Below are 115,343 nucleotides of genomic sequence, written 5' to 3'. Positions count from 1 at the left end.
ATGTCACCATAATCCGCACCCAGCGTTGGGCATGAATATCGCCGAGTAAGTCTTTGGTGTGACGACGTAAGAGGCGATCGCCTCGAAAAAAAGCTCTAGCTGTCGGGTGTCGAAGTAAGCTACTCGAATCGATTTGACAAATTGCGCCTAAGCTCGCTATAACAGCATCTAAATTCTGCAAAACGCGTGCTTCACAACGTCCTAGTGAAGATAGTCCTAACGGCATTAATGCTGCTTGCTCCTGCCGCAGATCGTGTTGACGTAAAGCTAGATAGTACGCAAGATTTAAACCACTGATCAAAAAGCTGCGCCTCGATATTGTATTGCGCCATTGGTTGAATATCTCTTTCCCTTCTGCATAAACTGATTGCCGCAGTTGTTGAAGTGTCTCTAGTAAAATTTGCGGATTTGAAAAATTTAAATTCCAATTTTCTTTAATTTTGTAGCTACTAATAATCATGATTGCTATTGAGCAAGATAAGTTTGCAACGTCTCTTTCTTTTCTGTTGAATTGGCTACAAATATCGTCTATTATTTTTTCACAGACAATGCTCAGAAAACTATTTTTTTAAATAAAAACAGGTTTTAAGCAAAGATTTTAGTAGAAAGAATACAGAAAATCTTAATAACTTCTTTCTTCCTCATGATAGATATATCAAAGCTATGTGTAAAGTAGATCTCTCTCTTCGGAATGTTATTTGAAAACCTTGTACATTTATTAAACAGATAATAAAGTTTTCTTTAATTGAAATTAACCTAAGCAAGTAAGTTTGAAGTTAGATGCATTGAATCTTGCAGTTAATTTATAAAAAGTCATGCAAAGCCAGACTGCATTTACTCATATTCAAATTTTGCAAGATAAGATACCTTACCCACTTCAAGGGTTAGCAAAGTTAGCTGTTAACTATTGGTGGAATTGGTCTTCAGAGCAGTTATCCATTTTTCGGAATATTGATTTTGAAAAGTGGGAAGAGTGTCAGCAAAACCCTGTGAAACTGTTAGAAAATGTTTCTTCAGAGCGGTTAGCTCAATTAGCTGCTGAGCCAGAATATTGTCAACAAGTTTTAAATTTAGTTACGCAGCTTGAGCAGTATTTGGTTACAAAAAATACTTGGGTAGATAAAAATTTTCCGCAGGATCAACTACAAAAAACCATTGCTTATTTTTCTATTGAATATGGAATTGCTCGTTCTCTACCGACATATTCAGGAGGCTTAGGAATTTTAGCTGCGGATCATTTAAAGTCAGCATCAGATTTGGGCGTACCAATTGTTGGAGTTGGGTTATTGTATCGTCAAGGATATTTTAAACAACAGCTTGACTCGACAGGTTGGCAACAAGAAATTTACCTCGATTATCAATTTGAAGAATTACCAATAGAACTTTGTCGCGATACACAAGGCGAAGTATTAACCGTAACATTACAAATTCGCGATCGCCAAGTTAAAGCACAAATTTGGCAAGTCCAAATTGGACGCATTCATCTTTATTTACTCGATACGTATCGCGAAGACAACGAACAAATTGATCGCTGGATTACGGGACAGCTTTATGGCAGCGGTCAAGATACACGCTTGGCACAAGAATATCTATTAGGTATTGGTGGGGTCAGGGCGTTGCAACGTCTAGGGATTGAACCGCAACTTTATCATCTCAATGAAGGTCATGCAGCATTCGCGACATTAGAAATCGCACGTCAACTGATGGAAAGTACAGCGACGTTTGATGAAGTTCGTCCTATGGTGCGCGATCGCTGTGTATTTACAACGCATACTCCCGTCCCCGCAGGACACGACATCTTTTCCCGCGACCAAATTGCGCCTTATTTTACGCACTATTGGCAACAACTCGGACTTTCAAAAGAAGCTTTTCTCGATTTAGGCAACCGACATCCAGGAAAAGATAGTTGGGAACCATTCAACATGACTGCTTTGGCATTGAAAATGTCCAGATCAGCCAATGGGGTAAGTCAACTCAACGGTAAAGTTTGCCGTCAGATGTGGTCGTGTTTGTACCCTAACATTCCTGTAGAAGATGTACCCATCGGACAGATTACCAACGGCGTTCATCATCGAACTTGGACAGCGCCGTTAATTGCAAATTTGTACAAACATTATCTTCATCCCGATTGGGCAGATCGCGTTACCGATACTCAAATATGGGCAAAGGTTGAGGAAATTCCTGATGACGAACTGTGGGGGCGACATCAACGTTTGCAAGCAGCATTAATCGCGTATACTCGTTTGCAAGTTAAAGAAGCACGAGAACGACGAGGTGAATCTTCAGAAGCGATCGCCGCCGCAGAACAATTACTCGATCCTAATATTTTAACAATTGGCTTTGCACGACGGTTTAGTTCTTACAAACGTGGCGATTTAATTACTTATGATCCTGATCGGGCGCGGGCAATTTTTAGCAATTTTGAACAACCTGTACAAATGATCGTCGCAGGTAAAGCGCACCCTGCTGATGAAGAAAGCAAGCGCATTGTGCAACGGCTAATCGAATGGAGTCATCATGCTGATATCCGCAATCGGTTGGTGTTTATTGAAGACTATGATATGCACATAGCCCAAAAGTTAGTACAAGGTGTTGATGTGTGGCTAAATACGCCACGTCGTCCGCATGAAGCATCAGGAACAAGTGGGCAAAAAGTCGCCTTCAATGGCGGAATTAATTGCAGCATCTTAGATGGTTGGTGGTGCGAAGCTTATCAAGAAGGTGTTAACGGTTGGGCAATTGGCGATGGCGCTGACACTGACGATACAGAAAGCCAAGACCGTGCTGATGCAGAATCCCTGTATGAACTTTTAGAAACCGAAATTATTCCTTGTTATTACGACCGAGATAGCGCCGGAATTCCTCACCGCTGGGTGCAAATGATGAAAGCTTCAATTAGAACAATTGCACCTTATTTTAATACAGATCGCATGGTGGCAGATTACGTAAATCAAATGTATTTGCCCAAACACGAAGTATCAAAACGCGCAAAAGTAGGGATGCATTAATAATGAGCGATCGCAAGATTAAATTTGGAACTGACGGTTGGCGCGGAATTATTGCCGATGATTTTACCTTTGCCAATGTGCGCAAAGTAACGCGGGCGATCGCTGCTTATCTCCAAACACCTCAAGACAAACCAATATTAATTGGCTATGATACGCGCTTTTTAGCCGATAAATTTGCCCATACTGCGGCAGAAGTATTAACTGATTTAGGATGGCAAGTACAAATTGCTAGCGACTATTGCCCAACTCCAGCGATCGCCTATAGTGTACGTCATCACAATGCTGCTGGCGCATTGATGTTTACCGCGAGTCATAATCCCGCAAATTATTGTGGCATCAAATTTATCCCTGATTATGCAGGACCTGCTACCGCAGACATTACCGATGCGATCGTGGCGCAGATTCCTGATGCAGATAGTGCGCCGCCACAGCAACCCCTATCTAACTTTTCTTACCTTGACCCTAAGCCAGATTATCTCAACTTCATCTACTCACAACTTGATATCGAACGGATACGTGCAGCCCAACTCAAAGTTAAGTATGATGCACTCTACTCAACAACGCAAGGCTATCTTGATACAGCATTAAAACATTGTGGCTGTGAAGTTGAAACCTTTCATAATACCCGCGATGTCTTGTTTGGTGGCGGAATGCCGCAACCAGATCAAAAGCAATTACCAGATTTGCCTGCAAAAGTCAAGCATCAAGCTGATGTAGGAATGGCAACCGATGGCGACGGCGATCGCTTTGGTATTATTGACGAACAAGGTAATTTTCTTTCACCTCATGTAATTCTACTAGTGCTAGCGCGTCATTTGCTCTTGAACAAACACAAAACAGGGGCAATTGTTCGTAGTGTAGCAACGACTCACCTACTAGATCATTTTGCGGCTCAACACGGACTAGAAATTTACGAAACACCAGTTGGTTTCAAACACATCGGCGAGAAAATGCGACAAACCGAAGTTCTCATTGGTGGAGAAGAATCAGGCGGTTTAAGCGTCGCAAGTCATATTCCTGAAAAAGACGGAATTATGGCAAATTTACTTCTTGCCGAAGCGATCGCCTATGCAGAAAAGCCGTTATCCGAGTTAGTAGCCATTGCAACTCAAGAAGTAGGAGGACCACTTTACAATCAGCGACAAGACTTAGAATTACCCGAAGCCGATAAAACCGCAGTATTAAAAACACTCAAACAAAACCCACCCCAAGAAATCGCCGGCATCAAAGTCAAAGAAACAAGTTACGAATCTGGTACCAAAATTTACCTAGAAGACAGTAGCTGGGTATTACTACGCCCTTCAGGAACCGAACCTGTCATGCGCGTTTACATAGAAACAGCACCAGCAAAACAACAACAGATGACCACAGCAGTAAATGACTTGATTGCTGCTAGTAAGTAGTTAGTTGCACATTGTCGTTAATTCTAAGCTGATAGTTCTATGAGTAACTCGACCGCAGATCCGACAATAGTTATTCTCGGTGGTGGTTTCACAGGGCTATTCACCGCCCTTCACCTCAGCCATCACAATAACTCGCAGCCTATTATTTTAATTGATCGCAGCGATCGCTTTACCTTTAACCCCTTATTATATGAATTCCTCAGTGGTGAGATGCACGAAACCCAGGTATATCCACGCTACGAGGAGTTACTACAAGGTAAAAATATTACGTTCATTCAAGATACAGTTCAAGCAATCGATTTGCGCGATCGCCGAGTGCAATTAGCTTCAGATACGCACTACTGTTACAGCTATTTAGTACTAGCGTTGGGTTGCGTTGCTTCTTATTTTGGAATTGAAGGTGCTAAGGAGAATTGCCTTTGTTTTCGCAACGGTCAAGATGCGATTCAACTCGCACAACAACTACGCGATCGCTTACAACAAGCAATAGAAACTGAAGACGCATCGCAGCGACAAAAATTACTCACAGTTGCGATCGTGGGTGGTGGTCCTTCGGGAGTCGAACTTGCTGCTACTTTAGCCGATTTACTACCCAATTGGTACGCAGAACTTGGTGGTAATGCCCAAGAGGTAAGCATTGTTCTTATAGACCGCGAACCCAAGCTACTTGCAGGTGGAGCCAAAGGCGGCTTTAAGAGCGAACTTCATGATACCGCACAAGCGGCACTAGGACAACGCAATGTCCCAGTTGAGTTATTGTTAGGGGCAACAGTCACAGCGGTACGTCCAGAACAAGTGGAATTTCAGCGAAACGACCAAACTGAAACCCTAGCCGCTACTACAGTCATTTGGACAGCTGGAACAACAACAAATCCACTCATTCAACAGCTACCAATTTCTGAAGCAAACCGCGATCGCCACGGTCGTTTGCACGTTACTTCAACTCTACAACTCATCGAATATCCAGAAGTTTTTGCTGGCGGCGATTGTGCCGCCAATATCGAACATCCCATGCCTCCTACTGCCCAAGTCGCTTATCAACAAGGTGCGACAATTGCCAAGAATTTGCGGGCGCTGACTCAGGGAGAACAACTCGTTCCTGGAGAAGTCAACCTGCGTGGCATTCTTTTGAAACTAGGACTAGGTGAAAGTGCAGCTAGTATTTTCAATCACCTTGAAGTGACAGGAAAAGCAGGTCATGCCATTCGACAAGCGACATATTTATCCTTGTTACCTACACCAGTACACAATTTCCAAGCAGCGACACAGTGGTTAGTTGATGAAATCTTTGATCGTCACTGCCAGCCTGCCAACCTCGCAGGTACAGCATCTAAAGAGTAATTCCAATCCTCCAATTACGAATTAGTACAAGGTACATCTATGGCACAATTTGGTTTAATTGGTTTAGCGGTAATGGGTGAGAACCTGGCGCTGAATATCGAGCGTCAAGGATTCTCGGTTGCTGTTTATAACCGTACCGCAGAAAAGACAGACAGTTTTATCTCTCAGCGAGCAGATGGTAAAGATATTGTAGCTACCTATAGCCCAAAAGAATTAGTTGCTGCTTTGGAGCGTCCTCGGAAGATATTATTAATGATTAAATCGGGTGCTCCTGTTGATGCGGTTATTGAGCAACTGAAACCCTTGCTAGAAGAGGACGACATTATCATTGATGGTGGTAACTCTTACTACGAAGATACCGCACGTCGTAGCCGAGAATTACAGGCAACAAAAGTCAATTTTATTGGTATGGGCGTTAGTGGTGGTGAAATTGGCGCATTACTTGGTCCAAGTATGATGCCTGGAGGCAACAAGGATGCTTACGAAGTGGTCAAGCCAATTTTGACTAAAGTTGCGGCGCAGGTCGAGGATAGTCCTTGTGTGACTTACCTTGGTCCTGGTTGTGCGGGTCACTATGTCAAGATGGTACACAACGGCATTGAGTACGGTATCATGCAACTTATTGCAGAAGCTTATGATTTGCTCAAAACAGGATTAGGTTTCAACCATCAACAGTTACATGAGGTGTTTTCTGCATGGAATACAACCCAGGAACTCAACTCGTACTTGATGGAAATTACCGCTGATATTTTCCAGTACATTGATCCACAAACAAAGAATCCTCTAGTAGAAATGATTCTTGATGCAGCAGAACAAAAGGGAACGGGAAACTGGACAGTGATCAGTGCGATGGATTTAGGCGTACCTGTACCGACAATTATGACTGCGGTGAATGCGCGGATTATGTCTGCGTACAAAGAAGAACGCGTGAAAGCGTCTCAAGTCTTTGATGGGGTGAGTGGTAGATATCAAGGTGAAGGTTTTGTTGATAAAGTACGCGATGCACTTTATTGCGCGATCGCATGTGCCTATGCTGAAGGAATGGCGTTGTTAAAAGCAGCATCACAAGAACGACAATATCATTTAAATCTCAGCGAAGTAGCGCGGATTTGGAAAGGAGGCTGTATTATTCGTGCTGAAATTTTGAAACCAATGCAGCAGATTTTTCAAGCGCAGCCCGATTTAGTGAATCTGCTGTTAGCACCTTATTTTAAAGAAGCAATTTTGAGCAGAACTGCAGCTTGGCGAGAAGTGATAACAGTTGCAACTCAATTAAATATTCCTGTCCCTGCAATGAGTGCTTCGCTAGCGTACTTCAATAGCTATCGCCGCGATCGCCTGCCCCAAAACTTAACCCAAGCCCAGCGCGATTACTTCGGTTCGCATACTTATCACCGTATCGATCAACCAGGCACTTTCCACACCGAATGGACGCAAGTTGATGCTGAGTCTCTACAAACAGGTACGGCAGATTAAATTGACTAATTTTCGCGCGATCGCCTATCGTCTATCTGGAGATGATGATGAGAATAATTGTTTTTGAAGCCGAACCGTGGGAACAACAAGTATGCAGCGATTTGTTAGCAGAACACAGTATTGAGTTTTCCTCAGAACTCACAATAGAAAATGCTAGCAACTACGCCGATGCTGAGATTATTTCTACCTTTATTTATTCTCGATTGAATCGCTCTATTCTCGAACAATTTCGTCATTTGAAGTTAATTGCCACTCGTTCAACTGGCTACGATCATATCGATACAGAGTATTGCAAAGAGCAAGGAATAGCTGTTTGTAATGTCCCAAGCTATGGCGAATATACGATCGCCGAACACGTTTTTGGCTTGCTGCTAGCGCACAGTCGTAAAATTTATGAAAGCATTGAACGTACTCGTAAAGGAGATTTTTCGTTTAAGGGATTGCAAGGTTTTGACTTACGCGGCAAAACTTTAGGCGTTATTGGTACTGGTAGTATTGGGCAATGTGTGATTGAGATTGCTAAAGGCTTCCGCATGGAAGTTGTCGCATTTGATGTTAACCCAGATCGGGAATTAGCCAATAGGCTGGGCTTTGAATATGCCGACATGGAAACGGTTTTAAAAATATCTGATATTGTGACGCTGCACGTTCCTGCTAATCCAAAAACTTATCACTTAATTGCGCAGGAACAATTAGCCTTGATGAAGGATGGTGCGGTTTTAATTAATGCAGCTAGAGGTAATGTTGTAGATATCCTTGCCTTACTTGATGTTTTGCAAGCGGGTAAAATATCTGCTTGTTTGGATGTCTTACCGCAAGAAGTTATCTTACGTCAAGAAGAAGAACTGTTACACGCTGTTGAACGCCAGCCAGATAATGCCGGAACGCTGCTAGAAACTTTATTTGCTGACCAACTTTTGCTGCGTCTGCCTAATGTAATTGTGACGCCGCACAATGCCTTTAATACTCGCGAAGCAAGAGAGCGTATTTTACAAACGACTGCTGATAATATTACGGGTTTTTTGCAAGGAAAACTCGAAAATGCGATCGTGGGTGTTGGGAAGCAAGAGGTAGGTGTTGGATAAATTTAGGAACGAACCACTAAGGACTCAAAGGAAGAGATTTAGAGGAGATTTGTGGAGGTTTTACAAAGGAGAATAGCGCTCGGATTAAGTCGATTTAAATATCTGTAATAAAAAGTGAATAATGACTAGATAAAACAGTTACCAATTACCTACAAGGGTATGGTTATTTAACTGAAGATGATATTAGGAGATGAGTATGGTTCGGATTGCAATTAATGGTTTAGGAAGAATTGGAAGAGCAGTTTTTAAGCTCGTTCTAGATCAACCAGAGTTAGAATTGGTTGCTGTGAATGATTTGGTTACTGCTGATAATCTTGCTTATTTGCTGAAGTATGATACGGCTTATGGCAAGTATACAAGACAGGTAGAAAGTAGTGAAAATAGTCTGATTGTTGATGGTAAGAAATACAAGGTTTTTAGTGAGAAAGATCCTGAACAACTTCCTTGGAAAAGTTTAGAAATTGATGCTGTGTTTGAATGTACAGGAATTTTTACTCAAAAAGAAGGTTTAGAAAAGCATATTAAAGCAGGAGCAAAGTATAGTATACTTTCTGCCCCTACCAAAAGCGAAGATGTGGAAACTGTGGTTTTTGGTGTTAATCAAGCACCTGAATCAGAACAGATTTTTTCTTGCGCTAGCTGTACAACGAATTGTATTACTCCAGTTGTTGAAATTATCGGCAGAAGAATTGGCGTGAAAAAAGCAATTATGACGACAATTCATGCCTACACGTCTTCGCAAGAAATTGTTGATGGACCTAGTAAAAAATGGCGGCGGGGTAGGGCAGCTGCTGCAAATTTTGTCCCGACTTCAACAGGGGCAGCGATCGCCACAACGAAAGTATTACCACAATACAATGGCAAGTTTGATGGCGTAGCAGTCCGCGCACCAATTCCTGTTGGTTCAATTTCAGACATCAATTTTGTAACCGAACGCCCGACAAGTGTAGAAGAAGTTAACAAGATTTTTCAAGAAGAAGCCGCTAGCGATCGCTACAAGGGCATTTTAGCAGTATCCAATGAAGAAATTGTCTCTTCCGATATTATCAGCGACCCTCACGCCTCAATTATTGATTTAACCATGACGCAAGTTGTCGATGGTGACTTAGTTAAGGTCATGAGTTGGTATGACAACGAATGGGGTTATGCCAATCAAATGGTACGGACAGTTGTGAGTTTATTTAAAGGTTAGTCAAACTGTAATTCATCACCCAAATGGCAACACTAATCTTAGTTCGTCACGGTCAAAGTACCTGGAACGCTGCTAACCGCTTTAGTGGTTGGGTTGATGTTCCCCTCAATCACGTCGGTCGCCAAGAGGCAATGCAAGCAGCAAAAAAAATTAGTTCTTATCGCATTGATGTGTGTTTTACTAGCTTACTCGTACGTGCTATAGAAACAACTGCCATTTGTCTGACCGAAGGTACTGGGGCTTGTCTTGACAAAAGTCCCGTCTTCAAACACGATTCTGATGACCCTGATTGGCATGGTTGGGACAAGTACGAAGGCTACATTGAACAAGAGATTCCGATCTTTATGAATCCAGCTTTGGACGAACGCCACTACGGCGATTTACAGGGATTCAATAAAGCAGACATGGCAGAAAAAGTTGGTAAAAATATTGTGCATCAATGGCGGCGATCGTTCGATACTCGACCTCCAGGTGGTGAAAGTTTAAAAGACACGGCTGCGAGAACAATTCCTTTCTTTCAAAACCGGATTTTAGTGCATCTCAAAAACGGTGATAACGTTCTGGTTTCTGCCCACGGCAACTCTTTACGGTCAATTTTGATGCATTTAGATAATCTTAGCCCAAAAGAAGTGCCACACCTAGAACTTGCAACTGGCATCCCGATTGTTTATGAAATCGATGCAGAGGCAAATATTACTAATAAAGTTATTTTAGATTAATTATGCGAAAAACCAAGATTGTTTGTACGCTTGGTCCTGCTTGTTCTGATTACGATACGATTAAAGCAATGGTCGAAGCGGGTATGGATGTCGCCAGGCTGAATTTCTCGCATGAAGACCATGAAACACACTTTAAAAGAATTCAGCTTGTCCGCCAAGTTGCAGCAGAATTAAATCGCCCAATTGCCTTGTTGCAGGACTTACAAGGTCCCAAAATTCGTGTTAGTGAGATGGTCGATGGCGTTGTCTTACAAACTGGTGAGGAAACTGTTATTACAATGCAGGATGTCCAAGGCACAGCCGCACGATTTACGTCTACTTATAAAAATTTAATCAACGATGTCAAAGCGGAAGACCCGATTCTAATTAATGATGGTCTCATCGAAATTCAAGTTGACAAAGTAGATGATACAAATATTTATGGCACCGTGATTCATGGGGGTGAGTTAAAAAGTCATAAAGGTATTAATCTCAGCCAGTCTTCTGTTTCCACACCAGCAGTAACTGAAAAAGATATCCAAGATTTACAATTAGGTTTAGATCAAGCAGTTGATTATATTGCGCTTTCTTTTGTGCGGGAAGCAGCAGATATTCAGCGCTTAAGAGATGTGATGGTAAGTGAGAACTCGGCGCATATTGTTGCTAAAGTTGAACGCCACGAAGCTTTAGATGATTTAGAAGAAATTGTGGCAGCTTTTGATGTAATTATGGTAGCGCGGGGAGATTTAGGTGTCGAAGTTCCTTTAGAAAAAGTCCCCTTAATTCAAAAGTCTTTAATTCAAAAGTGTCATCATCATCTCAAACCAGTTATTACCGCTACCCAAATGCTGGAGTCGATGATGCAAAATCCACGACCCACCCGTGCCGAAGTTTCTGATATTGCTAATGCAATCTTGGATGGGACAGATGCTTTAATGCTTTCGGGAGAAACTGCAATTGGTCGCTACCCCGTAGAAGCAGTGAAGACGATGGCACAAATTGCGGAAACTGTAGAAGCTGATTTAACGTCCTTTCCCCATTTTATTGATGGTGGCGTTAAAGAACATCACATTCCTAATGCTGTCGGTCATGCAGCTTGTCAGTTAGCAGAAAATCTCAAAGCGAAGGCAATTATTTGCTTTACCCAAAATGGATTTACTGCCAGAATTCTTTCTAAATATCGTCAGTCGATTCCAATTATTGCAGTCACGCCTAGCGAAGCTGTACAACGGCGATTAAGTTTGTATTGGGGTGTGAAATGTCTGCGATTGCAAGAGGTAGATAACACCGACGAGATGATATCTCAAGTAGAGAAGGTCGCTGTTGAGCATGGTTTGGTTAGTATGGGGGACATGGTTGTGATTACTGCTGGCTTACCTTTAGCCATTACAGGTGTGACTAACTTGATTAAGGCGCATAAAGTTGGTGAGAAAACAGCAGTTTGATTTGATCCTTGAATTTACATTATAAAAAACGCTAATTGTCAAGTATTTTTGAGGCAAATTCAAAAGCCTCATCAGCTGTGGTAATTCTGCCTTCGACTTGGGCGATCGCAATCTCTGTTAGTAATCTTCCTACTTGAGGTCCAGGTTTAATTTTCAGGGCTTGGATTAAATCTTTACCTGTTATGAGTGGTGTAGGATGTGCGACAGGATCTTGAGGGTTGAGGTAGTGGTTGATTAATGGCGCGATCGCATCAACTGAAGTCCCCTTAGCTACGGCTAAAAGTGCGATCGCCCCAAAGACTTTCCCAGCTTCTTGAAAGAAAAAATACTGTTCGCGTATAGGCATCGCATGCGCTTGCAACTGTGGTAGTAGTTTGAGTATCGTAATGACACCGCGAATTTCTGCCCGACTGTAGGTAAGTTGGACTAATTCGGCTTCAGCAATTTCTGGTTGTGGGGTCACAAGACACGCGAGTTTGGCAAGACCTAACCAAGTTGTTTTAACTGTGTCGCGCACACTTTGGCACAGTTCGATATTGAGTTGTGACCAATATTTACTCAGTTTTACCACTGTGGTATCCACTGCAGCTACATCTTCAACGTTGGCGTTGGGAAACCAATATTCAATTAAGCCGTCTTCCGCAGCACTTTTTAACCAAGGAGTTCCTTGAGAATGGGCAAGAAGATATCCTAGTTCTACCCGCACTCGTTCAGCGGCGACGTGTTCGATTTGAGATGCTAAATGACAAATTGCCAAGTGAGTGTCTGACTCAATCGTAAAACCAAGCTGTGCAGCTTGACGATAAGCGCGTAGTAATCGTAAAGGGTCATCTTGCAAGTTTTGTCGTGATACCATCCGCAAGCGCTGCTGTTGTAAATCGCTACAGCCGTGGAGAGGATCGATAATTTCTTGCGTGTGAGGGTTGTAAGCGATCGCATTCACAGTAAAATCTCGCCGTCGCAAATCGGTTTCTAGGCTAGAACCTTCTTGTAGGGCAAAATCTACAGTTGCTTGAGGAAAGACAACACGGGCAATTTGACGCTGGGCGTCGAGAATAACAAAACCTGCTTTGTAATGATGTGCCAGCGATCGCGCTGTTTCTATAGCATTTGCTGGTAACACGAAATCTATATCTAAGTACTCAGCACTACGTCCTAATAATGCATCGCGCACCGCACCACCAACCAAGTAGATTGGCTGTGGCAGCAGTTCCAAGCTAAAACACCAGTTTTGGGGAGATAATCTAGACAAGTTAAGGCACATCGCCATACAAACCACTTGAGCCGCTAGTACAGATTTGTGACTAGGTGTAAGATGTTATTATCTACCTCAGTTAAGATAGAGGCAATAACTCATCCTGTTTAGGACTTGAACAAGACATTAGACTGGAGTTCGTTTTATGTGTATTTGCGTGAACTGCCACTATGTCGATCGCTGCATCACATACCACGCGGTTGAAACTCAGCACGAACAACCTCACTTAACTGAAGATCCTGATTTTGAACCGATTGAACCTTCAATCAACGTTAACATTCGTACCCACGAAGATATTATTGAAATGGAGTACGATGTTGTCGGTTGCGTTAGCTTTAAACGCGAAATGGGCAAGTGGGCAAAACTGCGCCCAGGTGAACTTGTACCTACCTAGAAATTGTAGTTAAAGCGCCTGAGTTGACTATAGCTAATAGCGAATTGCTAGTAAAATACGCGTGGCAGCTACTATTTACTTTGGTAGCTGCTTTTGTTTTATTAAATGAAGATGCATGATGTTCGCCTTCAACCGCATAAGTATAGTCTTGCGATTCATACGAGTAGTCCAGAATTAGGATTCGCGTTGAGCAACTTTGCTGATGACTCTCGCACAGCAACATGGAATTTAGGACGCGATTTATCTAACTTATTACACCAGTACTTAAGCGAGTTCATGCAGCCCCAAACTTGGGTAGATTTAGCATTTATTGCTGTAGCCAAGGGTCCAGGTGGCTTTACGGGAACTCGTATTGGTGTAGTAACAGCACGAACTTTGGCGCAACAGTTGGATATTCCTGTGTTTGCAATTTCGAGTTTAGCAGCTGTCGCTTGGTCGCAGCATACCACTGAACCATCATCTGTATCATCTGTATATGCTGTTCAACTTCCTGCACAACGCGGGAAGTTGCATACTGCAATTTATAAACCTAACCCAGAAGGCAATGGTTTAATTCCTGTGCTACCAGACACAGTATTAACTCCTGAAGCATGGCAAACAAAACTAGATGCTTGCGGGGCGCATAAATTGTTTCATGCATCAAACAACTTAGGGACTTGTGTGACTAGCGTACTAGAACTTGCTTATTTTGATTGGCAGCAAGGGAAGCGTCCTCACTGGTCAGAAGCAATGCCATTCTATGGTCAACATCCCGTGTAAGATTAACTACACTACTGTGTGAAATTTACAGTGTCTTTGATATATGTAATGGACAAACTTTTGGCTAGTAATGACTAACCAAAGCTTGAATAAACGTAAAATTAGCTTTAATTTAAAGACAACGAGGCGATCGCTACCTAAGACCACTTTGTAGAGACTTTAATCTCTCCTCGGTAGCGATAAAGTGGAGGAGGCGACAAAAACTCCACACCGCCTTATTTATCTATACTTTATGCATTGTCCAGCTACCTGACGTCGCCCTCCTTTGGTAGATGACTATAGGTCACAGTGGCGCAACCCCTATCCAACGCATTTGTTGTTTATCAGAATACCAAGTTTAAGAAAGCGTTCTGTCGTTCGTAGGGCATAAACACAGTCACTCTGTAGGTGGATTTACTCAAAGGTTATTAGCTAATTACTAAATGCTAATCGCTTCCAGGCTAGCAACTACCGTCGCAAGCTTCGAGGATCGAGGGCATCGCGTAAGCCATCGCCGAGTAAATTGAATGCTAGTACAGTGAGAATAATGAGTAATGCTGGAGGCCAAATTAACCAAGGTTGTAGTACCAAAATAGATGCATTTGTCGCTAGCGATAGCATATTTCCCCACGAGGGATCGGGTTGCTGAATTCCTAGCCCAATCAAACTTAGAACGGACTCAGCAACAATAAAACCTGGTACAGCTAAAGTTGCTGAAATAATGATATATGTTGCTGTTTGTGGCAGAACATGGCGCACGATAATGTAGAACGGATTTGCGCCCATTGATTTTGCTGCTTGTACAAATTCACGTTCTTTAAGTGAGAGAACTTGACCGCGAATGACTCGTGCCAAACCTGCCCAGCCGATAAACGAGGTAATAAACACAATTAAGACAAATCGTTGGGTACTGCTTAATCCTGGTGGTAAAACGGCGGCTAAGGCTACTAATAAATAGATGCTGGGAATCGTCATCAGAACTTCGACGATGCGCATCAATAGACTATCGGCTAAACCGCCAAAGTAACCTGAAATGCCACCAACAAGCATACCTAGAGGAAATGTAATTGCGATACCAACCAAACCAATACTGAGGCTGATTCTACCTCCATGTACCAAGCGACTGAATTGATCGCGCCCTTGCTCATCTGTGCCTAAGAGATTAAATCTTGCCTCGCCAGTTGTACCAAATAAATGAATGTTTGCAGGAATGCCACTGAAAATTTCAACTTCTTCAAAAGTGGGTGGTATTGGTAAATTCAGGTGAAATAAGTTGTAGGTATAGCCGCGAGTAAATAAGCGTAACCAAGCAGGAGTGCTGCGGTCTACGATAAGTTCGCGATCGCCCGTTTCCAGATCGGTTTCTCCTTGTGTTGTTAGGTAAACGTGTGGTCCAATAAACTCCCCTGCGGTATTACGCCAGTAAACTTGCGTTGGTGGTAGTAGCGAACCGTTGAGTTGCGATGTGTATGGGTCGTAAGGTGCAACAAAATCAGCCGCGAAGACTGCAAGGTAAAAAACAAGTAGTAATATAGCACCAAAGCGGGCGAGAGGATTTTTCTTGAGTCTATGCCACCAGTTCATTTACAACCACCATGCCCTAAAGTAACCATCTATGGTTTGAATTTTAGCCTGACGAGACGTTGGGATTTAAAGTTTTGAGTGTTGAGTTTTGTTAGCGTAGCGGTGCCTTAGCACGTTTTGAATTAGAAGAATTTGCTTAACTCATAACTCAACACTCTTAACGAGTAACTCTCTTAAACTCACCCCTCACCCCTCATAACTCCCCTGACCTCTTATTTCTTGCTGTGGTCTGAGTTCAGAAGACAATTAAATGAGTCATATTTAAGATATAGCAATAAATTTCAACGTTTCTTAGTAAAGTGGCTGGCACTGGCATCGCGTGGAGGGAGGTTTGGCTGTGACTCAACAAGTGGAAGCAGAGGATAAGCTTGCGTCTAAAGAAGTTATCGTTGTTGACAAAGCAAATTATAAAAAGGTTCCAACCCGATCGCGTCAGAATTGGCTTATCCCATTGATAGTTGGCACAGGGTTAGGCGTGGCGATCGCCTTTGGCGGAATGCGCTTTTTTTCGCGCCCAACGACAGCACCGAACCAAACTGCACAGCAAACTGAAGCACCGCCCAGTATGAGTGTGACAGTAGAACCAGTACGCAGCATGCAGGTAGCGCGATCACTTAATGTTACTGGTACAGTTGCTGCCCGCGATTTGATTGCCGTGTTACCACAAACCAATGGTTTACAGATTAGGCAGATTTTAGTACGTGAAGGCGAAAATGTCCGTGAAGGACAGGCAATGGCAATTTTAGATGATGCAGTGATTCGCGCTCAAATTGACCAAGCAAGAGCAAATATCGAGTCTGTACAAGCCGTAGTCGGTCAAAGACAAGCAGCTTTAGCACAAGCGCGTGCCAGTTTGGCTGAAGCAGAACGAAACTTACAGCGATACGAACAACTTGCTAATAATGGGGCAATTAGTCGCCAAGAATTAGATACGCGGGCGACAACAACAGCCACTGCCCGCGAAGCCGTCCGCGTTGCCCAAGCAAATATTAGTAGTGCCGAAGCTGATGTGCGCAGTAGTCGTGCTAGTTTACAACAATTAGAAACACAGTTGGGACAAACTGTGGTTCGCGCACCCGCAAGTGGTTTAGTCGCAGAAGCGATCGCCAAAATTGGAGATGTCGTTAGTGGTTCGCAGCCCTTGTTTTCGATTATTCAAAATAATGCTTTGGAACTTGCAGCACAAGTTCCCGCAATTCAGTTACCACAAGTTGAAGTCGGCGCACCTGCTAGAGTAACTTTAGACGCAGATTCGCGCGTTCAGCTACAAGGACGAGTCAGAGAAATCGCACCATTAGTCGATACCCAAAGCCGTCAAGCCACAGTCCGCATCAATTTACCCACAACTTCTTTACTACGTCCAGGAATGTTTGCCCGTGCAGCAATTACCTCTGCAACCGTTCCTGGAATCACAGTTCCTGGAAAAGCTGTCGTCCCACAGCCTGATGGTAGTGGAATTGTTTTTGTGTTGACAGGTGAAGATACAGTACAAGCACGATCTGTCGAACTCGGAGAAGTTCTCAATGATGGCAACATCGAAATTAGCAGCGGCTTAAATTCAGGCGATCGCGTCGTGTCTGTTGGTGCTGGCTATCTCAAAGATGGCGATCGCGTTCGTGTAGTAGAAGGGGCGAGGAGTGAGAGGTGAGGGGTGAGTGATTAGTTTTGAGTTTTGAGTTTTGAATTAAAAGACTCTTCATAACTCATAACTCTTTTAAGCTCAACACTTCACGACTCTCTTAAACTCATAACTCTCTTAAACTCACCCCTCACCCCTGACCCCTCATTATGTCCTTCAACGTCTCTGCTTGGTCAATTCGCCGTCCGGTTCCGACAATTGTTTTATTCTTGATGTTGACGATTCTAGGTTGGTTTTCGTTTACAAGGCTAGGAATTGATACCAATCCCAATATTGATATTCCAGCAGTTTCCATTACAGTTAGCCAGCCAGGGGCGGGACCTGCAGAACTCGAAGCGCAAGTCACAAAGCAAATTGAAGATGCGGTTGCAAGTTTAGGAAACATTGACACCATGATTTCAACCGTCAACGATGGAGTTTCCACAACGGTTGTTAACTTTGTGTTGGGTACTGATAGCGATCGCGCCACGAACGATGTCCGCAATGCGGTTGCCCAAACTCGTCAAGAATTACCGCAAGACATCAGCGAACCGATTGTCCAGCGACTAGAATTCGCGGGTGGTCCTATCATGACTTATGCTGTTGTTTCGCAGCAGTCGGTAGAACAGTTAAGTAACTTGGTCGATCAAACGATTAGCCGTGCTTTACTAGCGGTGCAAGGGGTAGCGCAAATTCGCCGTGTAGGTGGTGTCGATCGCGAGATTCGGATTAATTTAAATCCGTCACAGTTGCAAGCTTTGGGCATTACCGCAACACAGGTAAATGACCAAATTCGCGCTTTCAATGCCAATTTACCAGGAGGACGGGCAGAAGTTGGCGGTAGCGAACAAACTATTAGAACTTTGGGTAGTGCTGCGAGTGTCGAAGTCTTAAGCAATTATCAAATTGTCTTACCCAATGGCAGTTATGTGCCATTGTCAAGTATAGGGGAAGTGAGTGATAGCTTTGCAGAACCGCGACAAGCTGCTTTTTTGAATGGTGAACCTGTTGTTGCTTTTGAAGTATTACGTAGTAGCGGTAGTACACTCGTTACAGTAGAAGAAGGCATCAGAGAAGCGGTAGCGCAATTAGAATCAACATTGCCTGCTGATGTTGACTTGCAATTAATTTTCACGCGGGGTGACTTTATTCGCGAGTCTTATGAAAGCACGATGCATGACTTGGTTCTGGCATCTGTGTTAGCAGTGTTAACAATTCTGCTGTTTTTACGCGATTGGCGGGCGACGTTAATTACAGCGGTAGCTTTACCTTTATCGATTATTCCTACCTTTTTTGTTCAAAGCGCCTTGGGCTACACGCTCAATAATATGACGTTGTTGGGGTTAGCACTTGCTGTCGGAAATTTAGTTGATGATGCTGTTGTAGAAATTGAAAACCTCGACCGACACATGAAGATGGGAAAAACAGCACGTCAGGCGGCTTTTGACTCTTCCTCAGAAGTTGGTTTAGCCGTGATAGCGACATCTGCAACAATTATTGCGGTGTTTCTCCCTGTAGCATTTATGGGAGGTATTCCTGGGCAATTTTTTCAACCTTTTGGTGTCACAGTTGCAGTATCTACGATATTTTCTACGCTGGTAGCACGGACAGTAACGCCGATGATGGGAGCAAATTTACTTCAGCAGGGAAAATCAAATAGAGATCGCCACACTCAAACCAAACCTCAAAAAAAACCATTTCAGCCTTATAAATCTCTACTGACATGGGCATTGCGTCATCGCTTAACTACCTTGGGAATTGCCTTAGCGTTCTTTATTGGTAGCTTGATGTTAGTACCAATGATTCCTAAAGGGTTTATTGATAATGGCGACTTGGGAATTTCTACAGTTTCGGTGGAATTACCTCCAGGTTCGACTTTGGATGACACAACGCAAGTTGTACAACGCGCAACAGCCTTAATTCAACAAAACCCTGCGGTAGAGACAGTCTTGGCGACGCCGCAAGTTAACAGTGCAACGCTAACAGTTAAGTTGAAACCTGAAGAAAATCGCGATATCTCTCAAAGCGAGTTTGAACAACAAATTCGTCCGCAATTTGCCCAAATTCCAGGTGCAAGAATTAGTTTTCAAAGCCAAGGTGCAGCAGGAAATAATAAAGATCTCTCAATTGTTTTAAGAAGTGAAAACCCTGAAGCGTTAAATCAGGCTGCGGCTGAATTAGAAAGGCAAATGCGCACAGTACCAGGTTTAGTTGAAGTTGCATCATCTGCTAGTTTGGCACAACCAGAAATCTTGGTGATTCCAGATCCGGCGAGGGCAGCTGACTTAGGGGTAACGGTACAAGCGATCGCCCGCACTGCATCTCTAGCAACCTTAGGGGATAATGAAGCGAATTTAGCTAAATTTAACTTAAGCGAACGTCAAATTCCGATTCGCGTCCAAATTAACCCTGAAGCACGTAACGATATCAATACCTTTAGAAATTTACAAGTTCCCAGTAATAATGGTTCGTTGGTTCCTTTAGAAGCTGTTGCTGATATTCGTTTTGGCAGTGGTCCAGCTGAGATTAACCGTTACGATCGCTCCCGTCAAGTCTCGGTAGAAGCAAACTTGCAAGGTATTGCCTTGGGAGACGCGGTGGATGCTGTCAATCAACTTCCCGCGTTGAATCCACTACCCCCAGGAGTCGTCCAGCAACAAGCAGGTGATGCCGAAATTATGCAAGAAATTTTCGGTCGTTTTGGTACAGCTTTAGCACTGGCAATTTTGTGTATCTATGGCATTCTTGTACTGCTGTACAATAACTTTTTCCATCCATTCACAATCATGGTAGCTTTACCATTGTCTTTGGGTGGTACGCTACTGGCACTGATGTTTGCCCAAAAAGCTTTAGGTTTATATGCCTTAATTGGTATTGTGCTACTGCTGGGCATCGTCACAAAAAACTCGATTCTTTTAGTTGACTACACGATCATCAATCAGGCAGAAGGAAATTCACAAAGACAAGCATTAATTAATGCTGGTGTATCGCGTCTGCGTCCTATTTTAATGACTTCATTATCTACGATCGCAGGAACCCTACCCCTCGCCCTCGGATTTGGTCCTGGTGCTGAAGTACGCAGTCCAATGGGAATTGCTGTGTTAGGTGGTTTTACCACTTCGACCTTGTTAACGTTAGTGGTAGTACCTGTTCTTTTTACCTATGTCGATAACTTCCAACATTGGCTGATGAAATTGGTACATGGACTTAGTAGACATGACAGACAAAACTTTATTGATAATGAATTGCCTTCGGCTGATACTTCCAAGCAGCCAAAAAGCTCGTTGCAAATTCGTAAATAACTTTATAATAAATATTACTCTACTCAACATCACTGCGGGTGTAATTCAGTGGTAGAATGTTACCTTCCCAAGGTAAACGTCGTGGGTTCGAGTCCCATCACCCGCTTTACGCTCCTACTAGATGATGTAATTTCAACTGACTCTGAATATAGATAGTGACTCACTACCTCACATAAATTTTGTGGTTCGCAAGGTTTGGTAATATAAGCATTTGCTCCCGCCAGCTTACATTTAACTCGATCAACAAATTTATTTCTTGCTGTCAGCATAATGATTGGCAAGCTGTAAAATTGTGACATATTTCGTACTGTACGACACATTTCAATACCATCAAGCTGTGGTACTACTATGTCAAGTAACAGTAAAGAAACCTTTTCATAGTAAATTAAATTCAAGGCATCTACTGCATTACTCGATACTATGACGCGGCAGTAGTCAGACAGTATAGCTTTAATTTCTTCTTGCATCGTTTGGCTACTATTTACAGCCAGGATGGTAGGTAAAATATCTGTATTAAGGGCAATATCCTGCATTGCAATTCATCCTGATACTAATGCAGACCACAATTTACATAAGTTGAGTTGACCTTACCACAATCACCTGTGTTTGTGGTTAGCGATCGCGAGTGTTTATTTGTGCTTATTCTTTATTATTCCAAGCTAGCTTAACTCTTCTTGGAGTAAAAATATTTTTCCTTAAATACATTGTTATTGCACTTTGGGAAAAACTCAGTTTACTAACTACTATATCAATAGTACACAAATAATGGAAAATAGCTTTATTTAATACTAAAAAAATATTTTTTAATAACGCTACTTCTATGTTGAAGTTAGCTCATTTACACCCCTACTATTAGAAAAATTTAGAATTTAATTATTATGTTTTTACCAAATAGCGCTAAGCAATGCCCTCTGTAAAATTACGGATAATCATATAATTTTTTTTTGCTATAGCAGTGCTACTACAAACAGAAAAACTGCAATATTTCTGATCTTTTTATGTAAGAAGTTTAACTTAGTGCTTAGCTTAAGTAATCCTCTTGACTTTAGAGTTAGTATATACTGAAAATTAAAGAAAGTATAAAATAAATTTAAATTCCAGATTTATGTTTTAGATTATTATATAAAAATAAATATTTCTTTAAAATAAAGATTAAGCAGCGGTAGAATATTTATTTTGTAATTATGTTTTTTTATTAATCTAAGGGGTTATTGTGTAAAACTTGCCAAGCTTGCCAAAACACGTAGATTGATAATAATCCCAGCGTTAGACGAAAAATAAGACTAACAGTATTATCTGGTAACTTTGGCAAAATACGAGTACTGACTTGAACACCTAATGATCCACCAATACCTAAAAGAGTACCTTCAATAAAAAGTACATTATTACTGAGAGTATGCCCTAGACAAGCAGAAATAGCTGTGAGGATAATCACACCTAAGCTTGTTTGAATTGCAACTTTAATCGGTTCTCCTAATAAGAAAACTTGCATTGTTACCATAATGACACCACCACCAACACTAAATAAACCTGCCAAGATTCCAGCAGCACCTCCAGTACAAACTCTAGCGATCACTGGATTAATCCATTGAATTGGCTCTCTATTTGTTAGATGAATGAGGTGTTTTTTCAAATCTACAAGATAAATGTTAGTTAGTAGTAACAAACCAAAAGCGGTTAATAGTTGATATGAAGCAAATTTACTTGTTAAATAGACTCCAATCTGGGCTGTGAATAAAGCTGGAAGTCCTAGATAAATCACTCGCTGACTATCAAAATACCCCATACGCCAGTTTTGGATACTGCCAGAAATCGACGCGATCGCGATGGCTAAGCTGCTTGTTGCGACGGCTTGTAATGGGGTATATCCTAATGCCACCATTAGTGGAACTAGAACCGTTCCCCCACCAATTCCCAAAAAGCCTGCAAGGATACCAGCAACTAGTCCGCCAAGAGTTAAAATAAGCGAATTCGGGAAAACCACAGAAAAATTCTTACTGATTGAGTAGTTGGCTTAGCTATACAAGTAATTACTCTTGGTTTTAATTAATATTCTTGTTAGAAGATACTATATACTCACTACTCTACAATAGATATTTAACGATTTCTAGCTAAATTGCTATACGGAAGTATTGAGCAACAGACTTAAGTCCTACTTTTTCCATAACCAGAATTGATGATGTATTATTTGCTCATGCCAGTGTTACAACTTTAAGTGAAATAAAATAATTTTTCTGGCATAGGTCAAAAATGAAACCAATAAACTCTTGACTGAACTTTTCCATGACTGCCCAAATTCTATAAAACTTATATTTTTTATAGAGCAATCGAGCTATTTAGGTAAAGTTATGTTTTGAATAGTTTGATAAGCTGTCTAGATTAAAAAGTCTCCTTTAATAACTCCTAAATTGACAAAATTAATAACATCAGAAACCTGTCAAGTTAGTACAAATTGTCAGTCAAGTTTCATAAAAGTAAGCGCGGCGTTTCAAAAAAAACTTGCATATTAGTAAAGATAAACTTGTCAACAAATGCAGAATGATATAACTAGATTGTAGATTTATAGGATACTTACGTGACAAATCCTCAATTTAAGCGTCTTACTCAAGACTTGTTAGACGATATTACTGAAAAGGCTCGTAGTAGTTCGAGGTTACGGCAAAATTATAACTTTCATGAATTAGGTGAAAAAGTTCAACGATTTTTAAACGTTCTGCAACCTGGTACTTACGTCCGCCCGCATCGACATCGACGAAATTCAGAAGTTAATGGGTTTGAGTTTTTCCTAGTACTACAAGGAGAACTAGGAATGATTATTATGGATGAGAAAGGTCAAATTATCCATCAAGAGCGAGTTAGTGCGCAGGGTGACACGCGGGGTGTGGAACTTGCAGAGGGAACTTATCACACACTGGTGGCGTTGGCTCCAGATACTATAGTATTAGAACTCAAAGAAGGACCGTATGACCCTAGCACAGATAAAGAATTTTTAGATTTTCCGCAAGAAGGTACGGTAGCAGCTAGACAATTAGTCGCAACTTGGCAAAGCTACTTTACAGAAGCTGACGGCGATCGCAGCATAATATAGGTTACATTTGCCATAATTCCTAGGCGTTGCTGGATAAGATGATAGCGCCATGAATACTGAAATAAAAATAAAGCTTAATCCACCATCTACCTTAAAAGAAAGTAAAACGACATCAACCTTGCCTGTCATCCAAACGTATGAACTTAAGAAAGTTTATCGTACGGGCTTTTGGTTAAATCAGAAGATAGAATCCCTCAAAGGATGTTCAGTAAGTGTTTGTCAAGGAGAAACGTTTGGTTTATTAGGACCAAATGGTGCTGGCAAGACGACTTTACTTAAGCTTTTATTGGGCATTATCCGCCCTTCTGGGGGAAGAGGTGTTCTCTTAGGGCAGCCGTTAGGCGATCGCATCTGTAAACAAAAAATTGGCTATCTACCAGAGAATGCCTATTATTACGATTATTTAACAGGTTGGGAATTCTTAGAAATGGCTGCAGGGTTATTTCAACTTCCTCATGCAGTAAAGAGGCAGCGGATTCCTGAGTTACTCGAATTAGTGGGTTTAGCGCAGTCAGTCGCCAAGAAAAAACAACTGCGGCAGTATTCTAAGGGAATGTTACAGCGCATTGGTTTGGCTCAAGCACTGATTAACGATCCTGAAGTGGTCTTTTTAGATGAACCGATGTCAGGTCTCGATCCGATTGGACGCTACCAGATGAGGAAGATTATCTTATCGCTCAAAGATCTTGGTAAGACGATTTTTTTCAATAGTCATATCTTGTCAGAAGTCGAACAAATCTGCGATCGCATTGCAATCTTGGCACAAGGTGAATTAATTTGCACGGGTTCCCTAGAGGAACTTTTAGGTAAACCAAATACTTATAGCATTAAAGGACAAGGTGGCGATCAAAATATACTACACCAATGGCTGCATCATCTTATTGTTGAGCCTGATGGCTCTTGGCATGGACAATTACAAGGCGAACCGCACGAGTTTTTGGTAAGTCTCCGCCAGAGTGAGGCTCAACTTGTGGCAATGAACTTATCTCGTCTTTCTTTAGAAGAGTTCTTTTTACAACAGCTACAGCAAAAAGGACTAGGAAATTTTATTGATGTTGGTTCTCCAGTATGAATTGCAGATGCCTACCAACTGAAGTCGGGGCTATTCAAACGAAGTGTGCGCAAGCACACTAAGGCAAGAGATTTGTGAGTAAGTCCACGGAGGTGGACTTTGTTTATAGTGTGCGAATTCATTCGCACTCGTATTCATACAAAAAAAGGGATGTACAGATTTGGTATGACATCCCTTAATCTCTAGCTTCACTAGAAGCCGATAAAGCGCAGTATGTTGATTACACCACCCAAAGGTCCAAGAGCAGTTCCTAGAGTATCGCCGATTCGAGCGATACCAGAGCGGTTGACGACAACAATATCATTAGCACGGAGTCGAGGATTTGTTTGCTCATTGATACCTTGTTCAAAATTTGTTTCGATGTTCCGTCTTGTCACAGTACCGTCAGGATTCAGGCGAACCAACTCTACAGTATTTCTTCTAGCACGAGCATTATTAAATCCTCCCGCACTCAAAATAGCCTGATTCATTGGAGTATTAGGGGGCAAATTAAGCACTCCAGGAGTTTTTACTTCTCCAACAACACTGACTGGAATTGTCGCTGGCGAGAAGTTAGCATCAGCTAATTCAGTTGCTTCAGCTGGGTTAACATCTGTTGCAGTACCAATAACAATAGTGTCTCCTTCTTGCACGAGGGTGTCTTGGTTAACATCACCTGTTTTCAACAAATCCCAGAGATTAACATTAATCGAATGTTCAGTTCCTGATTTGGTAGGACGGCGAATCAAGATACTGCGGATGTCAGCGTCTGATGTAATTCCACCTGCAAGTTGAATTGCTCGTGTCACCGTGGGTAGTCCATTATTATTAGCACCACCTTGGTTGCCACCCTGATCTGTTGCTGCTGCTGTACTAACTCCGCCTCCCGTTACAACATAAGAACCAGGACGGTTGACTTCACCAACGACTGTGACAGTGCGGGGTCTATTCGCAGGTACAGCAAAACTAGCAGAGGCGAATTGACGTAATTCGGCTAAGTTGATGCTTGTTGCGGTGGGAATAAAAATTGCATCACCATCACGCAAAGTCAAGTCATGATCTACAGTGCCAGTACGAACTAATTGGGTGAGATCGACGCTGTAAACTTTTACGGGTAGATTACCACCCTGAGGACGGCGCAGTTGTACTTGACGTAAATCTGCTGCTAGCGTGACTCCTTCGGCAAGATTTAAGGCACTGATGATGGTGGGGTACTGTACGCCAGGATTATCACCAGCCCCGCCTTGTAGTCCTACTGTATAAGAGCCAGGACTGACAACTTCGCCAGAAACAATGACGTTAATCGGGCGAGGAGCGATGAGACTAACTGTGACAATGGGACGTCTAAGGAAGCGAGCGTAACGTGTTGTAATTAACTCTGCTGCTTGATTTTGAGTTAGCCCTCTAATAACGACACGACCAATTAGGGGTAAATAAAGGTCGCCACCAGGAGGAATTTGATAGTCACCGCTATATTCAGGAACTTCAAAGACGTTGATGCGGATGCGATCGCCACCACCCAGTGTGTACTCAACGTTCTCTTGTACTGTAGTTGCTGGGGCTGGGACTTGTGCCCAACTCGGAGATGGATAAGTAGTTGCAACCATAGCTAAGAGAGCTAAACCGGCAACTGGTTGGGTTAAGGCTTTAGATACTTTAGTTTTCATACATCCCGCTGTAGATGATTCTCCGAGAATTTTATTTCTCACTATTTTATGTGGTGTTTTGAACTATTGGAGAAAGTTAATGCTAGGGTAAACACATATTTTAAATAAAGATTACTTAAGTGATTTCAACATTTAAAATAGAGAAATAGTCAGTTAAATTCAGGTTTATTATGTACCAAACATTGTTTAACATAGACATGATAAAAACCTGCAATTGTAATTAAGTATCGCATGTTAAACGAGTACCTGGAATACAATCAATTGCAGGTCAGGCGTATGCACTTATGATTCGAGGGACGAACTGAAAATCAAGTTTGTTCCAACAAAGTACATCGGTAGTTGCCGCAATCAGGGAATATGAAGTTTGAGCTTAGAGGGCATCTGTTGGGAAGGTTTCGCCAATCTTGGCAATTGACAGTTCAAGGATTGGTTTGCAGTATTACACTTGCTTATGGTTGGGGAGGAATGACATCTACTGCTTTCGCGGCAGAACGAGTCACGCTACGGTTAGGACCATTGGAGCAACAAGTTGCTGTTTCAGATTTGGAACATTTTGCCAAAACAGGGGAAGTACCGCGCAGTCTACGTTTTTATACGCCAATTTTGAATTCACAAGTACGTGAATTTTTGAATCGTCAACTTCAAGTAGACCCCAACATTGCTGACAAAGTTGTGGCACAGGTGTTGCGATCGCCTACGGGAAAAACGGTGATTGATTCTGTAAGTGCAGCGCTTCCCAATACAACGGTCGATCAACTTCAAGCAACAGTATCACTTGCAGCACGGCAATTTAACGGACTGAGTGCAATCAGTTTGCTACGGGCATATCCTGAGGAAAATATTACAGTTGATGCGAGTGCGGTGGTGACTTTGGCACTGCAGTTCAATCCGACTTATTGGCAAAGTCAAGCGATTGGTCCATTGTTGGAACGCGAGTTAGCACCTGTAACCAGTAATGTTCAATTACCAAGATTCAATCCAGCCACTCGTGGTTCGCAAACGGTACAGCAACAGACGCTATTTCTCACCGATCGGCAGCGATTTCGCACAATTCCTGTAGATTTATATGCGAGTGGAAATTCTCAGGGACCGATGGTTGTGATCTCGCATGGCTTTGGTTCGGATCGCCGATTTTTTGCCTCGACTGCGCAGCATTTAGCTTCGTACGGTTTTACAGTTGCGGCACTGGAACATCCTGGAAGTAGTGTCAAACGCTTAGGAAGTGTATCTGCTGCCAACGATCCTAATGAAATCATTCCAGCGCAAGAGTTTGTTCATCGTCCACAGGATGTCACTTTTGTCCTGAATACACTGGCAAGATACAATCAGCAACCTGGATGGTTCCAAGGCAAGTTTAATACGCAGCAAGTTACGGTGATTGGTCACTCACTGGGTGGTTATACGGCTTTAGCATTGGCTGGAGGCGAGGTAGATTTAGACGCTGTTCGGCAGTCGTGTCGGGGGATTTCGGCGTTAGGACAAGCACCCGCTGATTGGCTACAATGCGCTGCTGCTGATCTGCCAGAACGACGATTGAATTTACGCGATCGCCGCGTGGCACAAATTGTTGCTTTGAACCCACTGGTTGGTAATTTGTTTGGTAAAACGGGCTTAACACAAGTAACAGTTCCTGTATTAATGCTAGCGGGTACAGAAGATGCCGTTACTCCGGTGCTGAATCATCAGTTACGTCCGTTTAATCAGTTGCAGGGTCAGAAATATCTGATTACGGCGATCGGTGGTACGCATTTGAGTATTGGCGATCTTGGTAATTTGGGACGTGCAGCAAGTGTGCGAACGTTGGTTAAAGAACGTTGGGGAGACGAAACAATACCTCTGCGCCAACTCGCCTCTGGGACAATGGTCGCTTTTATTAAGCAACTAACACCTGAAGCACAGGCTTACGCACCTTTTCTCACACCAGCTTATGCACAGTCTCTCTCTACCGCACAACTTCCTTTACGATTGAATACCGAACTTCCAACAACACTCGATCCCTGGGTGGGGGCAAAAACAAAAACGAATCGCTGGTTGATGGCAGTCAGGAGAGTTTTAAGAGGTGAAAATATTGTCGCTACTGGCTGGTGGCTTTTGGCTAGGAGTTAGTGGTTAGTGGCTAGTGCGTGAGTTTTAAATTAGAAGAATTTTCTTAACTTAACACTTCAAGACTCTCTTAATTCAACACTCCACACTCAATACTTATAACTCCCTGTCTCCCTGTCTCCTCTGCACCCCTACCCCTTGCTTAATCGTGTAGCAACTTTCAATCACGGTATAACTAACCACTAGCCAAAGCGCCACTCATTTACTGCAAAGAACCGATAGTCACTGTACGGCGGATTTCGTCTGATTTAAAGCCTAATGCCATAGGTTGGCGGACTTGGGGAATAACAGCAACGTCGTACAGTTCTTCTACCATGCCTTCGATGCGTAACCAGTGAACAATATCACCACTACGCAGGTCAATGATTTGTAAACCACAGCGCGGTTCGACATCTTTGGCTGCAAGGTTTTCGTCTAGGGGTAGTCCTGAAAAGGTTTTGTTGCCTCGCATTTTAGATAAACCAACAACGGCGTAATCTCCCCATAATGCGAGTCCGCGCAAGTAACCAGGACAAAAAGTAATGGCATTAAACTTACTAGAATTGACGTCAACTGTGCCGAAATAGCCAGTACCAGAATTGAGTAACCATAGTTGATCGCGATAAACTCTCGGCGAGTGAGGCATGGAAAGACCGGAAAGGACAATTTCGTTACTTGCAACATCAATGACACAACCGCCATTATGACGGCGATCGCGCCAACCATCGCTCACATCGCTTTGACTCACGGCAGTAACATAGCGGGGTTGACCATTTTCCATTGCTAACCCATTGAGGTGGCATCGATCTTCAGCAGCGAGTCGAGAAATAAAGGGTGGTTGCCATAGGGGAATGAAACTGTAGCGATCGCTAATTGTTGCTAAGCAGCTAAATAAGGTGTTAACAAAAATTACTCGACCTTGACTATCAACGTTGATGTCATGAATATCAATGTCGCCTGTAGTGTATCCAACTTGGGGAACGTAAAGGCGATCGTAGCCACCGTTGTGCAATTGACCTGATTCTAGGGCATTTTCAAAGCGCCAAATTTGATACAAAGAACTCGTGTACAGGCGATCGGGACTTGCCCACAATCCCATGCAGCGCTCAAAGGTTCGTTCAAATACTGATAAACGGCGATCGCTTGCTATGCCAATTAAAAATAACTTTCCTGTTTGATAAGTTGTAAAAGCAAGGCTGATATTTTGTTCAGATAACCAAGATATGAATTGCCGCGATGTACTGATTTCTAGGGCAGGAGGCTGATGCTGATTTTCAATATTAGATTTCATAAAGATACCATTTTGAAGCTAAACTAGAAATTACATCTAGGTTGGATACTGGTTTAGGGTGGTGGTACCATGACCCCACTATCTTTAGCCATTGGCTAGTAAAATCGTTAAGTTTTGCGAAATTTGGTTGATAAAGAAATAGTGTCAGTGCTGCTGCAAAATTTTGTAAATGGTCAAGCACCTTTACTTAATTAACATCATTGAGTGTAGTTTTAAAAAGAATTTGTAAAGATAAACTTTCAGTCAAGATTAATAGATTTTTCAGAGCTATTGAAACAAGTAAAACTGAGTATGTGAAGCAGTAATAAGCAAATGTAAACAAATAATAAAAAATGTAATTTTACTTATGAGCTTTAGAGTACTCAACTAAGAAGGTGTATGGGAAGAGAGGCAAGCGTTAGTTACGTTCGTCTGCTAACAGCCGTTAGGGTGGGCTTGAGGGCGATCGCAGCGTCATAGGAAAGAAAATAAGTATTTAGCTTTGGATTTGCTTTAAATACAACAGATAAGAGTTAATTTAAGCACTACATATACTTGTCTAAGCTAAAGTTTCCTTCAAATTTCATTTAAGTAGATGTTTTTTTTGCTTAAAGAAATAGCGCGCTTGTTTATTAAAAAACGTAAGTATCTTAGTAATTTAAACGAAGAAAAAAATAGTTTTTCATGAGCTAATAAGTGAACAAAGAAAACTTTAATTTCAATATTTTTGTTTATTTAGTCTAAATATTTAGAAAATATTTGTAGTTTTCTTGAGCAGGCAAAATCAATATTAAATAGTGCTATTAGTGATGGGGATCGCGGTAATAGATGCTACACAAAGAATAATTCTTAGGATAGATGGGAACATTCCATAATCAGCCTTATTGTGGAATCATACCGCAAAGAGACTTATACTAATGCTGTTACTGCTTAAACTTTGGAATTTACAAATCAAAGAGATAAAGATATTAACAGATTAGTCAGTTACTTAAGGTGAATTTATCAATCTTAGTTACAAAAACCGTTTGCTCTGCTACCTTTGCAGAGGAGAGGTATGAAAAAACAGCAAGCAGCACATTGGATTTTAACTCCTCAATTAAAAGAAAGAAATTTTTTTGATACGTTCGCTAGAGAGACTAGCTAGCTTGAAAATAAAAGCCAAGTTTTATGGCTTAATTGCAAAATCAATCAGCAGCTTTAAATATAGGGATAATAGTGCTATGAATACCAATAATAACTGTCCTTGCTGCGGTAATCCTTTACTGCGCCACGCTCGTCAGGGAGGAATGTACTGGTTTTGTACGTCATGCTGGCAAGAAGTGCCAATACTGGCTGTGAGTAAGTTACCAGTGTCAGAAGTTGCCGTACAGCGATCGCAGCCTAAACAAGTTGTCAAATCTGGCATTGAGGCGTAGTGTGCCTGGTAGAATTGGGTAGAAAGATAGATACAAATAGTTAATGCTAGCAGCATTACTCTATGGTCAAGAAGATTTACGTCTAGAACAAGTTGCTGAACCCACGCCAGCAGCAGGTGAAGTAGTTATTCAGGTAGCCGTAGCAACAACTTGCGGAACGGATTTAAAAGTTTGGCGTCGCGGAAATCACGCTAAAATGCTCCAGCTACCAACATTGTTTGGGCATGAAGCATCTGGGCGGATTGTGGCTGTGGGGGATGGTGTAGAAAATTGGCAAGTAGGCGATCGCGTCGTTGCAAATAACTCAGCTCCCTGCATGAAATGCTTTTTTTGTCAACGTGAAGAGTATTCGCTTTGTCCAGATCTAACGTGGAACAACGGGACATTTGCAGAGTATCTCAAAATTCCAGCGGCGATTGTACAACGAAATATGTTGCCTGTTCCAGCTGAATTAAGCTACGAATTAGCCGCAATGACTGAACCTCTAGCTTGCGTATTGCATGGGATTGAGCGTTCTGATGTGTCACAGCACAATACTGTGGTTGTCTTAGGAGATGGGGCAATAGGGCTAATGTTTGTTGGGGTATTAGCCCAACGAGGAAATCGTGTCTTGTTGTTTGGGGGAAATCAGCAGCGGTTGCAAATTGGGCAAAAGTTGGGTGCAGCGAAAACTTTTGATTATCGCCAAATTGAAGATACGCCATCTGTCGTTAAAGAACACACCGCAGGATGGGGTGCAGATGTAGTGATTGAAGCAACGGGAATACCTAGAGTTTGGGAAAGTGCGATCGCGTGTGCGCGCCCTGGTGGTACTGTAAATTTGTTTGGTGGTTGTCCCAGAGATACCACAATTACAGTCAATACTGAACAACTGCATTACAGCGAACTTACTTTAAAAGGTGTTTTTCATAATACTCCGAAATACGTGCGTGCTGCTTTATCATTACTAGCAAGTCGCATGATTCCGTTTGAGTTGCTGATTAGCGAACAGCGCCCATTACAAGATTTAGAGCAAGTCTTTCAGGATATGAAAGCACGTCAAGTGATTAAGGTTGCAATAATGCCTACAAACTAGTTCAAATACCAAGAAGCTTTAGCTTGAGAACCTTGAAGAATATTAGGCTTAGTGACAACGAGTAAGACGCCTTCTAACTTTGGTCGGTAATACTTAGCACATTAGCTGATGGACTACCTCCCAGCCGGACTAAATGAATGCCGTACATTTGTAGCAGTTGTGGCATCAGCGCAAATAGTAGGCGATCGCCCCAAGAAAATCGTCTCAAGTATGGGAGAAAGTCTGATAAGTAGAGAGATGCTTCGATTTTGTATCGTAAATCCCAAGCTTCTATCTCTTTAATATTCTCAATTCCCCACTGAAACTTAGCACAGGTGTGCTTTATAGCATCAAATCTCCGGCGATATCGGACTGCTAACCACGATGTAGCATCGAAAGCGAGGAATCCACCAGGAAAGTTATCGGCTAGCATCGTCAGTAGCATCTTTACCTGTTCTTCAGAAAAGTAAACTAGTACGCCCTCGGCAATGAATAATGGTGGATTGGAAGTTGTGGCTTTGACTGCATCTATCCAGTCGGGTTCCAAAGCTGACTTACTCAGGAAGTGGCGGCGATCGCTTTCCTCCAAATATAATCTTCGCACTGCTATTGCATCAGGTAGATCGAGATCGAACCAGTTAAGCGTACCGTTATCAAGCCGTTCAAATCTCGTATTTAAACCTGCACCAATTTCAACCACTGTTCCTGCAGGATTGTTGTTGAGAAAGGCTTTGACCCATTGATCGATCGTTTGACTCCGAAGGCAGACTATCATCTGAGAGCTTTTCGCCTTAGAAAACTGCTCGAAATCGTAGTCTATTTGAGCAAGTATATCGGCAGCTTTAGGGTCGAACAAAATCGGTTCAGGCTGACTTGCTTCAACAGCGCGTGCCCATAAAGTAATCAAGAGGGTTTCTTGAGTAGCTCCCAAACTAATTTTTTCTTTATTTATCACTTTTTTCTCAGAAGTAAATTAAGTGCGATCGCTTTTTTGGGAGTTCGCTCTCTGCTCAAACTAATAGCAGTATTATTTAAGGATAAACTCAGGTTTTTTTGCGGCTTCAACCAGTTGGTAAAGTTTAGCTTCAAACTGCTTCATACGTGTTGACCAGTCAAATTTAAGGATTGAAGGGCGAGCCTGTTCAGTTATTTTTGCTTTCAAAGTGGGATCTTGAATCAGTGTTACCACCTTTTCGGCAAGATCTATGGGATCGTTGGGATTGCTCAAGAAACCGTTGACTTCTGGCACTACCTGCTCTACGTTTCCGCCAGCACAGGCTGTCACTACTGGGGTTCCAGAGGCAAGAGCTTCCATGTTTGTTCTACAGAAGTTCTCAGTTACAGAGGGATTCACTAATACATCTGCGCGGGCAAACCAGCCAAGAATTTCAGTTCCGGTCGATTCACCCCATATCGTAACACTGGAGCCAATATCAGCGGCACGACGACGAATTTCCTGTTCTTGGGGACCGCTACCAACTATAACTAAGTGAACATTAGGGATTTTGGTTGCGATGAGCGGCAATGCATCCAAAAGCTGAGTCACATTTTTTTCTGGGGCAATGCGACCAACAAAGAGCAGAGTTGGTCGGTTATCTGCGGGAATTGGGTCATAACAGATGTTTTGAGGATGGAATTTTTGACAATCAATGCCTAGATAAGGTAGATAATCACAGAATTGTGCCTTCATCGTCTTGTACTTAGCAAGCTGTTCCCACGAAGAAAAATAATTGACATCGTAGGCTTGAGTAAACTGCTTGATCAAGCGAGAAATAATGGGGCTAAGAAGTTTAAGGCTCCAGTCGCTAATTCCCATGTAATACTGGCTATAAGCAAGCCAGTCAGTATGGAAGAGTGATATGGTTGGAGTACCTGTTCGCTTGCCATATTCAGTACCAATAGGACGGCCATAACCTCCTAAGAAAAGCGAGCAAAATCCTCTCATTTGTGCCGGTTCTGAAACTAGCACGATATCAGGTTGAAAGTTTTCTAATAACTTGGTATCGCTCCAGTGTCGGTAGTGTAGTGGTTCAGGAGCAGATTTGTAAAATATTAACGGCTTGGTTGGGTAAGCATAAGAAGAAAAGTTAGGAAAAGACTGGAGTTCGCCGATCCCTGGTATAGGACAACTACGAACTGCTTTAGGGTACTGGTGGTTGAATTCAGGGTGCAATAGAAAGACTTCGTGCCCTTGCTGCAACAACCACCGAACTCGATCGTGTACTCCAATGGAGATTCCACCTAAGAATGGTGCATAGGATGCCGTAAACATTGCAATTCGGAGCGATCTTTTAGCTGATTTTTCAGCTTCTATTAAGTTATTAATCATGATTGTGTCCAGAGAACTGTTAGCGAACAGCAATTGTTACAAGATTTAGAGCAAGTCTTTCAGGATATGAAAGTGCTTTAAACGTTTTGAGTTTTGAGTTAACCTCATAGATAAATCAAGAGAATTGAAATAAAGTTTTGAATTTTTCGCGAACAAAGGTGCCGGAGGCATTTATTTTAAGTTTTGAATTTTGAATTTTGAGTTTTGAATTTTCTTAACTCAACACTTCATGACTCAGCACTCATAACTCATAACTCTCTTAAACTCAACACTTCACGACTCATAACTCTCGTAAGCTGAGAACTCGTAACTCCGCGAAGCGGTAAAGTGATTAAAGTTGCAATCGCACTGTAGTTTATAAAGAAGCATTGGCATCAACTGGCTGATCGAGGTATTGATAGGGAGAGTATTTGACTAACTTAATATTCCAAGGACCTTTGACTTGGTAAGTAATACCACGCCACTCAACCTGTTGCATGAGGATTGCTGACACTACTGCTGCTGCATAAACTAATTGCGTTAAGGGAATTCCGACGATCAGTCGGGCGATCGCGATCGGGGAAAACGGCGCAATCGCTTCTCCACGCGTTTGAACTACTTGACGTACACCTTGTTCTAAAATTCCCATGAGTAAAACTAGTGCAAGCGTGTAAGTTATTAATCCACTTCCTACCCCAGTCGCCAAATGCCATTGTCTTGTAAATAGCGCCATGCAAAACAAAATCGCAGCGCCAGCAGGAACCAGAGTTGTGACAAGACTATAACCAACCATCGCCTGCCATGATGGATGATACAGTCGAGAACAGAGTAATTGGCGTTTTACCCAACGGTAAAAGCTAGGTAAGTCACACTCTTCTGGATTAACCATCATTAACGAAGGAACAAACTGAACGCGCATTCCTTTCTCTTGCAGAACTTGACGTAACATGGTGTCTTCACACAACGCATTTCCCCACTTTTCGAGTAACTGCGTTTGCTCAAAAAGCTTTGTTTTCAAGGCTAAAGTTCCACCCCAGGGAATGTGGTAGAAATACATTTGTGTAACAGCAGCTACATTCCACAAATACCGACATACTGTACCCCAACGTCCTGAGGGGACATACCAACGGTTTCCGGTGACGGCTCCAACACGACGATCTGTTAGAGGACTAACTAGTTGACGCAACCAATTAGGATGTGGCAGTGTATCAGCATCAACTAAGGCGATAACTTCGTATTCGTCTTTAAGTTCTAAAACAGCTTGCACCAAGGCACTGCACTTGAGGCTACAAGTTTCCCGCACAGTTTGCAGTAAGCTTACTTTGATATTTTGGGCTGGTTGCTGCTCAAGTGTTTTGCTCAAAATTTCCCAAGCTGGATCTGCGTGACTATCAATGATTATGTTGATGTCATAGTTAGGATAATTTTGCTGTAAAAGCGATCGCAAGCAGTTGGATAAGGATGGATCGGCACCACGCAAACACAGAACTACTGCTGCTTTGGGTAATTGAGTGTCTGAGAGTAATTTGGGACTTGGCGATCGCAGCGATGAAATCGTCACAACTGTAAAAAAGACTTGAATTATCACCAAAACTGCAAAAGTTAAAAAAAATATTAAGACTAAATTGCTCATACATTAATCTCCCATCAATCATTATTTAATGCATTGAAGTGTTACGTTAAAAATCTAAATTTTTATTGATTCTTACTTCTTTTGAATACTTACAGCATCGCTCATACTACTTGATTTAACTCTAAAAGAGCTATGGCTTATTGTGATACATATTTTGAGGTGTTTCATATCTCCATTTACGAATTGTAAATCCCCAACAAGACGTTATTTTATCTACTGTTTGTTTATCTAATTCATATTCGTTTTTTTTATAGCTTTTCTGTGACTCTATATAAGCTTTAAAACAGCATTTTGCTGAATCAAAACCAGAAAGGGAAAGCTGTTTATAAATTCTTTCTATCTCTTGAATAGGATTATGCTCTAAATCCTCAAATTTTATTTCAACCAAATTGCCTGGAGAAATCAAGCACTTATCATCAAAAAACTTATGCATGACTTGTTGATATATTTCTACAGATTTCTTTTCTAATTCTTTTTCTTCTATAGTCTGAAAGCCAAATAGTTTAGTAGAAGCTTTATATTCTTTTATTCTTGAGTTATAAACTATATAGGGATTTCTATATATATGAATAAATTTAGCGTCAGGAAACATTTCTAATAGAACTTTGATTCTTGCTGTGTTTGGAGGATTTTTTAAAATTAAACGCTTTCCTTGCATCGAGAAAGTTGCTTTTTTTAAAACTTGTATGTATGCCAGTTTCCATTTCTTTTTCTCTTTATGCTTGTCGTTGTCAAATAATACATATTTTTTAAAATAAGACTCAATGTTTCTAGGAAAAACAAAAGCTCCATGATATAAGCTACAGCAAGAAATATTTCCTAGCGCAAACTCTTCTTCAGCTGGATAGTCAAGGGAAAACTTCACATTATCCATTACTCTTTTTTCTGAAATTATTCTGGTCAATATTTGAGGAAAATATTTAGAGAGAAAAGGAAGAATTGTTTGATTACCAGTAATAAAAAAATGAGGTGCAAAAGCTTGAAATGATGATATATATCCTAAGTTAGGATCTTGACTCATTAAATAGTGGAGATATGTTGTCCCACTCCGCCAGTGTCCTAAAATAAATATAGGTGGTTCTATAATTTCTTGCTTATTAATTTGAGATTGAAACTTTAAACTTTCCCAAGCTCTAATTGGTAGCGTACAGAAACTTAGTAGTAAGATACGTAGAACTTTAAATAAATATTTTCTGTCAGCACCATGACGAATAAGTAACTTAATTAATACTGTGAATGAGCCAAATCCATACATAATTAACTTACTCGCTACACTGCAAAAGAGTTAGATGAAGTATGAATGATAAAGTTATCCTCTAGAAATACCAATTTGGGAGAGATTCTGATAGAATTTTAAAGTGCCGTGCTCTAGCTTGACGATGCGATCGGCAATATCAAAATATTGATCGTCATGACTAATGACTAATACAGTTTTACCTTTGCTTTTGAGTTCAGGTAAAAGCTGAGTATAAAAAATTTTCTTAAATAAAGGATCTTGATCCGAAGCCCATTCGTCAAAGACATAAATTGGACGATCTTCTAAGTAAGCAGTGAGTAAAGCTAGGCGCTTGCGTTGTCCTTGCGAAAGTGCAGTGGTAGAAAGGGTATCATTATCGATATGGACTTTATGATCTAATTGCAGTTGCACAAGGTAATTTTGTATTTGAGTGTTGAGGTGAAGATTACCAATACCAAGAAAGCGCTCAAAGAGATAAAAGTCAGAAAATACTGCTGAAAATTGTTGGCGATACCACTCGCGATCGCGATCGCCAATTAGCTTGTCATCCAAATAAATCTCACCTGTATCAGGGGGATAAAGTCCTGTAATTAGCTTGCTCAGCGTGGACTTGCCGCTACCATTACCACCTATGATAAATAATAGTTCTCCTGCATAAATTTTGAGGTCAACTGGACCAAGAATAAAACTAGTGTCTTCACGTTCTTGGTAATAAGTGTGAGTGACGCCCACAAGTCTTAAACAATTCCAAGCATGAAGATTAGTTGATCTCGTTGGGTGGTCGGAATAATGAGATACTAACGATAATCCTAAAGTTTCGATTTTTTGTAACGCTACAGTTGCTTTATTAAGTGGCAACAGCATACTCATAATGTACTCTAAAGGTGTCATCAAGTAGATGATTGTCAGTGCATAGCCAATGACAACCGAAGCGTTTAAGGTTGTCAGAGTTGGTAAGACAAACAAAATTAGACCGATTGCTAGAAAAAACAAAATCTGTCCCCAACTTGCAGCAGCAGCAAAAATACTCATACCGAGAACGTTGTAGTATCGATATGATCGAGCCGTCGTATAAAGTGCTTCACTAAAAAATTCTTGTCGTCGCTGCTGATGAAGCTTGAGTTCCTTGGTTCCTTCAGTAATTGCGCGGAAATGATTGTACAGCTGATCTTCTTGGTCGCGAGCTAACTTTAAAAAACTACGTGATTTGAGTATTGGTAGTTGATAAGTGCATATTCCCAAAAGCATAAAGCAAGTAGCAATCAGAAACACTGACCAAGATAGCCAGTACAAATACACCAAACAGCCAATGACAATGGCAAAATTAATACAGAAAAAAGGGATAACAAAAGCAGTATTCGAGATTGCTTGAATGTCTTCCGTGAGAACAGCTAAAAGACGCGGCGCACCTATATTTTCTAGTTGTCGCAAAGGAGAGGCAAGGATACGGCGACTCATTCGCATTCGTAAGTCAAGGATAGCAGTTTGAGAAAGTCGAATTAATAGAACTTGAGAGGTTAAATTTGTCGCAAGTCGTAGCAAACACAAAGATACAAATGTCCAAACTAATGCAACTGATGTATTATTCTGGGTTAAGGTTGTGTTTATTAAAGCAATTAAACCAGCCGCACTAGCCCCACTAAAAATTCCTGCAATCACAGCTAAAGCAAGATGAATACCAGAAGTTTGCAGTAGTAGGCGGATAAGATTCATCTTTTATCAAGTATCAACTCAGTAACTATATAAGATGATTGCAGTGCGATCGTTGCTTTTAGGTGAAGATTTTTACTTCAAATTAGTTTGAAGTGAAGTAAAATATTTTCCCCCTAGTTCAATTTGTTTTTTACTACATCCTGCTTGTAATCTTGCTACTAAATAATCCATGTTAGCAGCAATTACATTTGTGCCATGATCGGGTTCTATCAAACTAACTAAAGCTATATCTTCACGTTGAGTTGCTAAGCTTGATATACCTAAAAAATTGAAGACTCCTGATTCATAAGTACCACATGGAACAGAAGGATTATTAACTCCAACACAATACTCATTTGAAAGTAGCCATTTTTGGGCTGGATAACCGTGAAAATGGACAATTGGAGCGCCCAATGCAATTAAATTTGGTACGTATAAAGCAGTGGCTAAAGCAATAGCAAGCATGACATAGATATCATAAGAAGGTTTAATATCGGTTTCTGAAGTAATTCCTTGAGGTAACTGTAAATATAGCTTTTCTTTTAAACCTACTCGAATCACATCAGTTTCTAGCTTCAAGTCAGTTTTGTTTGCGCCAGATCGCGAACTAACAAGCCAAACATCTGGTATTTGTTTATATAAATATTCGGTTCCTATTTTAACACGAATGTATCTTCTTCCTATTTCATTCTGCCGAACTTCATCACTATTAAATCCTTCAATAGCATATAGTTTTGTCCATTGATCTGCGCTAATTTCTCTGTCACCAACGTAATAAGGAGCTTCTACATAGGCAACAAAGCCGTAAGAAACACCAGTTCTTCCATTGACAATGACATTAACAATATCGCGATGAGACTTTCTTTTAAGAATTTGACTGAGTTGAGCACCAGGAGGAAATAATCCAGTGGATGCTAACTGATTACCAAGTTTCACCAATTGAGTAGCATAAAGAGATGACTCCGGAGTGTATTCTCCTATCTCAAATTGACTTAATGGTAGTGGTAAAATTGGAACAAACACTTTAGGAATTAATGAGTTTAATACAAATTTATCTATATTTTCTCTAGAGTATATAGAGTCTGAAAGATTCATATTTAAAATAGAAATTTTTTGTTCAGAAACTCCTAAGACTATCTCGCTAAAGGTTCGTACTAATGTATTTAAACCTGTTTTTATTTTACTTGTGTAAGGTATGTCAGGATTTATCAGTTCTTCATCTATGTGTGTGATTACAATAACTTGAGTATTAGTTGGATCTTCAATATATTTAGCTGCGTGTTCTTCTGCCCAACTACTCAGTTTGACGATTCTAGAAACTGAAAGCCTTTTTACAAAACGAGAATAGATTTCATACCCTTTCTCTGCTATAAAAATTCCTATTTTTCCTAAATGAGAGTATTGTCTTTCTACATCAATAACAGCATCAACACCAATTTTGACAACTCTACTACTAATATATTTTTTCCATCCTACTACAGGGATAGAGAGTTCGTAGCGAAGTAGTCTTGTTGCTTGTTGCCAAGGTAAAACTTTTACTCCATACTCTACTAGCTTACTTTCCAACTCTTCTCTAAATTGAATAACTTGTAGATTGTTATATCCTTTTGGTAAAGGTTTAAATGTAATTGCCAGCCTTGTTGCCATAAACTTAGGATCGACAACTGGTGGTTTAAAATCTGTTGCATTTTGAACAGAACCACTAATTAAACGTCCAATAGTTGATAAACTTAATTCATGCTCTAAACCACAAGAGGAAGTCGCGACTTCTTGTTGGCGGAGTAATGCCATAATTTCTGCTTTTTGTGCAACTAAGGCTGCACGAATTTCGGATGACAATACTCCTTTACCAGAACGAATACTAAGTTTATCGTTGTTCAGTTGAAGTTGTACGCCTTGTTGAGTAAGATTGTCCAGAAGCTCAGATGGTTTCATAATAAGAAAGGCTCCTAACAGTTTACTAAGTAGGTAACTAAATCTCCAAAAATTCCGAGTCTGAGTCTTCTGATTCTTCTGCCAAGCGTTGAGATAACTCCTCAATCGTTGGGTAATGCCATATTAAAACTGGTGAAATTTGACATCCTAGTAGTTTCTCTGCTTTACCAGCTATCAGTATTGCTTGTGCGGAATCTAAACCGTAGCTATCTAACGGTTCTCGAATATCTATTTCATCAGATTCAACTCCTAATTGTTCAGAAATTTGTATAATTAACCAGTTCTGAATTTCTGCCGCAGTATACGTGTGTTTTAGGGAATTTGGTTGCGATTGATTCATTGGAGTATCCCTGCAAACGAAACTGAATTTTATTAACTGACAGGAAGTCGTCAAGGATAAATCTAGAGTAATCCTGCACTCGAATGCAGCAGGTTGTGTTGATATTAAAAAATCAACTAAGCAACTTGTAGAAATCCACTATTAATTAAGTGTGATAAATACGTACTTAGTAGCTGTGAGTCAATTGAAGGACAAGTAATATCAGAATCAACAAGTGCTGCTAGAGTATCTTCACAACTTACATGTGGTCTTCTTGGTTGCATATATAATTCTGGAATAGTTAGCTGCTCATTAGACCACTTTTCTAGTAAGAAAGGTCGTAATGTGTACAAAGGATTGTCTACAGAACAGACGCGATTTAATACATCTGCTTGCCATTGTTCATATGGCATTAGTTGAACAGGATGGTTTAAAGATTTAACCCATTCAAAAAATTTACTAATGTGAATCGGTTGCGGATGCTGTAAATGAAACGCTTTCCCTATAGATTCTTTTTGCTGCGATAAATAAACAATTGCTTGGCTGACATAGTCTACAGGCGACATATCCAACATATAATCTATGTCAGGAAAACTACCTAATTGTACGCAGCCTTTGAGCATCAAACAGATAAAATCATCAACGTTGGAGAAGCCTGTTTTGCTGTGTCCAGCAATCAGCGGTGGTCGATAAATTGTTACTGGAAGACCGCGATCGCCTGCAATTTTGACCAACCTCTCTGCAACCCATTTAGTTTGCGAGTAACCAAGGTAGATTCCCTCACAGTGCTCAAAATCATCTTGTTCTTTAACTACTTTACCTGCGTAAGCTGCAGATTCAAAAACCGCGACACTAGAAACATAATGAACTGGCTTGACTTTAAACTGACACGCCAATCGTAAAATTTCTTGCGTTCCTAAAACATTTGCGGCTTTGAGTGCGGAGTAGGGATAAACGTAATTCAGTAGTGCAGCACTATGATAAACAGCGTCAATTTTTCCAGCAAGCATTTGGAATTGCGCAGGAGACAACCCAAGTAAAGGTTGTGATAAATCTCCTAAAACTGGAATGACGCGATCGCTAAAATTATCTTGCCATAAAGCATATCTTGCTAAATTTTGTTGAATTCTTTTTTTTCCTTCATCTGTATTAGCAGCACGAACTAAACAGTAGACATCCACTCTTGTTTTTTGCAACAATTCTTGAATCAAAAAAGCACCTAAAAATCCGGTTCCTCCGGTTAGAAAAACACTTTCAGGTTCATCTACTGCATCTAAAAAAGCACCGTGTGGAGAAATTGTTGAATCTAAAACAGCTTCTGTTCTTAAATCTAATGCGGGTGTTTTATTAATCGCTAATTCTTGGTCAGCACTATCTAACGTAAATTCTTCTGCTAACCGTTGTGATAAGGCTGCAATTGTGGGATAGTGCCATAACCAAACTGGTGATAACTGAAAGCCTAAAAAGTGTTCAGCTTTGCTGACGATTGCCATTGCTTGGGCTGAATCCAAATTATAGCTTTCTAAAGATTCCTGAACATCTACTTCGTCAGGTTCAATTCCTACTTGTTCGCAAACTTGTGTAATTAACCAAGTTTGAATATCTGTTGCTGTATAAGTTTTCTGTAGAGTAATATTAGCATCTGACATCATAACACCTAAACATTCCGTAACATTGGACGATATTGGCTAAAAGATATCGGTAGTTGTAACCCTGATAATTTCAAATTTTGAACGCGATACAAGTAGGCTGCTCCAAGCATAATGTGGTCAGCAATATCAACAACTTTACGATTACTTGGTTCACTTAAATAAGAACCTTTAACCCAATCGTTAAAACTTCCCATTGCAGGTCCACACCAGATTTGATAATCAATTTCTCGACCTTTTTCGCCAGAATTAGACCAACGCGAAGATAATCCTAAATACCAGCGGAAAATCAGCGACATTTTTAACTTAGGATTGTTCGCTGCCTTACGAACTTTGTCCGGATTTCTTGTCGATACATAGGCAACAGTATCTTCCCAAACTGCGTCTAAACTTCTGCGAAAGATTTGCTTTTCTAGTTTGTCTCTTTCTACTGCAGGGATATCATCAATTGAATCGTAATTTTTATACAGTTCATATAATTTTTGGGCACGTACAGGAAATAGTGTTCCTCTTTTTAAAACTTGCAATTTTACACCCATTTCAAACATATCTGCTGCGGGTGCCATCATGACATCGGGCATTTCTGCTTGTGCTAGTAACTCTTTCGTATGTTGTGAAGTTCCAGCTTCTACGCACGATTGATTTATAGAACCCGTGACAACATAAGCAGCACCCATCATAAAAGCAGCAAGGGCAGATTGAGGTGTAGAAATTCCACCAGCAACACCTACTCGAACAGGTTGTTGATAATGATATTTTTCTTGAATTTCATCGCGTAATTCTAGAATTGATGGTAGTAGACAAACCAGAGGTCGATTATCAGTATGACCGCCAGAATCAGCCTCTACAGTGATATCATCAGCAACAGGAATTTTTTCTGCTAAAGTAGCTTGTAATTCAGTAATGAGATTTTGGGCAACTAATTCTTTAAGAATTTTTGTAGGAGCAGGTTGAAGAAATTTTATCGCTATTTCTTTGCGCGAAAGTTTGACAATTAATTTATTTTTAATTGTAATTTGATTGTGAGAGTCAAGACCTAATCCAGCAGCGCGATAGTAAACAACGTTAGGCGTTAAGTCAAGAAAAGCTGAAGCTTCTACTGTTGTGACACCGTATTTAAGATACAAATCAACGGCACGTCGTTCAATTGCAGGTTCACTAGGGCTGTGCAGTAAATTAAAAGCGTAAGGTCCGTGAGGTAGTGCTTGCTGAATGCGATTGATGGCAGATTCTACACGCGCTGGAGATAAACCTCCTGCACCAAAGGAACTTAATATTTTTGCTTTTCCCAAGGCGATCGCTAGTTCTTCCGAAGCGATTCCATGTGCCATCGCACCTGTGGCGTAGGCATATTTTACCTGATGAAAGTCTAAGAAACTCGCATCACCTAGTTGTTTTGTTGATAAAGGAGGAGTCGCAGCTAATAGTTCTGCTTGTCTATTACCATTATCGGCTGTGTAAGTGTAACCTTCATTAGTAACGCCAATTTGATTATTTGAGCGCACAACATAGCAAGGTTGAGCTAAATTCAAAAGTTTAGCTTTGATTCCTGCTTCATCAAACGCAACTGAACTCAATGAACCGTACCAGGCTTGAGTTGATGTACCTAAGAATTTGATGCGATCGCTCTTATTTACGACTGGATTTACACTAACCACGTCTGTTAACCCTCTCAAGATAATCAATACCTGTTAGTCACTCATCCGCAAACTAACAATTAAGAAACAGATAGACTAACTGGTTTATTAGCTGGAGTACTTGAATTTGCATTTTGAGTTGCTAATTGCGAGTAGGTTATTTGTAACTGAATTAGTCTACTCATCTGTAGCAAAGCCTTTTGGCGCGACTGTAAAAATTGCGTATGAACTTGAGTCGCATGGTGATTATTTTCTCTTAATTTTAAATAGCTATCGTTTTGATAAAGTGGAGAAGTGAGTTCATGTGTAACTGTTTGTTTTGCCGATGGTATTGGCGTATCTTTATGATTATTAATTAGTTGTTCAATAGCCTTGTTGTCTGCAATCTGATTAGGAGCTTTTTCTACTGAAATAGTACTTGGGTATTGCTGTAATACTTGCATATTCGGCGGCTCTGATTTGATATTTTGATTAACTGAAGTATCTAAGGTATGTAACTCAACTTGACTTTGATCGTCTTCATTCAGAGGTAAAAAAGGAACACTTGTAGATGAGTTTAATGAATTTTGTTGTGTTGCCGAAGTAGCTAATTTCAACAATTGATTGCTACTTAAATCATTTGGCGATCGCGCGTATAGTGGCGACAAATCTAACGAGACTCGATGGCTAAGAAGCTTAGCAAGTGCTTTAAGAATCGCAGCATGATCGTCTACGCCTCTGCGGTTAACTGATACTGTGAGGTGTTCTTGATCTTTGAGTATTTCGCCAATCCAGCGCGAACAATTACTTCCTGCACCTACTTCAATAAATATTTTGACGTTATCTGCATAAACGCGATTAACTAATCGTGGAAAATCAACTTGTTGGCACAAACATTTGGCAATATGGTGGGCAATAGATTCGCTGTCAAGAGGAATTGGTGCATATTTAGCAGACGAGTAGAAGAGAGTTTCTGGAATATTTTGAACTGGCAAAGTTTTAATTCTTACAAGTTCTGGATATTCCGATCGCATTGCCTCACAGTGAATGACGTGATTAAATGGAGCGCGAAAGGCGTCGCACTTCAATTTTTCAATTACTTGCAAACAAGCTTTTGTTTCTCCAGCAATAATACATTCTTTGGGAGTACTAATTTGAGTTAAATAAACTCGCTCTTCTTTTTTAATAACTTCTTGAACATCAGCAACAGGAGTCATTAAAACATATGTACTCCAGAAATCAGCGTCTTGTTTTTTTACCGTTGGTAATCCCCAAAATTCACGAACCGCATTTTTAGATCCAGCAAGACGACTACTAAACAAAGAGGAAGAATTCAAAGCATTACTACATTTTTGAAAATCAGTCCAGACGCCTTGAGAAAACATCATGCTAGTTTCGCCTAGACTGTAGCCAAAGCTGTATTGCGGCTTGATTTGAAAGTAATTCTTAAAGATTGTCGTCATCAGCCCTGCATATCCCATTTCTGATTCCAGCATTGCAATGGGGTTATTAAGCAATTGCTGTTCAATATCTTCTATTTGTCTTTTGGATAACTTACATAAACTGCGGGGATATAATAGTTTTTCAATATTGGCAACACGGCTGTAAGCATTTTTAATAACAGCATCGTCGTAAATTTGAGGAAATAAGCGAAACAGGTTTCTGCTAATACCAACATAGGAGTTATATGCAGCAGGATAAACATAGGCGATCGCGCCTTTTTTTCCTAAAGGATTGGCTGTAAAATAACTACCTACAGGAGATTGCCAATTCACTCCTTGCTCAAAAGCACGTTCTATTCCTGTTAATGCACGTTGAATTTCTCGTAATAAGTCATTTTTGTTACGTCCCAGAATTGCTAGAGCATAAGTCGCATTCGATTGCTTTTGAAAAGTGCTAAAAGTTTGACTTGCAGCAGCCGTTAAAGAGGTACAACTCTCAATATTTTGCTCTAGACTATGTAACTGAGCCATTAAATCGCTACGATTGTCAGCGGCGATCGCAAATAGATAAAATGGCATTTGAGTTAAATATCTATTCCCGTCTGCGTAGAAGCGAGTCAGATTAGTTTTGCTTGTTTCTTCTGATAAAATGATATGAGCGTAGCTACCATCTAGGGAAATACTATTAATTGCAGCACGTCTTGGCTTTTCTGAGGCGCTAAACCAAGGTCGAGATTCTGTTGCAACATAAAATATATCTTGCCATTCGGGGTTTTTAGGACTACTCCACTGCGGTGTGGCAGGAATATAACGGTAGTAGAGACAAAGTGCAGTTTTAATTAAACTAATAATTTCAGATGCTGCATAGGTGTGTCCAACATTAGATTTCACACTACCGATTGCGCAATTTAGTTTAGGTATGGTTTGATACGCTGTTAGCAAACCTGCAATTTCTGCGGTATCTTCTACCTCTACTCCACTGCCATGAACTTCAAGATAGCCAATGTCTTTGGGTTCAATATCTGCAATTTGAAAAGCGCGTTGACAAACTTGTGTAACTGCGGCAGAGTCGCACGATGAAGTTTGTGGTAGTAAGCTGATGGTATCAATGATGGCGTAGATGCGATCGCCTTGTTCAATTGCATCATGTAATTTTAAAACAACTGCCCCTGAACCTTCGCCAACGATCCAACCATTGGCATTCTTGTCATAACTTAAAGTTTTCGCACCTGTATTAATCTTGACTAACTGATTGCGTAATAACACACTTTCACTACTACCAGCTAAGTCTACTGCACCAACAACAACCGCATCAACTTCCCCAAGTAACAGTAAATTTTGAGCAACTTCTAGTGCTTTAAATGCGGAATTTTCTTCAGCTGTCAGTGTAAATGCTGGTGCTTCAAATTGCCACAAAGCAGAAATTCGGCTGGCGATCGTGTTTTCTATTGGGCTACGATATTCACTTTGTAAGTTATAGCTACTATGACGCTCAAATGATTCAAGATCGCTAGTTGTACTTTTTCCAGTAAAAATTGTTTGTAGTTGTCGAGAAAACTGCTGTTTACTATAGAGTTTTTGTAGTGAAATTTGAGTTGCTGTAGCAATAATTACTGCTACTTTTGCCCCCTCCTTAATTGCAGCATCTTTCAATGCACTATCTGCTACTTTGAGCATCAATAGTTCTTGTGGACTCAATTCTTCTATCTCATCCGATAGCTGCTGATTTTGCTGAAAATCTATGACAGATTCTGGAAGATAACCTCCTACAGATGCTTGCTTGTTATGATTTTGATACTCTTGGAGAAAGTCTACTTTACCTTGCCAACGATTTTGAGGTAACTCAATAAAATTTTGGTTCCCTTCATAAATAGTTCGTTCAAAACTATCTAAATCTAGGCAAGAACCTGCAATCAAACTCATCCCAGTAATAGCTATCTTGGGAGCTTGTTTTTGCGTCAACTTCATATACCTCTACTCCTCAGAGTATTTCTCTGTTTTCTCTATACCTAATCAGGTTCGTTTAGTTATTTTTATTTGTAGGTAATAAAGTTCCCTTTGCTTCAGTCATTCGTGAATATACCTTTCCTTTACTATTGTGAGTAATAACTTCAGCTATTACTGCACTATCAGTTTTAGATTTGACTTCACAAGAAACATAAAACGTTTCATCAAAAGAAACTGGTATAAATTGCTCGTAAAGATTAATTGCTGAAGGTAAACAACCTTGCTGATGAAAATATTGTGACCAAATCCATAATGAATGAATTTGTACATCTACAATATATGGATTAAATGTTTGTACTGGAAATTGTCCTTGTTGTTGTTCATTAAGGCTGGGAAGTAAACATTCAATTGTGACTTTTTCTGGAGTAATGTTGAGGACTTGCTTAACTCCTTGAAAACTCATTCCATGAAATAAGCTTGCCGTACCATCTTGATAGAAAGACAGTTGATTAGAATAACTTTGATCTAGATTTAGTTTAATAGAAGCGTAATCAGGACTTGAAGGTATTTGGCGTTTTAGAGTTAACTGTGTGCTGAAATGATAGCGAGTTTTCCCTTCTAAATTCTTACTCCAAATTTTAGCATCAAACTCAACTCCTATGTTGTTTTTATTAGTTTCTTGTAATTCTAAAGTGTATTCAATAGGAGTAGTAGGTTCAAAAATAATTCCTTTCAAAACTTTATAATTTCGGCAGTTAGAAAACTGATAACCAGGATAGAGTTGTTCGCAAGTATTTGCAATCCAAGCTATTGCACAAGTTGCCGGAAGAACTGGGCGATTTGCAATAACATGATCTTGCAAAAATGGATTAGCATCTACAGTTAGATGGCGCTGAATGCGAAAAGTTTGAAGTTGCGAACTGAAGCTTTCAGAAAAGACAAGAGGACTACCAACAATAACTTGAGTTTCTTGATGAGTTGATTCAAGTTCTTCTACAAGCATTTTGGCACCAACTTGAATCGGAATCGTCTCGATATTTCGTTCGGCAAATGCTTTTTTCAATTCAGGACTCACCATCCCACTATCCCAAGGTCCCCAATTGATGGCAACAACATGACAATCAGGGTGATGATATTTCACGAGATGGGCTAATTTATTGAGAATTTCGTTGGCGATCGCATAATCAGCTTGTCCAACATTACCGTAAAATCCAGCAACAGAAGAAAACAAAACCAGTTGTTGTAACTGACTTGCAGGAATATAACGCAACAAATTTGCTAAGCCTGTCACTTTGGCAGCGTAAACAGTGTCAAAATCTTCAGAAGTCTTTTTCTCAATGCGCTTATCAGCTAAATTACCTGCACCATGAATAATTCCGGTGACTGCTGTTAAGCGATCGGCAATGGCTTGTAAAGCCTCTGTATCAGTGACATCAACACTGAAATACTCTGCTTTGCTACCAGCTTGTTCAATTGCATTGAGAGTTGCTTGAATTTCGCGGGAAGATGCGATCGCCTTGTATTGTTTCTGCACCATGACTGGAGTTGGTTTTTCTCCACTAGCAACCAAATACTCCATAATTCGCTTTTTAAGCACAGCTTCATCATTGCATCCCATCGCCCAAACAGGTTCTGGTGAAGGAGAAGAACGCCCTAAAAGAATAAATTTGCATTGCTTCTCTTTAGCTAATTCAATCACGCACTGTGCAGTTATTCCCTTAGCACCACCGCTGACAAGAAATACAGAATTTGAGTCAACCTGGCTTTTCATAGTTGTTTATTCCCAGTTTGATAAGTGATTAGTTTTGAGTTTTGAGTTTTGAATTAAAAGAATTTTCTTAACTCAACACTTCACTACTCTCTTAAACTCAACACTCAACACTCATAACTCTCTAGTGTGACTCTCCCTTTAGCGCCGTAGCCTACTTCACTGATTAAACGATTAGGATCTTGAATTTCTGCGAGGATATGTTTGACAGCTTGTTGGGCATCAATGTCAGTACTAATGTCAATTGCGCGACAGAATACCGATTCCCATTCTTGATTGAGTGTTTTTGTAAGTCCAAACAAGCCACCAGCGATCGCACTGTAGTTTGTTTTTTGTCCAATCCCCAATTCGCCGTCAAGATGAGTTACGGTGACAAAACAACTGCGTCCTTGACTTGCAGCTTGATTGAGTGGTTCTTTGAGATGTTTGGCAATTAGGAAAATGTGTTTGAGTAAGGCTTCCGAGTTAAGATAAGCAATCTCCTCGCTGTTATCAATAGCAGGGTGGAGGTGAATAAAAGTGCCAATCGAACCGTATTGTAATTCTTTGAGTTGTTGCAGACGAGTTTCTGTCAAGTCCTCTAAGACAATGCGCCCAATAGTATCATCTACATTTGCTCTTTGGGCAATTACGGATTCAGGAAAACTTAAAACGACAACTTTTTCCCCTTTTGCAGTCAAAGCTTGGGCTAATTGTGTCGTTAGCGCTGAACCATCATCAGTAATTAAGCATACGTGCTGCTGGGGTAAATTGCATTCCAAGCGATCGGGAGGCGGTAGAACTTTTAATTTCACCACACTGCGGATAATACTGTGGTTTGTCTCTGGTTCCCCGCTATCCTGCTTTTTTGGCAGTATCTCCTCTTCTGTTAAATTCCCTGCAATACTACTCATATACTCGGCAATTTGACCGAGGGTACGCAGTTCGGCTAGTTCTTCAGGATTTGGTTGGGGTAAGCCTGGATTGAGTTCCAGCAGTGCGCCTAATATTTCCACGCGCTTAATCGAATCAATGCCTAAATCTGCTTCCATATCCATTTCTAACTCCAGCATTTCGACTGGATACCCCGTCTTATCACTCACCACATTCAGCAGTGTTTGACTTAAATCAGCAGCATCAATTGACGTTTCGGGTACTGAAGCTTTTTCTGTTGGAGGGCTTTCAGGAATCGGTGTTACTGGTGTAGCAGAGGCATTATGACTTACTTCCTCTACTGTTGCAGCTTTCACTGGAAGTGTTGTGGCAATACTACTCATATACTCGGCAATTTGACCGAGGGTACGCAGTTCGGCTAGTTCTTCAGGATTCGGTTGAGGTAAGCCTGGATTGAGTTCCAGCAGTGCGCCTAATATTTCTACGCGCTTAATCGAATCAATGCCTAAATCTGCTTCCATATCCATTTCTAACTCCAGCATTTCGACGGGATACCCCGTCTTGTCACTCACCACATTCAACAGTGTTTGACTTAACTCAGTAACATCAATTGACGTTTCAGGTGCAGGTTCAACAGGCGGTACGATGACAGATGCGGTTTCAGGAATTTGTGGTTCTTCCTGGGTTTGAGGTACAGACGCGATTTCAACTAATGTAGTACCATTACCATTAGCTTGATGTCCGTTACCGTTGCTGACAGGCGTTGGACTCAATGCTTCTTTTGTTACGCCTCCTTCAATAACGGATTCATATTTTTGTTCGATCAGTTCAAAGAAGTTGTGTGTATGTTCCATCTGCTGTTGCAGATATTGTTCGTGAATGCGTAGAGTTTCCGCTTGATGATCGTGAAACCGCATCATGCTGCGTTCCAAGCTATCTCTAGTTGCCGCATTTTGGTTGGTAAGTAATGATTGCTGCTGGGTGAGTTGATAGAAGGTTTGGGCGTATTCAGTTTGATGTTTCAGCGATTGTTCGTGGACTTGTAAGATGTCACCGTGATGATCGTTAAACTGTGTCAGAGTGGACTCAATACTGTCCAACATTTTTTGGTAATCCACTGCTACTGGTTGTGGTAGCGATGGCTGTGTTGCAACAACAGTCTTTGGTTCAGGACTAGCAGCGGATATTGGTTGGGAATGATGTCCGTTTGTTGCTGATGTTGGCGCAGGTGTAGTTGTGGTGGAGATTGCACTTGAAATAACGTGTGTCTCTGCTAAAGCTTGCGCGAATGCGGTTTGTGTTTTTTCCGAGATGTAGTTGGCGCTATTCAAGCGGACATTGAGTGCTTTATTTCCTTGAACTTGGGGTATTTTCGATTCTAGTTGATAAGGATCGATGTCTCCCAGAGACAATCCTGCAACACGCAATTGTACAACTGCCGATCGCAGAGTGCGATCGCTATTTTGTTGTTTGTGCGCATTGACGGCAACAGCTAAGTGGGGGCGATCGCCAAGTGTATCTTTGACTAAATTAGCCAGAATATTTCTTGGTCCAAATTCAACAAAGAAATAACCACCACTTGCATAGATATTCTCGATCTGATCCTTAAACAACACCGAATTGAGTAAGTGTTCTTTGAGAATTTTTTGAATTGCCTGGGGTTCTTTGGGATACGCTTTGCCAGTCACATTCGAGTAAACCGAAGTTTTTGGTTCTTGAAAGCGCGTTGCTTCAATTGCGTGGGCAAAAGGTTTTTGGGCGTAACCGACTAATGGAGTATGAAAGGCTGCGGCAACGGGTAGGATAACTGTCGAGAAGCCTTGTCCATTTAAAGCCTGTTGTACTTGGGTAATTTCTGGCTTAGTTCCTGCTAAAACGATTTGCTTGGTTGAGTTGAAGTTAGCGATCGTAACTAAGGGAAACTGTTTAATTAATGTCGTTGCTTGAGTGACATCTCCCTTGACTGCAAGCATCGCCCCAGCATCAACGTTTGGTTCTTTGGGAGTCGCCATCGCCTGCCCTCTTGCTTTGACAAGCGCCAAGTAATCTTCATCACTTAATACTTCTGCTGCCCACAGTGCAGTTAATTCACCAAAACTATGTCCAGCAACGAAATCAGGTTTAAATCCAGCTTGTTGTAATATTTTATATAATCCTGCACTAAAGACTCCAATTGCCGGCTGAGCATATTCTGTGCGCTGCAATGCCTCCTGCTGCTTTTGGCGTTGGGCATTATCAAATACTGGCGGCGGAAAGACAACATCAGAAATCGGTTGCAACCCATCTTTGCTTAACAGATTATCCATCTGCTGATATACCTGGCGCAAGCAAGGAAAATTTAGTGCTAATTCCTTACCCATCTCAAGGTATTGCGAACCTTGTCCAGAAAATAAGGCGACGACTTTACCTGTAGAATCAATTCCGCTACGTCTGTAATAAATGCCTTGGGGGTGTTCCCAATCAGTTGAATGTTTTTTGAGTTGCTCAACACTAACTTGCAATAAGGCGATCGCTTCTGTAACCGAATTAGCAACAAAACCAAGACGCGCATCTGTGACTGGAATTTCTAGTGTTCGTGATGCTGCAACAACTTGGGTAAAATGTTTTTCTGAAGCTTCACCTTGCAATTTTGCCAGTAAATCTGCACACTTGTGCTGTAATTGTTCTGGCATTGCTGCTGATAGCAACACAATCTGGGGCGTTTGATGGATGCGGTAAGGATAACTATTGTGTTCTTTGGTATATTCTTCTAAAACAACGTGATAATTTGTGCCACCAAATCCAAATGAACTCACTCCAGCCCGTCGCGGTGTATCTCCTTGGAACCAAGGGCGAGTTTCGGTATTGAGATAAAAGGGTGAATCTTCAATTTTTAATTTTGGATTCGGTTTAGTCACGTTGATTGTCGGAGGTAAAACTTTATGATGCAGTGCTAAAGCAGTTTTAATTAAACTTGCTGCGCCTGCTGCGGCTTTGGTGTGTCCAATTTGTGATTTGACGCTACCAAGAGCAATTTTTTGCTTACCAATGTCCGTTTCCTCAAAAAAGGCTTTTAAGGCACTAAACTCAGTCGGATCTCCTGCCATAGTTCCTGTACCGTGGGCTTCGATCAAGCCAACACTTGCAGGAGAACAGCCAGCATCTTCGTACGCGCGGCGCAAGGCGCGGACTTGTCCTTCAGGGCGTGGCGCATAGATACTTTTATATTTGCCATCGCTGGAAGTGCCAATGCCTTTAATCACAGCATAAATTTTGTCGCCGTCACGTTCAGCATCAGCAAGGCGCTTAAGGACGATCATCCCAACACCTTCGCCTAACATCATGCCATCCGATTCTGCATCGAAAGGTTTGACGTTTTCGCTAGGAGATACTGCGGGAGTTTTACTAAAGCACATATACGCGACAATTGAGTTATCGGTATCTACGCCGCCCGTCAGCATCATGTCGCAGCGATGTTCGAGTAACTCACTCATTGCCATGCGCAACGCACCTAGGGAACTTGCACAAGCTGCATCGACAACACAGTTGGTTCCACCAAAATCAAGGCGATTGGCAATTCGTCCGCTGACAACGTTCGCCAGCATTCCTGGAAAGGCGTTTTCTTCCCAATTAACGTAAGCGCTTTTAATTTTGTCAATCACTTTTTGGGTATCTGCATCAGATAACCCGCTGCTTTTCAGGGCTTTTTCCCAGACAGGGTATTGCAACCTCGCACCTAATGGCATCGCCAACTGTCTTGCTAAGGCAACACCTAAAACAACTCCAGTGCGATCGCGATTAAACTGCCGCTTTTCATCATAGCCCGCATCTTCCATTGCTTCTTTAGCAACCACTAAGCCAAGCAACTGAGAAACGTCTGTGACTTCTAAGATATTAGGTGGTAGCCCAAATTCCATTGGATTAAAATCAATATCTGGAATAAATCCACCACGTTTGCAATAGGTTTTATCCGGTGCTCTTGGATTTGGATCGTAGTACGTATCAACATCCCACCGCGAAGGTGGAACGTCGGTAATACAATCTACTTTTTCAATAATTTTTTGCCAGTATTGTTGAGTATTTCTTGACTGAGGAAATAAGGATGCCATCCCGATGATGGCAATCGGATTCTTTTGAAGTTGAGTATTGATGGTGTCCGGTTCTAATACTTTTTCAGCCATGCTTTTTTTCTTTTGTATTAGCTTCATCAATGCTGTTTCACAGTTTCTAATTTCGTTTTGTAACTGTGTTAAAGCGACAGTAATATTGCAGGCAAACATAGGCTCTTAATAACTTGTTTGCAGCACAGATTGAGATAAATTGTTGAGCTTAAAATGGATTAAGCGGTCAAAGACTTTTACATCTCGTTAACTTTACAGTGCTGTGGTAGTAAGTCGATCACATTATTGAAGCTCGTAAAGTAATCTTGAAGTGCCTTGGCTTCCCTACCTACAAAATCAATCCATTCATAGTGATAATGATTGGGAAAAGCACCTTCAATTTGAAATAAGGGAAGCTTCGGAGTAGCCATTAATATAGAAACACTGCTTTCTCCAGAAATAGTTTGGTTATCGAGTTTAATCGCAGCAATGTAATTGGTATTAATGACAATATTTTCAATTCTAATAAATGCCATAAATAACCCTTTCAAAAATAGTAGGTTTGCAGCAAACGCAACAACTGGCATCTCTATGCAACTCATCATAAGTCTCAAGGAAAGTAAATACTGTATTCTAGTAAACGTTTGGGATAAATTCAGGAGATTTTTTTAAATCATCTGCTGTAGTTTATAGTTTGACTTTGAAAAAAGATTAATTGGCTCCCAAACTATCTGAAAATTACTGAGCTGTCAGCTGTATTTGTTCAGTATTTATTTGTATTTGTTCAGTGTTTATCTATGGCAGAGGTCAGGGTTTACATTGACCATTAGTATGCCTACTTGATGTCTATGAGGGAATACATGGTGAATACTGCGATCGCATTCAACTTCTCCAATTGTTATGTAATTGTCTAAGCTTTAGCCAGCATCTTATTAAGCTGATTTGCTAATTTCTGTATTAAGCACGACAGAGATTTGATTAACTTATCTAACTATTTGTCAAAACTTACTACAGTTGAAATCAGTTCCTCTCTATCCTGCTATAGATTTAGTTAGCAAAAGGTGACGGCAAGTTATGTTAATTATGCTGGTTGATAGATTGGTACTCAAATTAGCACGATTGCCTTGAAGACAGACACTAACTTTACATTATCTTCATAAAAAGCCGCTCTATCCAGCTTTTTTGTAAATTTTTGATGAAGTTGCCCAGTTTTTCCGAAATGCTCAAATTTTAGTTTCCTCTATTTACCTGCTTTCCCGTCCACTGTTGCCAACGTGCGATCGCCTGACTCACGCGCTGTGACTCAAGATCGCCAGTAAAACAAATTCGTCCCATTCTTTCACAGCAGATCAAAGCTTCACCGTGTCCAATAAATGGCGCAATCACGAAGTTTCCTGCATTGGAGTACAAACTAATCAGAAAAGCGACAATTCCTTCCACGCCTTCAATTGCAATCGGCTGTTGTGGTTCAGTCAGCGCAGAGTAAGAAAAAAGAGCAACATAGATGCTACCAATCAATAATTCATATTGAAAAGGCATCCGTTGCTGGGTACAAAATTGATGAATGTGTCCAGCGCTACGTAGTACCGCAACAATTCGCGCTTCATCAACTAAGTAATCGTGTTGCCAAATGGTTGAAGGAGTGGCGATCGCCAGGGCAGCATGAGATGGTAAACAACGAATAAACTCATCGCTTGCGGTATCGCCGCAATAAACTAAGTGTCGTGCTAACAGCCACTGATCGCCAGGTTGAGTGTTCAAAACGTCTTGAGCGGTTATTTCTCTTGTTAGTGGTGACAACTCTTTGCGCGGTTTCTTTTTCAACTTCGCCTCTTTCTGCGCCGCTACATTGCGCAGTGTGAGTAGTTGCAACTCTCGCTGTTTGGTTCTTGCTGCCTCTGCTAATCGAGCTTTGTGTTGCAGTTCTTCTTGCTGAAGTTGAGCTTCTTTGATTGCTTTTTCTGCCTTTTCTGCTTCTTCGCGTTCTTTACTTCCCGCACGGGCGACTTTAAGGAGTGCCGTTGTGCTTTTAGCGAGCGCAGTTCCTTTAATGGCTTCTTTGACTTCGGGCAAAATGCTTTTGGCAATTTGCTTCCCTTGTTGAAATGTTCGCTCTGTGTATCCTACTGCTTGGGCTAACTCGAAAGTTGTTTTCGGAGGTGGTGAAATCGTTTCACTGCCTTTACTGCTTTTGTAGGTATATTGATTATCGCCTGGTTTTGCCCTTAATTGCAAGCTATCCAAAATGCGATCGCGTTCTAACCATAACTCTGCACGCTCTAATGCATCCAACTCGCTACGAATCAGGTTCTCATCAATTTCTGCTAAACGTGCGTGCGCCGAATCTGCACAATTGATAATGTTACACTCAATCTTCTCCAACCCTAACATCTTGCAGGCTGTCAGCCGATGCAGCCCAGCAATTAAAGTTAGATTTTGATCGACAGTAATCGGGTTTAATAATCCATTTGCTTGAATCGATTCTATCAGCTCTATAACTTTTTGTTGCTTAATCGGACGTCTATTGATACCAACTTTGATTTGAGCGATGGCGACAATAGGCATTTGTGTTCTTTATCCCCAAAATAATTTATCCATTTATCACAATAATTAATGACTTGAGCTACATCCTCAAATATCATTATGTTCAGTAACTAAACTTCAACAAGCATTTCAGTCTTTGTTCAAGCTATCTATCAACAGCACCCTTGCTCAGAGCGATCTGCATCAATCTTGACCACTCTGTACGAATTAAGCTCTAATATATACGAATCAGCCTAGTTCCGTAAAGCCTTACGAATAGCTATATTTACATTATTTTTGTATATCAAAAAAAAGGTGATTCTTGAGTATCAATCACTACAGCAAGCCTAGTACAGTCTCAACAGAGTTTATACTTCTTTGTTGTGCTGGCTATCTAAAGTAGCTAACTATATTACAATTAAAATATATAAATATTTTTAATGATTTATAAATATCAGATTAAGTACGAACCCTTAATTTTCATGTTTATAGTTGTGATGCTTTTAAATAGAATCCGTACATAAATGCAAGACAGCAGACGTTAAGTTAGCTTTTAGAGATGTATGTCGTTTAACTGCCTCTAAGACAACTTGCCAAAAGTTGATTCAATTGTAAGCTGCAAGCTTATTGCCCAGGATAGCTTTACTTTTATCTTCTCAGACGCGTATTCTTTGAATTGTTTCATGCAAGCTCTAGAAAATTGATCGACTAGACTCATTTACAAATATAGAAAATTAGTTATAATTCCCTTACGCGGCAATATTACTCAATTCCGGCTCTTAAGCAATTTTATTTTACAAAATAGTAAGTAGAGTCAAGCACGATATCTCCCAATGCTAGTTTCTCTGGGGTAATAAAATTTTCTTGTATTCAAGAATACCTGTATTTGTCGAAAAAGGTGACAGCAATAAAAGTACTCTACTTCTTTACTAATTTCTCATTACAGTAGCTACTTCGGCAACCTTGTTCGCAATCCTAAGTTTAATCAAGAAAAAGCAATGGTAATAAAATTAACAAATGTTCTGAGTGTAACCTGCAAAGCTATTGTTAGGTTCTAGGCATTAACATTGATTGAGATTTCTGTACCCAAATCAAAACGAGTTTTATTAATTAGGTGTATGGCGATATTTACGCTGTGATCTGAACTACCGTATCAGGAAAATAAAGTTATGGTTCAGAAGAAACGTGAGCGAGACAAAGATCAGTGGTTGATCGGTGCTGTAATATTATTGAGCCTGCTCAACGGAGCTTTTTCAGTTTATAACATAGTTACATTGCGGTCTAACTCCAGAAGTGTAGTGCCAACGACAAGTGAAAATCCTACTCCTGTCAGAAAAGCTGTTACAGGTTTGGGACGTTTAGAACCACAAGGAGAAGTGATTCGATTATCGCCCCCCACTTCGGCACAAGGTGCACGAGTCTCACAAGTTTTAGTTCAAGAAGGCGATCGCGTTGCACAAGGACAAATTATTGCGGTACTTGATACTTATGAACCGAGACTAGCCGCTTTAAATGCAGCAAACCAGCAAGTCAAAATTGCCAAAGCACAGTTAGCTAGAGTCCAAGCTGGCGCCCAAACTGGACAAATTGAAGCACAACAAGCAACGATCGCTCGTTTACAAGCTGAATTACAAGGTGAAATTCCGGCACAACAAGCAACGATCGCTCGTTTACAAGCTGAATTTAATAACGCACAAGCCGAATATCAACGCTATCAAGACTTGTACCAAGAAGGAGCTATTTCGGCTTCTTTATTTGATAGCAAACGCTTGCCAGTTGCTACAGTACAACAGCAACTCAATGAAGCACGCGCCACTTTAAATCGGACAATATCGAGTTACCGCGAACAAATCAGCCAAGCCAAAGCAACTTTAGCAGCAACTGCTGAAGTCCGTCCTGTAGATGTTCAAGTTGCCCAATCAGAAGTCGATGGTGCGATCGCTGCTGTCACTCAAGCTCAAGCTGATTTAAATTTATCTTACGTGCGTGCACCCAAAGACACCCAAGTACTGAAAGTACATACTCGTCCTGGAGAACTTGTTAGTAATCGAGGAATTGCTGAACTAGGTCAAACAAATCAAATGTACGCCATAGCAGAAATTTATGAAACTGATATTAACAAAGTTAATCTAGGACAAAAAGCAACAATTACTAGCAGTGCTTTGTCTGAAGATCTCAGCGGAAAAGTAACACAAATTGGGCTACAAGTCAATTCGCAAGAAGTCTTAAGTACTAACCCGACAGCTAACACAGATAACAGAGTTGTTGAAGTCAGAATTCGTATTGATAACCCAGAAGATAATCAAAGAGTCGCCGGTTTAACAAACTTGCAAGTGCAAGTAGCAATCAATATCTAACAAATAGATATTAGGAAAACTACTGCAGTTCTAACCTATTATCAATTACCTGTTACCCAAACCTACTGCTCACAACCAATTTAAGGCTACCGAATCTAATGCTACTCAAAATTCCTTTAGCATGGCTGCAACTAGCAAGGCAAAAAATACGTTTCATTGTAGCTTTGGCAGGTATTGCTTTTGTAGTCATCTTGATGTTTATGCAACTTGGTTTTCAAGATGCGCTATACGAGAGTGCAACACAAGTTCATCAAAAACTCAAAGGCGATTTATTTATCATTAGTTCGCAATATAAGTCTTTAACGTCACAACAAAGTTTTCCGCGATCGCGTCTTTACCAAGTCCTTGGTTTTGAAGGTGTTGAATCAGTTAGTCCCTTATATGTCCAATTTTCTAAATTTAAGAATCCTCAAAATGGTGAAAAAAATCCTATTTATGTTTTAGGTATCGACCCAGCATTTCCAGCTTTCGACATTCCAGAAGTTACGCAAAATCTTGACGTTCTCAAGTTCCCTAATAGAGTTTTGTTTGACCAAGCTTCCAGACCTGAATTTGGTCCAGTTGTGGAAAACTTTCATCACAACGAACCCGTCTCAGTTGAAATATTTCCTTATAACGGAACAGTTGGTTATCAAGTCAATGTTGGCGGACTATTTACATTAGGTCCTTCCTTTGGAGTTGATGGAAACTTAATCGTTAACTATGCAACAATCCTCAGAATATTCCAAGACCGTACTCCAGAAAAAATTGATATAGGTTTAGTCACGCTTCAACCAGGTACTGATGTTAAAAGAATGCAAGCAGCATTAACCGAGATTTTACCCAACGACGTCAAAGTTTTTACTCGTCGAGATTACATAAATTTTGAAAAAGATTATTGGTCAGTTAGAACTCCCATCGGTTTTGTTTTTAGCTTGATGGTGTTTATGGGCTTTGTTGTTGGTGTCGTTGTTGTTTATCAAATTTTGTACAGCAACATTTCTAATCACTTGATGGAATATGCAACCTTAAAAGCAATGGGGTTTAAAAACAAATATCTACTTGATGTTGTATTTCAGCAAGCCTTGTTATTAGCAGTTTTAGGTTATATCCCAGGGCTAATTATTTCCTATGGATTATATGATGTTGCTAGCAATGCAACTCAGTTACCAGTAATTATGAGTCCTAATAAATTATTAGCAGTCTTGATTTCAGCTACGCTCATGTGTTTTACATCGGGTTTCTTTTCAATTGGAAAACTTCGCTCAGCCGATCCTGCGGATATCTTTTAAAGTGTCTCCAATCAAATTAATCTTATTTAATTGCTTGTATTAATTTAAATTTATTTTAAAAAATACATCAATTCACATGAATGAAAAAACAATTGTTCATATCAAAAATCTCAATCATTATTTTGGTGGAAAATCATTACGTAGCCAAGTATTATCAGACATAAACTTAGAAATAAAAGCCGGAGAAGTAATTATTATGACGGGACCATCCGGCTCAGGTAAAAGTACGTTACTAACCTTAATTGGTGGTTTACGTTCTGTTCAAGAAGGAAGCTTAAAAGTTTTAGGATGGGAACTTTATGGCGCTAGTGATGAAAAGTTAGTCCAAGTGCGGCGTCATATTGGCTTTATTTTTCAATCGCATAACTTATTAGAGTTTTTAACAGCAAGACAAAACGTCCAAATGGCGTTGGAATTGCATAACGAACCAGATCGCATCGCAAAAGTAAAAGCCGAAGAAATGCTTCATGCTGTGAAGTTAGGAAATCGCATAAATTACTACCCTTCTGACTTATCAGGAGGACAAAAACAACGGGTTGCGATCGCGCGGGCTTTAGTTAGTCAACCCAAATTAGTTTTAGCCGACGAACCCACTGCTGCTTTAGATAGTAAATCAGGAAGAGATGTTGTTGACTTAATGCAGCAATTAGCTAAAGAACAAGGCTGCGCGATTCTGATGGTGACACACGACAACCGCATTTTAGATGTCGCCGATCGCACGATCTATATGGAAGACGGCAGATTGTTTAAAGAAGTCGTGTTGTAAAGTAGTATCGATTCTCTCAGTTCTACTGCAAGCTATCTGTCTATAGTTTTTCACGTATCCTTTGAAAATAACGGTGTTGCCGAATCATCTTCATTATCTATAAATGTGTTATCCAGCAAAAATTCTGGGGAACTCTAGAAATAGACGTGTTAGGAGAGATGGATTCATTCGGCTATGGGACCTTTTGAAAATGCGAGTGATTTTGAAAGAGTTGTTGCATTACTCTTACAACAAGACGGATGGCAAGTACAAATGCCTCCAGCCAACACAAGGGGTTATGATATTGTAGCAGTTAAGAATGGTATACCTATTGCAGTTCAAGTTAAAAACTATAGGGTTCCAGTCAGAGTTACACAACTAGAAAATTTTTTTGATTTCTTAGATTTACCAATTGCTGCAAAATTTGCAGGAGGATTATTTGTCTCTGCTAGTGGATACTCGCGCCAAACACTAGCTTATTTTGAGCAAACCCAAAGTAACAGAGTCAGACTAGGAGAAATTCACAATGGTAGATTAAAAATTATAGGTGGTGAACTAGTACCACCGTCGCCTGCATCTCAAGAACCTACTTATCTTGGCGTGTTTACTAGTAAAGGCGGAGTGGGTAAAACGACAGTTAGCGCACATCTTGCTGGCGCAATGGCACTTTCTGGTTACGATGTTGCAGTGATCGATCTCGATCCACAAAAGAATTTAACAACTTTACTCGGCAACGGATTAATGCTACCTGGTACTAATCGAAGACCAGGTAATACTATTAGTGTCTATGATATTAATAAATTAGAGAATGGTAGACCACCTAATGATGTAAAGATGGTTGTTTGTGACTGTTCACCAGTCTTTGAAGAGAACGATGAGGAACTCATCAAGAAACTTACTTATTGTATTATTCCTACGACACTTAATCCTCTTGGATTGAATAAAAATGGTCATGTAATTAAAAGTACTGTAGAGGCAATTCGGAGAGTCAATAAAGATACATACATTTTTGTTCTAATTAATAATTATCAAGCAGATGACACAAGAAGAAGTCAAGTATTGAAAGATGTATATCAGCGATATTTTGCTGAAATGTCTGAGGATGATAAGAAGTTTGAATTTATTGATCCAGACGAAGTTGTTATTCGCAATAGCAAGCAATTATTCTACTGGGGATATCATATATACGATGGTGGCAGACCTGAATTAGCCTTTAACTCTGTAGGAGGTAGATGCCTACCAAAAGCAGATTTTCTAAACTTACTCAATTATTTAGAAGATCATTCGGATATTGAGGAATGTAGAAACTAAAAATTAAGTGACTTAATATATTATTTGTACCAAGCTCAAATAATTTATGAAAATCCCTCTCTAGCTCTTTCTCTGTGTTCTCTGCGTCTCTGTGGTTCGTCTCACAAATATATCTTACAACCCTATAGAATTGCTATACAGTGCGTTAACACATAGATTAACGCACTTTGTTATCTAAACTGTCACTCCTTCTAACTCCTCATCAGCGAGTTCATATAACTCCCGTAACTTCTCTAATTTCTCCATATCAGCTTGCCAAAAACCTCGCCCGTGTGCCTCTAACATCCTGCCCACAATATTACGAAAAGCTTCAGGATTTGCCTTGCGTAATTTCTCCGCCATTTCTGAATCTAAGGCATAAGTATCCGCAGCTTGGTCATAAACCCAAGCATCGCTAAAATCAGCAGTACCACCCCAACCGATTAAAGCTGTCATCCGTTGAGAAATCTCAAATGCACCACCTGAACCTTGACTTGCCATACTTTCCGCCCATTTAGGATTGAGTAATTTAGTGCGATACTCCATCCGTAATAAATCATCTAAATTTCGGGGCGTTGTATCTTTCGAGAAACTTTCGACAAAACTTGCATTTACTGTCTTCCCGCGTTGCTTCTCTGCTGCTTTTTTCAAACCACCTGTGTTAGCGTAATATTCTTGAATGTCAGTAAGACCATATTCTACTGAGTCGATTTCTTGCACAATACGATCGCTCGTCTGCAATAATTGTGTCAAGACTTCCGGTCGTGCTTGACCTTTATCTTGTCTGCCATAACTAAACACATTGCGATCGCGCCAAGTATTACCTAACTCATCACCCGATTCCCAATTACCATCAACAACTCTTTCATTCACCATCGAACCAAAATCGCCAGCCGGATTAGAAAATAACCGCGCCGATGGATTTGCAACTCCTTGCGATCGCAGTGCTAAATAATGCTTGCGAATAAAGTTTTGGTTTTCCGGTTCTTCTACAGTTGCGGCGCGTTGAAATAAATCATCGAGTAACTCAATAATATTCACAAAGCTATCGCGGAAAATCCCCGAAAGATTTCCTAACACGTCGATTCGAGGATGTCCCACTTCAGCTAAAGGTTTCAACTCGTAGCGAACAATTCTTCCTGTTCCTTCTTTAACAGGTTCTGCGCCCACAAGTTCTAAGAGAATACCTAAAGATTCACCACGAGTTTTAATTGCATCTAATCCCCACAACATCACGGCGACAGTTTCAGGATATGTTTTGTGTTCTTGCAAGTGTTGGGCAATAATCTTTTGTGCGATTTCTTTTCCGCGTTCGTAAGCCGCAGGTGACGGCATTCGGTAAGGATCTAGCGCATGAATATTTCTTCCTGTTGGCAAAACACCAACACCATCGCGTAATAAGTCACCACCAGGCGCAGGCGGAATGTACTCGCCATTAAGACCGCGTAGGAGATTGGTAATTTCATCGCTATTTTGGGCTAAAAGATCGCGAATTTGTAAAGCTTCTTGAGATAAGGTGCTTGTTTGCTTATATTCTCCTGTCGCGATCGCTTCGATCGTCTCCTCAGATAAATCGTCACCAAAATAAGCTTGAAGATAGCTTGCTAATTCTTCTGCAGTTGGTGCTTCTCCTAATATATGTAACCCTGAAGAGAATAGGCGATTTTCTAATACTTGTAGATATTCATACAATTGCACCAAGTAATGGTTAAATGCTGCATTACTAAACAGCCGCACATTTTCTGGTGTAAAAGCAATGCCTAAGCGTTTAGCATCTTCAAACGGACAATCAGCATCAATTCCCGTATCAACAATTTTCTTACAAATTGCTTCTTTCAAAGCATAATTCTTTTCAGGATCTTCGCGATATTCTGCGATCAAATCGCGTAGTGCTACTAATTCTTTATACAACCCTGCCCGACCGTAAGGCGGGACATTGTGCGAAATTAAAACACCATACCCGCGCCGTTTTGCCAAAATTGATTCGGAAGGATTATTTGCTGCATATATATATAGATGTGGTAAGTTCCCTAACAAAATATCTGACCACGAATAACCTGTGTTTCCTAACGGCGAACCAGGCAACCATTCAACAGTGCCATGCATGCCAAAATGGACAACCGCATCAGCTTGAAATTCGTGTTGCAACCATTGATAAAATGCAGCATATTGTGGATGCGGTGTCAAGTCGCGCTCAAACATTAACCGCATCGGATCGCCAGGAATTCCAAGTGGTGGCTGTACGCCAATCCAAACGTTACCAAGTTGTAAGCCACCGAGATGAAACTCGTCGCTATAGGTTTTAATGCCACTGTTTGTTAAAGTCCAGTGTTTCTCAATCCAAGATGTTTTGAGATAACCTAACCACGTTTCTAGAGTCCGCGCCTTTACAACAGTACCAAAAGAAAGATTTTCATCAGCAGCTTTCACCTGAGAAATTAACTCTTCGCCATCTGCAGGTAAATCGCCGACAGTGTAGCCACAGTCTTTTAATACTTGGAGAAATTTCAAGAGCGATCGCGGTACATTCAATAATGCCGCAGTGCCCGTCGCGCCGTAACCTGGAGGAAAACCATACAAAATAATCGCAATTTTTCTTTCATTGACTGGCTTTTGGCGTAAAGCAATCCAACCTTTAACTTTACCAATTAACCGCTGTACTCGTTCAGGAACTAAATAAATCTTCTCACCCACCAATCCACCCAAGGGAACTGGATCAATTGCACCATCAAGTTCTGGCAACGCATATAATACGACACTTTGCAACCCTCCCACACCTTGGCGCGTCCAGGAATGAATATCTTGAATTAGTAATGGTGCAGCAACAATATAAGGTACATTTTTCGCACTCAAAATCCGTTTTGCGACTTCTACCTGTCGCCCTGCTTCCATTGAACCTGCGGGACCACCTACTAAGGGAAAGCCAATTGTGGAGACGATCGCATCAACTTCTACGGCTTCAGGTGATAACGAAAGAGTTTCAATATTACCCGACTGTCGCTGCGCAGTTTCATACGCAGTCGTCATCCAATCGCGTACTGCTACATGACCTTCAACACCATTGATGAAAATTGGCAACGGAATTAATCCTGCATCTTCAAAGCGACGAATTAACTGAGGAATATAAGGCTGTTGCGTAACAACATGCTTGCGATACAATAGAATTCCTACAATACTCTGACCTCCGACCTTTGATCCTTGACCTCTACTTTGATACCATTTCAGATACTCGCGGGGAGATTCAAAGTAGCCTTGATATTCAGGATGTAGCAATCCTATGTTAGGAGTTTCGACAGGTGGGGGAATTTCACCGACTTTGAGATTTAAATATTTTTCTGCGAGTGTCCAAACTAAAGCAGCTACGTTTTCTATGCCGCCTGCATTCCAGTAACCGTATATAATGAGCCAGTTGCGTAGATCTTGGACTTTTTGCCCTGGAACGAATTTGAGCAGTTTTGGTCCAATTTTTAAAAAGCTAATATATCCAGCCAGGCGATCTTCTTCGCGTCCTTGACTGAATTTATCCAAGATGAACTTGACTGGTTTAGGCATTCCTTTAGGCTTGTCACCGATCGCAAACGCACCAAGACGAGTCAAACTCATCAACTCTAGTGCTGACTCAAAAACGAGGCGAATCGGAATATGTTGAACGCGATCGCGCAACCACAAAACTTGGTCGTAATCAAATAGCAGACTGCCAAAAAATACTTGAGCATCTGCTAGCGCGGCGGCGACTGTCTTAGGTTTAGTATTGATATCGCGATCGCTAAATACCTCTATTTCCAACTCTGGACAACGTTCTTCTGCTAATAGTGCTGCTTTGCGGTACAAGTCAGCATTGAAAGATTCAAACCCCGCAATCAAAACAATGCGTTGCATACCTGAAGCCCCAACATGTTACTTTTGATCTTACGCGGGAAAATCTTTACTAGAAAGGGGTGAGGGGCGAGGAGTGAGGGATACATTACTCTAACCCCTAAATATAATCTCAAGCTAGTCTACAAATTTATTCACAAAATGAGTTGTTTCTTGAGGAGTATAAACATCTCGCTTAAAAGAATGTAAAATTATGTAAAAGCTACTTTCAACCGCCCATGTCTACTCGGTTTAGTGCTTCCCAAGCAGTCGAAATCGTTGTTCCAGAGCAACCGATTCCTATTCAACATTATTTGCGACAGCCACAACGTCTTGTTAATGCTTTGGTCGATCCGAGTCGAGTTGAGCATTTGAGTAACGAGTGCTTCCGTCTGACCATGCGTCCGCTGACCTTTATGACACTGAGTATTCAACCAACAGTAGATATTAAAGTGTGGGCACATAATGGTACAATTTATCTGCAATCCCGAGGCTGTGAGATTCGGGGAGTTGATTATATCAATCAACGTTTTGCGCTCAAACTCAAAGGCTACTTGTCTCCATCCCAGGTCGGAAGTCACACGGGTTTACAAGGAAAAGCAGATTTAGAAGTACAAGTAGAGTTACCGCCTCCATTATGGCTAACACCTAAGCCAATCTTAGAAGCTGCGGGTAATGGTTTACTCAAGAGTGTTTTATTGACGATCAAACAAAGACTGCAGCATCAACTGCTAGCAGATTACTATGCTTGGGCAAGTGACACTGAGGATACTGAAGCTGGTTTAATTATTCCCCAACCCCAATTTCCATTACCCTAACTTGACAGGGGCGAAACGACAACCGATGTAGTCGTGAGGGACCATAGTGCTGTAGTGCTTGTAGATGACGTGCAGTACCATAACCTTTGTTTGATACCAAGTCGTACATCGGATACTTAGCAGCAAGGCGTAGGATAAGATCGTCACGCCATACTTTCGCGACAATGCTAGCAGCAGCAATGACAAGCGATCGCTCGTCTCCCTTGACAAGTGTTTGTTGAGGTAGTGCTAAATTTTTGATGGGCTGATTGCCATCCACTAAACATAACTCTGGCGTTACCTTGAGTTTAGTCACAGCGCGCTTCATTGCCAACAGCGATGCTTGTAAAATATTGATGCTGTCAATCTCTGCTGTAGAAGCAAAACCTACTCTCCAATCCACAGCCAACAGACAAATTTTTTCTGCCAACTGCTGCCGACGATAACTTGATAGTTGTTTACTATCACGTACTTGACACGTTACCAATTCAGGTAAAGCAGCCGGAGGTAAAATGACTGCCGCCGCTACCACAGGACCAAATAAGGCTCCGCGTCCAGCTTCGTCTACTCCAGCTAGCAAAACTGAATGTTGGTTGCTAAGTGCTGAGTCAAGGTCTAAGTTAATATACTCCTTTTTCATACTCAACCTTGCTCTGTACTTTGATAGGAACGTAGCATTTTACATTCCTATTCTTCACCTCGATTTTCTACTGCTGAAGAGCGACGGCGACGTCTGCGCGTAACAACAGTTCCACCATTATCACTTTCACTCTCACTTTCATCGGTTACAGTCGCAACAGAGGATTCCTCAGGATGATCTGAGAATTCTACAGGCGCTTGGGCGCTGATTGTAACTGGTTGTGATGGTGTCACAAAATCGTCCTCAGCAGATTCAGATGCAGCTTGCCCAGGTAACACGACATTGATGATCAAAGAGCGTGAATTTTTGACTGTTCGATTCGCATGTACCAATGGCGAAACACCCATCATGGCATAGATTTCTTGTTCTTCTGGTGTCATCTCCACAGAAACTATTTCTGGAGGTTCAGCAACAGTAGGCTTCACCGGTTCTGGTTTAGCTGGTCTACTGCGCTCAGTGCGCTCAATCCAATTATTTTTACCAGTGACTGGTAGTGATATCTCGGATGTTGATGATTCAGACTCTTGTTCAAGGTCTTGATCGCGTTCGTTTACCAAATTCATTGGTGTAGATGGCATCCGAGGTTCATCCTTGACAGAACCTTCGCCTCTGCCAATCAAGCGGCGACGAGTCCGGCGATTTTTGTTACTCTCTCCGAGTTCTTGATAGCTAGGATGATTCAGAATATTGAGATTAGCAAACTCATTGTCACCAGGTTCTAAATTATAATCTGCGGTGGGTTCAGTATAGTCTCGCGATTCTGCTAGTCGCAGTGTTTCACCCACGGCTCGTTCTGCTCCATTTCTGGGTGCTGCGACTGCATCGCGGTCTGGTTCCCCTGGCAAATGAACTAAATGTCCTAATCCACCACAGGTAGCACATGGACGACCAAATAGTTCATAAATGTTTTGTCCTTGGCGCTTACGGGTTAATTCAACTAACCCCAACTCAGACAATTGGGCAATTTGCGGTCGTGCTTTATCGGCTTTGAGAGCTTTGTTAAAGTGTTCCAGCACTTGTAGTTGATCTTTACGAGATTCCATATCAATGAAATCAACAATGATCACGCCAGCCAGATTTCGTAAGCGCAGTTGCCGAGCAATTTCAGTTGCGGCTTCGCAGTTTGTCCACAACACAGTTTCGCGGGCAGTTGCCGATCGCGTGAACGAGCCAGAGTTGACATCCACCACGGTTAATGCTTCGGTCGGCTCAATAATAACGTAACCACCAGAAGGAAGATCGACTCTTGGTTTGAGGGCTTCACGAATTGCCGCATTAATACGGAAGTACTCTAAAATCGCTATGCGATCGCGATGATGGTCAATTAACAAGCCTTGGGGCGCTTGACCTCCACTCCAGTTGATCAAGTATTGTTTGACACGCTTTAGCCCTGTATTAGAATCGACAACAATTCGGTTCACATCTGCGCCATACATATCCCGCAGTACGCGTTGGATGAAATCATCGTCTCGGTTCAGCAGAGAAGGTGCGCGTGTCGATTGTGCTTCTTGCAGAATTGCCTCCCACTGTCTTTGAAGCAACTCTAGGTCTTCCATGATCGCTTCTTCGGGCTTTCCTTCCGCTTCAGTACGAACGAGTAAGCCCATACCCGCTGGTTTAATCAGGATTGCTAAAGCGCGTAAGCGATTCCGCTCATTCTCGTTTTTGATGCGTCGTGACAAGTTGACGCCTCGCCCGAACGGCATTAGTACTACATAGCGACCTGGTAAAGTGATATTTCCTGTTAACCTGGGTCCTTTATTTCCCGTTGGCTCCTTCATCACTTGCACCAAGACTTTTTGCTGTGGTGCTAAAAGTTCAGTAATGGCTCCTGCAGTACGCTTCAGTTTTAGGGGACCGAGGTCAGTTACATGAATAAAACCATTACGCTCTGTGTCACCTATATTGACAAATGCTGCATCAATGCCAGGCAAAACATTTTCTACAACGCCTAAGTAGATATCGCCAATTTGATGCCGACCTGTAGCAACGACAAGTTCTTGAATTTGGTCTTCTGAAAATACTGCAGCGATATGATGTTGCTCTGCTATAATAATTTGTTTTGGCATTCAATTCCCTCAAAAATTGCCCTTAGTATTGGCATTAATAAAGTTCTAGTGACCCAAGGAAACGAAATTAAGTTTTGACAAGGTGGCAGGGAAAAGGCTTATTCCCTGATCGTTATGCTTATTATGCTTAACTGCGATCATCTCGTCACCTTTGTTGCTCAATGCATAATTCCTGATTTTGAAGATTTTTAGCTTTAACACCAGTTATTAACTTCTCTACTGGTACATAAGAGTCGTTTTGATGACGCTGGACAAGAAGTTATTTATCTAACCTCGATTCGGTAAATTCTTGCCGAATAGGTGCATATCTAGCGTTTCACTTGAGTAGTCATCTTTGGTTGAGCTTCATGCATTTTCCCTAACTAAAGATTTAGGGTAACAGTCTGCAACAACTCATAATGAATCGATGACTGCGCCTAGAATTGTTTACTCTACCACTTATAGGGACAAACAGAGAAAATACTCAATCCGCCTTAGCTTTTATGCAAAAGAATCGTCAAATTCTTCACTCATCTTTGCTTCAGCCCTGATAACAGGAGAGTGGTCAGGTCACTCAATGTGCGGCGCTAGCAAAACTTCTATTGGTTCAATTTTAACTCAAGGTTGAGAAAAAGCAATTAGCTATGAGCGCTTAGCAACTGAGATTACTCACTTAAGTCACACTCTAAAATTAACTGATTACGATGGATATGAAGTAGTTGAAATTCCCGTTGTGGTGCTACTTGCTCCAACATAAAGATTACCTGTTCTGGTCTAAGTTGCGTACCATCATTACGACAACTACCAACATATCGTAAAGTGACAGCGTTTGCTGCTTGTATTTCACTGACTGACAACTCAAACAAGCGATCGCGTAAATTCACTTGTTGGCGTTTACCAGATTTACTGATGTGTTCAAACCACATTGTCTTGGAATTGGCGATCGCTGCTAACCATTCTTGCCATTGTGCGATCGCAGTTTCTTCTGTCACAGCAACAGTCATCAAATACTCCGCCTTGTTCAAAACTTGAGTTGCCGCAGGTGCTTTCAAGTCTACAGCTACTACGCTGTAAATGGGCAGATCGCCTGGCAATTCTTGACTTAAGCGGTGTTGAAACTCGTCTGCAGGCACTGCTTGGGTCAATTCAAAATCAATAATCTCACCACTACTTGTTGCGCCTAAGGGTAACGCTTGGGCAATACTCATTCTGGGGCTAGGATGAAAACCACCTGTAAAAGAAATTGGTAGTGCAGCGCGGCGAATTGCTCGATCAAATAATCGTACCAAATCAAGATGACCCACTAAAGCCATATCTCCGAGCTTACCGAAATATCCGCGTAAGCGTTGTACTTTGGTTGTTTCGGGGACAAAATCTCCCTGAAACTCAGGAATTGGTGGTGGTTCAATGACCACATTATGACCAAAGTCGGTGCTACATACTCCGCAGTGCGAACAACCCTCAAATGAACAGTCGGGAACTGTAGCCGCAGCTAAAGCCTTTTGCAGATCTTCTTGCAACCATTGTTTACTAATGCCTGTATCAATATGATCCCAAGGTAAGGGTGCATCAAGTAAGTGGCTAGCGGTTAGTTGCTGGTTGCTAGTTGTTTCTTGTTCTGGAATCAGGTTCCATTCTCCGTTTTCTACTTGACGGTATTTCCAACTTAATCCGGCTTGGGCGATCGCTTTACCCCAAGCATCAAAGGCTCTTTCCACACTGTCGTACCAGGAATCCATTCCTGCGCCTAATTCCCACGCGCGGCGAATCACATGACTTATTCGGCGATCGCCTCTGCCAACAAAATCTTCCATTGCAGAAATGCGGATATCGGTGAAGTTAACTTTGACTCCCTTCATCCGGCGAAATTCCTGCCGTAATAGTTCCTGCTTACGTGCAAATTCTGAAGTAGAAACAGAATGCCATTGAAATGGTGTATGTGGCTTGGGTGTAAAGTTAGAAATTGTTAAGTTAAATGCCAGTGGTCTTCTACCTTTAGCACGACACTCGCGCTGTAACCAAGCTACTGTTTCAGCAATTCCTAAGACATCAACATCGGTTTCCCCTGGCAAGCCAATCATAAAATACAGCTTGATTTTGTCCCAGCCTTGTTCCCAAGCTGTTTTCACTCCCCGCAAGAGTTCTTCGTTTGTCAATCCTTTATTGACAATATCCCGCATTCGCTGCGTCCCTGCTTCGGGTGCAAACGTTAGTCCTGAGTGTCGCGCACCACCCAAGATATTGGCAATGTTCTTATCAAACCGATCGACACGCTGGCTGGGTAAAGATAAGGAAATATTTTCTGCTTGCAAGCGATTTTTAATTTCTACGCCTACTGCACTGAGCGATAGATAATCAGAACATGATAAAGATAACAGCGAAAACTCGTTGTATCCTGTAGCCCGCATTCCTTGTTCAATTGCAGTAACTACCTGTTCGGGTTCAACATCTCGTGCTGGGCGTGTCAACATTCCTGGTTGACAAAAACGGCAACCGCGCGTACAGCCACGCCGAATTTCAATTGTTAGGCGATCGTGCACAGTTTCTACGTAAGGAACTAACCCAATCGAGTATGCAGGCATCGGTACAGCAACTCGCCGCAAAATTCGCGATGGAACTTCTGCACAATTCGGATGCACTGAACCATCAGCTGCCATATCATAAAATTGCGGCACATAAACTCCTGGAATTTGTGCCAAATCAAGTAATAATTCTTGACGACTTAACCCGTGGCTCTTTCCCTCTTCTATCACTAACCCAATCTCTGGGAGTAGTTCTTCTCCGTCTCCGAGGGCAAAAAAGTCTAAAAACTCTGCGTAGGGTTCAGGGTTTGATGTTGCTGTCTGCCCTCCCGCAAAAATCAACGGATAATTAGAGGATGACGCCTGCCTAGCTTGCCATGTTAATGGAATCCCTGCTAGATCCAACATTTCTAAAATGTTGGTTGCACCAAGCTCATAGCTTAAACTAAAGCCAAGTACATCAAATTCTTGTAAAGAGCGTTTGGACTCTACTGCAAATAATGGCGTTTGGGTTGTGCGTAACTTTGTTGCTAAATCTGGCGCAGGTAAGTAGGCGCGATCGCACAATTGTCGTGGTTGGGCGTTTAATATATTGTATAAAATGATATGCCCTAAGTTAGATGCACCCACCTCATAAACTTCTGGGTATGTCAGTACCCAGCGCACTTTTGCTGTGTCCCACGGCTTGTGGATTGCTCCTAACTCATTTCCTAAGTAACGAGCGGGTCGCGAGACTTCAGATGTAATTAACTTTTCTACAGCAACTGTCACCGTACTCAAATATTAATATCAGCTAATATCCGTAATCAATATCAACCTTAGCACTATTAGCATCAACAGTTGCTTGTCAAATTTGCTATTCAGTTATTTTAAACTTGACTATGCGCACATACTTTGCTCTGAGTAGTAGCTGGGTGTTACTACTTCTGAGTGAGCAAGGGCTGCTTCAAAAGCTTCAGCGTTCTCAAAAATTTCAAACACTGAATCAAGTTGAGTTAACTCAAAAATTATACGCAATGCGGGCGAAAACGAACAAAGACTAAATCTCTTTCCCCATCCTTCCACTAGCCTTAAGCTTTGAACCAATACCATCAGACCAGCGCTATCGATGGATTCCACATGCTCCATATTTAATAAAATTACTGTACACTCATCCGCAGCAACAGTAGTTTTCAGTTGCTGTTGAAATTCAGCAGCACTTGAAGCATTGAAAGAGCCGTAAGCTCTGAGTACAGTAACTTTTGGATAGGCAATCATTGTTTGCATCATACTTTTTTTGCTGAAGCTACTAACCAATTACCTGATATTTAACAACATGATAGTAGACATACTACAAGTTTTGAAAAATGTATCTTCAGTAATATTACTGAATCTTTATTTTTCAATGAGTTGCTTAAACCTATCATTAGTTTATAAAAATATAAAGTATACACTTATACGAAAAAAATATTTCCTAATTTTACAGAGTTAAAGTTCCTATTTCTTAGATCATCTGTCTTAACTTCTCCTACCTTTATGGCTAGAATACGGCAAAGATATCATTGTTGCTTCCACTACAAAGATGATGACTTTTGACATTTACTAAGGTAGTATCTAATACGCGGAATGTAATCTTTACAAACTTGCTAAAGTTAAGAAAAAACTCATATTAAATTCTTAAAGATTAGGTAAAATCATATTGGTTTATGTTGCATTAACATCTATCTTGAGGCATAAATACATTGTGAATTTCTGTGATACGAATCACGCCAAAAGCATGATTTAGTGCACGTTTGCTACCATATAGGTATCGGACAATATATTACAAATAAAATACTAACTCTTAGTATGAAAAGTAAATATGGCATCCGCCAATTAGTAGAAAAAGCGTTATATATAAAGCGATTGACACCTGATATTGAAAATGCGATTAATTCAGAATTAACCGCACAAGGACATATATCTGATATTGATTATGAAGCACTAGAGTTACTAATGGCTGAGATGGATGCTGGGAGAATTAAGTTAGTACCAAGTTTTTGAAATCACTGAGTACAACGAAGTCAAGAAAAAATGGTTAGTTGTACTTGCTCATGCTAATTTTTAGAACTTTGTCTGCTGTGCATCTTGATAAGCCTGCCAAACGCGACGGATAAACTGATTAAGTTGTGCCACATCAATCGGGTTAGTTTCAGATGAAGGGTCTGTAGCCATTTGTTCAACTAAGAAGGGAATTACCTCAGTGTCCAAAGCTGGACGAAACAAGGTACTATACCAAAACAAATCTGCTGTTGAGCGTAAGTCAGTAACTGATGGTAACTGGTCAAATGTGACTGATGGTTCTGAGCGAAATGTCACCAACACTAAAGGACGTACCCAGCACATCTGACGTGAGTCTACGACTTGAATAACTTCTGCGTACAAGCGTTGATTATTATTTTCTAAATAAACAATTTGTCGCGGTTGAAAGTCATAGGGAAAATCCATTGATACTGGCTCCACAGCAGATGGCGTACACTTGGTGCTTAGTTTAATTTTACAAAGCTAACAAGACTTATCCGATTGGCTCGTGTCGGCGATCAAACTTAAAATAGGGACACTCCTGTACTTTTGCCAGCATGATTACTATCCTAGTTAAGGAAGGGCGATCGCCCTTTCCCAAGACATCATGGACTCCTGAGCACAGTCGCTTGCAGATAAGTTGAGATGATATAAAATAAATGAATATCTGTTAAGCAAAGGTTTAACAGAGCGTTGTAGTGAATTAAGAAAGTGGATAGCAGTGTCTGTCGAAACCCTTGAGAAGCCTTCAACAATTAGAAAGCTCGCACCTCGATATCGCGTGCTACTTCATAATGATGACTACAACAGTATGGAGTACGTAGTGCAAGTGTTAATGCAGACGGTGCCGAGTATTACTCAGCCGCAAGCCGTGAGTATTATGATGGAAGCACATACTAACGGCATGGCGCTTGTCATTACTTGTGCGCAAGAGCATGCTGAGTTTTACTGTGAAACTTTAAAAAACCATGGTTTAACTAGCACAATTGAACCAGAGGAATAATTAAAACTCGTTGCTGCATAAGATTAGTACTATTGCGCGATACCCAGTTCCGATTAGAATCGGAGTTTTTATCTTGGTATTGTTATTGATATGGTTGCCGTTTGCAATACCAATTTATTTAACAAGACTTGATCCCAACACAATTAGCATTCTGACAATGCTGCTATTGTATGGAGAATTTATATTTCTTCTGCAATGGTGGGGAAAGCACGTTTACCATCAGCCTCAGATACTACAACACTATGGTTTAGTGAGAACGCAGCACAATTGGTTAGATTTACTGCGCGGACTGATTATTGGTGTAGTGTTAGTCTTTAGCTTATTTTTAGTTGAAGGTTGGTTAGGTTGGTTGGTTTGGCTTCCGAGTACGGGTTTTTTACCACAAATAGTTTTAGAAGGCTCAATCGTTGCGACTGCCGTTGGCTTTGCTGAAGAGTTACTATTTCGCGGTTGGTTACTCGATGAGTTGCTGCGAGATTACTGTCTTCAACGTGCATTGTGGATTAATGCGACTTTATTTGCACTGTTGCATTTTATTAAACCATTGCCAGATATCTTACGGACATTGCCGCAATTTCCAGCGCTAGTTGTATTAGGGTTAACATTAGTCTGGGCGCGAATGCGAAAAAATCGCCTTGGCTTACCGATTGGTTTACACGCAGGTTTAATTTGGGGATACTACATCATTAATGTCGGGCAATTGACTCAATATTCTGGTCAAGTACCTGATTGGATTACTGGCGTTGATCGTAATCCACTTGCTGGCGTGATGGGGTTATTATTTTTAGGTGTACTAGCTTTGTGGATGAGGAGTGAGGGGCGAGGAGTGAGGGGCGAGGAGTGAGGGTAAGAAGGGTTAGTCAATGGAATTGATTATGCAGCTTTATTCTAATTGCTCTTTGTCGCTTGCTGGCAATTGAATTGCTAATGTTACAACTCTGGCTGCCATAAAACAAGATAGCGCTAGCCATAACAGGTGATTACTGGGAAATAAATAGGCGACAACTACCATGAAAACAATTCCAGCGATCGCAGCAAGAACAGATGCATTGCGGAGAATGCGTCCTTCGGTTAAACCTAAAAAGTAACCATCAAGCATATAAGCTTGGGAACCAATGCTGAGAATCGGCAATAACCAGAAAACATAGTTATCTATTTGCTCAATGACAGCGAGATGATGCGTTAATAGTCCAAAGAGAAGACGCGGAAAGCCGACAAAGAGAATTGCAAAAAGTAGCCCGACCACTAAACTTGTTCCTCCAGAAACCCACAATAGAGGTAACAAAAGTTTACTCCTACCTTGACCCCGAAAAATACCCGCGAGACTTTCAGTAGCAAAAGCTAAGCCATCAATAAAGTAAGCAGCTAAAGTTACTACTTGCATTAAGAGTGTGTTTGTTGCGAGTACTGCAGTTCCTAAAACAGAACTCAGATTAGTAAAAAACGCAAATGTAGAAACTAGCGCCAGAGTACGGATTAAGATATCTCCATTCAGGGCAAAAGCTGCTTTTAAAGCATGGACATTAAATATCTGCTGCCATTGGATTGGGATTGTTCGCAACTGATGTTCTAGGTAAACTAGCACTCCTCCTGTGAGCAACATGAGATACTGACTAGTGGCTGTAGCAATTCCAGCGCCTGCACTTTCTAATCCCCAACGATTAATTAAAATGTAATCTAGAAGAATATTTGCCCCGTTCGCAACTGCGGATAAGAGCAAAACTTTACTACTTTGTTCGCGTCCGAGAAACCAACCCACAACGACGAAGTTGATTAAAGTTGCTGGCGCACCCCAAATTAGAGTGTTGTAGTAATCTCTCCCTGCAGCTTTGACTTCTGGTGTCGCACTGAGTAGGGTAAATCCTAGTTCGCGTAAAGGCTGCTGTAAAAGTAAGATAAATAACCCTAATGCTAAAGCGAGTATAGTATTGCGCAAGCCTATTAGTATAGTTGTTTCGCGATCGCGGCGTCCTACTGCTTGGGCTGTAGTTCCAGTCGTTGCCATGCGTAAGAAACCAAATGTCCAGTAAATGTAGTTGAATAGCACTGTGGCTAAAGCAACTCCAGCTAAGTGACGAATTTCAGCAAGGTGTCCGAGAAAGGCAACATCAATTAATCCAGCAAGCGGTACCATCAGGTTGGAGATAATGTTGATGCTTGCTAGTCTTAAGAAGCGATAGAGAAAGTTATACTGCTGGGACATGGAACGAACCACATTAGCGTAGCCTTCCGGTAGGGTAGGCACATTCCCCGAAGGGGTTGCCGTTAGGCTAGAACACAAAGGGAAGAATTGAGAGAGAGTAGCGCGATGTGTGTCTATAATTGGGAGATGTTTATATCAATGCAACAAATCATAATCTCCTCTGACCTCTACTCCCCTGCTTTCCTAAACGCAACAACTTTAAGACAAAACGATATTAGTCCCAATCAAACACGCACCACTCAGATTAACTCCGGTAAGATGGGTTCCCTCAAGTTCTGCACACAAAAGGTTTGTTCCGGTTAAGTTTGCTCCGGTGAGATTTGCACCTCTTAAATCTGCTTCTTCGAGGTTTGCTTGCTGTAGTAATGCGCCTTGTAAATCAGCTTGACTTAAATTCGCTCCGTGCAAATTAGCACCGCTAAGATTGACACCGCGTAAATCTGCACCACGTAAGTCTACTCCCTGCAAGTTGCTACTCATAAGATTGGCTCCACTCAAGAAAGCTCCTGCACAAGAGGCTTGCGACAGCTTTGCACCCATTAAATTAGCACCTCGCAGATTGCTACCACGCAAGTCTGCGCCTGTCAAGTCAGCTTGCATTAAGTTAGCACCAAGGAGATTTGCTCGTAGATCTGCACCTGTTAGCTGGGTTCCTAAAAGATTTGCGCCATCTAATTGCGCGCGTTCTAACCTGCAGCCAGAAAGATTTGCCCCAATAAGTGTTGCTCCTGCTAAATTGACACCTTCTAAGACAACACCTGCAAGATCGGCATCTTCTAGATTAGCTCCTGGTAAATGTTTGCTACCAGAATGCAGCGCTGCAATGTTGAGGTTTATGCTTTTTTCCTGCTCGAATGTGGGGAGATCGCTACTCACACCTGACTCCTTGCTGTTTGATTCTGACGTTTGCTATCATCACTCGTTTGCGGATCGACTAACCACATTCCTGTACTAATTTTTGGTGTTGTTACTGGCAATTCTAAGCCTTGCTGTAAACCCATCACTAATAGTTCTAGGGTATCAACGAGTTTTGGTTCCCAGGCTTGTCCCTGTTGTTGTTTAAACTCGGTTAAGGCTTGTGTTAAAGGTGAATGCTGAGGTTGTGATGCTTGCAGTTGAGTAACGCGCTTTTGAAATGCAGCAACTAAGCCTAAAATGCGTGATTCTAGCGGAATTTCTTGACCTGATAAACCCGCAGGTTGACCGCTACCGTTCCACCACTCGTTTTGGTGTGTAATAATATGGGCGATCGCCTGCATTCTGGGCATTGTACGTAGTACTTGGGCTGCGGGTACTAATGGACAACTTGGTGCTTCATCACCGTATTGAACTCCAACGGTTGCAGGTGCGATGCGATGAAGTAATCCTGCCAGGCGTAAGCGTTTTAATTGCCATGCAGGTAAGTCTAATAATTGTCCCAAAGTCTCAGCTAAAGCAGCAATTTCTGCTGCTGCCATAGGGTTTTCAGTATCTGCTATATCAATAAGTTGTGCTAGGCGTAAAAATGCTTGTAGTTCGTTGGAAACTAAGTTTTGATCGAGGATTTGTTGCGAACTTGGTTCTAATTGGCTGACACCACTTTGACTGATTTGCAGATAATCAACAACGCGAGAAACTGCATGACCTAAGTCATCTAATTCAGTAGGGGCATCAGTGGCGATCGCGTCAACCAAAGCGATCAGTTGTTGCTGAAGTTCTGAATTGTATCTGCCAATGTGGGCGATCGCTAAATCTACCGTTTCTCTTACCAACGCTGGCTCAAATGTCCAAAAACCATAAAATTTCCGCTCTAGATCTACTGTGGGTTTTCCAGCAGTGCCATAATCAGCTGCAGATAATTCCTGACACAGCACCATCGCGGTGTAGCTAGGAGAATATATAATTAAATGCCACTCTTGCGCTACAGGATCTTGAGGATCTAAGGCGACTAAATCAACATTCGTCATTTGACTTGTCGGATGCTCTGCAAAGCCTGTATCAGGGGCTGCCATGATTGCGATTTGTTTTGCCTTTTGGGCGATTTGACTATACCGCTCTGCCTCTTGTAAATACCATTTTCCTTGTTGGAAAGCTGTAATAACTAATGGCGGACTATTTGAAGTCAGAATACAGTCCTCTAAGGCGTGACAAAGTGCAACAAGGGTGTTTTTATAGTACACCCCCAAATTAAGAGGCTGATTGGTGTTAGCCTGGGCAGTGGCTAGCTGTTGGAGAATAGAACCTTCTAACATGAGGGATCGGGGATCAGAGGTCAGGGACTGGGAGTAAGAAGAGTTATGAGTGTTGAGTTATGAGTTAAGAAAACTCTTTTAATTCAAAATTCAAAATTCAAAACTTTTTAAGCTGGGACAAGCTGTTTTTTGTCGCTTTCAATCGGTGCAGATAAAGCTTCTTCTAAATCAGCACAACCAAGACGTGCTTCGAGAATGTTCATCACTTCTCTACCAAAGTCATTGGGGTTTTTCTGCCATGCTTCTAAGCAAACTTCACCAAAGAATGAACCAAGAGGTTCGGGGTTCCATAGCAGTTTCTTGGCTGTCCAAGGCATTAAGCTCATAGGATCGTAGTCTGGTTTAAGAATTTGGTTTTTCAGGGCATATTCTTCTAAGTGGGTATGTGGTTGTAACCCGATAAAGAAGATTGCTGGTTCGACTTTATCTGCACCAAAAATCCGTTCAAGTTCGCGGTGATAGGCGATTGTTTGCCGAATTGTTTCTGGGCGTTCGTCAATTACATTAAAAGAGTAGTTGACAGAAACGAGATCGTTGAAACCAGCAGCTTTGAGATCGCGGCAGTTTTCTAAGACTGTGCGCAGGTTATAACCCATACGCATTTTGCGGACAAGTTCTTGAGAACCACTTGTAATCCCGATTTCAAAGTAGTTCATCCCCGTTTTGACCATCAAGTCGCATAACTGGGGAGTTAAATTATCAGCACGGATATAAGCCGCCCAGTGGATGTCTTGCATCCCTGCATTGAGGATTTTTTGCAGTAATTCTATTGCATCATCAATAAATCGCCGCGCCGGAATGAATTGTGCATCAGTAAACCAAAAGTTGCGAATGCCGCGATCGTAGAGTTGTTGCATCTCGGCGACAACTTCGTCAGCAGGGTTAATGCGGACTTGTTTTCCTTCAACAACTGTGTAAACGCAGTAGCAGCAATTGTGCGGACAACCACGCTTAGTTTGGACGCCGACGTAGAAATCTTGATCTTGAAGATAGTATTGAAATTCAGACCAAATACTTTCGATATAGTCGTAGTTACAGGCACTCTTTTCTATAGGAGTGGGTTGTTCGTGAATCAGGCGATCGCGTGACTTTTCTCCAGCGACATAACAGCGCTCATCTCGAAATTCTTGACCTCGAATCAGTTTTTCTATTAATAGTTCTCCTTCACCCACAGATATGATTGTTCCTGTAGGTAACTTGACTCCTAATTGCTCATAAAAGACACTCACTGCACCACCACCGACGACTGCACGAGCTGCTGGCTGGTGTTTTCTAGCACGGCTGAGTCCGCGTTTAATTAATCCTAAGTTGCGCCACAGTTCCGTGTAATACGACGCTGCGAGTCTGAGTCCGCCAATTGCTCCCCGCAGTTTAATCAAAGGATTACGTGCATAGTAAAATTCAAAGGCATTTTGTAGAGGATTACCACCTCTTCCCCCTACAGGTGCGTAGATCTGGATATCTCGCCAGGAAAATACTAGCAATGTTGGCTGAAATTCATCGACACAAGTATCAAGAGCAGAGGCAAAATCGAGCGGTGGGACTGTTCCTAAGTCGAAAATGCGTTGCTCAACATCAGGAAACTGCTTGTGGATATGATCTGCTAGGTAAACAACTCCAATGGGAAAAATTGGGTTGCAGGGAAGGCGAACGTAGAGAATTCGGTTTTCCATAGCGCTTATCTAGAGAATTTTGAGTTTTGAGGTTTGAGTTTTGAATTTCGTCTTTTACTCATAAGTCACAATTCAGGAGCTTTAAACCAGGTGTAGAGCTATTCATCTTTCATTCATAATTCAAAATTCATCATTCATAACTCCGCGAAGCGGTAAGGAATCCTCTTCTGTTTTTAAGTGCAGCTAGCTGTGGAGTTATTTAAAACTGATCCCCAGATAGATGCCTGGTGATTTGGAGACTTTATGAAAGCGTTTTTCATATAACTTTACGATAACACTCAGTTTACTTCGCCGCGTGGAAATTTTTAATCAGGGACGCGAAGTGATTGCTAATTGCGCAAAAATTGAGTTTAATTAACTACAGAATTAAACTTGTTGTTCTGGATTTAGACAGAATTTTTATTGTAGCCATCAGTTGGTAGTCGGGGTTACAGCAACTGGGGATCGCTCAGTGTTAGCTTGGCTATTGTAATCTCATAGGTGTGGCTTGACGCTACTTGGCGGCTATGGCTCAAATTTTAGATCCTTTACCACCCAATCAATCTGGTCAACTTGTCTGCTGCTATGTTAATGCGACAAGTAAAATTCAAATCGCTCGCATTTCTAATATTCCTAATTGGTATTTTGAACGAGTGGTCTTTCCAGGTCAGCGCTTGGTGTTTGAAGCGCCACCGAAATCAATGCTAGAAATTCATACTGGCATGATGGCAAGTGCAATTCTTTCAGATACAATCCCTTGCGATCGCCTCTGCGTTAGTGAAGAGGGCACGATTGAAGCAGCAGAAGTTCCAGAAATCAATGATAAAAGAAAAAGTTTAACGGCTGCTGTTTTGACTTCGGTAGATTAGATCATTCAATCATAGAAGATTGCAGAGTAACTAGCTGTTAACTAAACCTTACAGACAAATTCAAGGGTTTAAAATTTTAAGGTTGCGCATTTGTGGTTCCTTTAATTTATTAAAGGGCGGACGAGCATAAAGTCTATTTAGCTGATTGCTAGTAGCTTTCTTTGTTGAGATAATAAGCGATTAAATTGATAAAAACTTGGTTAACACATTTCCCTCGCAGGAAAGACAACTACCAACTCCCCTAAGGCGTTAAGGTAAATTGTAGTACTTGCTAGGGATTTGGTTTAAGTTGAATCTGCCTTCTTTTTTATGGTTGTGGAAAATAGCAGCATGGTCAATGGGTTTATCGCTGCTAGCGTACTTGCTGTTAGCCATTACTGGCGTTTGGATGTTTCGCGCCCGAACAACACGCACATCACGTCCAAGTTGGCTGCGATCGCTGCATTATATGTTTGGTGGTAGCTTAGTTCTACTAGTCCTGCTACTGTTAGCAATTGGTATTGTGGGAACGTTAGGTCACTTTGGTAGCCTGGGTCATTCTTCTCATCTTCCTGCCGGATTATTTGTCGTCGGCTTGGTTTTACTCTCCGCAACCAGTGCGATCTTCATCAATAGTCAACCTTGGATGCGATCGCTTCATATAGGAACAAATATCATCTTGTTTTTGGGGTTAGTCTGGGTGTCGCTGACAGGTTGGGATGTTGTCCAGAAGTACTTACCGTGATTTCTCAGCTGCATTAGAGAGGGTGCAATATGAGCGCGATTACTGCCAAATAGACACTAAAAAACTATATATTAAGGTTTTAGTGCAACGGTTAAGTTGAGCGGCTGGCAGTCACTTTTGACACATCGTTAACCTATTCTATCAGTCCGATCCAATCGGATTGTTCTACTACTGGCGTGCAAACTATCAGCCTTTGATGAGTATGGATGTGATTAACCTGTGCCTAAATCTGAGCGACAATTTTATAAATAGCACTAGTAATTGCTTCGAGTTCTGATGGTTGAATAATATACGGCGGCATTGTATAGATCAGTCGCCCAAACGGACGTAACCACACTCCCTCTTCCACAAAACGCGGCTGAATCGCTTGCATATTTACCGGATCATGCAATTCTACTACCCCAATTGCGCCTAATACCCGCACGTCCTTAACTGCCACCAAACTCCGGCAATGTTCCAATTCCGTTTTCAGCTGAGATTCAATCGCTCGGATCGTGGATTGCCAATCATAACTTTCTAGCAAGGTTAAGTTTTCTAAAGACACCGCACAAGCCAAGGGATTCGCCATAAACGTTGGACCATGCATAAATACTCCAGCCTCACCTGCGGCAAAATTACTAATCTCCCGCGTTGTCAGAGTTGCTGCAAGCGAGATAAATCCCCCAGATAGTGCCTTGCCTACGCACAGAATATCTGGACATATTGCCGCATAGTCGGATGCAAACATTTTGCCTGTTCGACCAAATCCAGTAGCAATCTCATCTAAAATCAGCAAGACATTATATTTTTCACATAACACCTTGGCTTGTCGCACATACTCTGGATGATAAAAGCGCATTCCCCCAGCATTTTGCACCACTGGCTCAAAAATAGCCGCTGCAATTCGATCGTGATGCTCTGCTAGCAACGCCGCAAAACTTTCAATATCCTGCTCTTGCCAATCTTGATCGAACGGAATCTGTGGTGCCTCAGCGAAATATTGCTGAGTCAAAATATTGCGAAAAAGATGGTGCATCCCATTTACCGGATCGCAAACCGACATTGCCGTAAAGGTGTCCCCATGATAGCCATTACGAATGGTGAGAAAACGTTGTTTCTGTGGCAAACCACGATTGAACCAATATTGCACTGCCATTTTCATAGCGACCTCTACAGCAACTGAGCCAGAGTCACAAAAAAAGACCTGTTGGAGTTCCGCTGGCGTAATGGCAATCAATTTCATAGTCAAATCCACTGCTGGCTGGTGGGTCAGACCACCAAACATGATATGCGACATCCGATCAATTTGTGCATGAGCAGCTTGGTTTAAGCGGGGATGATTATAGCCATGAATACAAGTCCACCAAGAAGAGATACCATCAATCAACGCTCGACCATCCATCAACTGAATATATACGCCCTGCGCGGATTCTACTGGAAACACTGGTAACAGGTTAGGCATAGCCGCATAGGGATGCCAAACGTGCAGGCGATCAAAATCAAGGAGTTGCTGTAAAGATTGCATGGAGGAGTGTACAAATTGGTCTTGCTACTGCGTTCTCAGTAGATTTATTTTATTGAGAATATAATGTTTTGAAAACAACCTCTCCTAGTTATCTTCCCACCAAGCACCTCCTACCCATCTAATGCCGGAGCCTTGACAAATCACTTTAAATCTACCATCACTACTCCTGACTCAAAGCAGTAGAACTTCACTGTTGTGCGGCGGTGGATAGCCTTGTACTCCCACTGATATCTTCTGTACAGTCCGCACTGACGTAGTGTTAGCTAGGCTTACCTCACAGAGCACCTTCAATTAAAATGAGAAGTGATTTGAGACGCCACAGACAACCTCTAAGGATGACAACGAAACCTCAAATAGTTTGTCGGGGAGCTGCTGTACTTTTATCTCCGGTATTAGGTGTTCCTGTCGGTTCAATCAGTAAAAGATGTACTTCTTCGTCTGCTACAGGTCGATGTTCTATACCACGAGGCACTACAAAAAGCTTACCTGCTTCAAGATGGATATCTTGATGATCGCGCAATTGAATCGTTAAACGCCCTTTAAGAACAAGGAAGAAGTCATCTGTCTCATCATGTTTATGCCAATGAACTCATCTTTGACTTTAACAACCATGATGTCGTACTGGTTAAGCTGTGCAATGGTCTTTGGCGACCAATATTCTGAGAACTGAGATTTTTCGCTTAAGTTAATTTTGTCCATATTGTCCTAGTCCAAACTGCCTTAGCCTTAACTTTTGCGTACTCGCTCTACAAACCAACTTCTGAAAAGTATGGCAACACTATAAAATATTTCAAGCCAAGCAACGAGTGCAACACCTGTATACAGCTAGCTAATTCCAATCACCCGCCCCGAATAACTTCGTTCTTTAACCCACGTCATGGATACAGCCGGTGTGGATTGGGGTTTTTATGTGGCTTTACGACCAGAAGGCTTACTTTAGCTTCTGACAGATCTCATTTAATACTTCGTACTCTTTTAGAGTCTGAAGCTGCGTTTAGTTGTAGGCATTGTAACTCTCAATCAGCTTACACTATTTGCCAAAATCACGTGAACTGAACTCCCATAATTTCCTTGATTTCAAGATGGCTATTTATATTGTGGTCAGCCCCCTCTAGAAACTTCGATTCTTGGTTGAAATATATAGTTTTAATCCCTGAGTTTTTTTATAAAGTTCTATCAAAGTCCCAAATTATCGCTTTCATTTCAGCATATTTCTCTTTTTATTTATGGAATAATTAGCATAACTATAATATTGATATTTAATACTAATTCGTAACTCAAACTGAGTTAGAATCTTTCAATGCAGTTAAATGTGCTGTGACTTGAACTTTACTCAACTCCCAGACTAAATGTTGTGCTTGGTGATGATATAAAGGCTGGGGTAATGTTGCTGGTAAGTTATTCATTAATTTGCGGGCGATCGCTAAACTACAACCTGAAATAAGCGCGATCGCATTTGCACCATCAAAAACAGCATCTTGATTGAGGGCTTTTTCAATTTGTACTTGCCAACATCGGGGTGCCATTTCACCGCGTTCGATGCGTTGTAAACTCAGACTTGTTGCTAGCACAATCAGGCGATCGCCGACATACAGCCGCGTTTCCTGCGCCGGCATAAATTTTACTGATTCATGTTTATCATGCTGATATAAAATTGGGACGACAGCGTAACCATAAGCAACCTCAGACAACATCAAGCCGTTTAAGGTATCTCCAGTTTCAATAAAATATTCTGTCACGAGTACTGTGGTGTTGTTGAAGTGAAATAAACTCAGTACGTTTTCCCCAAACGCCGCTGCTGCAAAGACTTCTGCAGATAAAGCTGAAGCACATAGCACTTGTGCATATGGAAATAGTCTTGCGACTTGATCGCGAAAGTGCTGATCGTACGAATGAATAATGACGCCAACATCAGAATTAGCAGCATGAACCATCAAACCGATTTCTAGATTTTCTAAATCATCTTCGGTAATAACAATTGCACTCTTGGCATTTTCTAAATGTATCTTACTCAAAGCACTTACAATGTTATCGACAACTAACGGCATCTGAGGGAGAATGCCAGGATCTAACTCGGTGTTACTAATTCCTGCAATTGATTGCTTGAATTCTTGCAACAAGGTGGCAACACGTTGACCTAATCTACCTAAGCCAATGAGAACGATATGATCTTGCTGGGGTATGGGAGGACGACTGCTAAAATGAAACCGAGAAGTCAATAGCAGATCAATCAGCAATGCGTATAATACGCCAATGAATGCTGTACCTGCTAAGGCTAGTGCCAGGCTAAAAACTTGCAACCCGAAAGACAAAGGAGTTTCTGGTTTAATATCACCAAATAAATCTCCATATCCGCCTAACAATAACGTTGCTGTCGCGTTGAAAGCATCTTGCAAGTTAATCTCTGGATATTCCCATCTAAAGAGAATTGTCCCGCAAACCACTAAAATTAATACTGTAAAGCAACAAAGCACAGCAACACGGCGTGTTTGATATTGATACGTCCATTGCCAAAATTGGCTAATGTATTGCTTGAGATGATGCCATATGCCCTGACGAACAGCTTGGTGTAGCTGCTGCTTGACAGAACTTGCTTTTGCTTGCTGTGAGTAACTACTTGATGCGACTTCAATATAAACTATTGTATCTCCTGCTCTTACTCTTGCTTCTGGTTCCCACTCGTAGAATTGTTTTGGCAGGGGTGAAAAGTTTGCAGTATGACTCAAGATGCGACGATTGCGAGTATTTAACCCATGTACCCACCAGCGATCGCACCAGCGATCGCCTGGTTTAATTTGATACTTAACTACCCGCAACAATTGTCCTTCTAAGTTAAAATAACCTAAGGTTTGATCGCCTAAAGCTGCTAAAGCAAATGCTGCTGCTGATAGTTGACTCGGCTCAAATGCAACGAAATTGCCGAGATTCTGACTTAAAAGTTGATTGAGATTTTGCTTATCAGAACGTAGAATCAAGCGAATATCTGGATTTAATAATCGTGCTGCAAATGCTGCTTCTGTGTTTCCTCGCTCATCGCTAGTTACTAAAAGAATAGAACGACACTCACGAATTTTAACTTGTTCTAAAATGGCCGCTTGACGACAATCTCCGATTGCTAAATCATCTAATAAGTTTGGTAACTCAGGAACTTCCCAATTTTGTGGCAGGATTAAATCAATTGCACTCACGGCAACACCATAGTCTTTCAAAACTGCAACGCAGTGTTGTCCTAAACTACCTAGTCCACAAACTAAGAACTTCGTCAATTGAGATGGCGGCTTGCTAGACTTGGAACTTCCTGATGATGGCAGCATAGAGTGCAAGGAGTGAGTGGCTAGCAAAATTTCAACTATTGAGTTGTCTTTTTGTGTTAATCTTCCCTCAATTTAATAGTATGTTCATCATTGACAGCTTGTGGCAGAAATTTAAAATATAATTCATAAACTGTAAAACACACTACAATTTAATAATATTTTTTCACCCTTTAGGATGTGAAATCATTAGTTTAAAATTAAAAATATGGAATAAAAAAATGAAATCAGCCGATAAAAATGGAGTTGCTTCCAAAGAAACGACAGAAAAAGAGAAAGCTACAAAAAAGAAATTAAAAAAGAAAGTTTATAAGCAAGAATTATCTCAGTTGAAAGTCGAATTGGTAAAACTCCAGTATTGGGTAAAGCACCAAGGCTTACGAGTAGGAATAATTTTTGAGGGGCGTGATGCGGCTGGTAAAGGTGGCACAATCAAGCGAATTGTTGATTCTTTAAATCCTCGTGGTTGTCGAGTAGTTGCTTTAGGAACACCATCGGATCATGAAAAGTCGCAATGGTATTTTCAACGTTATGTACCTCATTTACCAGGTGCAGGGGAGATTGTACTCTTCGATCGCAGTTGGTACAATCGCGCTGGTGTAGAACGGGTAATGGGTTTCTGTACAGAAGAACAATACGAGGAATTCTTATTTTCCTGTCCTCAATTTGAGCGGATGTTAGTTCGTTCTGGCATGATTTTACTGAAATACTGGTTTTCGATTAGCGATGAAGAACAGGAACGTCGCTTTCAATCGCGCGCTAGCGATCCAGCAAGACGATGGAAACTTAGCCCTATGGATATTGAATCACGCGATCGCTGGGTAGAATATTCCAAAGCTAAAGATGTGATGTTTGCACATACAAATATTCCTGAAGCGCCTTGGTTTACTGTAGAAGCTGACCATAAAAAAAGCGCCCGTCTTAATTGCATCAGTCATATTTTGAGCAAAATTCACTATCAAGACATTGTTCCTCAACCAATGGAACTACCACCAAGACAGCCTGGTAGCGATTATATCCGCCCTCCCAAAAATGAGCAGTTTTTCGTACCAGAAGTGTATTAAAAGGGATGAGGCGCGAGGGGGAGCCAGTGCATTGCGGAGGTGTCCTCCGTTGTAGCAACTGGCGTCGAGGGGTTAGGGTGCTAGTGGAGTGGCGTGTGCAGCAGGCATCTTGCCTGCCTAGTTAAGAAGTGATGCGTACTATGATTTCGTTTGACTGATTCTGTTGAAAGTTGTCTGTTAATTTACTGGCATTTGTTTTCAGTGCGGCAGGAATCAGTTGTACGGCACAGGCTTTCAGTTCAGGTTGATGCGAATCGGGATCGCGTTCAGGGTGCGTGAGGGCATTAGCTTCAGTTTCATCTCCCCAAAGTGCGCCCCAGTGCATAGGAATAAAAAGTGTCCCAGGTGCGATCGCTTTAGTAACTTTCGCCGGAAAGTGTGCTTTTCCGCGCCGCGATCGCACTTCTACCAAATCATTTTCTTGAATCTTTAGCTTTGCTGCATCACGAGGATGAATTTCCAGAAAGGGTTGCGGATGCATTTGTTTAATTTTTTCAATTCTTCCTGTACGTGTTTGGGTATGCCAGTGACCGTATAGTCTTCCATTTGTGAGTACAAACGGATACTCTGCATCAGGAGGTTCAGCCAGTCCTCGCGAGTGATAAGCACTAAATCGCGCCCGTCCATCAGGTGTTGCAAACCGCAAATTTGTATACAATCGTTTAACACTCACTGTAACTGTGTGCAAACTTTCTGCTAGTTTTTCCTGTTTTGCTTCATCAGGGTATGGCCATTGTATCGGACCTTGGGCTAACCTCGCGTGACTAAGTCCCGTCATATCGCAAGGGCGATCGCGTGTTAATTGAACATACTCAGCATAAACTTCTGCCGAATTTGCAAAAGGAAATTTATCGGTAAATCCTAGGCGTCGCCCAACTTCTGCAATAATTTCCCAATCAGGCTTGGCTTCCCCTACAGGTGGACGAAATGCCTGACATAACGTCACAACCCGCTCAGAATTGGTCATTGTGCCCGTTTTTTCACCCCATTGCGCTGCAGGTAGTAATACGTGTGCATACGCTGCGGTTTCAGTGGGATAGTATGCGTCTTGATACACCGTAAAAGGCGATCGCAGTAATGCAGCTTGGGCACGCTTGACATCAGGTAAACTCACAGCCGGATTCGTTGCGACAATCCAGAGTAACCCAACATCTCCTGTTTCTAAACCTGTAATCATGTCCCACGCGGTACGCCCCCAATTGGATGAAATTCTGCCTGCGGGAATGCCCCAAAATTTCTCAACTTCTGCTCTTTCTTGAGCATTTTGAACGTGACGGTATCCTGGTAATAAATTACACAATCCTCCTGATTCTCGTCCACCCATTGCGTTTGGTTGACCTGTGAGGGAAAAAGGACCACACCCAGGCTTACCAATTTGCCCAGTCATGAGGTGCAAGTTAATAATGCCACGTACCTTGGCTGTGCCTTCAGTAGATTGATTCACTCCCATTGACCACAGCGAAAGAACGCGCTTACTTGTTCCCCAGTAGCGGGCAGATGTTTCCAAGTCCTCAACTGATATGCCACATCTTCTAGCAACAACGTCAGGTGGATAATGGGAAATCACCTCAGCAAACGCCGGAAAGTTTGCTGTACACTCACTAACAAACTCAGACTCAAAATAGCCCCAATGTAATAGTAGATGGGCAATGCCATTGAGTAGATCAATATCTGTCCCTGGATGGATTGCTAAATGTAAGTCAGCAACTTCAGCAGTAGGAGTGCGACGTGGATCGACCACAATCATTTTGACGTTGTGGTTTTTCTTGTGGTGTTTCTGCAGGCGATTAAAAACAATTGGGTGACATTCAGCAGCGTTCGAGCCAATAATAAAGGCGCAGTCGGTTAAATCTAAATCCTCATAGCAGCATGGAGGACCATCCGCACCCAAGCTTTGCACATAGCCGGCAACAGCTGATGACATACACAAGCGGGAATTCGAGTCAAAGTTATTCGTTCCTAGGCAACCTTTAAGCAGTTTTTGCGCAACGTAGTAATCCTCGGTTTGCATTTGCCCTGAACCATACATACATATAGCATCGGCTCCTTGAGTTGCACACAGCGATCGCATCCGACTCACAATGTGTGTTAAAGCCTCATCCCAACTCACGCGGCGAAACGGTTGATCTAAGGAGTCGCGCAGCATAGGGTAACGCAAGCGGTTTTTATCAATTGATTCAGCGATTGTTGCGCCTTTGACACAAACCATGCCTTGACTCGAAGGATGATTGCGATCGCCTTTCACCTTCCAAATCGGATTACCTTGGCTATCTCGATGAATTGCCTTCCCTGGCTGTGCTGGCGGCGACACATCCAAACCGCAGCCTACACCACAATAGGGACAGAGGGTTCTAGTTGTATCGGTCATTGTTGATATCCCTCGATAGGCAAGAAAACTAAAGGAGTTGGGATAGAGGAGATAGAGAGTTATGAGTCGTGAAGTGTTGGGTTATGAGTTATGAGTTTAAAAAGTTATGAGAATTCTTTGTAATTCAAAACGTGCTAAGGCACCGCTACGCTAACAAAACTCAAAATTCAAAACTAATGACTATTCACTAGTAACTAGCCACTCCCCCTCACTCCTTATCCCTCTCTACTCATCTGCGTGTGCAAAACGGCGATAGAGAAAATCAAGCGCTTGGTTGCGTAGATTATAGTATTCGGGATCTTCCATGATGCGGGCACGGTTGCGGGGGCGTGGGAAGGGAATATTCATAATTTCCCCAATATTTGCCGCTGGACCATTCGTCATCATAACCAAGCGATCTGCTAAGAACAATGCTTCGTCAATATCGTGCGTAATCATTAGTACTGTTACTTGATGATCGCTCCAAATTTTCAGCAGTTCTTCTTGCAGTTCCTCTCTAGTGATTGGGTCAAGCGCACCAAAAGGTTCATCTAACACTAAAACTTTAGGACGCAACGCTAAAGCCCGCGCAATTGATACGCGCTGTTTCATGCCGCCAGAAAGTTCTCTAGGTCTTTTATTGGCTGCATCTGCAAGTCCAACCATTGCGAGATGTTCGTTGGCGATCGCTACTTTTTCAGCTTTGGGTTTGTTTGGATAAACCGAATCAATTCCTAAATATACATTTTCAAAGGCGCTCAACCAAGGTAAGAGTGAGTAATTTTGAAACACCACCATGCGATCGGGACCAGGTTCAGTGATGCGTTTGGTTTGCAGTCTGACTTCACCTTCACTCGGCTTGCGAAATCCTGACACCATATCTAAAAGCGTCGATTTACCACAACCAGAGTGACCAATCAAACAGATAAATTCACCTTCATAAACCGTGAGATTAATGCCATCTAACACCGTGTAGGGACCCGTAGGTGTCGGATAAATTTTAGAGACGTTATCGATGACAAGAAAAGGATCGCCGTTGAGAACTTCAGGTCTTTTAAGAGCGGTGGTGTTCAGAGTTTGCATATATGTATTAGTAAGGATGACAGTTCAAAGCTTTTCAAATTTAGAGGCAACTGGAGTTAGGGAACTAGCTACTCATCCCTCACTCCTCTCTAAACGGCTGCTGGCATTGCATCAATGACAACTTCTTCAATCCGCACATTGCGCTTGAATTTGAGACTATTGAGATAGCGAATTGGGTCATCAGGATTGAACACAGTGCCATCAAAGAAGTGAATTGAACCACGGTCAGGTTCTACATCTAGCAAATCAAGATCTCTTGCTGCTGCACCGAATAAATCAACACGCTGCACTCGCTCCAAGATTTCAATCCAGTTTTTCGGGAAAGGTGTAATGCCCCACCGTGCCAGCTGCGTCATCATCCAAAGCCCCTCAACGCGGTACGGACAATTAGTACGGTCAATATAAAACTGGTTGTACCGCAACAGCATTTCGGGTTCTGTATCGTTACCGCGTGCGTATTCGTCAATAAATCCAGGGCGAATGTACTCTGGTGCGGCACCGATGTACTCAGGTCGCGCTAACAGCGTGACAATTTCTTCGCGATTGCGGCGATCGTCACAGTATTCGCACGCCTCAAGCAAGGCTTTGATTAAAGCAAAATGTGTTTCTGGGTGTTGATTTGCCCAGTCTTCGCGTACGCCTAAAACTTTCTCGACGTGTCCGTTCCAGATATCTAAGTCAGTGGCAATAACAAAACCTAAATCTTCCTTAACTGCACGGGAATTCCAAGGTTCACCAACACAGTAGCCATCAATATTCCCAGCTTTGAGGTTAGCAACCATCTGCGGTGGCGGAATCACCGTTAGGCTTACATCCAAATCAGGATCAATATCTACTGAAGAAAGCCAGTATCGTAGCATCAAGTTATGCATTGATGCCGGATGCACCATACCTAAAGTATGTACTTTATCGGGTGTTCTGGCGATCGCCGCTTTAAAATCAGCAAGCGTCCTGACTCCTTCATCATAAAACCGCTTGCTCAAAGTAATTGAATTACCATTGCGTGCTAGAACTAACCCTGTAACGACTGGTTGCGGGGCTTTACCACCTATTCCTAGCGTCATTGCTAAGGGCATTCCTGCAGTCATTTGCGCAGCATCCAAGCGGCGTGTTGCAACACCTTCGGCAAGCACTTTCCAACTTGGTTCGCGTGACAAAATAACTTGATCTAAACCGTATTTTTCAAAAAATCCTTTCTCTTTTGCCACAACCAAGGGAGCACAATCGGTTAGTGGAACAAAACCAATTTCCAAATTGACTTTTTCTAAACCATTGCGGGCGATTGCCACGGTTTGCTGTGCCTTACGCTGCTTCGCACGTTTTTGCTGATTTAGGAAATAAACAATTTCATTACGCAAGCTGTAGTAGTTGGGATGATTCACAACTTCCAAGCGATGACGCGGACGCGGGAAGGGAACTTCGAGAATTTGTCCGATATGCGATTCGGGTCCATTCGTCAGCATGACAATGCGATCTGATAGCAGCAAAGCTTCATCGACATCGTGCGTTACCATCACACACGTCATGTGGTTTTCTTCGCAGATCTTCATCAACTGATCTTGCAAACCGCTACGAGTCAAAGCATCTAATGCACCAAACGGTTCATCTAGCAATAGCAATTTTGGACGAATAGAAAGGGCACGGGCGATCGCTACCCGCTGTTTCATCCCCCCAGAAATTTCTCCTGGTCGTTTATTTGCCGCATGACGCAGCCCGACTAAATCAATATGATGCTCAACAATACCTCGGCGTTCGCCTTTTGGGACATTGCTCATTACTTCATCAACTGCTAAAGCAATATTTTCCCGTACTGTTAACCAAGGTAATAATGAGTAATTCTGAAACACCACCATCCGGTCAGGACCAGGCTTTGTAACTTGTCGCCCTTCGAGCAGTACCCCGCCTCTTGCTGGACGATTTAGCCCTGCAATGATATTCAGTAGTGTTGATTTACCGCAGCCAGAGTGTCCAATTAAAGAAATGAATTCACCTTGTTGAATTTTTAGTTCAATATTGCGTAGCGCTACGTAAGTACCGCCATTCGGTAGTGAGAATTCCTGATCGATGTGATCGACTTCTACAAATACTTTCATAACTTAATCAATGAGGGATCAGGGGTTAGGGGTCGAGGGTCAGGGAGTTAAAATAGCAGAGGAAGCTTCAGGTGCAGATGAGAAATACTACATACGAACTTCTCTGTCACTAGCAACTTAATCACTCCACTAACCCTTTTGCTCTTCTGGGACAACTTTAGATGCAACGAAAGCAACAAGCCTATCGAGGATTAAACCAACGATCCCGACATAAACCAGTGCCAGAATAATTTCACTCAACCGAGAACTGTTATAAGCATCCCAGATAAAGAAGCCGATTCCTACACCGCCGGTTAACATTTCTGCTGCAACGATCGCTAACCAAGATAAGCCAATCCCGATTCTCAAACCAGTAAAAATATAGGGAACTGCTGAAGGAAGCAAAATTTTCCAAAAAAACTTTGGTCCCGATAGACGCAGCACTTTAGCAACGTTTCTGTAGTCTTGGGGAATCTGCTGCACTCCTACAGTTGTATTAATGATAATCGGCCAAATTGCTGTAATAAAAATAACAAAAATTGCTGAGGGATCAGATTGTTGCAATGCTGCTAGCGAAAGTGGTAGCCATGCCAAAGGTGGTACAGTACGTAATACCTGAAATAGAGGGTCTAGTGCGCGATAAACAAAGGGACTAATTCCGACAAGAATACCTAATGCAATCCCAACGATCGCCGCTAAGGAAAAGCCGATAGCAACTCTACCTAAACTTGCGAGGATTTGCAGACCCAATCCTTTATTCGTCCCACCATAGTCAAAAAACGGATCGATAATTAAAGGATCCCAAGTTTCTTGCAGTACAGTAATTGGACCAGGTAAGTTAGCATCTGGACCTGAGAAAATCAGCTGCCAGATGACTAAAATAACAGCGATCGCCACTAGTGGGGGCACTACGTATTTCGTTACAGCGGGCATTGCTTTTCCCAATTTGCTGCTCTTCTTTGAGCGGCTACCAAGTACTGTCATTCTTTTTTATTCTCCTGTCCCGTGTTCTTATAACTTGCAAGTTTTAGCGCTCAATTAGGCTTTTTTGATTTTTAAACTATTCAAATATGCTGTTGGATTTTCTGGATCAAACTGCACGCCATCAAAGAAGGTTTCCACACCACGGGAAGTACTTTGAGGAATTTCATCTGCAGGAACACCAATTGCTTGGGCGGCTTCGCGCCACAGATCTTCGCGGTTAACTTGATCGACGAGCGCTTTCGTGTCAGTCTCTCCTGGAATATAACCCCAACGAATGTTTTCGGTTAAAAACCACAGATCGTGACTCTTGTAAGGATAGGAGGCATTATCACGCCAGAACTTCATCAACAATGTGTTGCTATAGTCTTCTACGCGACCTGTACCATAGTCGTACTGACCTTGGAAACGACCTAAAATATCTTTTGCTGGTACTCCCAACCACTGACGATTAGCAACGATATTCGCCATTTCTTCTTTGTTCTCTGGTAGCGCACACCACTGCTGAGCTTCTTGCACTGCCATAAGAATTGCTCTAGTTGCTTTAGGATGTTTATCTACCCAATCTGCCCGCATTGCAAGAGCTTTTTCTGGATGATCTTTCCACAGTTCGCCAGTTGTGAGGGCAGTATAACCAATGCCTTGTGTAACCGTTTGTGCAGGCCAAGGTTCACCTACACAGAAAGTTTCCATGTTGCCCACGCGCACGTTCTGTACCATTTGTGGAGGTGGAACAACAATTAGGGAGATATCACTGTTAGGATTAATACCACCCGCAGCTAGCCAATAACGCATCCAAAGATCGTGGGTTCCTCCAGGAAATGTTACCGCTGATTTAAGTTCCCTGCCAGCAGATTTTTGTTGTGCAAAAGCTTGTTGCAGTGGAGAACTATCTAAACCAACGTTCAATTCCTTATAAGTATTAGATAGGCAAATTCCCTGACCATTCGTATTTAGTCGTGCCAAGATGTACATTGGCACGCGATTGCCTTGCGTAATCGTTCCCAAAGACATCATGTAAGGCATGGGAGTCAAAATATGCGCGCCGTCAATTCCGCCGCCACCAGAACCAAGAACTAAATTGTCACGGGTAACTGCCCAAGATGCCTGTTTCGCTACTTCGACATCCGTCATTCCATATCTGTCAAAGTAGCCTTTTTCTTTGGCAATAATTAACGGTGCAGCATCTGTAAGCGCAATAAATCCTAATTTTGCAGTCGTTACTTCAGGTGCATCGGCTGGGTCAATATTAGCCGCCGGAACTGTACTTCCACTATTTGTCGCTGTAGAATTACTGCTAGCACAGCCATGCATCAAGGCAGAAGCAGCAGCAGCCGTACCAGCCGTGAAAATAAATTGCCTTCTCGTAAACTTGGTCATCTTCTTGGTTTCAGTTGAATTGTTGCTAAATCAGTTTCAAAGATCGCTACTTACCTAGCGCTGATTGCTTCTTGCTTAGGCTGCGCTGCAAAATGCTCAATGAGCAAATCCCGTAACACTGGCTGTAAGTCTTCACAAGGAATCCCTTTAGTAACGCAAGTCCCCAAGTGCGCATCTTTGCCCACTTTGCCACCCATGTAGATATCAACTCCTTCCACTGCCTTGCCATTTTTCCGAACTTTAGTACCCATTAATCCAATATCTGCAACTTGTGGTTGACCGCAAGAATTCGGACATCCTGTCCAATGAATGCGCACTGGGCGTGTAAAATGTAGTTCACTTTCGAGTGCCTTAATCATTCCCAAAGCTCGGTTTTTGGTTTCAATCAAGGCAAAGTTGCAAAACTGAGCACCAGTACAAGAAACTAAGCCTCTAGTTAGTGTTTCAGGGCTAATCGAAAAGCGCTGTAACAATGGTTCAGCTAAAAATGCATCTAAGCGCGAATCGGGAATATTGGGAATAATCAAGTTTTGCTCTACCGTAAGCCGAATTTCGCTATCTCCGTAAACTTCAGCGAGTCGGGCAATTTCAAACATATCTTGAGCATAAAGCCGTCCCACTGGAATATGTAAACCTACATAATTTAACCCTGCTTGCTTTTGGCGAAAAACTCCAACATGGTCGCGTTTTTCCCAATCAATTTCATCTTTTTCGGCGGCGGGTTGTAGTTCCTTACCTAGTTTTTTTTCAACTTCAGTGCGGAATTTCTCAATTCCCCACTCATCAATTAGCCACATTAAGCGTGACTTTTGGCGATTTGCTCGCAGTCCACTATCCCGAAAGATTTCTAAAACCACTCTACATACTGCAACAACATCTTCTGGTGGTATCCAAGCATTGAGAGGAACTGCCGCATCGCAGCGCTTGGCAGAGAAAAAACCACCAACAATGACGTTGAAGCCGAAAGTATCATTTTTAAATCCAGGAATAAATGCCAAATCGTTAATTTCAGCATGAACCGAGTTGTCGCGCCCGCCTGTAATCGCAATATTAAATTTGCGTGGCAAGTTCGTAAACTCTGGATTACCCTCACCATTATTGGTAATCATATCTTGCACTTGGCAGACTAACTCGCGCGTATCAAATAACTCATCTGCATCAAGTCCAGCTACTGGATCGCCAGTAATATTACGCACATTGTCCATTCCCGACTGAACACTGGTTAATCCTGCGGCACGAAACCGACTAAAAATATCGGGAAAGTCTTCAATTCGTATTCCACGTAACTGAATATTTTGCCGAGTAGTGATGTCTGCATTGCCGTCATCACCATAGCGTTGCACCACCTCACCTAATACTCGCATCTGATGACTTGTGACGACACCGTTGGGTATGCGCATCCGCATCATGAACTTACCAGGAGTCACAGGGCGAAAGAATAGTCCTACCCATTTGAGTCGATGGTCGCGATCAGTTTCGTCTATTGCTTCCCAGCTGATCGCTGCAAAATGTTCTAGTTCGTCTTTGACAGCAAGACCATCTTTCTCGGCTTTGAATTTCTCGAATTTATTTAGGGTTTCCTTCTTGGCTGCTTCTGTCATAGTGTCCCCTCATTGCCTTTGTGCGCGCTGGATCTGAAAAAAAGTAGTCTGCTGATGCTAAAGCTGCTTAGTTTGTTAGGTTATTCTGTTTGAAAACGAAAAGTCGTATAGATAGTTACGCAGACTGCTGATTAGAACAAAATGAATATTTCCTTTTTTGTATTGCGGGATTGCGAAGCTTACGGCTACATCAGAAACATCTGTTTGCTGAATGCGCCTGACAACATCCAAGTTAGAATTACATTGCAAGTAATTTCGTATCTTATGTAACTAAATATTTCAGAATATGAAGAAAATGCATCAAATCGATGCTCTTTTTGCAATAAGCTCAGTCGTAAGGTAGATGCAAAACACGCATAATTGAGAAGCCTGTATTGCTAAAAGCTTTAACTATAGATTGACAAAGCTATTTGCTTAAGTTTTGTGAAGATAATGACTACTGCGATTAACCAGCTATCAACGTTTTGGGCAAACTGTATCTTTAATGCAATAGTGACTAGATTGCAGCAGATAAAATATTTTCAGTTCCAGCAACAACTAACTCATCGAAAAGCCAAAATAATTGGTTGTGGTCAAGTTAAGCTAATTTTAATCTGCATACAAAGCGATCGTGAACACAAGTATTCAACTCAAGTTGGAGCAAGCACACTCAGCGTTGAGTGCAAGTAACTGGTCATTACTCGTACAATGTTTGCAGCAGCTAATTCCTGGGAAAAAGCGCGAGCAAGGTAATATAAACACTGCACCCGAAGCAACGCAACTCCTTGATTTTGCAATTGCTGTGTTACTTGCAGGAGATTTCCAACAACGCTGGGACGTTGCAAAACTAATTCCCCGTCTAGGGACAAGCGCGATCGCTCCTCTGGTAGAAATCTTAGAAGATGACGATGAGGAACTGTGTTGGTTTGCTGCGCGGACTCTAGGCGAATTTGACCACCCACAGGCGATCGCTGCTTTAGTAGAACTGATCAAAACAACTCATCATGAAGAACTCCAGGCAATTGCCGCAACAGCACTCGGACAAATTGGCAGTAATGCCGTTACAGTCCTAACAGAGTTATTAGATGATGAAAATACGCGGTTACTTGCAGTGCGATCGCTTGCTTATATCCGGCGTTCAGAAACAATAGCACCACTACTGAGTATTATCAGCGATCCCCAAGCGAATATTCGTGCTGTGGCAATTGAAGCTTTGAGTAGTTTTCACGATCCGCGAATTGCACCAGTATTACTCAATGCTTTGGATGATATTGCTGCTCCTGTAAGGCGCGAAGCTGTGTTAGGTTTAGGCTTTCGGACTGACTTGTGCGCAGAATTAGACCTTACTGCACGTATCTTACCAAAACTGTACGATTTCAATCTTGATGTGTGTCATGCTGCGGCGATCGCGTTAGGGCGTTTAGGGACAGATCCTGCTGTGATTGGCTTAAATCAAGTACTGCAATCACCACACACACCAGAGTCTCTCCAAATAGAAATTCTTCGGGCTTTAGGTAGAATTGAATCAAACCTCGCTTTAGATCATCTTTCCTCTTTTTTGGAGCAGTCGCCATCAGTCGCTGTATGTCAAGAAATTATTACAGTTCTAGGGCAAGTTGAACAACCAAATAATCAAGTGAAAGCTGCCAATATATTAATCAATATGCTGCATTTGCAACATCCGGCAACTGAAACTGGGCGTATCAGGGGAGTCATTGCTTTATCACTGGGATACCTGGGACAATTACAAGCAATAGAACCCTTAATCCAATTATTAGCTGATTCAGAGCGTGTAGTAAAACTGCATGCGATCGCGGCACTCAAACAACTTGCACCAGAAATTGCCTACAAACAACTCCAACAAATCGCCACAAGCGATGTAGCCCCAGAACTCAAACAAGGAGTTGCAATCGCGCTTTCTGAATGGTTGAATTGAGAGCTTTGCAGGAAAACAGAAGAATACTTGTATGCTAACCACTAATCGCTCTTTTTCTCTACATTCAAAACTCAAAACTAATCACTAGTCACTTTATTCACTCATTCCTCACCCCTCACTCCTCCTTCTTGCTGTATCAATCTCTACGAAATTACTATCCTAAATCCGCTAAGTTAGTGTAAGCCTTAAATGTGATTCAGGCTACACAAAATGCGGCTAGAGCAGTTGCAAGCCTTTTTGGCGATCGCGGAGACAGGTAGTTTTCAACAAGCAGCACGCAAATGCGGTGTAACTCAATCGACCATCAGTCGCCAAATTCAAGCGCTGGAAGCCGATTTGGGCTTATCGTTGTTTCATCGCACTACAGGTGTAACGCTGACTTTAGGAGGTGAACGTGTATTACCCAGAGTGCGGAAGATTTGTCAAGAGTGGCGGACAATTAAAGAAGAATTGGCGGATTTAGTTGCTGGAAAGCAGCCTGAATTGTGTATTGCGGCGATTCATTCGATTTGTTCTAACTGCTTACCCCCTGTTTTGCAGCAGTTTTGCCATGACTATCCTGAGATTCAATTGCGCGTGACTTCTTTAGGAAGCGATCGCGCACTCAAAGTCCTTAAAGATGGACTTGTAGATTTGGCAATTGTGATGAACAATCGCTTGCTCACAACAGGTTCTGAAATGGCAGTCGAAGTGTTATATGACGAACCGATTGAGGTGTTAACCGCAGCAGATCATCCCCTTGCACAGTTTGATAAAGTTCCTTGGTTTGAGTTGGTTCGCTATCCACAAGTTGTTTTTAAAGATGGTTACGGAATGCAGCGTCTCGTGCAAGAACGATTTGAACGGTTTGGCGCAACACTCCAAGCTGTTTTAGAAGTGAATACCCTTGATGCTTTTCGCGGAGTTGTACGCCAAGGTGAATTAATTGCATTGCTACCACGTTCTGCATTAGTCGAAGCAAGCCAAGATCCGACCTTAGCAGTGCGTTCTCTTGCAAGTAGCGATTCAATGACAGGTGTAGATTCTGGCTTAACGCGCCAAGTTGTCATGGTAACAACGCAAGATCGCTTACAAATTCCGCCAATTCAGCATTTTTGGCAATTAGTGAAGAAACTAGTTATTCCGCAGTTTGAACAGCACCAAGGAAGAAATCAAGCTATCGAAGATTTGCAGGTGCGATAGTGCTAGGCTTGAACTCTTGACCCATGATCTATTTGATTGAGCGATCGCAATGAGCAATGCATTTCGGGATTTGCTAAAAAAAGTGGGTAGCGGTAATCATACCGGTGAAAGTCTCACGCGAGATGAAGCCGCAACTGCAACTCGGATGATCTTACTGCAAGAAGTAACTCCAGCCCAAATTGGGGCGTTTCTGATTGCGCACCGGATCAAGCGCCCTACAGGAGAAGAGTTGGCGGGAATGCTTGATGCTTACGATCAACTTGGTCCTAAACTGCAACCAATGACTACAGCCCAACGTGTTTTTGTTTTGGGCTTACCTTATGACGGGCGATCGCGTACCGCACCGATTAGCCCGATTACGGCTTTACTACTATCAGCAGCAGGACAACCTGTTATTATGCATGGTGGCGATCGCTTACCGACTAAATATGGATTACCATTGGTTGATATTTGGCAAGGATTAGGCGTTGATTGGACGAAGCTATCACTTGTACAAACGCAACAGGTGTTCGAGGCTACTGGCGTAGGATTTATTTATCTGCCTCAGCATTTTCCCTTAGCTCAAGGTCTATTTGAATACCGCGACCAAGTTGGTAAACGTCCGCCGTTTGCCACAATGGAACTGATTTGGTGTCCGTACGCTGGAGATGCACATATCGTTGCTGGCTACGTTCATCCACCAACAGAAGGTATGTTTCAAACTGCCTTTGCTATACGAGGAACTCAGCACTTTACAACAGTCAAAGGATTAGAAGGAAGTTGCGACCTGCCCCGCGATCGCACCGCAATTATTGGCTTATCGACACCGAATCCTGACGAACCAATTGAGCGCTTGCACCTCGTTCCCCGCGACTACGGCTTTACGACTAAGAATGTCCCGTTAGAATCGACGACGCAGCTATTAGAGGCGATGCAATCTATGTTGCAAGGGCAACCATCTGAATTAATGCAAACAGCTTTGTGGAACGGTGGTTTTTATCTCTGGCGGTGTGGCGTTTGTCCAGATATGCCATCGGGAATCGCGAAAGCTGAAGCTTTACTTAGAAGTGGTGCACTCACACAGCAACTCCAAAAGATGACCCAAGTTATTGCTTTAGTGACGCGATCGCTTATAAAGTTTTGAGTTGTGAATTAAGAGTGACTAGTAGTTAGTGGCTAGTGGCTAATAAGGTGTGATAGTTAATTAATGTACTGCACTTAATAAATGAAGATTATTTGCAATAAATATAAAGTTGATATCCTTCACATCAATAAGTGATTACTCACTTGACAAAGTATATTAAATGCTTCTAATCGAGGAAATAAAGGCGTTTGCGGTATATTCTTGATTTTTGCTGCTTCAGTTTATTCTTGGCAATAAGAATCAAGATTTGTAAATTTAAATATAAAATTTCTCTTAAAAACTGATTTTTTTTTAACTTTATTTGAGAATATTTTTAAATAAAATGAGAATGATTGTAAGTAATTCGGGAGAGCGATCGCATGAAAGACCCGAACAATGTACAACACCCCCAAAGTCGTAAAGGATGGGAGTTTACATTTTTTGGTGGAACACCTAAATCCTACGAAGAACAGAGCAACGCGCATACAGCCCAAACATCGTTTCCCTTAGCAATGGCAAATGTTGGCGATCGCGTGTGGATTGTCAAACTTAATGGCGAAGATGGATTAGCACGTCGTTTGATTGATATGGGTTTAACTTTAGGATGCGAGCTTCAGATCGTTAGCCGTACTAGCAGTGGTTCTGTAGTGGTGGGTATTCAAGACACCCGCATTGGTCTTGGTGCAGGCATGGCGCACAAAGTTTTAGTAACAGCGGTATATCAAATTGCTCAGCACAGGGAAGACAAGATGAATGCCAAACTACGGAATTTGGCAGTAGGTTGCCGAGGGCGTGTCGTTGGTTATGAACAAACAGCCCGCGCCTACCGAGAAAAATTGCTACCGATGGGACTCACTCCAGGAACCGAGTTTACTGTCACCCGTCATGCGCCTCTTGGCGATCCAATCGAAATTGAAGTGCGAGGCTTCCACCTCAGTTTGCGCAAAGACGAAGCCGATGCCCTGCGTATTGAGGAGGTGCAATCGTGACGAAGCGGACAATTGCGCTGGCGGGTAATCCCAACTGTGGTAAGACAACATTATTTAATGCACTGACTGGTGCTAATCAACGTGTCGGAAATTGGTCTGGAGTGACAGTCGAACGCAAAGAGGGTAGCTATCGCGATCGCGGTTGGCATGTTGCGATCGTTGATTTACCAGGAGTGTACTCGCTTGATGCTACAGATACAGAAACCGGACTCGATGAAACCATTGCCCGCAATTATCTTCTTTCTGGTGAGGCTGAGCTAATTGTCAACATTGTTGATGCTTCAAATTTAGAGCGAAATCTCTATCTCACCACGCAAATTTTAGAAATGCGCCTACCGATGGTAGTCGCGTTGAATATGATGGATATCGCCCAACAAAACTTACGCATCGAGCTTGGCATTCTCGCACAACGCCTTGGTTGTCCAGTTGTACCCATTGTAGCAAAGCGGGCGGAGGGCTTAGAGGAACTACGGGAGAAAATTTATCAGCAACTGCAAAAACTGACCAAACCACATACCTACGTTGCCTATCCACCAGTCGTTGAAGACGCGATCGCGCAGCTTGTTCCTTTAGTGATGCAACACAGTCACGATCGTGTCGTCGATCCACGCTGGAACGCCATCAAGTTACTCGAATACGAATCGATTGCGCCTGAATTGCGCGGACAAGAGTTATACAAACTTATCGTGGAAAATCGCCGCAAAATTCATCAGGTGTTAAGCGAAGATATCGACATTTTAGTTGCGGATAGTCGTTACGAATTTGTGCGCCGTTTAATTCAAGGAGCCGCAGAACGGACTCGACAAGTCAGTAGCAGCGTTTCTGATAAAATCGACCGCGTCGTCCTCAATCGCTGGCTTGGTATTCCGATTTTTCTGGCGTTGATGTACGTGATGTTTATGCTCACGATCAATGTTGGCAGTGCCTTCATTGATTTCTTTGACATTTTCACAGGGACAATCCTTGTCGATGGCTTTGGGGAGTGGCTAGCGCAAATTGGTAGCCCTGAGTGGTTGAAAATTCTGCTGGCGCATGGTGTAGGGGGAGGAATACAAACGGTCGCCACGTTTATTCCGATCATTGGATTGCTATTTTTGTTTTTGTCAATTTTGGAAGATTCGGGCTATATGGCGCGGGCGGCGTTTGTGATGGATCGCTTTATGCGCTTTGTCGGACTTCCTGGTAAATCGTTTGTACCGATGTTAGTCGGATTCGGCTGTAACGTACCTGCAATTATGGCGACGCGCACGTTAGAAAACCGACGCGATCGCCTCCTGACGGTAATGATGAATCCTTTCATGTCTTGCGGCGCACGTTTACCCGTTTATGCACTATTTGCAGCAGCATTCTTCCCGATTGGCGGTCAAAATGTGGTGTTTGGGTTATACCTCATTGGTATTGCTATGGCGGTGTTTACAGGTTTAGTTCTCAAGAACACGCTGCTGCGCGGAGAAGCATCCCCATTCATCATGGAGTTACCTCCCTACCATGTACCGCAGCTTAAGGGCGTACTATTGCGTACTTGGGATCGCTTGAAAGCGTTTATGTTGCGTGCTGGTAAGGTTATTGTGTTGATGGTCATGGTGTTGAGCTTATTAAACTCAGTGGGTACAAATGGCTCGTTTAGTAATGAAGATAGCGAACAATCGGTTCTCAGTTCTATGAGTCGCTCAATCACTCCCGTTTTTGCTCCTATGGGTATTCGTCAAGATAATTGGGCAGCGACAGTCGGCATTTTTACAGGTGTCTTTGCAAAAGAGGCAGTAGTTGGTACGCTAGATTCGCTTTACGGTCAACTGGCACAAGCAACGGATGTTGCAGAGGAAGCATTTGACTTCTGGGGTGGTATTCGCGAGGCATTTGCTAGCATTCCTGCCAACTTAGCAGAACTCCCTAATACCTTACTCGACCCGCTGGGGATATCAATTGGTGACGTTAGTTCACTCAGCGCTGCTGCACAGGAGCAAGAAGTTACTACAGGTACGTTTGGGGAAATGGCAAGACGCTTCGATGGTAAGGTTGGCGCGTTTGCTTACTTACTATTTGTACTGTTGTACTTTCCCTGTGTCGCGGCAACAGGTGCGATCTTTCGGGAAACGAATTTAGGATGGACAACCTTTGCTGCAGTGTGGACGACTGGGCTTGCTTACTGGGCGGCAGTGCTGTTTTATCAAGTAGCTACCTTTACGCGCAATCCTGGCACTTCAATCGCATGGATTATTGGGCTTGCGATTGCTATGGCGATCGCACTTGTTAGTTTGAAGCTGGTACGCCCTGCGAGAATTAAACAGTTTCGCTTTAAGGCTGATGCAAATAGGTAGCTTCTTGTGCTGAGGTGCTGGGGAGAATAAACAATTACGAATTGGGATAAAAACCATTTTTAGCGATGATTTTACGGGAAGTTCAAGACTATCTAGCACAGCAAGGAAAAGTATCGCTTGCCCAAATGGAGCTTCACTTTAGTATTGATGCTGATGCGCTGCGGGGAATGCTACAGCAACTCGTCCGCAAAGGTAGAGTGCGAAAGTTACCGATTCCACCTTGTTGTCATGGTTGCGTTAGCTGTTGTCCAGAACATCTTGAATTTTACGAATGGTTAACTACAGAACTACCAGGTGCTATGACAACTGATTGTGGTGTTCGTTCAATGAATCAAACCTGCGCTAATAAATCATCGTAGCGTCGGACTTCAAGGAGACGATTGTTTTCAGTTACTAGTAAAACTGTCGGGCAGTAAGTTTTGAGTTCTTCGGGTGTGAATTGTGCATAAGTCATAATAATTAAGCGATCGCCTGGCATACCGAGTCTTGCGGCAGCGCCATTTAACTCAATTGCTCCTGAATTTGCTGGAGCGGCGATCGCATATGTAATCAATCTTTCTCCATTGGCAACGTTAACAACTTGCACTTGCTCGTAAGGTAGTATTCCTGCAGCGTCGAGTAAGATTTGATCGATACTGACACTACCTACATAGTTCAGATTAGCCGCAGTGAGCGTGCAACTGTGAATTTTAGCTAATAGTAGCGTTCGTTGCATGAAAGAGGCGCTAGAGTTGAGTGCTAGAATCGTTCTTCAATAAACTGAAGAAAACGACTCTAACGTTATGATAATGGCTTTCTCTTGAGGTTGTGTGTATTATGCTTCAGCTTCAGAATTGCGCCCTTGTTTGCTACCTGCCTCAATGCACTTTTCTACCAAAGGCATAACTTGGTCAATATCTTGCCAACCACGAATTTCTGTAACTTTCTTCTCTAAGTTCTTATAGCTACGGAAAAATTCAGCGATTTCATCTAATCTATGTGGTGCAAGATCTGCAAGCGATTTGACGTGTTGGTAGCGTGGATCTTTGTCGGGAACACACAAAATTTTCTCGTCATGATCGCCACCATCAATCATAATCAACATTCCAATGGGACGTGCTGCAATCACACACCCTGGAAATGTTGGCTCGTCCATCAATACCATACCATCAAGAGGATCGCCATCATCAGCGAGAGTATTAGGGACAAAGCCATAATCGTAAGGATATTGCACCGAAGAATACAGAACTCGATCCAAAGCGAAAGCCTGTAAATCTTTATCGTATTCGTATTTATTTTTACTTCCAGCGGTGATTTCAATTAAAACATTGATGACGCCTGGTTTTGGTTGCGCCGGAATACGGGTTAAGTCCACAACATCACTCCAATTTAACAGCTAATTTAGGGTGCAGTTCCGTTAGCTCCCCGTGTAGCATTTTAGGGTATGACGGACAACTGCAAACTCTTAGCTATTAAAAAAGCGATTAGCTGTTAGCTGTTAGCTAAGTGCATAACTAACAAGTCCAGGGCTGACAACCCTTCACCATTAGCTAACCGTAGTACTAAAGTCAGTTTCAAACCAACATAAATTACATCACCATTCGCCGGTTTTCATTCCTGCTCTTTGCAAAGGATATGATATGGGTTGCACGTTTGTCAGAAGATTTTTGTCAGAGTACTGAGCGATCGCCACAAGTGGGACTGTCAGAGTCAACAAAGCGATTGCTGTTCCTACAATGTCTGCCAACTTATGAGAAGGGTTCTCTACTGAGCTGGCAGACTGACTACTACTTGATTCCATAAAGAAGTTCTACTGAACCTGTTGTAATGAACCTAAACAATGTTTGACACATTAGAAGGTAGAAAACTACCTTCTTACTGCCATTTTAGCAACTCTTTTCTAACACACTGTTCGCTAACCAACAAATCTTATCTCTTGTATCCGTAATTATGTGAGGAGTGATGAGTGACTAGTGACTAGTAAGATGGGAGTGTGGGAAAGATTTGATCATTACTACCCTACTACCCAACTACCTTCTGATTCTCTGCTTTATCAACATAAAAAACCGCCATTAGCTAGCTTTATGGCGGTTGCTTGAGCAATCGGAGGGTGATTACAGCTTAATCCAAACTTATAGCTGCTCATCGTAGCAAAGTTTACACTTGAGTAAATACGCTTATTGGTTTTGACCAGCAGCGTAAGCTTTGATTGGCTCTTTGATCCAGCGGATGTAGAGATGTTTAAATGTGGACTTAATCACGCGGGGCATTCCAAAGTCAATCGGTGTCAGCGCGTCTGGCAATTTCCAGTCATCGATCTGTAGCGCAGTAGGATGTAAGTGGGGAAATTGAATTTGGGTAATATCTGCACACAGTCCCAGACGAGCTTGCGCGGTGATGGTTGGTACGCATTCTGGCTGCACTTGCAGCAGGTCTATCATTGCCCGATCCAGAGCAAATACGTCAGCAGCAGCACCCAATACACCTAATTGTCGCGGTTCGCCGCCACTGGGACCATTACCTTCATGTCCAATAATACCATCAATAATTGTTAAGTTTGGGTTAATTGTCCGTGCAGTTTCGACGAGCATTTGCCCAAAGCGATTGAGATCTTTTCCTGCTTCCATATGCCACCAGGCTTTCATTTTTCCTGGAACGCAGCCAAAAAGATTTTTCACACCTAGAGTTAATGTCAGTTGACTGTGTGACTTTACTTTGGGTAGATTAATGACAACATCAGCTTCGATCGCTTCTTTACACAGCAGCAAGTGATTAAATTCTTCACTGACAGTTTGATAACGTCGTCCGTGAAAGTCTACAACAGGGATATGCAAGTCAGATATCAATGACTGATATCCATTGGCGATCGCTACACCCTTAGCACTGCCAAATGCTGGACTATCTCCTAAAAATGGCTTACCACCAACATCCATAACCATCTGTGCTATGGTGTAGACTAATTCAGCACGAGTGGTACACTCTTTTCCAGGACGCGAGCCAGTCAGTAAATTAGGCTTGAGCAAAACGCGATCGCCTGGCTTGACAAAACCAGTCAGTCCTCCCAAAGGCTGTAGTAAAGTTTCTAAAGCATCTCGCAATAAGTCTTGTTCGTAGGATTGAGCTTGAATTAGGCTAACGAGTGGTTGCGAATTCATGTAAAATCACTTTGACTAATGGCAAAACCGACTTGAGTTGCTAAGCGCAAAAACAAGCTAATCTCATTATCTTGCCAAACACGCGGGCGATCGCACTGATGCGCAATCAGTAATCTCAAAAATAATTTAAATTTTCAGCGCTAGCTTTCGTATCTAATACTGGCAATATTGAAATCGCTATGACTGCTGCAATTTTGATTTGTTGTTTGGTCTGAAGTATTTGCTGATAAAGCCATCACTATTGACATTTTTGCAGTTTTTTGATTATTTACACCGTAACTAATGCTGAGAAATTTGGTAATAGAAGAAAATATAAATTTTTTATGAATTGAAAGTTATTGTAATTAACAGACTTAGGAAATTTCTTGCTGATTCTGTACATACCTACTAATATTTGTGGGGGAGTTGCTTGAAAATTCTCCTCAAGATAGTATTGTTTTAATTTTTTTTTGCAAGTAAGCTGATGGATTTACTCCTAAGACAACTCCATTGCACGAGTTTTGCAGGTAGAGGATTGAAACAGCTTGTAAGTCAACAAGTGCCGCTTGAAGTTCGCAAAGCATTTAGCGATCGTATCATTTCATACTACTGGGAACCTTCTAATCCTCCTACTTTAGGATATCGTGCTATTTACTTATATCAAATCACTTCTGAACAAACATTATTTGGATGGTTGTACGCTGATGGAATCGATCAAAACGGCAGTGTCATCCCTTACTTTGCCTGTTATTACTTAGACGAAACACTGCTTAGCTTTCATCTAGAAATGATTTTAACTTACTTACAAAAAGGACCATTAACAGTTATTGACCGCAATAATCCATCAACTTTAGTAGAAACAAAGGTTATATCTAACCTATGGAATTACGAACCAGCCCGCCCTGGAGTAGTCCTTTCTTCTGAAATTCGTCAACAATGTCATACTGCTTTAAGTCAAGAAAAATTGATCACTTTATTTATTCCGCTTTCAGCACAAGAAACGGTGATCTTCCCTAGCGAACAAACCTATGAGCAGCAAATTGCAAACTTATCAGTTTATCAACATTACATCATTGAAGGAATTGTAAGTCATGACGATTTGATCTCACCAAAAACATTAAATGAGCAAGGAAAACCAAAATTTCAACAAAGTGAAAATGATATAAAAAATATTCGAGAACTTCAGCAATCGAGTTTAGTTAAAGTAAAAGAAAACAGTTTAGCGATTACTCAGAATAATAGTTCTCATCAAAAAAGTTCAAGGGAAAAAGTTCTTTCACAAGATGAACAACTGAACTTAAACACTATGCCATATAACCACACTAATATTCAATTCTTACTACGAATTGGTATTATTGCCACTGCTTTAGCAGTAACAATTTCACTCTACAGATTGATTCAAATTATTATTCTTAGCCCAATCGCTTCAGAAGTTCGCACTAATAATCTTGTTTTTTACAAAACCTTAGCTGAGGTTCCAAACGTTCCTCAAGGAGTATTTAATTACGGTGGTTCTCCTACCCTAGCACCATTGCGTTCTCCAGGAATTCTTTCTACAATTAGCCAGTCACAAAAGCAGTTTCAGTTGCGTTTTGTTGAACCCGTTGGTACTCCTCAAGGTTCTGCTGCTGGTATTAAAATGCTACTGGACGGTGAATTGAGTTTTACCCTATCGTCGCGTCCTTTAAAAGAAGACGAGATCGCCCTAGCAAAAGCGCGTGGATTTGCTTTAGAACAAATTCCTATTGCTATTGATGGCATTACTTTTTTTATTCACCCGCGTAATCCTATTGTGGGTCTAAACTTGGCACAACTACAAGATATTTTTTCAGGAAGAATCACTAACTGGAAAAGTGTAGGAGGTTCAGATCTGCCAATTACAGCATATAGTTTTACTCCTCAAGTCAGTGGAACTGCAGATGTTGTTCAACAAAGAGTTTTAGCCGGAAGGGAGTTTGGTAAAAATGTACAAGTTGTTGGTACAGCAACAGAAGCAATTCTCAAAGTTGCTGCTAATCCTGGCGCTATTGGCTATAGTTCAGCCTCGGTTGTTGTAGGACAAAAAACGATTTATCCTCTTCCCATATCCATAGCGTCAGGAGAAATGTTTGTTACCCCCTTTGTTGGTATAAACGAAACGGTATTGAACAAAACAGCTTTTACTAACGGTTCCTATCCGCTAACACGTCGGCTGTTTGCGATCGTCAAACGCGATGGTAAACTCGACGAGCAAGTAGGAGTCAGCTATGTTAATTTATTAACAACTGATGAAGGACAAAAATTAGTAGAACAAGCAGGTTTTGTTCCGATTCGTTGAATAGCTATATAATTAATAACTAACTACATAAGTAGGTATGCATAATTACACATCACACTTTTTTATGTTAGTTAATAGCAATACACCATAAATCATTGACTATTAGACAGACAAAAACGTAAGTAAGAGCAATTAATGGAAATAGATCTAACACAAATTCTTTAAAATCTAGAACCACACATCGACTGTAACACAGCTTCAGGTTGATTGCGGTTCTTTTCGCGGCAAATCAAAACCTCGGCTAGACGACGTTCGGCAAAAAATTGGTGTGTAAACCAGCCTAAAGGTGCGCCAATAAATATACCAATAATCAAACCTGTTAGCAAACTATAAATAAGGTTTTTTCTCGTAATCGCAGTAGTAGTCAACTGATTATTTCTCCTCGTTAAGGACTTTTAGATTTAAGTAGGTGGGCACAATTAAATATCACACTTTGTTATGTTGGTTAATAGTGAATAATTAATAGCAGTTTGCCATGAACCATTGACCATTAACTAATTACCAGTTCTTAAGGTGCGCTTATTTTCGCCTACCTACCTATGTATTCTAAAAAAAAGAGCCTATCCTTGTGTAGAGCGCATTGCACTCATTTGTTCTAGATTTAATATTTTGGCTAGATCTTCTGCTGTCATTAATCCGCGTTCGAGAACAATCTGTCGGAGTGATTTACCTGTTTCTAGCGACTCTTTGGCAACTGCGGCTGCATTCAAGTAGCCAATATAAGGATTGAGGGCTGTCACCAGCGCTAAGCTACCTTCGGCATAAGCAAAACAGCGATCGCGATTTGCGGATATACCTTTAATACATCGTTGGGTTAACGCGGCTAGCGTGTTACCTAATATTTCAATGCTGTGAATCAGATTGTAGGCAATGAGTGGCATCATGACATTAAGTTCAAGTTGTCCAGCTTGTGCGGCGAGGGCGATCGCACTGTCATAACCCATCACCTGAAAGCATACCATTGAAGTCATTTCTGCCATCACAGGGTTGTATTTTCCTGGCATAATTGAAGATCCAGGTTGTACGGGTGGTAGTTGAATTTCTTTAAAACCTGTTTTTGGTCCTGAATCCATCAATCGTAAATCGTGGGAAATTTTGACGCAATCCTGCGCTAAGTTGCGTAAAGCCCCCGAAACACTGACAAATGATCCCATACTCTGCATTGCTGCCATAAGATGAGGTGCAGAACGTAATGGTTGATCCATTAATTCCGATAAAATTTGCGCAACGCGATCGCAATACTGGGGATGTGTATTTAACCCTGTTCCCGCTGCACTACCTCCTAAGCCGAGAATAGTCAGGTCTTGTGCAGCAGTTTTGATTCTAGTTTCGTGATCTTGGATGATTTGTGCCCAAGCACGAAAGTTTTCACCTAGTCTTACTGGAACCGCATCTTGTAGGTGTGTTCTACCCGATCGGACAATATCTTGAAATTCTATAGCTTTGTTCTCTAAAGCAGCGATCGCACTTGTTAAAGCTGGATAAAGCGTTCTTTTTAGTGCTAATAAGCCTCCAATACGAATTGCTGTCGGAATGACATCATTTGTCGATTGACCGTAATTTACATGATCGTTTGGGCTGACGCGCTGATAGTTTCCTTTTTCATCACCTAAAATTTCTAAAGCCCGATTAGCTAAGACTTCGTTAACATTCATATGGTGCGAAGTTCCTGCACCTGCTTGGTAAACATCGACAACAAACTGATCGCGCAACTTACCCGACAACACCTCATCTGCTGCTGCAACAATTGCTTGACTAAGTTCAGGTGATATACACTCAAGTTCGCCATTTGCGATCGCTGTAGCTTTCTTAATCAACACACAAGCATCAATATATGTTGGTAGAGGCTTAAGTCCACTTATCGGAAAATTCTCTGTTGCTCGCAAGGTTTGGATACCATAATAAACATGATGGGGAATTTGTCGTTCTCCCATTGAGTCGCATTCAATTCGTACTTGTGAATCTTGTTGAGTCATGTTGGCAGGTGCAAAAATAAATCACTCTCAGGTATGATGCCAGATTTATTGATTTGACAAAACCTAGCAGTGGATAATTACTCATCCTTTGAATTTCCCAATCATGAGTAGCATCTTGTACAATCTTGGATCAAGTCTCACTCCTCGCCCCTCGACGCCAGTTGCTACAACGGAGGACACCTCCGCAATGCACTGGTTCCCCCTCGCTCCTATTTAAGGATTGTCATTGTGGATATATCTGTCCTAGTTAGAACCTTTGTTGCGGTATTTGTCCTTGCAGATGCTTTGGGTAATGCACCGATATTTTTAGTTCTGACCAAGGGTATGGAACCACAGCAACGTAACCGAGTCGTTGATAAAGCTAGTATTGTGGCGATCGCAGTACTCTTAGGCTTTGCCTTCGGCGGTCAATTTATTCTTGATTACTTGCACATCAGTATTGCATCGTTACGAGTAGCTGGAGGGCTATTACTGTTATTAATTGCTTTAAAAATGCTCGAAGGCGAATTAGATACGCCAATCGTAGAACAAGGACGGGATGTCGCGATTACTCCGCTAGCGTTGCCTTTACTTGCAGGTCCTGCAACGATTACTACTGTCATGTTGTTAATGTCAGAGTCGCCTAATGCACATATCAGTGTTGTCGTTGGTACAGTTGCAGCAATGGTTGTGACGTGGTTTATCGTACGCCAAGCAGGGCGCGTTGACAAATGGATTGGTGCTGAAGGTGCAGTCATCGTTACGCAACTTCTTGGTTTTCTCCTTGCTGCATTGGCGATTGAAATTGGTAGCGAGGGAATCAAGGAATTGTTTTTCTAGCCACTCTTGTAATTTTCAGATTGCAACACATACTTACCCAAATTTCTACTACCGTTGCTAATAAAATATTGAGAGTTTTTCTAAACTAACAATAATAAATTAATGACAAACACGCGATCGCCACATGACTACCACAATTTCAGCGCAAGCTTACGAGGAACTTTGGCAAAAAGCTAACCCTACGCTGCAACAACCCAATTCATTAAACTACTCCAACACAACTTTGAAGTATCCTCCTCAATTAGGGCAAGGATTTCAGCGAGAGATTCACTTGCACGAAGCAATAGAATTAACAATTGATAGCTGTCAATTCCACAGTAACTTAACGACGCAATTTGACGAACACGATATTATGCTGTGGAAGGTTCTGCCGGCAGCTATAACTTCTATCGTGGCGCGATTGATCTTTCTGGTTCACTCAATCTAAAGCAACCATCTTGTATCGCTTAAATGCTGCGGTTCAGACAACAGAAAGCTTTGTTGATTTCTACGAACAACAGCGATATTTAGTTGCACCTGTTGTCAGTTGGACGATCAGCGATAGAACCACACTGACTCTAGAAACACAATATTCTGCTGTGGAAGGACCCATAGATGTGGGAATATAGCCTTACACAATCAGATTAGGACGTTATTATAGGGGCAGAGGAGAGTTGAGGAAGTGCCCATGCCCGCCCCCTACAGTTACGACCTGCGCCGCAAAGCGCTGGCGGCAGTGAAACACGGCGAACGCAAAAGTGCAGTGTGTCGGATGTTGAATATCAGCCGCAATACCTTAGACCTGTGGTTGAAACGCGAGGCACAAACGGGGGATTGTCGAGCGATCACCACT

Annotated in this window: 85 protein-coding genes, 1 tRNA gene and 1 pseudogene (1 of these 87 running past the window's edge); 40 read left to right on the top strand and 47 right to left on the bottom strand. The window is 41.8% G+C overall.

Features of this window, described 5'->3' with window-relative positions; all coding sequences use genetic code 11:
- Positions 1-460 carry the 5' portion of a pyruvate kinase gene (locus IQ230_RS05160; protein ID WP_193930991.1) on the bottom strand. 1,052 nt of this gene lie to the left of the window's left edge, so only the first 460 of its 1,512 coding nucleotides appear in the window; the start codon lies at positions 458-460; its stop codon lies beyond the left edge, outside the window.
- 355 nt (positions 461-815) lie between these two features.
- Between IQ230_RS05160 and glgP the strand changes: the two genes are divergently transcribed.
- From glgP to pyk, 8 genes are all read left to right on the top strand, one after another.
- A complete protein-coding gene (gene glgP / locus IQ230_RS05155) occupies positions 816-3,008 on the top strand; it encodes an alpha-glucan family phosphorylase (protein WP_193930990.1) in 2,193 nt (730 codons plus the stop codon).
- 2 nt (positions 3,009-3,010) lie between these two features.
- Positions 3,011-4,411: a phosphoglucomutase/phosphomannomutase family protein gene (locus IQ230_RS05150; protein ID WP_193930989.1), complete on the top strand. Its 1,401-nt coding sequence runs from the start codon at positions 3,011-3,013 to the stop codon at positions 4,409-4,411.
- 39 nt (positions 4,412-4,450) lie between these two features.
- Positions 4,451-5,752: an NAD(P)/FAD-dependent oxidoreductase gene (locus tag IQ230_RS05145; protein WP_193930988.1), complete on the top strand. Its 1,302-nt coding sequence runs from the start codon at positions 4,451-4,453 to the stop codon at positions 5,750-5,752.
- A gap of 39 nt (positions 5,753-5,791) precedes the next feature.
- Positions 5,792-7,228, top strand: a complete 1,437-nt coding sequence (gene gndA, locus IQ230_RS05140; protein WP_193930987.1) for an NADP-dependent phosphogluconate dehydrogenase — start codon at positions 5,792-5,794, stop codon at positions 7,226-7,228.
- Between the two features lie 47 nt (positions 7,229-7,275).
- Entirely contained in the window at positions 7,276-8,313 is a 1,038-nt protein-coding gene (locus IQ230_RS05135; protein WP_193930986.1) for a hydroxyacid dehydrogenase, read from the top strand.
- Between the two features lie 196 nt (positions 8,314-8,509).
- On the top strand, positions 8,510-9,505 hold the full coding sequence (gene gap, locus IQ230_RS05130; RefSeq protein ID WP_193930985.1) for a type I glyceraldehyde-3-phosphate dehydrogenase: 996 nt from the start codon (positions 8,510-8,512) through the stop codon (positions 9,503-9,505).
- A 23-nt stretch (positions 9,506-9,528) separates the two neighbouring features.
- The gene (locus tag IQ230_RS05125; protein ID WP_193930984.1) at positions 9,529-10,224 is read left to right on the top strand and encodes a 2,3-bisphosphoglycerate-dependent phosphoglycerate mutase; all 696 of its coding nucleotides are present in this window, start codon (positions 9,529-9,531) and stop codon (positions 10,222-10,224) included.
- 2 nt (positions 10,225-10,226) lie between these two features.
- Positions 10,227-11,648, top strand: a complete 1,422-nt coding sequence (gene pyk / locus IQ230_RS05120; RefSeq protein ID WP_193930983.1) for a pyruvate kinase — start codon at positions 10,227-10,229, stop codon at positions 11,646-11,648.
- Between the two features lie 31 nt (positions 11,649-11,679).
- Here pyk and IQ230_RS05115 read toward each other — a convergent pair whose 3' ends face one another.
- Complete coding sequence (locus tag IQ230_RS05115) at positions 11,680-12,918, bottom strand: CCA tRNA nucleotidyltransferase (RefSeq protein ID WP_228054600.1); 1,239 nt, start codon at positions 12,916-12,918, stop codon at positions 11,680-11,682.
- 130 nt (positions 12,919-13,048) lie between these two features.
- Between IQ230_RS05115 and IQ230_RS05110 the strand changes: the two genes are divergently transcribed.
- Together IQ230_RS05110 and tsaB are read left to right on the top strand one after the other, a co-directional pair.
- Positions 13,049-13,297: a Ycf34 family protein gene (locus IQ230_RS05110; protein ID WP_099701272.1), complete on the top strand. Its 249-nt coding sequence runs from the start codon at positions 13,049-13,051 to the stop codon at positions 13,295-13,297.
- Between the two features lie 105 nt (positions 13,298-13,402).
- A complete protein-coding gene (gene tsaB, locus IQ230_RS05105; RefSeq protein ID WP_193930982.1) occupies positions 13,403-14,056 on the top strand; it encodes a tRNA (adenosine(37)-N6)-threonylcarbamoyltransferase complex dimerization subunit type 1 TsaB in 654 nt (217 codons plus the stop codon).
- Between the two features lie 447 nt (positions 14,057-14,503).
- On the opposite strand, the gene IQ230_RS05100 is transcribed toward tsaB, so the two are convergent.
- Complete coding sequence (locus tag IQ230_RS05100; protein ID WP_193930981.1) at positions 14,504-15,619, bottom strand: ABC transporter permease; 1,116 nt, start codon at positions 15,617-15,619, stop codon at positions 14,504-14,506.
- 337 nt (positions 15,620-15,956) lie between these two features.
- Here IQ230_RS05100 and IQ230_RS05095 point away from each other — a divergent pair, with 337 nt between their 5' ends.
- The 3 genes from IQ230_RS05095 to IQ230_RS05085 all read left to right on the top strand — a co-directional run bounded on the left by IQ230_RS05095 (position 15,957) and on the right by IQ230_RS05085 (position 20,645).
- On the top strand, positions 15,957-17,267 hold the full coding sequence (locus IQ230_RS05095; RefSeq protein WP_193930980.1) for an efflux RND transporter periplasmic adaptor subunit: 1,311 nt from the start codon (positions 15,957-15,959) through the stop codon (positions 17,265-17,267).
- Positions 17,268-17,407: 140 nt separating this feature from the next.
- Positions 17,408-20,539 carry an efflux RND transporter permease subunit gene (locus IQ230_RS05090; protein ID WP_193930979.1) on the top strand — a complete coding sequence of 1,044 codons (3,132 nt, stop codon included), beginning with the start codon at positions 17,408-17,410 and terminating at the stop codon, positions 20,537-20,539.
- 34 nt (positions 20,540-20,573) lie between these two features.
- Positions 20,574-20,645 (top strand) — tRNA-Gly (locus tag IQ230_RS05085).
- Here IQ230_RS05085 and IQ230_RS27850 read toward each other — a convergent pair.
- Positions 20,599-21,072 carry a response regulator gene (locus tag IQ230_RS27850; protein WP_193931008.1) on the bottom strand — a complete coding sequence of 158 codons (474 nt, stop codon included), beginning with the start codon at positions 21,070-21,072 and terminating at the stop codon, positions 20,599-20,601. The two genes, IQ230_RS05085 and IQ230_RS27850, sit on opposite strands and share 47 nt — an antisense overlap.
- A gap of 662 nt (positions 21,073-21,734) precedes the next feature.
- Entirely contained in the window at positions 21,735-22,523 is a 789-nt protein-coding gene (locus tag IQ230_RS05075; RefSeq protein ID WP_193930978.1) for a sulfite exporter TauE/SafE family protein, read from the bottom strand.
- Between the two features lie 591 nt (positions 22,524-23,114).
- Between IQ230_RS05075 and IQ230_RS05070 the strand changes: the two genes are divergently transcribed.
- Together IQ230_RS05070 and IQ230_RS05065 are read left to right on the top strand one after the other, a co-directional pair.
- Entirely contained in the window at positions 23,115-23,627 is a 513-nt protein-coding gene (locus IQ230_RS05070; RefSeq protein ID WP_193930977.1) for a WbuC family cupin fold metalloprotein, read from the top strand.
- 49 nt (positions 23,628-23,676) lie between these two features.
- Positions 23,677-24,699 carry an ABC transporter ATP-binding protein gene (locus IQ230_RS05065; RefSeq protein WP_228054599.1) on the top strand — a complete coding sequence of 341 codons (1,023 nt, stop codon included), beginning with the start codon at positions 23,677-23,679 and terminating at the stop codon, positions 24,697-24,699.
- A gap of 191 nt (positions 24,700-24,890) precedes the next feature.
- On the opposite strand, the gene IQ230_RS05060 is transcribed toward IQ230_RS05065, so the two are convergent.
- Entirely contained in the window at positions 24,891-26,345 is a 1,455-nt protein-coding gene (locus IQ230_RS05060) for an SLBB domain-containing protein (protein WP_193930976.1), read from the bottom strand.
- A 357-nt stretch (positions 26,346-26,702) separates the two neighbouring features.
- Here IQ230_RS05060 and IQ230_RS05055 point away from each other — a divergent pair, with 357 nt between their 5' ends.
- Positions 26,703-28,451 (top strand): alpha/beta hydrolase, encoded by a 1,749-nt coding sequence (locus IQ230_RS05055; protein ID WP_193930975.1) that lies wholly within the window; start codon positions 26,703-26,705, stop codon positions 28,449-28,451.
- Between the two features lie 199 nt (positions 28,452-28,650).
- On the opposite strand, the gene IQ230_RS05050 is transcribed toward IQ230_RS05055, so the two are convergent.
- Positions 28,651-29,718 carry a TIGR03032 family protein gene (locus tag IQ230_RS05050; protein ID WP_193930974.1) on the bottom strand — a complete coding sequence of 356 codons (1,068 nt, stop codon included), beginning with the start codon at positions 29,716-29,718 and terminating at the stop codon, positions 28,651-28,653.
- A gap of 1,199 nt (positions 29,719-30,917) precedes the next feature.
- On the opposite strand from IQ230_RS05050, the gene IQ230_RS05045 reads away from it, so the two are divergent.
- Complete coding sequence (locus tag IQ230_RS05045) at positions 30,918-31,112, top strand: hypothetical protein (RefSeq protein WP_099701255.1); 195 nt, start codon at positions 30,918-30,920, stop codon at positions 31,110-31,112.
- A gap of 43 nt (positions 31,113-31,155) precedes the next feature.
- Complete coding sequence (locus IQ230_RS05040; RefSeq protein WP_193930973.1) at positions 31,156-32,187, top strand: zinc-dependent alcohol dehydrogenase; 1,032 nt, start codon at positions 31,156-31,158, stop codon at positions 32,185-32,187.
- Between the two features lie 73 nt (positions 32,188-32,260).
- On the opposite strand, the gene IQ230_RS05035 is transcribed toward IQ230_RS05040, so the two are convergent.
- The 14 genes from IQ230_RS05035 to IQ230_RS04970 all read right to left on the bottom strand — a co-directional run bounded on the left by IQ230_RS05035 (position 32,261) and on the right by IQ230_RS04970 (position 57,229).
- Entirely contained in the window at positions 32,261-33,121 is an 861-nt protein-coding gene (locus tag IQ230_RS05035) for a class I SAM-dependent methyltransferase (protein WP_322742287.1), read from the bottom strand.
- A gap of 72 nt (positions 33,122-33,193) precedes the next feature.
- Positions 33,194-34,495 carry a glycosyltransferase gene (locus IQ230_RS05030; RefSeq protein ID WP_193930972.1) on the bottom strand — a complete coding sequence of 434 codons (1,302 nt, stop codon included), beginning with the start codon at positions 34,493-34,495 and terminating at the stop codon, positions 33,194-33,196.
- Positions 34,496-34,850: 355 nt separating this feature from the next.
- Positions 34,851-36,107: a glycosyltransferase gene (locus tag IQ230_RS05025; protein ID WP_193930971.1), complete on the bottom strand. Its 1,257-nt coding sequence runs from the start codon at positions 36,105-36,107 to the stop codon at positions 34,851-34,853.
- Between the two features lie 130 nt (positions 36,108-36,237).
- A complete protein-coding gene (locus IQ230_RS05020) occupies positions 36,238-37,362 on the bottom strand; it encodes a sulfotransferase family protein (RefSeq protein ID WP_193930970.1) in 1,125 nt (374 codons plus the stop codon).
- A gap of 54 nt (positions 37,363-37,416) precedes the next feature.
- Positions 37,417-39,057, bottom strand: a complete 1,641-nt coding sequence (locus IQ230_RS05015; RefSeq protein ID WP_193930969.1) for a cyclic peptide export ABC transporter — start codon at positions 39,055-39,057, stop codon at positions 37,417-37,419.
- Between the two features lie 72 nt (positions 39,058-39,129).
- Positions 39,130-40,971 (bottom strand): TubC N-terminal docking domain-related protein, encoded by a 1,842-nt coding sequence (locus IQ230_RS05010; RefSeq protein WP_193930968.1) that lies wholly within the window; start codon positions 40,969-40,971, stop codon positions 39,130-39,132.
- Positions 40,972-41,008: 37 nt separating this feature from the next.
- Positions 41,009-41,311, bottom strand: coding sequence for an acyl carrier protein (locus tag IQ230_RS05005; protein WP_193930967.1), 303 nt, complete (start codon positions 41,309-41,311; stop codon positions 41,009-41,011).
- A 116-nt stretch (positions 41,312-41,427) separates the two neighbouring features.
- Entirely contained in the window at positions 41,428-42,942 is a 1,515-nt protein-coding gene (locus IQ230_RS05000) for a thioester reductase domain-containing protein (protein WP_228054598.1), read from the bottom strand.
- Between the two features lie 5 nt (positions 42,943-42,947).
- Positions 42,948-44,597 (bottom strand): PfaD family polyunsaturated fatty acid/polyketide biosynthesis protein, encoded by a 1,650-nt coding sequence (locus tag IQ230_RS04995; RefSeq protein WP_322742286.1) that lies wholly within the window; start codon positions 44,595-44,597, stop codon positions 42,948-42,950.
- A 59-nt stretch (positions 44,598-44,656) separates the two neighbouring features.
- Positions 44,657-47,965 carry a PfaB family protein gene (locus IQ230_RS04990; protein ID WP_193930966.1) on the bottom strand — a complete coding sequence of 1,103 codons (3,309 nt, stop codon included), beginning with the start codon at positions 47,963-47,965 and terminating at the stop codon, positions 44,657-44,659.
- A gap of 55 nt (positions 47,966-48,020) precedes the next feature.
- Entirely contained in the window at positions 48,021-49,715 is a 1,695-nt protein-coding gene (locus IQ230_RS04985; RefSeq protein ID WP_193930965.1) for an SDR family NAD(P)-dependent oxidoreductase, read from the bottom strand.
- A 104-nt stretch (positions 49,716-49,819) separates the two neighbouring features.
- Positions 49,820-54,844 carry a type I polyketide synthase gene (locus IQ230_RS04980; protein WP_193930964.1) on the bottom strand — a complete coding sequence of 1,675 codons (5,025 nt, stop codon included), beginning with the start codon at positions 54,842-54,844 and terminating at the stop codon, positions 49,820-49,822.
- Between the two features lie 77 nt (positions 54,845-54,921).
- On the bottom strand, positions 54,922-55,200 hold the full coding sequence (locus IQ230_RS04975; protein ID WP_193931003.1) for a hypothetical protein: 279 nt from the start codon (positions 55,198-55,200) through the stop codon (positions 54,922-54,924).
- Between the two features lie 694 nt (positions 55,201-55,894).
- Positions 55,895-57,229, bottom strand: coding sequence for a ParB N-terminal domain-containing protein (locus IQ230_RS04970; protein ID WP_193930963.1), 1,335 nt, complete (start codon positions 57,227-57,229; stop codon positions 55,895-55,897).
- A 1,127-nt stretch (positions 57,230-58,356) separates the two neighbouring features.
- Between IQ230_RS04970 and IQ230_RS04965 the strand changes: the two genes are divergently transcribed.
- From IQ230_RS04965 to IQ230_RS04950, 4 genes are all read left to right on the top strand, one after another.
- On the top strand, positions 58,357-59,544 hold the full coding sequence (locus tag IQ230_RS04965) for an ABC exporter membrane fusion protein (RefSeq protein WP_193930962.1): 1,188 nt from the start codon (positions 58,357-58,359) through the stop codon (positions 59,542-59,544).
- Between the two features lie 98 nt (positions 59,545-59,642).
- Positions 59,643-60,815 carry an ABC transporter permease DevC gene (gene devC / locus IQ230_RS04960; protein ID WP_193930961.1) on the top strand — a complete coding sequence of 391 codons (1,173 nt, stop codon included), beginning with the start codon at positions 59,643-59,645 and terminating at the stop codon, positions 60,813-60,815.
- Positions 60,816-60,891: 76 nt separating this feature from the next.
- Positions 60,892-61,581 (top strand): DevA family ABC transporter ATP-binding protein, encoded by a 690-nt coding sequence (locus IQ230_RS04955; protein WP_193930960.1) that lies wholly within the window; start codon positions 60,892-60,894, stop codon positions 61,579-61,581.
- 174 nt (positions 61,582-61,755) lie between these two features.
- Positions 61,756-62,871 (top strand): nucleotide-binding protein, encoded by a 1,116-nt coding sequence (locus IQ230_RS04950; RefSeq protein WP_193930959.1) that lies wholly within the window; start codon positions 61,756-61,758, stop codon positions 62,869-62,871.
- Between the two features lie 174 nt (positions 62,872-63,045).
- Here the strand turns inward: IQ230_RS04950 and bchH are convergent, their stop codons facing one another.
- A complete protein-coding gene (bchH, locus tag IQ230_RS04945; RefSeq protein WP_193930958.1) occupies positions 63,046-66,729 on the bottom strand; it encodes a magnesium chelatase subunit H in 3,684 nt (1,227 codons plus the stop codon).
- Positions 66,730-66,944: 215 nt separating this feature from the next.
- Between bchH and IQ230_RS04940 the strand changes: the two genes are divergently transcribed.
- Positions 66,945-67,523 (top strand): DUF1997 domain-containing protein, encoded by a 579-nt coding sequence (locus IQ230_RS04940; protein ID WP_193930957.1) that lies wholly within the window; start codon positions 66,945-66,947, stop codon positions 67,521-67,523.
- Here IQ230_RS04940 and IQ230_RS04935 read toward each other — a convergent pair.
- The 4 genes from IQ230_RS04935 to IQ230_RS04920 form a co-directional block, all read right to left on the bottom strand.
- The gene (locus IQ230_RS04935; RefSeq protein ID WP_193930956.1) at positions 67,492-68,142 is read right to left on the bottom strand and encodes a ribonuclease HII; all 651 of its coding nucleotides are present in this window, start codon (positions 68,140-68,142) and stop codon (positions 67,492-67,494) included. The genes IQ230_RS04940 and IQ230_RS04935 overlap by 32 nt on opposite strands.
- 47 nt (positions 68,143-68,189) lie before the next feature.
- The gene (locus IQ230_RS04930; RefSeq protein WP_193930955.1) at positions 68,190-70,211 is read right to left on the bottom strand and encodes an Rne/Rng family ribonuclease; all 2,022 of its coding nucleotides are present in this window, start codon (positions 70,209-70,211) and stop codon (positions 68,190-68,192) included.
- 644 nt (positions 70,212-70,855) lie between these two features.
- Positions 70,856-73,483, bottom strand: a complete 2,628-nt coding sequence (locus IQ230_RS04925; RefSeq protein WP_193930954.1) for a TIGR03960 family B12-binding radical SAM protein — start codon at positions 73,481-73,483, stop codon at positions 70,856-70,858.
- A gap of 108 nt (positions 73,484-73,591) precedes the next feature.
- Positions 73,592-73,981 (bottom strand): STAS domain-containing protein, encoded by a 390-nt coding sequence (locus IQ230_RS04920; RefSeq protein WP_228054595.1) that lies wholly within the window; start codon positions 73,979-73,981, stop codon positions 73,592-73,594.
- 558 nt (positions 73,982-74,539) lie between these two features.
- Between IQ230_RS04920 and IQ230_RS04915 the strand changes: the two genes are divergently transcribed.
- On the top strand, positions 74,540-74,734 hold the full coding sequence (locus IQ230_RS04915; protein WP_099701233.1) for a hypothetical protein: 195 nt from the start codon (positions 74,540-74,542) through the stop codon (positions 74,732-74,734).
- Between the two features lie 60 nt (positions 74,735-74,794).
- On the opposite strand, the gene IQ230_RS04910 is transcribed toward IQ230_RS04915, so the two are convergent.
- Positions 74,795-75,178 (bottom strand): hypothetical protein, encoded by a 384-nt coding sequence (locus IQ230_RS04910; protein WP_193930953.1) that lies wholly within the window; start codon positions 75,176-75,178, stop codon positions 74,795-74,797.
- A 295-nt stretch (positions 75,179-75,473) separates the two neighbouring features.
- Between IQ230_RS04910 and clpS the strand changes: the two genes are divergently transcribed.
- Both clpS and IQ230_RS04900 read left to right on the top strand, forming a co-directional pair.
- Positions 75,474-75,755 (top strand): ATP-dependent Clp protease adapter ClpS, encoded by a 282-nt coding sequence (gene clpS / locus IQ230_RS04905; protein WP_193930952.1) that lies wholly within the window; start codon positions 75,474-75,476, stop codon positions 75,753-75,755.
- Between the two features lie 10 nt (positions 75,756-75,765).
- Complete coding sequence (locus IQ230_RS04900; RefSeq protein ID WP_193930951.1) at positions 75,766-76,599, top strand: CPBP family intramembrane glutamic endopeptidase; 834 nt, start codon at positions 75,766-75,768, stop codon at positions 76,597-76,599.
- A 39-nt stretch (positions 76,600-76,638) separates the two neighbouring features.
- On the opposite strand, the gene gntT is transcribed toward IQ230_RS04900, so the two are convergent.
- From gntT to IQ230_RS04880, 4 genes are all read right to left on the bottom strand, one after another.
- Entirely contained in the window at positions 76,639-78,000 is a 1,362-nt protein-coding gene (gene gntT / locus IQ230_RS04895; RefSeq protein ID WP_322742285.1) for a guanitoxin biosynthesis MATE family efflux transporter GntT, read from the bottom strand.
- Between the two features lie 156 nt (positions 78,001-78,156).
- Positions 78,157-78,834, bottom strand: coding sequence for a pentapeptide repeat-containing protein (locus IQ230_RS04890; protein ID WP_322742284.1), 678 nt, complete (start codon positions 78,832-78,834; stop codon positions 78,157-78,159).
- Positions 78,831-80,189, bottom strand: a complete 1,359-nt coding sequence (locus tag IQ230_RS04885) for a DICT sensory domain-containing protein (RefSeq protein ID WP_193930950.1) — start codon at positions 80,187-80,189, stop codon at positions 78,831-78,833. Before IQ230_RS04885 ends, IQ230_RS04890 begins: the two co-directional genes overlap by 4 nt.
- A gap of 107 nt (positions 80,190-80,296) precedes the next feature.
- On the bottom strand, positions 80,297-81,862 hold the full coding sequence (locus tag IQ230_RS04880) for a photosystem II high light acclimation radical SAM protein (RefSeq protein ID WP_193930949.1): 1,566 nt from the start codon (positions 81,860-81,862) through the stop codon (positions 80,297-80,299).
- A gap of 506 nt (positions 81,863-82,368) precedes the next feature.
- On the opposite strand from IQ230_RS04880, the gene IQ230_RS04875 reads away from it, so the two are divergent.
- On the top strand, positions 82,369-82,710 hold the full coding sequence (locus IQ230_RS04875; protein WP_193930948.1) for a DUF1830 domain-containing protein: 342 nt from the start codon (positions 82,369-82,371) through the stop codon (positions 82,708-82,710).
- A gap of 289 nt (positions 82,711-82,999) precedes the next feature.
- Positions 83,000-83,434, top strand: coding sequence for a DUF4079 domain-containing protein (locus tag IQ230_RS04870; RefSeq protein WP_193930947.1), 435 nt, complete (start codon positions 83,000-83,002; stop codon positions 83,432-83,434).
- A 223-nt stretch (positions 83,435-83,657) separates the two neighbouring features.
- Here the strand turns inward: IQ230_RS04870 and bioA are convergent, their stop codons facing one another.
- The 3 genes and pseudogenes from bioA to IQ230_RS04855 form a co-directional block, all read right to left on the bottom strand.
- The gene (gene bioA / locus IQ230_RS04865) at positions 83,658-84,938 is read right to left on the bottom strand and encodes an adenosylmethionine--8-amino-7-oxononanoate transaminase (RefSeq protein WP_193930946.1); all 1,281 of its coding nucleotides are present in this window, start codon (positions 84,936-84,938) and stop codon (positions 83,658-83,660) included.
- A 349-nt stretch (positions 84,939-85,287) separates the two neighbouring features.
- Positions 85,288-85,509 (bottom strand): annotated as a pseudogene (locus tag IQ230_RS04860) (cupin domain-containing protein); the annotation flags it as partial.
- Positions 85,510-86,215: 706 nt separating this feature from the next.
- Positions 86,216-88,252 carry an NAD-binding protein gene (locus tag IQ230_RS04855; RefSeq protein WP_193930945.1) on the bottom strand — a complete coding sequence of 679 codons (2,037 nt, stop codon included), beginning with the start codon at positions 88,250-88,252 and terminating at the stop codon, positions 86,216-86,218.
- A gap of 218 nt (positions 88,253-88,470) precedes the next feature.
- Between IQ230_RS04855 and ppk2 the strand changes: the two genes are divergently transcribed.
- Positions 88,471-89,313: a polyphosphate kinase 2 gene (gene ppk2 / locus IQ230_RS04850; protein ID WP_193930944.1), complete on the top strand. Its 843-nt coding sequence runs from the start codon at positions 88,471-88,473 to the stop codon at positions 89,311-89,313.
- 121 nt (positions 89,314-89,434) lie between these two features.
- Here the strand turns inward: ppk2 and IQ230_RS04845 are convergent, their stop codons facing one another.
- The 6 genes from IQ230_RS04845 to IQ230_RS04820 form a co-directional block, all read right to left on the bottom strand.
- Positions 89,435-91,681, bottom strand: a complete 2,247-nt coding sequence (locus tag IQ230_RS04845; RefSeq protein ID WP_193930943.1) for a molybdopterin oxidoreductase family protein — start codon at positions 91,679-91,681, stop codon at positions 89,435-89,437.
- 225 nt (positions 91,682-91,906) lie between these two features.
- Positions 91,907-92,743 (bottom strand): ABC transporter ATP-binding protein, encoded by an 837-nt coding sequence (locus tag IQ230_RS04840; protein ID WP_193930942.1) that lies wholly within the window; start codon positions 92,741-92,743, stop codon positions 91,907-91,909.
- 89 nt (positions 92,744-92,832) lie between these two features.
- Positions 92,833-94,836 carry a nitrate ABC transporter ATP-binding protein gene (locus IQ230_RS04835; RefSeq protein WP_193930941.1) on the bottom strand — a complete coding sequence of 668 codons (2,004 nt, stop codon included), beginning with the start codon at positions 94,834-94,836 and terminating at the stop codon, positions 92,833-92,835.
- A 129-nt stretch (positions 94,837-94,965) separates the two neighbouring features.
- Entirely contained in the window at positions 94,966-95,799 is an 834-nt protein-coding gene (gene ntrB, locus IQ230_RS04830; RefSeq protein ID WP_193930940.1) for a nitrate ABC transporter permease, read from the bottom strand.
- A gap of 54 nt (positions 95,800-95,853) precedes the next feature.
- Positions 95,854-97,176, bottom strand: a complete 1,323-nt coding sequence (locus tag IQ230_RS04825) for a CmpA/NrtA family ABC transporter substrate-binding protein (protein ID WP_193930939.1) — start codon at positions 97,174-97,176, stop codon at positions 95,854-95,856.
- A 50-nt stretch (positions 97,177-97,226) separates the two neighbouring features.
- Positions 97,227-98,777, bottom strand: coding sequence for a ferredoxin--nitrite reductase (locus IQ230_RS04820; protein ID WP_193930938.1), 1,551 nt, complete (start codon positions 98,775-98,777; stop codon positions 97,227-97,229).
- A 610-nt stretch (positions 98,778-99,387) separates the two neighbouring features.
- On the opposite strand from IQ230_RS04820, the gene IQ230_RS04815 reads away from it, so the two are divergent.
- The 6 genes from IQ230_RS04815 to IQ230_RS04790 all read left to right on the top strand — a co-directional run bounded on the left by IQ230_RS04815 (position 99,388) and on the right by IQ230_RS04790 (position 106,645).
- Positions 99,388-100,692 (top strand): HEAT repeat domain-containing protein, encoded by a 1,305-nt coding sequence (locus IQ230_RS04815; protein WP_193930937.1) that lies wholly within the window; start codon positions 99,388-99,390, stop codon positions 100,690-100,692.
- 210 nt (positions 100,693-100,902) lie between these two features.
- Complete coding sequence (locus tag IQ230_RS04810; protein ID WP_193930936.1) at positions 100,903-101,874, top strand: LysR family transcriptional regulator; 972 nt, start codon at positions 100,903-100,905, stop codon at positions 101,872-101,874.
- A gap of 49 nt (positions 101,875-101,923) precedes the next feature.
- A complete protein-coding gene (locus tag IQ230_RS04805; RefSeq protein ID WP_193930935.1) occupies positions 101,924-102,997 on the top strand; it encodes an anthranilate phosphoribosyltransferase family protein in 1,074 nt (357 codons plus the stop codon).
- A gap of 359 nt (positions 102,998-103,356) precedes the next feature.
- Positions 103,357-103,965: a FeoA family protein gene (locus IQ230_RS04800; RefSeq protein ID WP_193930934.1), complete on the top strand. Its 609-nt coding sequence runs from the start codon at positions 103,357-103,359 to the stop codon at positions 103,963-103,965.
- Positions 103,962-106,286: a Fe(2+) transporter permease subunit FeoB gene (gene feoB, locus IQ230_RS04795; protein WP_193930933.1), complete on the top strand. Its 2,325-nt coding sequence runs from the start codon at positions 103,962-103,964 to the stop codon at positions 106,284-106,286. Before IQ230_RS04800 ends, feoB begins: the two co-directional genes overlap by 4 nt.
- A gap of 65 nt (positions 106,287-106,351) precedes the next feature.
- On the top strand, positions 106,352-106,645 hold the full coding sequence (locus IQ230_RS04790; protein WP_193930932.1) for a FeoC-like transcriptional regulator: 294 nt from the start codon (positions 106,352-106,354) through the stop codon (positions 106,643-106,645).
- On the opposite strand, the gene panD is transcribed toward IQ230_RS04790, so the two are convergent.
- The 5 genes from panD to IQ230_RS27300 form a co-directional block, all read right to left on the bottom strand.
- On the bottom strand, positions 106,618-107,001 hold the full coding sequence (panD, locus tag IQ230_RS04785; RefSeq protein WP_099701211.1) for an aspartate 1-decarboxylase: 384 nt from the start codon (positions 106,999-107,001) through the stop codon (positions 106,618-106,620). The genes IQ230_RS04790 and panD overlap by 28 nt on opposite strands.
- Positions 107,002-107,100: 99 nt before the next feature.
- On the bottom strand, positions 107,101-107,640 hold the full coding sequence (locus tag IQ230_RS04780) for an inorganic diphosphatase (RefSeq protein WP_193930931.1): 540 nt from the start codon (positions 107,638-107,640) through the stop codon (positions 107,101-107,103).
- Between the two features lie 219 nt (positions 107,641-107,859).
- Positions 107,860-108,066 carry a hypothetical protein gene (locus tag IQ230_RS04775; protein ID WP_193930930.1) on the bottom strand — a complete coding sequence of 69 codons (207 nt, stop codon included), beginning with the start codon at positions 108,064-108,066 and terminating at the stop codon, positions 107,860-107,862.
- Positions 108,067-108,442: 376 nt separating this feature from the next.
- The gene (locus tag IQ230_RS04770; protein ID WP_193930929.1) at positions 108,443-109,420 is read right to left on the bottom strand and encodes a DUF362 domain-containing protein; all 978 of its coding nucleotides are present in this window, start codon (positions 109,418-109,420) and stop codon (positions 108,443-108,445) included.
- Positions 109,417-109,539, bottom strand: a complete 123-nt coding sequence (locus tag IQ230_RS27300) for a GAF domain-containing protein (RefSeq protein ID WP_265576193.1) — start codon at positions 109,537-109,539, stop codon at positions 109,417-109,419. Before IQ230_RS27300 ends, IQ230_RS04770 begins: the two co-directional genes overlap by 4 nt.
- A gap of 344 nt (positions 109,540-109,883) precedes the next feature.
- Between IQ230_RS27300 and IQ230_RS04765 the strand changes: the two genes are divergently transcribed.
- On the top strand, positions 109,884-111,716 hold the full coding sequence (locus IQ230_RS04765) for a PstS family phosphate ABC transporter substrate-binding protein (protein ID WP_193930928.1): 1,833 nt from the start codon (positions 109,884-109,886) through the stop codon (positions 111,714-111,716).
- A gap of 161 nt (positions 111,717-111,877) precedes the next feature.
- Here IQ230_RS04765 and IQ230_RS04760 read toward each other — a convergent pair whose 3' ends face one another.
- Positions 111,878-112,084 (bottom strand): hypothetical protein, encoded by a 207-nt coding sequence (locus IQ230_RS04760; protein ID WP_193930927.1) that lies wholly within the window; start codon positions 112,082-112,084, stop codon positions 111,878-111,880.
- 192 nt (positions 112,085-112,276) lie between these two features.
- Positions 112,277-113,692: an aspartate ammonia-lyase gene (locus tag IQ230_RS04755; RefSeq protein ID WP_193930926.1), complete on the bottom strand. Its 1,416-nt coding sequence runs from the start codon at positions 113,690-113,692 to the stop codon at positions 112,277-112,279.
- Between the two features lie 228 nt (positions 113,693-113,920).
- Between IQ230_RS04755 and IQ230_RS04750 the strand changes: the two genes are divergently transcribed.
- The 4 genes from IQ230_RS04750 to IQ230_RS04735 form a co-directional block, all read left to right on the top strand.
- Positions 113,921-114,511, top strand: a complete 591-nt coding sequence (locus IQ230_RS04750; protein ID WP_193930925.1) for a MarC family protein — start codon at positions 113,921-113,923, stop codon at positions 114,509-114,511.
- Positions 114,512-114,635: 124 nt separating this feature from the next.
- The gene (locus IQ230_RS04745) at positions 114,636-114,938 is read left to right on the top strand and encodes a hypothetical protein (protein ID WP_193930924.1); all 303 of its coding nucleotides are present in this window, start codon (positions 114,636-114,638) and stop codon (positions 114,936-114,938) included.
- A gap of 10 nt (positions 114,939-114,948) precedes the next feature.
- Positions 114,949-115,119 (top strand): hypothetical protein, encoded by a 171-nt coding sequence (locus IQ230_RS04740; protein ID WP_193930923.1) that lies wholly within the window; start codon positions 114,949-114,951, stop codon positions 115,117-115,119.
- Between the two features lie 59 nt (positions 115,120-115,178).
- A partial coding sequence (locus tag IQ230_RS04735) for a helix-turn-helix domain-containing protein (protein WP_193930922.1) occupies positions 115,179-115,343 on the top strand: 165 nt, incomplete at its 3' end.

Origin of the sequence: Gloeocapsopsis crepidinum LEGE 06123, from assembly GCF_015207655.1 — a bacterium.
GTDB classification, from domain to species: domain Bacteria; phylum Cyanobacteriota; class Cyanobacteriia; order Cyanobacteriales; family Chroococcidiopsidaceae; genus Gloeocapsopsis; species Gloeocapsopsis crepidinum.
Note: the sequence above shows the minus strand (reverse complement) of the source record. Positions and strands in the feature narration are given on the sequence as shown.

Bases quoted from the DNA above. Each gene is read 5' to 3' on its own strand.
- IQ230_RS05150 (WP_193930989.1), top strand. From the start codon at position 3,011: ATGAGCGATCGCAAGATTAAATTTGGAACTGACGGTTGGCGCGGAATT.
- gndA (WP_193930987.1), top strand. From the start codon at position 5,792: ATGGCACAATTTGGTTTAATTGGTTTAGCGGTAATGGGTGAGAACCTG.
- IQ230_RS04800 (WP_193930934.1), top strand. From the start codon at position 103,357: ATGAAAGACCCGAACAATGTACAACACCCCCAAAGTCGTAAAGGATGG.
- IQ230_RS04990 (WP_193930966.1), bottom strand. From the start codon at position 47,965: ATGAAGTTGACGCAAAAACAAGCTCCCAAGATAGCTATTACTGGGATG.
- IQ230_RS04820 (WP_193930938.1), bottom strand. From the start codon at position 98,777: ATGACAGAAGCAGCCAAGAAGGAAACCCTAAATAAATTCGAGAAATTC.
- IQ230_RS04915 (WP_099701233.1), top strand. From the start codon at position 74,540: ATGAAAAGTAAATATGGCATCCGCCAATTAGTAGAAAAAGCGTTATAT.
- tsaB (WP_193930982.1), top strand. From the start codon at position 13,403: ATGAAGATGCATGATGTTCGCCTTCAACCGCATAAGTATAGTCTTGCG.
- IQ230_RS04930 (WP_193930955.1), bottom strand. From the start codon at position 70,211: ATGCCAAAACAAATTATTATAGCAGAGCAACATCATATCGCTGCAGTA.
- IQ230_RS04755 (WP_193930926.1), bottom strand. From the start codon at position 113,692: ATGACTCAACAAGATTCACAAGTACGAATTGAATGCGACTCAATGGGA.
- IQ230_RS05050 (WP_193930974.1), bottom strand. From the start codon at position 29,718: ATGAAATCTAATATTGAAAATCAGCATCAGCCTCCTGCCCTAGAAATC.
- IQ230_RS05100 (WP_193930981.1), bottom strand. From the start codon at position 15,619: ATGAACTGGTGGCATAGACTCAAGAAAAATCCTCTCGCCCGCTTTGGT.
- IQ230_RS04810 (WP_193930936.1), top strand. From the start codon at position 100,903: ATGCGGCTAGAGCAGTTGCAAGCCTTTTTGGCGATCGCGGAGACAGGT.
- IQ230_RS04965 (WP_193930962.1), top strand. From the start codon at position 58,357: ATGGTTCAGAAGAAACGTGAGCGAGACAAAGATCAGTGGTTGATCGGT.
- IQ230_RS05015 (WP_193930969.1), bottom strand. From the start codon at position 39,057: ATGAATCTTATCCGCCTACTACTGCAAACTTCTGGTATTCATCTTGCT.
- IQ230_RS04855 (WP_193930945.1), bottom strand. From the start codon at position 88,252: ATGCTGCCATCATCAGGAAGTTCCAAGTCTAGCAAGCCGCCATCTCAA.
- panD (WP_099701211.1), bottom strand. From the start codon at position 107,001: ATGCAACGAACGCTACTATTAGCTAAAATTCACAGTTGCACGCTCACT.
- IQ230_RS04765 (WP_193930928.1), top strand. From the start codon at position 109,884: ATGGATTTACTCCTAAGACAACTCCATTGCACGAGTTTTGCAGGTAGA.
- IQ230_RS05115 (WP_228054600.1), bottom strand. From the start codon at position 12,918: ATGGCGATGTGCCTTAACTTGTCTAGATTATCTCCCCAAAACTGGTGT.
- IQ230_RS04975 (WP_193931003.1), bottom strand. From the start codon at position 55,200: ATGGCATTTATTAGAATTGAAAATATTGTCATTAATACCAATTACATT.
- bchH (WP_193930958.1), bottom strand. From the start codon at position 66,729: ATGCAACGCATTGTTTTGATTGCGGGGTTTGAATCTTTCAATGCTGAC.
- IQ230_RS05090 (WP_193930979.1), top strand. From the start codon at position 17,408: ATGTCCTTCAACGTCTCTGCTTGGTCAATTCGCCGTCCGGTTCCGACA.
- bioA (WP_193930946.1), bottom strand. From the start codon at position 84,938: ATGCAATCTTTACAGCAACTCCTTGATTTTGATCGCCTGCACGTTTGG.
- IQ230_RS04935 (WP_193930956.1), bottom strand. From the start codon at position 68,142: ATGAAAAAGGAGTATATTAACTTAGACCTTGACTCAGCACTTAGCAAC.
- IQ230_RS04980 (WP_193930964.1), bottom strand. From the start codon at position 54,844: ATGTTTGCCTGCAATATTACTGTCGCTTTAACACAGTTACAAAACGAA.
- IQ230_RS05065 (WP_228054599.1), top strand. From the start codon at position 23,677: ATGAATACTGAAATAAAAATAAAGCTTAATCCACCATCTACCTTAAAA.
- IQ230_RS05040 (WP_193930973.1), top strand. From the start codon at position 31,156: ATGCTAGCAGCATTACTCTATGGTCAAGAAGATTTACGTCTAGAACAA.
- IQ230_RS04805 (WP_193930935.1), top strand. From the start codon at position 101,924: ATGAGCAATGCATTTCGGGATTTGCTAAAAAAAGTGGGTAGCGGTAAT.
- IQ230_RS04835 (WP_193930941.1), bottom strand. From the start codon at position 94,836: ATGAAAGTATTTGTAGAAGTCGATCACATCGATCAGGAATTCTCACTA.
- IQ230_RS05020 (WP_193930970.1), bottom strand. From the start codon at position 37,362: ATGTATGGATTTGGCTCATTCACAGTATTAATTAAGTTACTTATTCGT.
- IQ230_RS04775 (WP_193930930.1), bottom strand. From the start codon at position 108,066: ATGGAATCAAGTAGTAGTCAGTCTGCCAGCTCAGTAGAGAACCCTTCT.
- IQ230_RS04875 (WP_193930948.1), top strand. From the start codon at position 82,369: ATGGCTCAAATTTTAGATCCTTTACCACCCAATCAATCTGGTCAACTT.
- IQ230_RS05060 (WP_193930976.1), bottom strand. From the start codon at position 26,345: ATGAAAACTAAAGTATCTAAAGCCTTAACCCAACCAGTTGCCGGTTTA.
- IQ230_RS04885 (WP_193930950.1), bottom strand. From the start codon at position 80,189: ATGTTAGAAGGTTCTATTCTCCAACAGCTAGCCACTGCCCAGGCTAAC.
- IQ230_RS04825 (WP_193930939.1), bottom strand. From the start codon at position 97,176: ATGACCAAGTTTACGAGAAGGCAATTTATTTTCACGGCTGGTACGGCT.
- IQ230_RS04840 (WP_193930942.1), bottom strand. From the start codon at position 92,743: ATGCAAACTCTGAACACCACCGCTCTTAAAAGACCTGAAGTTCTCAAC.
- IQ230_RS05125 (WP_193930984.1), top strand. From the start codon at position 9,529: ATGGCAACACTAATCTTAGTTCGTCACGGTCAAAGTACCTGGAACGCT.
- IQ230_RS04940 (WP_193930957.1), top strand. From the start codon at position 66,945: ATGTCTACTCGGTTTAGTGCTTCCCAAGCAGTCGAAATCGTTGTTCCA.
- IQ230_RS04920 (WP_228054595.1), bottom strand. From the start codon at position 73,981: ATGATGCAAACAATGATTGCCTATCCAAAAGTTACTGTACTCAGAGCT.
- IQ230_RS05045 (WP_099701255.1), top strand. From the start codon at position 30,918: ATGAATACCAATAATAACTGTCCTTGCTGCGGTAATCCTTTACTGCGC.
- IQ230_RS05055 (WP_193930975.1), top strand. From the start codon at position 26,703: ATGAAGTTTGAGCTTAGAGGGCATCTGTTGGGAAGGTTTCGCCAATCT.
- IQ230_RS05005 (WP_193930967.1), bottom strand. From the start codon at position 41,311: ATGAATCAATCGCAACCAAATTCCCTAAAACACACGTATACTGCGGCA.
- IQ230_RS04880 (WP_193930949.1), bottom strand. From the start codon at position 81,862: ATGGAAAACCGAATTCTCTACGTTCGCCTTCCCTGCAACCCAATTTTT.
- IQ230_RS05010 (WP_193930968.1), bottom strand. From the start codon at position 40,971: ATGAAACCATCTGAGCTTCTGGACAATCTTACTCAACAAGGCGTACAA.
- IQ230_RS04970 (WP_193930963.1), bottom strand. From the start codon at position 57,229: ATGCCTATTGTCGCCATCGCTCAAATCAAAGTTGGTATCAATAGACGT.
- IQ230_RS04955 (WP_193930960.1), top strand. From the start codon at position 60,892: ATGAATGAAAAAACAATTGTTCATATCAAAAATCTCAATCATTATTTT.
- IQ230_RS05145 (WP_193930988.1), top strand. From the start codon at position 4,451: ATGAGTAACTCGACCGCAGATCCGACAATAGTTATTCTCGGTGGTGGT.
- IQ230_RS05025 (WP_193930971.1), bottom strand. From the start codon at position 36,107: ATGAGCAATTTAGTCTTAATATTTTTTTTAACTTTTGCAGTTTTGGTG.
- IQ230_RS04950 (WP_193930959.1), top strand. From the start codon at position 61,756: ATGGGACCTTTTGAAAATGCGAGTGATTTTGAAAGAGTTGTTGCATTA.
- IQ230_RS05030 (WP_193930972.1), bottom strand. From the start codon at position 34,495: ATGATTAATAACTTAATAGAAGCTGAAAAATCAGCTAAAAGATCGCTC.
- ntrB (WP_193930940.1), bottom strand. From the start codon at position 95,799: ATGACAGTACTTGGTAGCCGCTCAAAGAAGAGCAGCAAATTGGGAAAA.
- IQ230_RS04790 (WP_193930932.1), top strand. From the start codon at position 106,352: ATGATTTTACGGGAAGTTCAAGACTATCTAGCACAGCAAGGAAAAGTA.
- IQ230_RS05110 (WP_099701272.1), top strand. From the start codon at position 13,049: ATGTGTATTTGCGTGAACTGCCACTATGTCGATCGCTGCATCACATAC.
- IQ230_RS05135 (WP_193930986.1), top strand. From the start codon at position 7,276: ATGAGAATAATTGTTTTTGAAGCCGAACCGTGGGAACAACAAGTATGC.
- IQ230_RS04745 (WP_193930924.1), top strand. From the start codon at position 114,636: ATGACTACCACAATTTCAGCGCAAGCTTACGAGGAACTTTGGCAAAAA.
- IQ230_RS04845 (WP_193930943.1), bottom strand. From the start codon at position 91,681: ATGACCGATACAACTAGAACCCTCTGTCCCTATTGTGGTGTAGGCTGC.
- glgP (WP_193930990.1), top strand. From the start codon at position 816: ATGCAAAGCCAGACTGCATTTACTCATATTCAAATTTTGCAAGATAAG.
- IQ230_RS04770 (WP_193930929.1), bottom strand. From the start codon at position 109,420: ATGAATTCGCAACCACTCGTTAGCCTAATTCAAGCTCAATCCTACGAA.
- devC (WP_193930961.1), top strand. From the start codon at position 59,643: ATGCTACTCAAAATTCCTTTAGCATGGCTGCAACTAGCAAGGCAAAAA.
- pyk (WP_193930983.1), top strand. From the start codon at position 10,227: ATGCGAAAAACCAAGATTGTTTGTACGCTTGGTCCTGCTTGTTCTGAT.
- IQ230_RS04985 (WP_193930965.1), bottom strand. From the start codon at position 49,715: ATGAAAAGCCAGGTTGACTCAAATTCTGTATTTCTTGTCAGCGGTGGT.
- gap (WP_193930985.1), top strand. From the start codon at position 8,510: ATGGTTCGGATTGCAATTAATGGTTTAGGAAGAATTGGAAGAGCAGTT.
- ppk2 (WP_193930944.1), top strand. From the start codon at position 88,471: ATGAAATCAGCCGATAAAAATGGAGTTGCTTCCAAAGAAACGACAGAA.
- IQ230_RS27850 (WP_193931008.1), bottom strand. From the start codon at position 21,072: ATGCAGGATATTGCCCTTAATACAGATATTTTACCTACCATCCTGGCT.
- IQ230_RS04910 (WP_193930953.1), bottom strand. From the start codon at position 75,178: ATGGATTTTCCCTATGACTTTCAACCGCGACAAATTGTTTATTTAGAA.
- IQ230_RS05000 (WP_228054598.1), bottom strand. From the start codon at position 42,942: ATGATGTCAGATGCTAATATTACTCTACAGAAAACTTATACAGCAACA.